Source organism: Limimaricola cinnabarinus (assembly GCF_002723615.1).
In the GTDB taxonomy this organism is placed as follows: domain Bacteria; phylum Pseudomonadota; class Alphaproteobacteria; order Rhodobacterales; family Rhodobacteraceae; genus Limimaricola; species Limimaricola cinnabarinus_B.
In genome coordinates this window covers 1-111,639 of record NZ_KZ304955.1, presented here as the reverse complement: position 1 = coordinate 111,639, position 111,639 = coordinate 1, and the positions used below count along the sequence as shown (strand labels likewise).

Annotated in this window: 102 protein-coding genes, 3 pseudogenes and 2 riboswitches (1 of these 107 only partly in view); of the genes and pseudogenes, 58 read left to right on the top strand and 47 right to left on the bottom strand. The window is 67.3% G+C overall.

What is annotated here, in order from left to right; genetic code table 11:
- From CJ301_RS07540 to CJ301_RS07505, 8 genes are all read left to right on the top strand, one after another.
- A protein-coding gene (locus CJ301_RS07540; protein ID WP_099275919.1) for a LysR family transcriptional regulator crosses the window boundary here: on the top strand, window positions 1-34 show its end. Its footprint begins 851 nt before the window's first position; 34 of the gene's 885 nt are visible here — the last part of the coding sequence; its start codon lies beyond the left edge, outside the window; it ends in the stop codon at window positions 32-34.
- A 121-nt stretch (window positions 35-155) separates the two neighbouring features.
- Entirely contained in the window at window positions 156-1,616 is a 1,461-nt protein-coding gene (locus tag CJ301_RS07535) for an aldehyde dehydrogenase family protein (protein ID WP_099276078.1), read from the top strand.
- Window positions 1,613-2,620, top strand: coding sequence for a membrane dipeptidase (locus CJ301_RS07530; protein WP_099275917.1), 1,008 nt, complete (start codon window positions 1,613-1,615; stop codon window positions 2,618-2,620). Before CJ301_RS07535 ends, CJ301_RS07530 begins: the two co-directional genes overlap by 4 nt.
- A gap of 43 nt (window positions 2,621-2,663) precedes the next feature.
- Window positions 2,664-4,223, top strand: a complete 1,560-nt coding sequence (locus CJ301_RS07525; RefSeq protein WP_099275915.1) for a BCCT family transporter — start codon at window positions 2,664-2,666, stop codon at window positions 4,221-4,223.
- A gap of 71 nt (window positions 4,224-4,294) precedes the next feature.
- The gene (locus tag CJ301_RS07520; RefSeq protein WP_099275913.1) at window positions 4,295-5,998 is read left to right on the top strand and encodes a hypothetical protein; all 1,704 of its coding nucleotides are present in this window, start codon (window positions 4,295-4,297) and stop codon (window positions 5,996-5,998) included.
- Entirely contained in the window at window positions 5,995-6,633 is a 639-nt protein-coding gene (locus CJ301_RS07515; protein ID WP_099275911.1) for a DUF3726 domain-containing protein, read from the top strand. The genes CJ301_RS07520 and CJ301_RS07515 overlap by 4 nt, the downstream gene beginning before the upstream one ends.
- A 179-nt stretch (window positions 6,634-6,812) precedes the next feature.
- Complete coding sequence (locus CJ301_RS07510) at window positions 6,813-7,994, top strand: sulfite oxidase (protein ID WP_099275909.1); 1,182 nt, start codon at window positions 6,813-6,815, stop codon at window positions 7,992-7,994.
- 68 nt (window positions 7,995-8,062) lie between these two features.
- Entirely contained in the window at window positions 8,063-8,446 is a 384-nt protein-coding gene (locus CJ301_RS07505; RefSeq protein WP_216823257.1) for a c-type cytochrome, read from the top strand.
- A 24-nt stretch (window positions 8,447-8,470) separates the two neighbouring features.
- Here the strand turns inward: CJ301_RS07505 and CJ301_RS07500 are convergent, their stop codons facing one another.
- The 7 genes from CJ301_RS07500 to tkt all read right to left on the bottom strand — a co-directional run bounded on the left by CJ301_RS07500 (window position 8,471) and on the right by tkt (window position 17,246).
- The gene (locus CJ301_RS07500) at window positions 8,471-9,187 is read right to left on the bottom strand and encodes a hypothetical protein (protein ID WP_162620454.1); all 717 of its coding nucleotides are present in this window, start codon (window positions 9,185-9,187) and stop codon (window positions 8,471-8,473) included.
- Window positions 9,188-9,210: 23 nt separating this feature from the next.
- Window positions 9,211-9,714 (bottom strand): RNA polymerase sigma factor, encoded by a 504-nt coding sequence (locus tag CJ301_RS07495; protein ID WP_099275905.1) that lies wholly within the window; start codon window positions 9,712-9,714, stop codon window positions 9,211-9,213.
- Between the two features lie 128 nt (window positions 9,715-9,842).
- Window positions 9,843-11,561: a glycerol-3-phosphate dehydrogenase/oxidase gene (locus CJ301_RS07490; RefSeq protein WP_099275903.1), complete on the bottom strand. Its 1,719-nt coding sequence runs from the start codon at window positions 11,559-11,561 to the stop codon at window positions 9,843-9,845.
- Window positions 11,558-13,063, bottom strand: coding sequence for an FGGY-family carbohydrate kinase (locus CJ301_RS07485; RefSeq protein ID WP_099275901.1), 1,506 nt, complete (start codon window positions 13,061-13,063; stop codon window positions 11,558-11,560). The genes CJ301_RS07490 and CJ301_RS07485 overlap by 4 nt, the downstream gene beginning before the upstream one ends.
- 153 nt (window positions 13,064-13,216) lie before the next feature.
- Entirely contained in the window at window positions 13,217-14,260 is a 1,044-nt protein-coding gene (fba, locus tag CJ301_RS07480; protein WP_099275899.1) for a class II fructose-bisphosphate aldolase, read from the bottom strand.
- Window positions 14,261-14,271: 11 nt separating this feature from the next.
- Window positions 14,272-15,225 carry a class 1 fructose-bisphosphatase gene (locus CJ301_RS07475; protein ID WP_254050099.1) on the bottom strand — a complete coding sequence of 318 codons (954 nt, stop codon included), beginning with the start codon at window positions 15,223-15,225 and terminating at the stop codon, window positions 14,272-14,274.
- Window positions 15,222-17,246 carry a transketolase gene (tkt, locus tag CJ301_RS07470; RefSeq protein ID WP_099275897.1) on the bottom strand — a complete coding sequence of 675 codons (2,025 nt, stop codon included), beginning with the start codon at window positions 17,244-17,246 and terminating at the stop codon, window positions 15,222-15,224. The genes CJ301_RS07475 and tkt overlap by 4 nt, the downstream gene beginning before the upstream one ends.
- Before the next feature lie 143 nt (window positions 17,247-17,389).
- On the opposite strand from tkt, the gene CJ301_RS07465 reads away from it, so the two are divergent.
- From CJ301_RS07465 to CJ301_RS07450, 4 genes are all read left to right on the top strand, one after another.
- Complete coding sequence (locus CJ301_RS07465; protein WP_099275895.1) at window positions 17,390-18,157, top strand: DeoR/GlpR family DNA-binding transcription regulator; 768 nt, start codon at window positions 17,390-17,392, stop codon at window positions 18,155-18,157.
- A gap of 1 nt (window position 18,158) precedes the next feature.
- A complete protein-coding gene (locus tag CJ301_RS07460; RefSeq protein WP_099275893.1) occupies window positions 18,159-18,917 on the top strand; it encodes a triose-phosphate isomerase in 759 nt (252 codons plus the stop codon).
- A gap of 23 nt (window positions 18,918-18,940) precedes the next feature.
- Window positions 18,941-19,399 (top strand): D-erythrulose-4-phosphate isomerase, encoded by a 459-nt coding sequence (gene derI / locus CJ301_RS07455; protein WP_099275891.1) that lies wholly within the window; start codon window positions 18,941-18,943, stop codon window positions 19,397-19,399.
- A gap of 37 nt (window positions 19,400-19,436) precedes the next feature.
- Window positions 19,437-19,572, top strand: a riboswitch (FMN riboswitch).
- An 80-nt stretch (window positions 19,573-19,652) separates the two neighbouring features.
- Window positions 19,653-20,087, top strand: a complete 435-nt coding sequence (locus tag CJ301_RS07450; RefSeq protein WP_099275889.1) for a 6,7-dimethyl-8-ribityllumazine synthase — start codon at window positions 19,653-19,655, stop codon at window positions 20,085-20,087.
- Between the two features lie 5 nt (window positions 20,088-20,092).
- On the opposite strand, the gene CJ301_RS07445 is transcribed toward CJ301_RS07450, so the two are convergent.
- From CJ301_RS07445 to CJ301_RS07425, 5 genes are all read right to left on the bottom strand, one after another.
- A complete protein-coding gene (locus tag CJ301_RS07445; protein ID WP_099276072.1) occupies window positions 20,093-20,935 on the bottom strand; it encodes a DeoR/GlpR family DNA-binding transcription regulator in 843 nt (280 codons plus the stop codon).
- An 87-nt stretch (window positions 20,936-21,022) separates the two neighbouring features.
- Window positions 21,023-21,979, bottom strand: coding sequence for a D-ribose ABC transporter substrate-binding protein (locus tag CJ301_RS07440; RefSeq protein ID WP_099275887.1), 957 nt, complete (start codon window positions 21,977-21,979; stop codon window positions 21,023-21,025).
- Window positions 21,980-22,041: 62 nt separating this feature from the next.
- A complete protein-coding gene (locus CJ301_RS07435) occupies window positions 22,042-23,163 on the bottom strand; it encodes an ABC transporter permease (RefSeq protein WP_254050098.1) in 1,122 nt (373 codons plus the stop codon).
- Window positions 23,160-24,689, bottom strand: coding sequence for a sugar ABC transporter ATP-binding protein (locus tag CJ301_RS07430; protein WP_099275885.1), 1,530 nt, complete (start codon window positions 24,687-24,689; stop codon window positions 23,160-23,162). The genes CJ301_RS07435 and CJ301_RS07430 overlap by 4 nt, the downstream gene beginning before the upstream one ends.
- Window positions 24,686-25,339 (bottom strand): DUF2291 family protein, encoded by a 654-nt coding sequence (locus tag CJ301_RS07425; RefSeq protein WP_099275883.1) that lies wholly within the window; start codon window positions 25,337-25,339, stop codon window positions 24,686-24,688. Before CJ301_RS07425 ends, CJ301_RS07430 begins: the two co-directional genes overlap by 4 nt.
- 450 nt (window positions 25,340-25,789) lie before the next feature.
- Between CJ301_RS07425 and CJ301_RS07420 the strand changes: the two genes are divergently transcribed.
- From CJ301_RS07420 to CJ301_RS07405, 4 genes are read left to right on the top strand one after another with little or no spacing between them, the layout of a single operon-like run.
- The gene (locus CJ301_RS07420) at window positions 25,790-26,752 is read left to right on the top strand and encodes a sugar-binding transcriptional regulator (protein ID WP_099276068.1); all 963 of its coding nucleotides are present in this window, start codon (window positions 25,790-25,792) and stop codon (window positions 26,750-26,752) included.
- Window positions 26,753-26,774: 22 nt separating this feature from the next.
- Entirely contained in the window at window positions 26,775-28,364 is a 1,590-nt protein-coding gene (locus tag CJ301_RS07415; RefSeq protein WP_099275881.1) for an FGGY-family carbohydrate kinase, read from the top strand.
- On the top strand, window positions 28,361-29,869 hold the full coding sequence (locus tag CJ301_RS07410) for a glycerol-3-phosphate dehydrogenase (protein WP_099275879.1): 1,509 nt from the start codon (window positions 28,361-28,363) through the stop codon (window positions 29,867-29,869). The genes CJ301_RS07415 and CJ301_RS07410 overlap by 4 nt, the downstream gene beginning before the upstream one ends.
- A complete protein-coding gene (locus CJ301_RS07405) occupies window positions 29,869-30,801 on the top strand; it encodes a sugar phosphate isomerase/epimerase family protein (RefSeq protein WP_099275877.1) in 933 nt (310 codons plus the stop codon). Before CJ301_RS07410 ends, CJ301_RS07405 begins: the two co-directional genes overlap by 1 nt.
- 136 nt (window positions 30,802-30,937) lie before the next feature.
- Here CJ301_RS07405 and CJ301_RS07400 read toward each other — a convergent pair whose 3' ends face one another.
- The 7 genes from CJ301_RS07400 to CJ301_RS07370 form a co-directional block, all read right to left on the bottom strand.
- On the bottom strand, window positions 30,938-31,849 hold the full coding sequence (locus CJ301_RS07400; RefSeq protein WP_099275875.1) for an alpha/beta hydrolase: 912 nt from the start codon (window positions 31,847-31,849) through the stop codon (window positions 30,938-30,940).
- Window position 31,850: 1 nt separating this feature from the next.
- A complete protein-coding gene (locus tag CJ301_RS07395) occupies window positions 31,851-33,473 on the bottom strand; it encodes an ABC transporter ATP-binding protein (RefSeq protein ID WP_099275873.1) in 1,623 nt (540 codons plus the stop codon).
- A 10-nt stretch (window positions 33,474-33,483) separates the two neighbouring features.
- Window positions 33,484-34,305 (bottom strand): ABC transporter permease, encoded by an 822-nt coding sequence (locus CJ301_RS07390; protein ID WP_099275871.1) that lies wholly within the window; start codon window positions 34,303-34,305, stop codon window positions 33,484-33,486.
- Between the two features lie 3 nt (window positions 34,306-34,308).
- Window positions 34,309-35,265, bottom strand: coding sequence for an ABC transporter permease (locus tag CJ301_RS07385; protein ID WP_099275869.1), 957 nt, complete (start codon window positions 35,263-35,265; stop codon window positions 34,309-34,311).
- Window positions 35,265-36,770, bottom strand: coding sequence for a carnitine 3-dehydrogenase (locus CJ301_RS07380; protein ID WP_099275867.1), 1,506 nt, complete (start codon window positions 36,768-36,770; stop codon window positions 35,265-35,267). The genes CJ301_RS07385 and CJ301_RS07380 overlap by 1 nt, the downstream gene beginning before the upstream one ends.
- A 67-nt stretch (window positions 36,771-36,837) precedes the next feature.
- Window positions 36,838-38,382, bottom strand: coding sequence for an ABC transporter substrate-binding protein (locus tag CJ301_RS07375; protein ID WP_099276066.1), 1,545 nt, complete (start codon window positions 38,380-38,382; stop codon window positions 36,838-36,840).
- 62 nt (window positions 38,383-38,444) lie between these two features.
- Window positions 38,445-39,338, bottom strand: coding sequence for a 3-keto-5-aminohexanoate cleavage protein (locus tag CJ301_RS07370; protein ID WP_099276064.1), 894 nt, complete (start codon window positions 39,336-39,338; stop codon window positions 38,445-38,447).
- 107 nt (window positions 39,339-39,445) lie between these two features.
- Here CJ301_RS07370 and CJ301_RS07365 point away from each other — a divergent pair, with 107 nt between their 5' ends.
- Window positions 39,446-40,369, top strand: a complete 924-nt coding sequence (locus CJ301_RS07365) for a GlxA family transcriptional regulator (RefSeq protein WP_099275865.1) — start codon at window positions 39,446-39,448, stop codon at window positions 40,367-40,369.
- Between the two features lie 230 nt (window positions 40,370-40,599).
- Here the strand turns inward: CJ301_RS07365 and CJ301_RS07360 are convergent, their stop codons facing one another.
- The 3 genes from CJ301_RS07360 to CJ301_RS07350 form a co-directional block, all read right to left on the bottom strand.
- Window positions 40,600-41,379, bottom strand: coding sequence for an ATP-binding cassette domain-containing protein (locus CJ301_RS07360; RefSeq protein WP_099275863.1), 780 nt, complete (start codon window positions 41,377-41,379; stop codon window positions 40,600-40,602).
- A 1-nt stretch (window position 41,380) separates the two neighbouring features.
- The gene (locus CJ301_RS07355; RefSeq protein ID WP_099275861.1) at window positions 41,381-42,499 is read right to left on the bottom strand and encodes an ABC transporter permease; all 1,119 of its coding nucleotides are present in this window, start codon (window positions 42,497-42,499) and stop codon (window positions 41,381-41,383) included.
- Between the two features lie 73 nt (window positions 42,500-42,572).
- Complete coding sequence (locus CJ301_RS07350; RefSeq protein ID WP_216823256.1) at window positions 42,573-43,511, bottom strand: sugar ABC transporter substrate-binding protein; 939 nt, start codon at window positions 43,509-43,511, stop codon at window positions 42,573-42,575.
- A gap of 199 nt (window positions 43,512-43,710) precedes the next feature.
- Here CJ301_RS07350 and CJ301_RS07345 point away from each other — a divergent pair, with 199 nt between their 5' ends.
- Window positions 43,711-44,718, top strand: coding sequence for a LacI family DNA-binding transcriptional regulator (locus CJ301_RS07345; RefSeq protein WP_099275857.1), 1,008 nt, complete (start codon window positions 43,711-43,713; stop codon window positions 44,716-44,718).
- A gap of 39 nt (window positions 44,719-44,757) precedes the next feature.
- Here the strand turns inward: CJ301_RS07345 and CJ301_RS07340 are convergent, their stop codons facing one another.
- Genes CJ301_RS07340 through CJ301_RS07330 form a run of 3 tightly spaced genes read right to left on the bottom strand, consistent with a single transcriptional unit; the run spans window position 44,758 to window position 47,919 of the window.
- Entirely contained in the window at window positions 44,758-45,891 is a 1,134-nt protein-coding gene (locus CJ301_RS07340; RefSeq protein WP_099275855.1) for a Gfo/Idh/MocA family protein, read from the bottom strand.
- Window positions 45,892-45,902: 11 nt separating this feature from the next.
- Window positions 45,903-46,796 carry a TIM barrel protein gene (locus CJ301_RS07335; RefSeq protein ID WP_099275853.1) on the bottom strand — a complete coding sequence of 298 codons (894 nt, stop codon included), beginning with the start codon at window positions 46,794-46,796 and terminating at the stop codon, window positions 45,903-45,905.
- 19 nt (window positions 46,797-46,815) lie between these two features.
- Complete coding sequence (locus CJ301_RS07330; protein ID WP_099276062.1) at window positions 46,816-47,919, bottom strand: Gfo/Idh/MocA family protein; 1,104 nt, start codon at window positions 47,917-47,919, stop codon at window positions 46,816-46,818.
- A gap of 135 nt (window positions 47,920-48,054) precedes the next feature.
- Here CJ301_RS07330 and iolD point away from each other — a divergent pair, with 135 nt between their 5' ends.
- The 5 genes from iolD to iolG are packed head-to-tail and all read left to right on the top strand — an operon-like array spanning window position 48,055 to window position 53,581.
- Window positions 48,055-49,923 (top strand): 3D-(3,5/4)-trihydroxycyclohexane-1,2-dione acylhydrolase (decyclizing), encoded by a 1,869-nt coding sequence (iolD, locus tag CJ301_RS07325; RefSeq protein WP_099275851.1) that lies wholly within the window; start codon window positions 48,055-48,057, stop codon window positions 49,921-49,923.
- Window positions 49,923-50,894 (top strand): 5-dehydro-2-deoxygluconokinase, encoded by a 972-nt coding sequence (iolC, locus tag CJ301_RS07320; RefSeq protein ID WP_099275849.1) that lies wholly within the window; start codon window positions 49,923-49,925, stop codon window positions 50,892-50,894. The genes iolD and iolC overlap by 1 nt, the downstream gene beginning before the upstream one ends.
- A gap of 11 nt (window positions 50,895-50,905) precedes the next feature.
- Window positions 50,906-51,763 carry a 5-deoxy-glucuronate isomerase gene (locus CJ301_RS07315; protein ID WP_099275847.1) on the top strand — a complete coding sequence of 286 codons (858 nt, stop codon included), beginning with the start codon at window positions 50,906-50,908 and terminating at the stop codon, window positions 51,761-51,763.
- A complete protein-coding gene (locus CJ301_RS07310) occupies window positions 51,760-52,590 on the top strand; it encodes a class II fructose-bisphosphate aldolase (RefSeq protein ID WP_099275845.1) in 831 nt (276 codons plus the stop codon). The genes CJ301_RS07315 and CJ301_RS07310 overlap by 4 nt, the downstream gene beginning before the upstream one ends.
- A 1-nt stretch (window position 52,591) precedes the next feature.
- On the top strand, window positions 52,592-53,581 hold the full coding sequence (iolG, locus tag CJ301_RS07305) for an inositol 2-dehydrogenase (RefSeq protein WP_099275843.1): 990 nt from the start codon (window positions 52,592-52,594) through the stop codon (window positions 53,579-53,581).
- Window positions 53,582-53,704: 123 nt separating this feature from the next.
- On the opposite strand, the pseudogene CJ301_RS19070 reads toward iolG, so the two are convergent.
- A pseudogene (locus tag CJ301_RS19070) lies at window positions 53,705-53,875 on the bottom strand (IS110 family transposase); the annotation flags it as partial.
- Between the two features lie 186 nt (window positions 53,876-54,061).
- Window positions 54,062-54,162, top strand: a riboswitch (TPP riboswitch).
- A gap of 57 nt (window positions 54,163-54,219) precedes the next feature.
- Between CJ301_RS19070 and thiD the strand changes: the two are divergent.
- The 11 genes from thiD to CJ301_RS07250 are packed head-to-tail and all read left to right on the top strand — an operon-like array spanning window position 54,220 to window position 61,919.
- Window positions 54,220-55,020 (top strand): bifunctional hydroxymethylpyrimidine kinase/phosphomethylpyrimidine kinase, encoded by an 801-nt coding sequence (gene thiD, locus CJ301_RS07300; RefSeq protein WP_099275841.1) that lies wholly within the window; start codon window positions 54,220-54,222, stop codon window positions 55,018-55,020.
- Window positions 55,017-55,994: an FAD-dependent oxidoreductase gene (locus CJ301_RS07295; protein ID WP_099275839.1), complete on the top strand. Its 978-nt coding sequence runs from the start codon at window positions 55,017-55,019 to the stop codon at window positions 55,992-55,994. The genes thiD and CJ301_RS07295 overlap by 4 nt, the downstream gene beginning before the upstream one ends.
- Complete coding sequence (thiS, locus tag CJ301_RS07290) at window positions 55,978-56,175, top strand: sulfur carrier protein ThiS (protein ID WP_099275837.1); 198 nt, start codon at window positions 55,978-55,980, stop codon at window positions 56,173-56,175. The genes CJ301_RS07295 and thiS overlap by 17 nt, the downstream gene beginning before the upstream one ends.
- Window position 56,176: 1 nt before the next feature.
- Window positions 56,177-56,947: a thiazole synthase gene (locus CJ301_RS07285; RefSeq protein ID WP_099275835.1), complete on the top strand. Its 771-nt coding sequence runs from the start codon at window positions 56,177-56,179 to the stop codon at window positions 56,945-56,947.
- Entirely contained in the window at window positions 56,944-57,540 is a 597-nt protein-coding gene (locus CJ301_RS07280) for a thiamine phosphate synthase (RefSeq protein ID WP_099275833.1), read from the top strand. Before CJ301_RS07285 ends, CJ301_RS07280 begins: the two co-directional genes overlap by 4 nt.
- Complete coding sequence (locus CJ301_RS07275; RefSeq protein ID WP_099275831.1) at window positions 57,537-58,520, top strand: HesA/MoeB/ThiF family protein; 984 nt, start codon at window positions 57,537-57,539, stop codon at window positions 58,518-58,520. The genes CJ301_RS07280 and CJ301_RS07275 overlap by 4 nt, the downstream gene beginning before the upstream one ends.
- Window positions 58,517-59,452 (top strand): ABC transporter substrate-binding protein, encoded by a 936-nt coding sequence (locus tag CJ301_RS07270; RefSeq protein ID WP_099275829.1) that lies wholly within the window; start codon window positions 58,517-58,519, stop codon window positions 59,450-59,452. The genes CJ301_RS07275 and CJ301_RS07270 overlap by 4 nt, the downstream gene beginning before the upstream one ends.
- Window positions 59,449-60,120, top strand: coding sequence for a TenA family protein (locus CJ301_RS07265; protein WP_099275827.1), 672 nt, complete (start codon window positions 59,449-59,451; stop codon window positions 60,118-60,120). The genes CJ301_RS07270 and CJ301_RS07265 overlap by 4 nt, the downstream gene beginning before the upstream one ends.
- Window positions 60,117-60,842, top strand: a complete 726-nt coding sequence (locus CJ301_RS07260) for an ABC transporter ATP-binding protein (protein ID WP_099275825.1) — start codon at window positions 60,117-60,119, stop codon at window positions 60,840-60,842. The genes CJ301_RS07265 and CJ301_RS07260 overlap by 4 nt, the downstream gene beginning before the upstream one ends.
- Window positions 60,839-61,570 carry an ABC transporter permease gene (locus CJ301_RS07255; RefSeq protein WP_099275823.1) on the top strand — a complete coding sequence of 244 codons (732 nt, stop codon included), beginning with the start codon at window positions 60,839-60,841 and terminating at the stop codon, window positions 61,568-61,570. Before CJ301_RS07260 ends, CJ301_RS07255 begins: the two co-directional genes overlap by 4 nt.
- Window positions 61,539-61,919: a hypothetical protein gene (locus tag CJ301_RS07250; RefSeq protein ID WP_216823266.1), complete on the top strand. Its 381-nt coding sequence runs from the start codon at window positions 61,539-61,541 to the stop codon at window positions 61,917-61,919. The genes CJ301_RS07255 and CJ301_RS07250 overlap by 32 nt, the downstream gene beginning before the upstream one ends.
- Window positions 61,920-62,058: 139 nt before the next feature.
- Here CJ301_RS07250 and CJ301_RS07245 read toward each other — a convergent pair whose 3' ends face one another.
- From CJ301_RS07245 to CJ301_RS07220, 6 genes are all read right to left on the bottom strand, one after another.
- Window positions 62,059-63,018 (bottom strand): ABC transporter substrate-binding protein, encoded by a 960-nt coding sequence (locus CJ301_RS07245; protein ID WP_099275819.1) that lies wholly within the window; start codon window positions 63,016-63,018, stop codon window positions 62,059-62,061.
- Between the two features lie 22 nt (window positions 63,019-63,040).
- The gene (locus tag CJ301_RS07240; protein ID WP_254050097.1) at window positions 63,041-63,979 is read right to left on the bottom strand and encodes an ABC transporter substrate-binding protein; all 939 of its coding nucleotides are present in this window, start codon (window positions 63,977-63,979) and stop codon (window positions 63,041-63,043) included.
- Between the two features lie 172 nt (window positions 63,980-64,151).
- Window positions 64,152-65,021, bottom strand: coding sequence for a (2Fe-2S)-binding protein (locus tag CJ301_RS07235; RefSeq protein ID WP_162620453.1), 870 nt, complete (start codon window positions 65,019-65,021; stop codon window positions 64,152-64,154).
- 8 nt (window positions 65,022-65,029) lie between these two features.
- A complete protein-coding gene (locus tag CJ301_RS07230; RefSeq protein WP_254050096.1) occupies window positions 65,030-66,079 on the bottom strand; it encodes a FecCD family ABC transporter permease in 1,050 nt (349 codons plus the stop codon).
- A complete protein-coding gene (locus tag CJ301_RS07225; protein WP_099275815.1) occupies window positions 66,076-67,086 on the bottom strand; it encodes a FecCD family ABC transporter permease in 1,011 nt (336 codons plus the stop codon). The genes CJ301_RS07230 and CJ301_RS07225 overlap by 4 nt, the downstream gene beginning before the upstream one ends.
- On the bottom strand, window positions 67,083-67,940 hold the full coding sequence (locus CJ301_RS07220; protein ID WP_099275813.1) for an ABC transporter ATP-binding protein: 858 nt from the start codon (window positions 67,938-67,940) through the stop codon (window positions 67,083-67,085). Before CJ301_RS07220 ends, CJ301_RS07225 begins: the two co-directional genes overlap by 4 nt.
- A gap of 144 nt (window positions 67,941-68,084) precedes the next feature.
- Here CJ301_RS07220 and CJ301_RS07215 point away from each other — a divergent pair, with 144 nt between their 5' ends.
- Both CJ301_RS07215 and CJ301_RS07210 read left to right on the top strand, forming a co-directional pair.
- On the top strand, window positions 68,085-68,627 hold the full coding sequence (locus tag CJ301_RS07215) for a hypothetical protein (RefSeq protein WP_162620452.1): 543 nt from the start codon (window positions 68,085-68,087) through the stop codon (window positions 68,625-68,627).
- Window positions 68,624-69,094, top strand: coding sequence for a Dps family protein (locus CJ301_RS07210; protein WP_099275809.1), 471 nt, complete (start codon window positions 68,624-68,626; stop codon window positions 69,092-69,094). Before CJ301_RS07215 ends, CJ301_RS07210 begins: the two co-directional genes overlap by 4 nt.
- Window positions 69,095-69,205: 111 nt before the next feature.
- On the opposite strand, the pseudogene CJ301_RS07205 reads toward CJ301_RS07210, so the two are convergent.
- Window positions 69,206-69,448 (bottom strand): annotated as a pseudogene (locus tag CJ301_RS07205) (transposase); the annotation flags it as partial.
- A gap of 580 nt (window positions 69,449-70,028) precedes the next feature.
- On the opposite strand from CJ301_RS07205, the gene CJ301_RS07200 reads away from it, so the two are divergent.
- From CJ301_RS07200 to CJ301_RS07165, 8 genes are all read left to right on the top strand, one after another.
- On the top strand, window positions 70,029-70,781 hold the full coding sequence (locus CJ301_RS07200) for a GntR family transcriptional regulator (protein ID WP_162620451.1): 753 nt from the start codon (window positions 70,029-70,031) through the stop codon (window positions 70,779-70,781).
- A gap of 41 nt (window positions 70,782-70,822) precedes the next feature.
- A complete protein-coding gene (locus CJ301_RS07195; protein WP_099275805.1) occupies window positions 70,823-72,061 on the top strand; it encodes a metal-dependent hydrolase family protein in 1,239 nt (412 codons plus the stop codon).
- Complete coding sequence (locus CJ301_RS07190) at window positions 72,058-72,600, top strand: hypothetical protein (RefSeq protein ID WP_216823255.1); 543 nt, start codon at window positions 72,058-72,060, stop codon at window positions 72,598-72,600. The genes CJ301_RS07195 and CJ301_RS07190 overlap by 4 nt, the downstream gene beginning before the upstream one ends.
- A 57-nt stretch (window positions 72,601-72,657) precedes the next feature.
- The gene (locus tag CJ301_RS07185) at window positions 72,658-73,638 is read left to right on the top strand and encodes a sugar ABC transporter substrate-binding protein (protein WP_162620450.1); all 981 of its coding nucleotides are present in this window, start codon (window positions 72,658-72,660) and stop codon (window positions 73,636-73,638) included.
- 61 nt (window positions 73,639-73,699) lie between these two features.
- The gene (locus CJ301_RS07180) at window positions 73,700-75,235 is read left to right on the top strand and encodes a sugar ABC transporter ATP-binding protein (RefSeq protein WP_162620449.1); all 1,536 of its coding nucleotides are present in this window, start codon (window positions 73,700-73,702) and stop codon (window positions 75,233-75,235) included.
- Window positions 75,232-76,209 (top strand): ABC transporter permease, encoded by a 978-nt coding sequence (locus CJ301_RS07175; RefSeq protein ID WP_099275799.1) that lies wholly within the window; start codon window positions 75,232-75,234, stop codon window positions 76,207-76,209. Before CJ301_RS07180 ends, CJ301_RS07175 begins: the two co-directional genes overlap by 4 nt.
- Before the next feature lie 76 nt (window positions 76,210-76,285).
- A complete protein-coding gene (locus CJ301_RS07170) occupies window positions 76,286-78,355 on the top strand; it encodes a hydantoinase/oxoprolinase family protein (RefSeq protein ID WP_099275797.1) in 2,070 nt (689 codons plus the stop codon).
- Window positions 78,356-78,358: 3 nt separating this feature from the next.
- Window positions 78,359-80,026, top strand: a complete 1,668-nt coding sequence (locus tag CJ301_RS07165; protein ID WP_099275795.1) for a hydantoinase B/oxoprolinase family protein — start codon at window positions 78,359-78,361, stop codon at window positions 80,024-80,026.
- A 188-nt stretch (window positions 80,027-80,214) separates the two neighbouring features.
- Here the strand turns inward: CJ301_RS07165 and CJ301_RS18665 are convergent, their stop codons facing one another.
- Both CJ301_RS18665 and CJ301_RS07155 read right to left on the bottom strand, forming a co-directional pair.
- Window positions 80,215-80,385, bottom strand: a complete 171-nt coding sequence (locus tag CJ301_RS18665) for a CcdB family protein (RefSeq protein WP_162620448.1) — start codon at window positions 80,383-80,385, stop codon at window positions 80,215-80,217.
- On the bottom strand, window positions 80,385-80,534 hold the full coding sequence (locus CJ301_RS07155; RefSeq protein ID WP_099275793.1) for a type II toxin-antitoxin system CcdA family antitoxin: 150 nt from the start codon (window positions 80,532-80,534) through the stop codon (window positions 80,385-80,387). Before CJ301_RS07155 ends, CJ301_RS18665 begins: the two co-directional genes overlap by 1 nt.
- A gap of 162 nt (window positions 80,535-80,696) precedes the next feature.
- On the opposite strand from CJ301_RS07155, the gene CJ301_RS07150 reads away from it, so the two are divergent.
- Window positions 80,697-81,953: an efflux RND transporter periplasmic adaptor subunit gene (locus CJ301_RS07150; RefSeq protein ID WP_254050095.1), complete on the top strand. Its 1,257-nt coding sequence runs from the start codon at window positions 80,697-80,699 to the stop codon at window positions 81,951-81,953.
- Between the two features lie 128 nt (window positions 81,954-82,081).
- Complete coding sequence (locus CJ301_RS07145; RefSeq protein WP_099275791.1) at window positions 82,082-83,020, top strand: dihydrodipicolinate synthase family protein; 939 nt, start codon at window positions 82,082-82,084, stop codon at window positions 83,018-83,020.
- Between the two features lie 54 nt (window positions 83,021-83,074).
- On the opposite strand, the gene CJ301_RS07140 is transcribed toward CJ301_RS07145, so the two are convergent.
- On the bottom strand, window positions 83,075-84,112 hold the full coding sequence (locus tag CJ301_RS07140; RefSeq protein WP_099275789.1) for an Ldh family oxidoreductase: 1,038 nt from the start codon (window positions 84,110-84,112) through the stop codon (window positions 83,075-83,077).
- 166 nt (window positions 84,113-84,278) lie between these two features.
- Between CJ301_RS07140 and CJ301_RS07135 the strand changes: the two genes are divergently transcribed.
- The gene (locus tag CJ301_RS07135; protein ID WP_099275787.1) at window positions 84,279-85,307 is read left to right on the top strand and encodes a trans-3-hydroxy-L-proline dehydratase; all 1,029 of its coding nucleotides are present in this window, start codon (window positions 84,279-84,281) and stop codon (window positions 85,305-85,307) included.
- Here CJ301_RS07135 and CJ301_RS07130 read toward each other — a convergent pair.
- The 6 genes from CJ301_RS07130 to CJ301_RS07105 all read right to left on the bottom strand — a co-directional run bounded on the left by CJ301_RS07130 (window position 85,274) and on the right by CJ301_RS07105 (window position 93,897).
- Window positions 85,274-87,043, bottom strand: a complete 1,770-nt coding sequence (locus tag CJ301_RS07130) for an aminopeptidase P family protein (protein ID WP_162620447.1) — start codon at window positions 87,041-87,043, stop codon at window positions 85,274-85,276. The two genes, CJ301_RS07135 and CJ301_RS07130, sit on opposite strands and share 34 nt — an antisense overlap.
- Window positions 87,027-88,307 (bottom strand): alpha/beta fold hydrolase, encoded by a 1,281-nt coding sequence (locus CJ301_RS07125; RefSeq protein ID WP_099275783.1) that lies wholly within the window; start codon window positions 88,305-88,307, stop codon window positions 87,027-87,029. Before CJ301_RS07125 ends, CJ301_RS07130 begins: the two co-directional genes overlap by 17 nt.
- 30 nt (window positions 88,308-88,337) lie before the next feature.
- On the bottom strand, window positions 88,338-89,291 hold the full coding sequence (locus CJ301_RS07120) for an ABC transporter permease (RefSeq protein ID WP_099275781.1): 954 nt from the start codon (window positions 89,289-89,291) through the stop codon (window positions 88,338-88,340).
- A gap of 3 nt (window positions 89,292-89,294) precedes the next feature.
- On the bottom strand, window positions 89,295-90,287 hold the full coding sequence (locus CJ301_RS07115; RefSeq protein WP_099275779.1) for an ABC transporter permease: 993 nt from the start codon (window positions 90,285-90,287) through the stop codon (window positions 89,295-89,297).
- Complete coding sequence (locus CJ301_RS07110) at window positions 90,287-92,128, bottom strand: ABC transporter ATP-binding protein (RefSeq protein ID WP_216823254.1); 1,842 nt, start codon at window positions 92,126-92,128, stop codon at window positions 90,287-90,289. Before CJ301_RS07110 ends, CJ301_RS07115 begins: the two co-directional genes overlap by 1 nt.
- Window positions 92,129-92,223: 95 nt before the next feature.
- A complete protein-coding gene (locus tag CJ301_RS07105) occupies window positions 92,224-93,897 on the bottom strand; it encodes an ABC transporter substrate-binding protein (RefSeq protein WP_216823253.1) in 1,674 nt (557 codons plus the stop codon).
- Window positions 93,898-94,334: 437 nt separating this feature from the next.
- Here CJ301_RS07105 and CJ301_RS07100 point away from each other — a divergent pair.
- Window positions 94,335-95,346 (top strand): annotated as a pseudogene (locus CJ301_RS07100) (transposase); the annotation flags it as partial.
- Window positions 95,347-95,420: 74 nt separating this feature from the next.
- Here the strand turns inward: CJ301_RS07100 and CJ301_RS07095 are convergent.
- A complete protein-coding gene (locus CJ301_RS07095; protein WP_367869639.1) occupies window positions 95,421-96,194 on the bottom strand; it encodes a GntR family transcriptional regulator in 774 nt (257 codons plus the stop codon).
- A gap of 84 nt (window positions 96,195-96,278) precedes the next feature.
- On the opposite strand from CJ301_RS07095, the gene CJ301_RS07090 reads away from it, so the two are divergent.
- From CJ301_RS07090 to CJ301_RS07080, 3 genes are read left to right on the top strand one after another with little or no spacing between them, the layout of a single operon-like run.
- Window positions 96,279-97,526, top strand: a complete 1,248-nt coding sequence (locus tag CJ301_RS07090) for an NAD(P)/FAD-dependent oxidoreductase (protein ID WP_099275771.1) — start codon at window positions 96,279-96,281, stop codon at window positions 97,524-97,526.
- Window positions 97,523-98,524: a 4-hydroxyproline epimerase gene (locus tag CJ301_RS07085; RefSeq protein WP_099275769.1), complete on the top strand. Its 1,002-nt coding sequence runs from the start codon at window positions 97,523-97,525 to the stop codon at window positions 98,522-98,524. The genes CJ301_RS07090 and CJ301_RS07085 overlap by 4 nt, the downstream gene beginning before the upstream one ends.
- Before the next feature lie 51 nt (window positions 98,525-98,575).
- Window positions 98,576-100,087 (top strand): aldehyde dehydrogenase (NADP(+)), encoded by a 1,512-nt coding sequence (locus tag CJ301_RS07080; protein WP_099275767.1) that lies wholly within the window; start codon window positions 98,576-98,578, stop codon window positions 100,085-100,087.
- A 263-nt stretch (window positions 100,088-100,350) separates the two neighbouring features.
- Here CJ301_RS07080 and CJ301_RS07075 read toward each other — a convergent pair whose 3' ends face one another.
- Window positions 100,351-100,617: a hypothetical protein gene (locus CJ301_RS07075; RefSeq protein ID WP_099275765.1), complete on the bottom strand. Its 267-nt coding sequence runs from the start codon at window positions 100,615-100,617 to the stop codon at window positions 100,351-100,353.
- Window positions 100,618-100,832: 215 nt separating this feature from the next.
- Here CJ301_RS07075 and CJ301_RS07070 point away from each other — a divergent pair, with 215 nt between their 5' ends.
- The 6 genes from CJ301_RS07070 (at window position 100,833) to CJ301_RS18660 (ending at window position 106,158) form a co-directional block, all read left to right on the top strand.
- Entirely contained in the window at window positions 100,833-101,639 is an 807-nt protein-coding gene (locus CJ301_RS07070; RefSeq protein ID WP_099275763.1) for an ABC transporter substrate-binding protein, read from the top strand.
- A gap of 62 nt (window positions 101,640-101,701) precedes the next feature.
- Window positions 101,702-102,367: an amino acid ABC transporter permease gene (locus CJ301_RS07065; protein WP_099275761.1), complete on the top strand. Its 666-nt coding sequence runs from the start codon at window positions 101,702-101,704 to the stop codon at window positions 102,365-102,367.
- A gap of 15 nt (window positions 102,368-102,382) precedes the next feature.
- On the top strand, window positions 102,383-103,036 hold the full coding sequence (locus CJ301_RS07060) for an amino acid ABC transporter permease (protein ID WP_099275759.1): 654 nt from the start codon (window positions 102,383-102,385) through the stop codon (window positions 103,034-103,036).
- Window positions 103,029-103,751 (top strand): amino acid ABC transporter ATP-binding protein, encoded by a 723-nt coding sequence (locus CJ301_RS07055; protein WP_099275757.1) that lies wholly within the window; start codon window positions 103,029-103,031, stop codon window positions 103,749-103,751. Before CJ301_RS07060 ends, CJ301_RS07055 begins: the two co-directional genes overlap by 8 nt.
- A 358-nt stretch (window positions 103,752-104,109) precedes the next feature.
- Window positions 104,110-105,783: a cis-3-hydroxy-L-proline dehydratase gene (lhpI, locus tag CJ301_RS07045; protein WP_099275755.1), complete on the top strand. Its 1,674-nt coding sequence runs from the start codon at window positions 104,110-104,112 to the stop codon at window positions 105,781-105,783.
- 138 nt (window positions 105,784-105,921) lie between these two features.
- On the top strand, window positions 105,922-106,158 hold the full coding sequence (locus CJ301_RS18660) for a hypothetical protein (RefSeq protein ID WP_162620446.1): 237 nt from the start codon (window positions 105,922-105,924) through the stop codon (window positions 106,156-106,158).
- A gap of 355 nt (window positions 106,159-106,513) precedes the next feature.
- Here CJ301_RS18660 and CJ301_RS07040 read toward each other — a convergent pair whose 3' ends face one another.
- The 3 genes from CJ301_RS07040 to CJ301_RS07030 all read right to left on the bottom strand — a co-directional run bounded on the left by CJ301_RS07040 (window position 106,514) and on the right by CJ301_RS07030 (window position 110,962).
- A complete protein-coding gene (locus CJ301_RS07040) occupies window positions 106,514-108,853 on the bottom strand; it encodes a phosphoketolase family protein (RefSeq protein ID WP_099275753.1) in 2,340 nt (779 codons plus the stop codon).
- Window positions 108,850-110,013 carry an acetate/propionate family kinase gene (locus CJ301_RS07035; RefSeq protein ID WP_099275751.1) on the bottom strand — a complete coding sequence of 388 codons (1,164 nt, stop codon included), beginning with the start codon at window positions 110,011-110,013 and terminating at the stop codon, window positions 108,850-108,852. The genes CJ301_RS07040 and CJ301_RS07035 overlap by 4 nt, the downstream gene beginning before the upstream one ends.
- 121 nt (window positions 110,014-110,134) lie before the next feature.
- Window positions 110,135-110,962, bottom strand: coding sequence for a hypothetical protein (locus tag CJ301_RS07030; protein WP_099275749.1), 828 nt, complete (start codon window positions 110,960-110,962; stop codon window positions 110,135-110,137).
- 273 nt (window positions 110,963-111,235) lie between these two features.
- Between CJ301_RS07030 and CJ301_RS07025 the strand changes: the two genes are divergently transcribed.
- Complete coding sequence (locus tag CJ301_RS07025; RefSeq protein WP_099275747.1) at window positions 111,236-111,562, top strand: transposase; 327 nt, start codon at window positions 111,236-111,238, stop codon at window positions 111,560-111,562.
- Window positions 111,563-111,639 lie beyond the last annotated feature (77 nt).

Below are 111,639 nucleotides of genomic sequence, written 5' to 3'. Positions count from 1 at the left end.
GAAAGAGACGGCGGATCTGCGCGATACAGTCTGACTTCAGCTTTGCTGAAATGGATTCAATGTAATCGAGTTTGATTGAACGGCTTCGGTCGGGCCTACTGTCTGCAATCACGTCCGGGACGCCCGGTCCAGACAGGAGACAGCGCATGAACGCCATGACCGACCTCAACCGCAATTACATCGCAGGGGCCTGGGTTGCCGGGGCCGGCGAGATCGAGAACCGCAACCCCTCGGACCTGTCCGAGCTGGTGGGCCGCTACGCGCAGGCCAGCGCCGCGCAGCTCGACGACGCTTTGGCGGCGGCGAAGCGGGCGCAGGCGATCTGGGCGGGCCATGGCCCCGAGCGGCGCCATGACGTGCTGATGGCGATCGGCACCGAGATGATGGCCCGCGCCGCCGAGCTGGGCGAACTGCTGTCGCGCGAGGAGGGCAAGCCGCTCGCGGAGGGCAAGGGCGAGATATACCGCGCAGGCCAGTTCTTCACCTATTACGCCGCCGAATGCCTGCGCCAGATCGGCGACACCGCCGACTCCGTGCGCGCGGGCGTCGAGATCGACGTGCGGCGCGAGCCGGTGGGCGTCGTCGCGGTCATCAGCCCGTGGAATTTCCCGACCGCGACCGCGAGCTGGAAGATCGCCCCCGCGCTGGCCTTCGGCAATGCGGTGATCTGGAAGCCCGCCAATGTCACCCCCGCCTCGGCCGTGGCGCTGACCGAGATCATCAGCCGCCAGGACATCCCCGAGGGGCTGTTCAACCTCGTCATGGGGGCGGGGCGCGAAATCGGCCAGAAGCTGGTCGAGAGCCCCACGCTCGACGCCATCTCCTTTACCGGCTCGGTCCCCGTCGGGCGCGGCATCGCCCGCGCGGCGGTCGAGAACTTCACCAAGATCCAGATGGAGATGGGCTCGAAGAACGCGCTCGCGGTGATGGACGACGCCGATCTCGACCTTGCCGTCAGCCTCGCGCTCGGCGGTGCCTTCGGCGGCTCCGGCCAGAAATGCACCGCCTCCTCGCGGCTGGTGGTGCACGAGGCCGTGCATGACGCATTCGTCGAGAAGCTGGTCGCGGGTGCCAAGGCGATGAAGGTCGGCCATGCGCTGGAGGAGGGCACGCAGATCGGCCCCGTCGTCAGCGAGGAGCAGCTCAAGGCCAATCTCGATTACATCGAGCTGGGCAAATCCGAAGGGGCGACGCTGGCCTGCGGCGGCGAACGCCTCAGCCTTGCCACCGAAGGCCATTACATGTCGCCCGCCGTCTTCACCGGCACCACGAACGCCATGCGGATCAACCGCGAAGAAATGTTCGCCCCCATCGCCTGCGTCATCAAGGTCGGCTCCTATGCCGAGGCGCTGGACGTGGTGAACGACACCGAGTTCGGCCTGACCTCGGGCATCGTCACCCGCTCCATCGCGCGTGCCACGCATTTCCGGCGCAACGCGCGCACGGGCTGCGTCATGGTCAACCTGCCGACCGCCGGGACCGACTACCACGTGCCCTTCGGCGGGCGCGGCAATTCCTCCTACGGCCCGCGCGAGCAGGGCTCTTATGCGGCCGAGTTCTACACCACCGTCAAGACCGCCTATATCGCGGCCGGCACGCCGGAGGAGCTGGCGTGACCTACAGGATCGATGGCCTGCAATACGCCAACTGGTCGGAAAAGATCTTCCGCCAGATGCGCGAGGGGGGCGTGGACGCGGTCCATGTCACCATCGCCTATCACGAGAACTTCCGCGAGACGGTGCTCAACATCGAGGCCTGGAACCGCCGGTTCGAGCGGTTCCCGGATCTGATCTTCCAGGGCCGGACCGGCTGCGACGTGCGCCGTGCGAAGGCCGAAGGGCGCACCGCGATCTTCTTCGGCTTCCAGAACCCCTCGCCGATCGAGGACGACATCGGCCTCGTCGAGGTCCTCCACACGCTTGGCGCGCGCTTCATGCAGCTGAGCTACAACAACCAGTCGCTGCTGGCGACGGGCTGCTACGAGGCCGAAGATCCCGGCCTCACCCGCATGGGCCGCGAGGTGATCGAGGAGATGAACCGCGTCGGCCTCGTCGTCGACATGAGCCATTCCGCCGAACGCTCGACGCTGGAGGCGATCGAGCACTCCGCGCGGCCCATCGCCATCACCCATGCCAACCCGGCCTTCTGGGCGCCCGCGCGGCGCAACAAGAGCGACGCGGTGATCCGGGCGCTGGCCGAAACGGGCGGCATGCTCGGCTTCTCGCTCTACCCGCATCACCTCAAGGACAAGGGCGGCTGCACGCTCGAAAGCTTCTGCGAGATGGTCGCGCGCAGCGCCGAGATGGTGGGGGCGCAGAGCCTCGGGATCGGTTCGGATCTGTGCCAGGACCACCCCGACAGCGTGGTCGACTGGATGCGCATGGGCCGCTGGACCAAGCGGGTCGATTACGGCGAAGGCTCGGCCGCCGCACCCGGCTTTCCCGACATGCCGGAATGGTTCGCGGATAACAGGGATTTCTCCAACATCGAGGCCGGGCTGCGCGCCGTGGGCTTCGACCAAAGGGAGGTGGCCGGGATCATGGGAGAGAACTGGCTGCGCTTCTTCGACAAGAACTTCGGCGCCGCGGAGGAGGCGGGGCTGAGGGCGGCGGCCGAGTAGCGCCGCGGGACGGATCTTCGGCAATTCCTTCAGGGAGGATGGAATGACGGACCAGACACAGAGCCCGGCGGCGGCGGATACGCCCGACCCCGGCCATATCAACAAGCCGCTCTTCGCCATCACCGGCGGCTTCATCGCCCTCTTCTGCCTGATCGCGCTCGTCGATCTGGAGCTGCTCTCGTCGATGGTGGATGCGAGCTTCGCCTTTTCGGCCAGGTATTTCGGCCTCTACTGGCAGTTACTCCTGCTGGCGACCTTCCTGATCGGCCTTGTCCTCGTCGTGCTGCCCGGCGGGCGGGCGATCATGGGCGGCCTCGCGCGGCCCGAATTCTCGGTGTTCCAGTGGGGCGCGATGATCATGTGCACGCTGCTGGCGGGCGGCGGCGTGTTCTGGGCCGCGGGCGAGCCGATGGCGCATTTCCTGTCCTCGCCGCCTCTGTTCGGCGCCGAGGCCGGCACGCCTGCGGCCGTGGCCCCGGCGCTGGCGCAGAGCTTCATGCATTGGGGCTTTCTCGCCTGGGCGATCCTGGGCGCGCTCTCGACCGTGATGCTGATGCATTACCACTATGAAAAGGGCCTGCCTCTGGCGCCGCGCACGCTGCTCTACCCGCTTTTCGGAGATCGCGCGATCCGCGGGCCGATCGGACTTGCCGCCGATGCGTCCTGCATCATCGCGGTCGTCGCGGGCACCGTGGGGCCGATCGGCTTTCTCGGGCTACAGGTCAGCTACGGGCTGAACGCGCTGTTCGGCCTGCCCGACAGCTTCGCCACGCAGGCGATGGTGATCGCCGGTCTGGTGACGCTCTACACGATCTCGGCCATGTCGGGGCTCACCCGCGGCATCCAGCTTCTGAGCAAGGTCAACGTGATCCTCGCGGGCGCGCTGTTGCTGTTCATGCTGGTGTTCGGCCCGACCGCCTTCATCTTCGAAAGCTATGTCGCGGGCTTCACCGGCTATATCGGCAATTTCTTCCAGATGGCGCTCCATCGCGGCGAAGCCGGTCTGTTCGGTGAGCCGGGCTGGCTCGGCTGGTGGACGGTGTTCTTCTGGGGCTGGTTCATGGGCTACGGCCCCTTGATGGCAATGTTCATCGCCCGCATTTCGCGCGGCCGCTCGATCCGCTCGATCGTGATCATGCTGTCGCTGGTGGCGCCGATCATCACCACCTTCTGGTTCACCATCATCGGCGGCTCCGGCATCGCCTTCGAGCTGGCCGAGACGGGCTCCGTCTCCACCGCTTTCGAGGGCTTCAACCTGCCCGCGGCGCTTCTGGCGATCACCCAGCAGCTGCCGATGGGCTTCATCGTCTCGCTGCTGTTTCTGGTGCTGACCACGATCTTCGTGGCCACCACCGGCGACTCGATGACTTACGTGATCTCGGTCGCCATGTCGGACGAGGACCGCTCCTCGATGCCGGTGCGGGTGTTCTGGGGGATCGGCATGGGGCTGGTGGCGATCATCCTCGTCTCGCTCGGCGCGGGCGGTGTGGGCAAGCTGCAGAGCTTCATCGTGGTGACGGCGGTGCCGGTCTCGCTGGTGCTGCTGCCCTCGCTGTGGGACGCGCTCAGGATCACCCTCGCCAAGGGTCGCGAACGCGGCTGATCAGGTCGCCGGGCGGCCCGCAGGGGGCCGCCCGGATCAATACGTGGTATCGTGCAACGAGGAGGCGCGTGATGAAACTCGACCAGCTGAGCCCCGACCGCGTGGCGCTGCGCTCCCCCGAAACGGTGATGCGGCTCGCGCGCATGGGCTCGTTCCATCAATCCCGGCTGTCCTTCATGCGGGTGCTGCTGCGGCGGCTGAAATCCGAGAACTGGCGCTTCGAGCGCCGCGCCTTCGAGATCGACGGCAAGGGCGTGGGCCATGCCGTCTACACGATGCACGGGCCCGAGCGCAGCTACAGCCTCGTCGCCTTCGCCCATGACCTGCCGCCCGAGCAACGCTCTGACCGGGTGATCGCCACCGCATGGGACACCACCTTCACCCTGTTCGACGGGCTGCCGTCCGGGGCGGACATCGAGCGCCTGTCGCGCAACGTGCCGCTGCAGGAGGCCGGGCGCGTCACCTCTTCGGAGCTGACCGTGTCGCGCGCCAACCGTTCGGGGCGGCTGTTCGAACATGTCGTCGAGTGCCTGAGCCGGGGCGCGCAGCCCGACCGGGCGCAGATCGACGCCGTGGGCTACCTGATGCGCACCACCGCCGTCTACGGCTCGGGCAAGCTCGGCGCCGCCGACCGCGAGAGCATCTGCGACCGCCCCGAATTCGCGGCCCCCTTCCAAGCCGAAATGCTGACCGTCTTCCTGATCCGCGGCTTCGTTCTGGACCTCGTCGAGCATCTCGCGAAGGTCAGGGGCGGCGCCCGCGCGGTGACCCTCGACCCCGCCCTGCGCCGCCGCTTCGGCATCGGCAATTCGACCGGGCTCGGCATGGCGCCCTTCCTGCTCAACCATCCGATCCTGCTCAACAACTGGATCGAGACGCGCGAGATCGCGCTGGCGCGGGTCAGGGCGCTGCCGGCGGCTTTGCCCGCCGAGGCGGAGGCGTTTCGGATCATGCTGCGCCGCGGGCGGCGCAATGTCGATGAGTGGCAGTCCGAACACCCGGTCCAGCGCGGCAGGATCGCAGGGCTGAAGGCCGATCTCGACCGGTTGGACAGGCATGTCGCAGGCGGGGCGCTGACGGGCGCATCGCCCTGGGATCGCCTTTATACATGGGCCGAGACCGCGCTGAGCCTCGAGGGGCAGGAGCTTCTCGTGGCGCTGATGATGGAGCCCTATGGCGCCCTGGTCGACGATCTGCCGATGCGGATGAGCGCCGACGAAACCGCCGGTTTCAGCATCGAGGGCGGCATGACCGTGGCGCGCCTGCGCGACATCCTCGAGCGCGACTATGCCTGGGCGCTCGGGATCGACTGGGACAGCCCCGATGCCCAGGCCCGCGCCTGGTATGTCTCGGCAGAAAAGCTCGAACCGCGCCTCGGCGAACGGCACCTGGAGCCGGTCGCGGCCTATGAGCAGCCCCTGGCGCCCGGCCGCGACGCGGCGCTGCTGTTCGAGGCCTTGAAGCGCGAAGCCGGGGAAACCCGTGTCGCGGATGTCCTCCTGCGCCACCCCGAGCATCGCCACATCCTGCGGCGGGTGCAGATCGCGTCCCGTCATCCCTATGCCGAGATCCGCGACAACACCGTCGGCGCCGATGTCCTGCCCATCGACCTTTTGCGCGCGAAGCTCTCCTTCTTCGGCGCCTGCCATTTCGATCCGCGTTCCGACCGCTGGGTGCGGATCAACATGTTCCGCAACGCGCCCTTCCCGCATGAGCTCGCCGACATGGAGTTCGCGGGCTGGATCTATCCCGCCCTGCCGGAGGTGCAGCCATGATCTGCTCGCTCAACGAAATCGAGGCGCTGTCGCGCAAGGCGGCGCGCGGCGCCGGCATGAGCTGGGGCCTGGCCGAAGAGGCGGGCAAGGCGGTGCGCTGGCTCAGCGACAATGGGTTCGCCGGCCCCTGGCTTCTGGCCGAACTGCTGCGCCGGAATGACGGGACACCCTATGCCGATCTCGTGCCGCGGCCATCGGATGGGATCTGGCGCGCGCGGAGCGGGCCGCTATGCCCGATCATCGCCGGGGCGCTGATCTGCGACCGGGCCGACGAGCTGAAGGCCGGGGCGGCATTGCGCCTGCAGGAGGTCGCGGTGCCGCTGCTTCTGGCCCCCTTCGCCGCCGCGGCCTCCCGCTCCGCCGGGGTGGCGCTGGCCCTCGAATGGCAGGGTGTCTCGCTCCTCTTCGGTGGCGGCGCGCCGAAGCTGGACGGGGCGGCGGGGGCCACGGCCACGGCCGGGCCGGTCACCCTGTCCACGCGCGAGGGACAGGCCCCCGCAGGGGGGCCGGCCGCCCCTGATCGTCACGTGACCGCCGAGACCTTCCAGATCCTGGAAAGCTTCGCCTTTCGCACCTATGCCCCCGCCACCGAGGCAAGCCGCGCCGGGGCGGGGGCCGGGAGCGAGAGGGATTGATGCAGACCCGCTTCGCTCTCTCCGTGGGCTTCCTCCGGGCCTTCCTTGGCCATGAGGGCCGGAGCGAAACCGGGCCGGACCATCAAAATCAATCCGGGGCCGGAATAAAACCCTTTCGTCATCCGTCTTTCCTTCGAAGCTGCCCGTGAACAGGCGCAGTGATGGAGGGAGGAACGATCATGACACTGTTACCCCGGATCAAGAGACGCCATTTCCTGCTCGCAGGCACCGGTGGCATCATCGGTGCGGCCGCCGGTCTTCCGGCCGTCGCGCAGGACGGCAAGGCGCTGCCGGATTACGTGGCCTGGAAGGATGCCGACGACCTCATCGTCCATTCCAAGCAGACGCTGGAAACCCGGCGCGGCGCGATCGGCTCGGGGCTGGTGACGCCGAGCGAGGATCTCTACATCCGCAACAACCTGCCCGCGCCTTCCGAGGAGATCGTGGCGGATCGCGATGCCTGGGAGGTGAATGTCGAGGGCGTGGCCGAGCCGCGCGCGATCACCTTGGGCGAGCTCAAGACGCTCGGCGTCGAGACCGTCGCCTGCGTGCTGCAATGCTCGGGCAACGGGCGCGCCTTCTTCGATCACGAGACCAGCGGCACGCAGTGGTCGGTCGGCGCCGCGGGCAACGTGGTCTGGACCGGCGTGCCGGTGCGCGACGTGGTGGCGGCGATGGGCGGCGTGGCCGATGGCATGGACTGGCTGACCGGCACCGGCGGCGAGGAGATCCCCGAAGGCGTGCCGAAGGAGACGATCCAGGTCGAGCGCTCGGTGCCCAAGGCCGCGATGGAGCGCGCCATCCTCGCCTGGGAGATGAACGGCCAGCCGGTGCCTCTCGCCCATGGCGGACCGCTGCGGCTGGTGATCCCGGGCTATTACGGCGTCAACAACGTGAAGTACCTCAAGCGGCTGGCCTTCACCGAAAAGGAATCCCCCAACAAGATCCAGCAGACCAGCTACCGGGTCCGCCCGGTGGGCGAGAAGGGCGCGCCCTCGCAGCCCTCGATGTTCGAGATGAACGTGAAGTCCTGGATCACCGGCCCGCTCGAGGATGCCGAGACCGGCAAGGTGCAGATCCACGGGGTGGCGATGGGCGGCACCGAGACGCTCGAAAAGGTCGAGGTCTCCACCGATGGCGGGCAGAGCTGGAACGAGGCGCAGTTCCTCGGGCCGGACATGGGGCCCTATGCCTGGCGTCCCTTCGTGCTGATCGCCGATCTGGGGCAGGGATCGCACCTGCTGGCCAGCCGGGCCACCACCGTCGGCGGGCAGGCGCAGCCCGAAGAGGTCGAGCCGAACGAGCGCGGCTACGGCCATAATGGCTGGCGCGCCCATGCGGTCGACGTGACGGTCCTCTGATCGCGCAAGCATCTTCCCGTCCGGCGGTGGGGCGCCGGGCGGGATCACCAATCCCAGGGGAATATCCAATGACACGCTTCAAGACACCGCTCATGGGCCTGGCCCTCGCGACCGCCATGGGCGGCGGCGCCGCGGCGGCGCCGGATCACGAGCGCGGGCGCGCGCTCTTCAACGACAATGCCCTCATGCCCTGCAGCGCCTGTCACGCGCTGGCCGATGCCGAGGCGGAAGGGGCGGTCGGCCCCGACCTCGACGAATTCGCCCCGACCATCGACCAGGTGCGCGCGGCGGTCACCAGCGGGATCGGCATCATGCCGGCCTTCTCGGAGGATCTCGGCGAAGACGAGATCGAGGCCATCTCCGCCTATGTGGCCGGTGTCACCGGGGCGGCGGAGCCGGAAGGAAGCAAGGCGGAGATGCCGTCTGACCCCGATACCACCGACGCCTCCTGAAGCCGGTTGCCGGCCGGCATGCCTTCAGCCGCATGCGCGCGCCGTTTTCAGGCGTCCCGCCAGGACAGGCGCGTTTCGCGAGCCCGCGCCGGCGCGCAGATAGGCGGCGATGGAGGCGAAACGGCGGGGGTCCATGGCGCGGGCCACCATCAAATGATGCGTGGCCCCGTCGCGCCAGGCGACCTGCATCAGCGCCGGGTCGTCTTCGTGGATCGGCGCATCTGCGACAAGAAGGGTGAGGCGGCAGCCATTGCGGCCCACATAGTGGCCCGCCTTGATGCCACCGATCTCGCGCTCGGCCATGAGGGCCAGCCCCGCCAGCTCCAGATCGGGCAAGCCTGCCTGCGGCGACAGCGCCGCAGCGCGGGGCGCCTCGGTGAGCGAAGCCGTCTCCCGCGCCAGAAAGCTCGCATGGATCTCGCTTGCCGAGGGGGATCGGTCGAAGGGGTCGACCCCCAGCAGGGCGACCGCGGCCAGACCGGCGGCCAGGCTGATGCCCAGACCGCCAGCCAGCCAGCCAGTCAGCCCGCCAACCTGCGCGCCCCTTCGGCGCCATCGCCCGATCGGGACGTCGCGCAAATTCGCGGCATCGCCGGTCGGGCGCAGGGCCCCGAGATCGTGCTTGAGGCCGCGCATCTCGTCCAGAACCCGCGCGAGCGACGGCTCCCTCTCGAGCCGCCGCGCGAGCTCCGCCTGCTCCTTCGAGCCGAGCTCGTCATCCAGATAGGCGCCGAGCAGCATCCAGTCCCGATCGTTCATTTCCGTCATCCCGAGGGCTCCCCCGCGCCATGCGGCCTGTCGCGTCCGAGAAGATCGAGCATGTGCCTGCGCGCCCGGCTCAGGCGGCTCATGGCGGTTCCGACCGGAATATCCATGACTTCGGCCGCCTCGCGGTATTTCAGCCCCATGATGTCCACCAGAAACAGAACCTCCCGGCAGGCCGGCGGCAGCTTGGCATAGGCCATTCTCGTCAGCACCACCCGTTCGGTGCCCCCCATTTGCGGCGTCTCGTTCAATAGACGTCTCTCGCCTTCGGAATATTCCCGGCGCACCCTGCGCTTTCGCAGCTCGTCGTAATGCAGGTGGCGAAGCACCCGGAACAGCCAGGGGCGCAGCTCGTCGATCCTGCGCGGCGGGGCCTTTGCCCGCATCGCCCGCTCGACGGCGTCCTGAACGAGATCCTGGGCCTCGTGCCGGGCGTCGCAGATCGCGCCCGCATAGGCCCGCAACTCAGGAAACAGGACTTCGATCTGACGGTGCAACTGCATGGTGTATGGCCTCTACCACGGGGCCGCGCCGCGGAGAAGAAGCTCTCTGAAGGTCGCAGGCCCGGCGAAGGTCCGATCTGGCCGGGCGCCGGGGATGTGACCGCCCCCCGGCGGCATCGATGCGCCTGTCAGATAAATTGCGGCATGCCCTCGGCATCGAAACCGATGCGATGATGCCGCCTGTAGCGCTCGACCAGGCTTTCCTCTTCGCGGGCGATGCGCGCCGCGTCCCAATCGAGAATGCCGGCGAGCGCCCGGACCAGCTCCGACAGCGCGGCGCGGGGCAGGGGGCGTTCCAGAAACAGCGCCCCCCTCCCGAAGAGAACATCCTGCGCGCTGTGGACCACCTCGTGCCGCGCGATGAAGGCGAGCTCTTCGTGCGAGACCTCGGGGAGATGCGTCAGGAAAGTCTCCGGCCCCTTGAAGGCGTTCGCGATCAGCCGCGCCCGCGAGCCATAACAGGCCAGAAGCCGGGCCGCCCGGCCCCGCGACAGGCCCGTGGCGGCAAGCTCCGACAGGAGCGCCTCCGCATCGCCGGTCCCTTGCGACAGGCCGGTGCCGCCACCGATCGCCAGCTCTTCCGTCGTGCGCCGCCGCTCCCGGCCCAGACAGGACAGCGCCGCATCCGTCACCCCGGCCGAGAAGGAGCGGAAGGTCGTCCATTTGCCGCCCACCAGTGACAGGATCGGAAAGCCGCGGCCCTGGGTGGCAGGGCGGACGGGCATGGAATGATCGCGGCTGATCGCGCCCGGGTCCGAGGCGTCCTGCGCGGGCAGCGGGCGCACCCCGGCATAGCTGAAGAAGATGTGGTCCCGCGTCACGGCCACCTTGGGGAAAATCCGCCGGAAGGCGTCGAGCAGGTAGTCGACCTCCTCGTCGGTGCAGACCACCCCGTCGGGGTCTTCGGTCGGGATGTCGGTCGAGCCCAGAAGCACGTGCCCCATGAAGTTGGAGACAAGGCAGATCCGCCCGCCTTCCGCTTCGAAATACATCATCCGCCCTTCGAGGCTGCGCGCGAAGACCGGCAGGTCGAGCAGCAGGTGGCTGCCCTTCGTGCCGCCGATCATGCGGCCTTCCTCGCCCGCGGCGGCGTTCACCCGGTCGATCCACGGGCCCGCGGCATTGATCATCAGGTCGCAGCCCACCAGGAAGATTTCGCCCGTCATGGCATCGCGCAACCGCGCCCGGCCGCTCTCGATCCCGTCGAAGCAGACATGGTTCAGCGCCATGCTGGCAGGGTTCGCCTCCATCCCGTCGAGCGCCAGTTCGACCACCAGCCTTTCGGGCGAGGTGATCCAGGCGTCGTAATAGGAGGCAGCAATGCGGATCCGCGGATCGAGATCCGGGATCTCGCGCAGCGCATCCTCGCGCCGGATCATCCGGTGCCGGGGCATGACGCGGTTCAGCCGGCCATAGATGTCGTAAAGCGTCAGCCCGAGCTTGATCACCGCCGCGCCGCGCTCGGTCAGCTTTGCCGGACGGCGCAGGAACCGGCGCAGCGCCGGAAGGATGCCGGCCGTCCAGGAATAGATCGGGATGATCATCTCGAGAGGGTGGACATAATGCGCGGCGTTCCGAAGCAGGCGGTTGCGCTCCTCCGCGCTTTCGCGAACCAGGCGGAAATCCCCGGTTTCGAGATATTTCAGGCCGCCATGGATCATGCGCGACGGCGCGCGGCTGGTGCCCGAGCAGAAATCGCCGCGCTCGACCAAGAGGCAATCGACCCCCTGCAGGGCCAGGTCGCGGAAGGTCCCCATCCCGTTGATCCCGCCGCCCACGATCAGCACCGGGACGTGCCGCGTCTCGCGCAGGCGCTGCAAAAGGGCATCGCGCCCGGTGTCGCTCATATCCGTCCTGCCCTTGTCTGAAGATCGATCAGGGCGGCGGCGGCGTCCCTGTAGCGGGCATAGCCCTGCCGCAGCCGGGCAGCCGCCGCATCGCCGGGCTCGTAGCTCATGAGCGGCCCGGTGGTGCGCGCCCGGGCCTCCTCCCAATCGGCGTAGATCCCGCAAGCGAGCCCGGCGCAGATCGCGACGCCGAGCGCGCCGGCCTCGAGCGTCGTCGGGACCTCGACCCGCCGTTCGAGCGTGTCGGCCATCATCTGCGCGAAATAGGGGTTGCGGCTGCTGCCGCCGGTCAGCCGCACCGAGGCGATGCGTCGCTCGGGGTCGAGCGCATCGACGTGCTGGCGATGGTTGAAGGCGATGCCCTCGGCCACGGCGCGCAGCATGTGACCGCGCCCGTGCCAGCCGCGCAGGCCCAGAAAGGCGCCCGCCATGTCCGACCGGTAGGGCGAGCCGAAGAGATAGGGAAGATAGAGAATGTCCGAGGGGTCCTGCTCGACCGCGTCGAGTTCCTGTTGCAGCATCGAGAAGGGATCCTCGGTTGCCAGCGCGTCACGCGCCGCCTGCTGCACGAACCAGTCGAGATTGGCGCTGGAGGCGGGCGAGATGGACATGCAGTTCCATTGACCGGGCATGAGACCGTTGCGGGTCAGCCAGCCGGGGCCGGACCGCGGCGCGGTGCGAAAGGTCTCGTTGATCGAATAGGTGCCGGCCACCAGAGCGAGAACATCCGGCCCGGTGACGCCGGACCCTACCGCGCAGGCGACGACATCGTGCAAGCCTGCGGCGACCGGCAGGCCGATGGGCAGGCCCGTGGCCGCCGCGGCTTCGCGCGTGACGTGACCTGCGACCGCGCCGGGAAGATGCACCGGTGGCAGCGCCCCCGACAGGTCGCCAAGACCGAAAAGCGCCAGCGCCTGCGTGCTGTAGGATTGGCTGCGCATGTCGGTGAAGGCGACGCTGGCTTCGGTGAAGTCGGTTCCGATGTCGCCGGTCAGGCAATAGCGCAGCCAGTCCTTGCAGGACAGGATCGCGCCGATGCGGACATATCGGCCGGGGTCGTTGTCGCGGATATGGGCAAGCAGGGCCGAGGGGGAGGCGGGAAAGGGTTGCTGGCCGCACAAGGCGAGGGCCCGATCCGTCGTGCCATCGGCGTCCCAGCCTTCGACGAGCTTTTGCGCCCGGCTGTCGAGCGAGGTCGCCGCGGGGCCCAGTGGCGCCCCCGCGCGATCGAGCAGGTAGAGCCCGTCGCCATGCCCGGCGATCGCGACGGCCGCGGGGGTGACGCCGTTGCCCTCCGCTTGCGCGGCCGCCTCCAGCGCGGCGCGGATGGCACGAGCGGAGGCCTCCCAATGCTGTGCCATGTCGCGCTCCACGTGATGCGCGACGTCCTCGATCCGGGGCACCGAGCATTTTCCCTGCGCGACCACCGTGCCGTCCGTGCGGAACACCACCGCTTTGGTGACTGTCAGGCCACTGTCGAGGCCGAGCAGGTACTGCGTCATGTCAGCTCTCCCTTGGGATGCGGTGATGATCGGGCCGAGCCTGCCGTGCGATCCCGCCCATGATCAAGGCGGCTCCCTCCGGGCTTGCTGCCTCGGAGGGGGCCGTTTCGTGCCGTGCGGCCCGACGCGCCCCGGCCCCGGCCCCGGCCTTGCTCAGGCCGCGCGGTGGAATGCCGCCATCTTGTCGAGCGGCAGGGCGCGGATGCGTTCGGCATGACCGGCGGTGCCGAAGGCTTCGAACTTCTCGACGCACAGCTTCGTCACCGCGGCCATGGCGGGCTTCATGTATTTGCGCGGGTCGAACTCGGCCGGGTCGTTCGCCATGGTTTCGCGAATGGCGGAGGTGATCGCCAGCCGAATGTCGGTGTCGATGTTGATCTTGCGCACGCCGTGGCGGATGCCGCGCCGGATTTCCTCCATCGGCACACCCCAGGTCGGACGGATCGCGCCGCCATGGGCGTTGATCGTCGCGCAGAGATCCTGCGGCACCGAGGAGGAGCCGTGCATCACCAGGTGGGTATCGGGCAAGCGCTTGTGGATCGCCTCGATCACGCCCATCGCCAGCACCTCGCCATCGGGTTCGCGGGTGAACTTGTAGGCGCCGTGGCTGGTGCCCATGGCGACGGCGAGCGCGTCGACGCCGGTCTCGGCGACGAAGCGCTCGGCCTCCTCGGGATCGGTGAGAAGCTGCTCGTGGGACAGCTTTTCCGTGGCGCCGTGGCCGTCCTCCTGGTCGCCCATCCCGGTTTCGAGGCTGCCAAGCACGCCCAGCTCGCCTTCGACGGAGACCCCGGCGGCATGCGCCATCTCGACGACGCGGCGGGTGATGTCGCGGTTGTAGGCGTAATCCGCCGGGGTGGTGCCGTCGGCCTTGAGCGAGCCATCCATCATCACCGAGGTAAAGCCGTTCTGGATCGCGGTGACGCAGGTGGCGAGATCATTGCCGTGATCGAGATGCATGCAGACGGGGATATGCGGGTACTGGTCGACCAGCGCGTCGATCAGCCGGGCCAGAACGCCATCGCCGGCATAGGCGCGCGCGCCGCGGCTGGCCTGGAGAATGACGGGCGCCTGTGCCTTGTCCGCGGCGGCCATGACGGCGAGGCCCTGCTCCATGTTGGAGATGTTGAACGCAGGCACGCCGTAGCCATTTTCGGCGGCGTGGTCGAGAAGCTGGCGAAGCGTGATGCGGGCCATGGGGTGTCTCCTCAGTGGCGGGGAATGGCAGCGACCATCTCGCGGTCGCCGAAGATGAGCGGGCAGTGCTGGTGCAGGCTTTCGGGCGTGCGATCGAGGATGCGGTTCGCCCCGTCGGTGGCCGCGCCGCCCGCCTGTTCGATCAGGAAGGCGATCGGAAAGGCCTCGTAGAGCAGCCGCAGGCGGCCGTTTTCGTAGCCCTTCCGCCTGTCTGCCGGGTAGAGGAAGATCCCGCCCTGCAGCAGGATCCGGTGCAGATCGCCCACCGCGGCCGCGATCCAGCGCATGTTGGCGCCGGCCGCGATGCGGCTCTCGACGTGATCGCGCAGAAGGGCGGGCCAATGGCCGGTGTTCGACGCATTGTGGGCGATCATCGGTTTGCTTTCGGGAATGCGGACCCGCTCATGGGCAAGGCGGAAGCGGCCGGAGGCCGGCTCCAGGGTGAAGAGGTCCACCCCCGCGCCGAAGCTCAGCCCCATGTCGGTGCTGTGACCGAAGGAGACGTAGCCCGCCGCCACGATGTCCGCGCCCGGACGCATTGGCGTCTCGCCCGCCTCGAACACGCAAAACAGAAGCCCCAGCGGCGCGCCGATCCCGATGCTGCCCGAGCCGTCGATCGGGTCGATGGCGACGTCGAAGCGACCCTCGGGATGCAGGGAGATTTCGCCCACGGCCTCCTCCGAGACCACGGCGCGCACATCGGCGCGCGCCAATGCCTCGAGCAGGTGCTCATGTGCTGCGCGGTCGAGCGCCTTCTGCCGATCGCCGCTGTCATTGGTGCCGACGATCCGGGCCGGGTCCCCCGGAAGCGCGGCCAGGGCCAGCCGCGCCGCGATCGGCGCGGCGGCATGGGCGATGGCACAGGCGAGGGCGGAGAGCGCCGGGTCCGCGCCGCGCGCGTCCAGATGCGCCTCGAGCGTCGGCGCCGCGATGGCCGCGTCGCCGGGCAGCGGCAGCGGTGTCACGAGGCCGCCCCGATCAGCGCCGCGGCCCGCGCCACGATGGCGTCGCCGGTGATGCCGAACTTCTCGTAGAGCACCTCGGCGGGGGCGGAGGCGCCGAAGCCGTCCATGCCGATCACATCCTCCTCGGACGCGACATAGCGGGTCCAGCCGAGCTTGCTCGCGGCCTCGACGGCGATGCGCGGCGCGGTGCCCAGCACCTCGGCCCGATACTCCGGCACCTGCGCGTCGAACAGCTCCCAGCTCGGCATCGAGACCACCGCGACGCCATGGCCCTTCGCATGCAGCGCCTCGGCGGCCTCGACGGCGAGGGCGACCTCGGTGCCGGTGGCGATCAGCGTGACATCGCGGCTTTCGCCGAACTGCCGGATGACATAGGCGCCGCGCGCGCTCAGATTCTCCTCGCCCGCTCCGCGCAGCTGCGGCACGGCCTGGCGCGACAGCGCCAGCAGCGAGGGCGCGCGGCGCGACCGGATCGCCAGCTCCCAGCATTCCAGCGCCTCCACCGCATCGGCGGGGCGGAACACGGTCAGCCCCGGGATGGCGCGCAGCGAGATCAGATGCTCGACCGGCTGGTGAGTCGGGCCGTCCTCGCCCAGCCCGATGCTGTCATGGGTCATGACATGGATCGTGCCGACGCCCATCAGCGCCGAGAGGCGGATCGCATTGCGCGCATAGTCCGAAAAGACGAGGAAGGTGCCGCCATAGGGGATGACGCCGCCATGCACGCTCATGCCGTTCATCGCCGCGGCCATGCCGAACTCGCGCACGCCCCAGGAGACATAGCGCCCTTCGGGGCTGTCGGCCTGGAAATCGCTGTCGACGGCCTTGACCCGGGTCAGGTTGGAGCCGGTCAGATCGGCCGAGCCGCCGATCATCTCGGGGCAGGCTTCGGCCAGCGTCTCGAGGGCGATCTGGCTGGCCTTGCGGGTGGCGACCTTCTGCGGTTCGGCAAAGAGGCTCTCGCGGGCCCGCGCGACGGCGGCGTCGAAACCATCGGGCATCTCGCCCGCGATCCGGCGTTCGAATTCGGCGCGCCGCTCTGCTGGCAGGGCCGCGAGCCGCGCCTCCCAGGCTTCGCGCTCGGTGGCGCCCCGCGCCCCGGCGGCGCGCCATTCGGCCAGCAGCTCCGCGGGAACCGAGAAATCCTCGTTGGCCCAGTCGAGCGCCTGGCGCACCAGTGCGCGCTCCTCGGCGCCCAGCGGCGCGCCATGCGAGGCGGCGGTCCCGGCCCTGTTGGGCGAGCCCAGGCCGATCACCGTGCGCATGCGGATCAGCGTCGGGCGAGCCGTCTCGGCCTTGGCGCGCGTGATCGCGTCGTCGAGCGCGGCCACGTCATGGCCGTCGCAGGCGATCACCTGCCAGCCGGCCGCCTCGAAACGGCCGGTGGTGTCCTCGGTGAAGGCCTTGTCGGTGGCGCCGTCGATCGAGATGCCATTGTCGTCATAGAGCACGCAGAGCCTGTCCAGCTTCAGGTGACCGGCCAGGGAGATCGCCTCCTGGCTGATGCCCTCCATCAGGCACCCATCGCCGCAGAACACCCAAGTGCGGTGGTCGACCACCTCGCGGCCGAAACGCGCCGCGAGATGCGCCTCCGCCATGCACATGCCGACCGCCCCGGCGAGACCCTGTCCCAGCGGGCCGGTCGTGATGTCGACGCCCGCGGCGTGGCCGTATTCGGGGTGGCCGGCGGTCCGGGCGCCCCATTGGCGGAAATTCTTCAGCTCCTCGATCGGCATGTCCTCGAAGCCGGTGAGATGCAGCAGCGCGTAGAGCAGCATCGAGCCATGGCCGTTCGACAGCACGAAGCGGTCGCGGTCGGGCCAGTCGGGCCGCGCGGCGTCGAATTTCATGTGCCGCGTCCAGAGCATGGTGGCCGCTTCGGCCATGCCCATCGGCGCGCCGGGATGGCCGGACTTCGCGGCCTCGACACCGTCGATGGCGAGCGCGCGGATGCAGTTGGCCAGCGCGAAGGCGCGAGCATCGGTGGCGGCGCGGGCCAGCGCCGGGGCGTGTTCGGTCATCGGGAGCTCCCTGTTCGAGTCGTGACATGTCCTAGCGCAGGATCACAAATATCACAACTCTAAATCACAATATCACATATATGATGTTGTAATGGCCGTGAGCTTGTGATATTTCCTCGGGCAGGAAGACAAGGATACTTCATTTGAGACCCGAGGACCGCCGCCACGAAATCGTCGAGATGCTGGTCGAGCAGGGCAGCGCCACGCTTGAGGCGCTGGCGGAGCATTTCGGCGTGTCGAAGATGACGATCCACCGCGATCTCGACGCGCTGGAGGCCGAGGGGCGGCTGCGCAAGCTGCGCGGCGGCGCGACGCTCGAATCCTCGGGCCAGTTCGAGAGCGATTTCCGCTACCGCGCGCGCATGGCGGGCGAGGAAAAGGCGCGGATCGCCCGGCATGCCGCGGGCTTCGTCGAGCCGGGGATGAGCGTGATGGTCGATGACGGATCGACCAGCCAGGCCCTGGCGCCGCATCTGGCGGCGATCCGGCCGCTTACCGTGATCACCAACAATCTGGGGCTGATCTCCGAGCTGTCCGGCAAGCCGGGCATCGAGCTGATCGCGCTTGGCGGCAATTACGCGTCGAAGTTCAACGGCTTTTTCGGCGTGCTGACGGAAACCGCGCTGCGCGACCTGCGCGCCGACATGGCGCTTCTCTCCTCCTCGGCGGTCTCGGGGCGAAGCGCCTTTCATCAGGACCAGGAGGTGCTGGGGGTCAAGCGGGCGATGATCGCCTCGGCGGCGCGGCGCTACCTGATGGTGGATCATCAGAAATTCGGGCGCACGGCGCTGCATCTCCTCGCCGATCTGGAGGATTTCGACGGTGTGGTGACCAGCGACGCGCTGGAACGCGCCCGCGCCGAGGCGCTGCGCCAGGACGGCATCAGGCTACATTTCGCGGAAGGGGACTGACATGGACGACCGGCTCTGGATCGGCACCAGCTGGAAGATGAACAAGACGCTGGCCGAGGCCCGCGCCTTTGCCGAAGGGCTGGCGGAAGCCGAGGGCGATCCGCGCATCCAGCGCTTCGTGATCCCGCCCTTCACCGCCGCGCGCGAGGTCGCCGCGATGCTGGCGACGAGCGATGTGAAGGTCGGCGCCCAGAACATGCATTGGGCGGATCAAGGCGCCTGGACGGGCGAGATCTCGCCGCCGATGCTGACCGATTGCGGGCTCGACATCGTCGAGCTGGGCCATTCCGAACGCCGCGCCCATTTCGCCGAGACCGACGAGACGGTCGGGCTCAAGACCGAGGCCGCCATCCGGCACGGGCTGGTGCCGCTGATCTGCATCGGCGAGACCGCCGAGGACAAGGCGGCGGGCCGCGCCGACGCGGTGCTGGCCGCGCAGGTCGAGGGCGCTCTGGCGCGGCTCGATGAGGGGCAGAAGGGGGCCGGCATCCTGCTCGCCTACGAGCCCGTCTGGGCGATCGGGGAGGGCGGCGTGCCGGCCTCGGCCGAATATGCCGAGGCGCGTCATGCCCGCATCAAGGAGGTCTCGGCCCGCATCGCGGGGCAGCCGCTGCCCTGCCTTTATGGCGGCAGCGTCAACCCCGGCAACTGCGCCGAACTCATCACCCGGCCCGCGATCGACGGGCTGTTCATCGGGCGCTCGGCCTGGGATGTCGCGGGGTATCTCGACATCCTGCGCCGCTGTGCCGCCGTCATCTGACTCAATACGGAAGGAGATCCATCATGAAACTCGCGATCGCAGGCGACAGCGCGGGCGTGCCGCTGGTCAAGGCGCTGGCCGAACATCTGAGCGCCAAGGGGCATGACGTGTCCGACCTGTCCACACCGCCCCAGGGCGGCGAATTCTACGCCGACCTGTCCGACCGCGTCTGCCAGGGCGTGCTCAAGGGCGACTACGAGCGCGCGATCCTGTGCTGCGGCACCGGCATCGGCGTGTGCCTGTCGGCCAACAAGGTGCCGGGCATCCGCGCCGCGCAGACCCACGACACCTATTCGGCCGGCAAGGCCGCGACCTCGAACAACGCGCAGATCATCACCATGGGCGCGCGCGTCGTGGGGGCGGAGCTGGCCAAGGACATCGCCGATGCGTTTCTCGGCGCCGCCTTCGACCCCGAAGGCAAGTCGGCCGACAACGTGAAGGCCATCGACGCGCTCGACGCGCGCTATCACGAGACCCGCTGAGGGGCCTTGCCCCGGAGGCCGATCCGGGGCAGATCACGCATGTTCTCGGGGCGGGGTGAAACTCCCCACCGGCGGTGAAAGCCCGCGAGCGCCCCGGCCGCATGGCCGGGGGTCAGCAGAGTCCGGTGAAATTCCGGTGCCGACGGTCATAGTCCGGATGAGAGGGAACGGATGAAGCGGGGGCGGGCCGATCGGCACCGCCACGCTTGCCGTTGCGCGTCCCCTGATCGAGCGAAACGACAGGGAAACAGCCATGACCGATCTTTCAATCGCCTTCATCAAGGCGCGCTGGCACGCCGATATCGTCGACCGCGCGCAGGAGGGCTTCGACGCCGCCATTGCCGAAAGCGGCCGCGCCGCTGCGGTGACGCCCTTCGAGGTGCCCGGCGCCTTCGAGATGCCGCTGCTGGCCAAGCGGCTGGCGCAGACCGGCCGCTTCGACGCGGTGGTCGCGGCGGCGCTGGTGGTGGATGGCGGCATCTACCGGCATGATTTCGTGGCGCAGGCCGTGGTATCGGGCCTGATGCAGGCGCAGATGGAGACCGGCGTGCCGGTGTTCTCGGTGTCGCTGACGCCGCATCACTTCCAGGACACGACCGAGCATCGCGGCTTTTATACCGCGCATTTCGTCAAGAAGGGCCGGGAGGCGGCCGCGGCGGTCCTGGCCATCGCCGATCTGGAGCTCTGAGCGCTCTAGAGCGGGGCGACGATCACCTCGACGCCCTGCGCCGCGATGGCCTCGCGGATCTCGGCCGGTGTGCCCTGGTCGGTGATCACCACGTCGAACTCGTCGATCCGGGCCATGGCGTGCAGGGCCCGGCGGCCGAACTTGCTGTGATCGGTCAGCAGCACCCGCCGAGCGGCGGCATCGAACATCGCGCGCTTGACGTCCACCACCTCCGCGAACTGGTGCAGCACGACATCGCCGTCGATGGCCGACATGGACAGGAACACGGTATCGGCTCTCAGCCGCGCGACCTCGCCGGTGGTCATTCGGCCCAGAAAGGCGTTGCACCAGTTGTGCAGCTCTCCGCCCAGCCCGATCAGGGTCAGGTCCCGTTGACCGCGCAGGGCCCCCATCAGGGTCAGGCCGTTGGTGATGATCGTGAGCGGGGCCAGATCGCCCAGATACGGCACCATCTGCAGCGCCGTGGTGGAATCGTCCATGAAGATCGCCTGCCCCGGCTCGATCAGCTTGGCGGCCTCGCGCGCGATCGCGGCTTTCTCGGCCGTTTTCTGGCTCGCACGATAGACATCCGAGGCTTCGGCCAGGCCGCTCGGCGCCGCCGTGACCAGCCCGCGGCTCTTGCGCAGAAGGCCGCGCGCGATGAGATCATCGAGATCGCGATGCGCCGTCATCAGGCTGACGCCGAAATGCTCGGTCAGATCCTCGATCCGCATCGTGCCTTCGGCCATGACCAGCTCGGTCATGCGTTGCCGCCGCTCCAGCTGCCGTGCCTGGCGGCTGTCGGCGGGCACTTGCTCTCCCAGAAGGGTCAGCATGGCGGGAGCGGGCGAGGGAATGGGCCGTGTCATGATCTCTTCATCATAGCGATGGCGGCCGGCCGGACCAGCCGCCATCGCAAGGAGGGCGCGCCGCCGGGCGGCGGCGCGCAGGCAGGATCACTGCTCCAGCACGAAAGGCGCGGTGTAGTTGTCGACATTGTCGGAGGTGATCAGCTCGCAGCCGAAGAGCTGCTTTTCCTGGTCGACCATGGTTTCGTCGTTCTTGATGAAGTGATCGGCCTGCCGCACGGCATCCTCGGCAAAGACCGCGACCGGCTGCAGCACGGTATAGGCCAGCTCGCCCGCCCTGACCGCGTCGACCGCGTCGGGGTTGCCGTCGAAGCCGCCGATCACCACGCCCTCGAGCTTGCCCGCCTCCTTGAGCGCCGCGATGGCGCCGAGCGCCATCTCGTCGTTGCCGGAGATGATCGCATCGACCTCGGGGTTGGCCTGCAGGATCGACTGCATCTTGTTGTAGCCCTGGGTGCGGTCCCAGTTGGCGACTTCCTCGGCGACCTTCTCCAGGTCGGGATACTGGCTCAGCACCGTCTCGTAGCCATTGGAGCGGGTGGCGGCGTTGTTGTCGGCGGGGTTGCCGAAGAACTCGACATACTTGCCGCTGTCGCCCACCAGCTCGATCCACTTGATCGCGCCGTCGGCGGCGCATTGGGCGTTGTTCGAGACCAGCTGCGCCTTGGCGAGGCCGGCCTCGTTGATCTCGGCATTGACGAGAAAGACCGGGATGCCCGCATCCACCGCCTTGCGCACCGCGCCGACCGAGCCGTCGGCATTGGCCGGGTCGAGGATGATCGCCTTGGCCTGGTTGGTGATCGCGGTGTCGACCAGGTTGCTCTCGGTGTTGGTGTCGCCCTTGTGGGAGGCGACGGCGGCTTCGTAGCCGAGCTCCTCGGCGGTGGCGCGGGCGACCTCGCCCTCGGTGAACCAATAGGGGTTCGAGGGATCGTTGACGATGATCGAGATCAGGCCCTGATCCTGCGCCATGGCGGCACCGGCGAGAAGCGGGGTGGCGATCGCGGCGGCGCCGGCAAGCAGGATGGTGCGTTTGGTTGGCATGGTGGTCTCTCTCCCTGGGGTGGCTGGTGTTGGTCTGCCGGTCTCCCGGCGGTCTTGCGCGCTCAGGCCTTGGAGCCTTGGGTCGCGGAAGTCTTGGGCTTCGCCGCCGAGGCGGGGCGGCGATGGCTGTACTGGATCGAGTTCAGCAGCACGGCGAGCACGATCACGGCGCCGGTGAAGACGGTCTGCCAGTAGGAGCTGACGCCGATGATCACGAGGCCATCCGACAGGAAGCCGATCACGAAGGCGCCCAGCAGCGTGCCGCGGATATTGCCGCGCCCGCCGGTCAGGGCGGCGCCGCCGATCACCACCGCGGCGATCGCGGTCAGCTCGTAGGTGGTGCCGGCGGTGGGGCCGGCGGAGGTGAGCTGCGAGCTCAGCACGAGCCCGGCGATCGCGGCGCAGATGCCCGACAGCACGTAGACCAGCACCGTCACCCGCTTGACCGGCACGCCCGACAGCTCGGCGGCGCGGGCGTTGCCGCCGGTGGAGTAGACCCAGCGCCCGAAGGCGGTGCGGTTCAGCAGCAGGCTCGCCCCGAGCGCCACCGCGGCCAGAACCAGCACGCCGATCGGCACGTCGAAGACGCGGTTGAAGCCGAGCCAGTCGAAGCCGGTATTGCCCAGCTCGGGCTTGCCGCCGAGATTGTTGTAGGTCAGGCCGTCGGTCATCAAGAGCGCCACGCCGCGCGCGACATAGAGAAGGCCCAGCGTCGCGACGAAGGCAGGCACCTTGAAGACGGCGATCAGCACGCCGTTGACGAGCCCGACCAGCGCGCCGACCGCGCAGGTCAGGATCACCACGACCCAGACCGGCGGGTAGAGCGCCACGCCGAAGGCTTCGAGCGTCACGCCCTGCATCAGGAAGCCCGCGACCACCCCGGCAAGGCCCAGCGTCGAGCCGACCGAAAGGTCGATGCCGCCGGTGAGGATCACCAGCATCATGCCGACCGCCAGCAGGCCGAAGATCGCCACGTGGCTGGCCATGATCAGGAAGTTGCCGGTCGAGAAGTAGAAGGGCGACAGCATCGAGAAGGTGATGATGATCGCGATCAGCGCGAAGAAGGCGCGGCCTTCGAGCAGAAGCCGCCCGAGGTCGAAGCCGTTGCCGAATAGCCCGCGCGTGCGCTTGTGGATGGTGCCGGTGTCGGTCATGGCGATGACTCCGATGTTGCTGTTGCTCATGCGACCACGGCCTCGCCGGAGGCGGCCATGATCTGCTCTTTCGTGGCGTCGGGGCCGAATTCGGCCGAGATCTTGCCGCGCCGCATGACGATGATGCGATGCGCGATCGACAGGCATTCGCCCACTTCGGAGGTCGAGTAGATCACCGCCAGCCCGCGCTGCGCGCCCTCGGCCAGCAGGCGGAACACCTCGGCCTTGGCGCCGATGTCGATGCCCCGCGAGGGCTCGTCGAGCATCACCACGCGCGGCTTGGTGGCCAGCATCTTGCCGATCACCACCTTCTGCTGGTTGCCGCCCGAGAGCGATCCGATCGCGGCCTGGCCGCCATCGGTCTTGATCGTGACGTCGCGGATCGACGTCTCGACCAGCTCCCTCTCGCGCCTGCGCGAGGTGAACAGGCCGCGCGTGAAGGCCCCGATCGAGGCCAGAGACAGGTTCTCGCCGACGCTCATGGTCTGCACCAGCCCGTCGCGCTGCCGGTCCTCGGGCACCAGCACGAGGCCGCGCGCGATGCGCTCGGCGATGCTGGCGCGGCCCAGCTCGCGCCCCTCCAGCAGCACCCGGCCGCCGGATTTGGGCAGCCGACCCGCGATGCATTCGAGCATTTCGGTGCGGCCCGCGCCCATCAGCCCGTAAAGGCAGACGATCTCGCCCGCCCGCAGCTCGAGCGAGAGGTCATCGACCGCCGATCGTCCCGTCGCCGAGGCGTCGGGGACGCTGAGACCGTCGATCTTCAGCGCCACATCGCCTATGGCATGGCCTTCGGGCGGCGAGCCGAGATCGAAATTCTCACCGACCATGTTGCGGACGATCCATTCGAGATCGATCTCTGAGCGCGGCGCCCGCGCGGTCATCGTGCCGTCGCGCAGCACCACGGCGTGGTCGGTGATCTGCAAGGCTTCTTCGAGGTGATGCGAGATATAGACGATCGAGACGCCGCGCGCCTTGAGATCGCGGATCACCTTGAACAGCACCTCGACCTCCGAGGCCGAAAGGGCGGAGGTCGGCTCGTCCATGATCAGGATGCGGGCATTGACCGACAGCGCGCGGGCGATCTCGACCACCTGCTGCTGGCCGAGGCGCAGATCCTCGACCGGGGTCAGCGGGTCGATCTCCTCCTCCAGCTCCTCCATCAGCGCGCGGGTCTGGCGCTCCTCCTCGGCGTAGTCGACGCCGGTGGCGGTGGTGATCTCGCGGCCCATGAAGATGTTGTCGCGCACGCTGAGATTGGGCGCGAGGCTGAGCTCCTGGTGGATGATCGAGATGCCGAGGTCGCGCGCCTCCGTGGTGGAGTGGAAGGCGACCGGCCGCCCGTCGAGAAGGATCTCGCCCGCGCTCGGCCGGATCACGCCGGACAGGATCTTCATCAGCGTCGATTTCCCGGCGCCGTTCTCGCCGAACAGCGTGGTGACCTGGCCGCGATGCACGTCGAAGTTCACGCCCTTGAGCGCCTGGACGTTGCCATAGGACTTGGCGACGTCGCGGGCCTGCAGCACGGCCTCCCCGGTGGTGCCGGCGCCGCTCATTCGACTGCCATCTCGACCGGGGTGATCAGCCAGTTCTTGGGGTTGATCAGCCGGAAGGCGCCGGTGATCTCGACCTCCCGGCCCGACAGCGCGGCGGTGTCGATGTCCCCGAGCACCTCCGCCTTCATCGCGTCGTTGAGCGCGGCGCCGGCGTTCTGGTACTCGATCTGGTTCTTGAACTGGCCGAACTCGATATCGCCGGTCGCGTCCCGCAGCTCGGTGCCGTTGATGGCGGGGCCGGTCTGCACCCGCACGGTGATCTCGTCGGGCATGTCGGGCACTTCGACGGTATAGATGCCCGATTTCGCCTCGCCCATCGTGCCGGCAAGCCGCACCGGTATCACCGCGCCGGTGCCGGAGCCCACGCCATAGGTCTCGGCGGCGGCGGTGCGGTCGGCCAGCACGGCCTCTGCCAGCTCCGCGGCCGGGACGGCGCGGTCGCGGATGCTGTCGCGGACGCTCGGGAACGTCTCGGTGCCGTAGCGTTCGGGCGAGAAGGCCTGCTCGCGCAGATCCTCCTCGGAGCCCAGCACCACCACCTTGGTGTCGAGCGCCATCGCGGCGAGAAGCAGGGTCGCAGCGCCGATGGCTGCGGCGATCTTCCAGCCGCCGCGGTGCCGCGGTTCGGATATATCGGCCTTCATGGTCATGGCTCTGGCCTCCGGATCGGGACGGATCCCGGTGTGACTTACGGGGGCTCGCAGCTCGGCGCGGCCCCGATGCAACAGATTGGCTGCGGCGCGTGACGCCTTCCTCCACTTGCAGCAGCCCGGCCTTCCTGCCGGCTCCGCCTGGCCCAGCGGGAAGCTGGACGTGTGATGATAATGTTAAGAACACATCCACCTGTCAACGTCATTATGAAAGAATTTGCGCCCCAGGCAATAAAGCGCATCCATGCCTGCATCTGCCCAGGCACAACTGCCCATGTGACACGGAGATTGAAGCCGGTTCATGGCTGCAAGCGGGGATCGTGACCTGCCCCTGCGCGCAGCCGGGATGAGCCCAGTCCGTGTTATGTGCGGGTTATATTAACTTGACCGCCGCAGGAGGTTGGTGCAATAAATGTCCATATCGGAAATTTATTGCAGGGTTTTGGCGCCATGGCGACGACAGCGAAGCGACGCGAGATCGACGAGAGCCTGGCAATCCGGGCGGCCTGGCTGCACTACGCCGGCGGGCTGACCCAGGCCGAGGTGGCCGAGCGCATCGGCGTCTCGCCCGTCAAGGCGCATCGGCTGGTCAACTGGGCGGCGCAGAACGGCGCGGTCAAGGTCTCCGTGGTCGGCGAGATCGCCGATTGCGCGCGGCTGGAGGCGCAGCTGACCGGACGATTTGGCCTGCGCGGCTGCGAGGTGGTGCCCGATCTGGGCGAGCCGGGGCTGCCGCTGCGGGCGCTCGGCCCCGCGGGGGCCGCTTTCCTGCAGCGGCAGATCGCGCAGCATCCGGGCGGGGTCATCGGCATCGGACACGGGCGGACGCTGGCCGCGGCGGTCGAATCCATGCCGCCCTTCGATGCCCTGGGATCGCGCTTCGTGTCGCTTCTGGGCGGGCTCGCGCGCAACTATGCCGCCAACCCGCACGACGTGATGCACCGGCTGGCGGGCCGCAGCGGCGCCGAGGCCTATGTGCTGCCGCTGCCCTTCTTCGCCAATTCGAGCGCCGACCGCGACGTGCTGCTGGCCCAGCCCGGGGTGCGCGAGGTCTTCGACATGGCCGCGCAGGCCGATTTGATGCTGGTCGGCATCGGCACGACCGAGCCCGACGCGCAGCTGGTGGCAAGCCGGATGATCCGCGCGGAGGAGATCCGCGAGGTGACGCGCGGCGGCGCGGTGGGCGAGATCCTGGGGCATTTTCTCGATGCCGAGGGGCGCCCCGTGGCCACCGGGCTCTCGGCGCGGACCGTCGCGCCGGCGCTCGAGGTGCTGCGGAGCCGCCGGGTCGTGGCGCTTGCCGGCGGGCCGGACAAGGTGGCCGCGATCGCGGCGGTGCTGCGCGGCGGCTGGCTCGATGGGCTGATCACCGACGAGGCGACGGCGCAGGCGCTGGCGGCGCTGCCGGACTGACCGCCGGGCAGGGGAGAAAAGCATGACCGCAGGGACGGGCGACCTCATCATCGGCATCGATGCCGGCACCTCGGTGATCAAGGCGGTGGGGTTCGACCTTTCCGGCCGCCAGATCGCCGCCGCCGCCGTGCCGAACCGCTACGACACCGCCTCGGGCGGCGTCGCCACCCAGCCATTGGCGCGGACCTGGGAGGATTGCGCGCGGGCGCTTCGCGCCCTGGGCGACCGCATCGACCGGCTGCCCGAGCGCTGCGCCGCGCTCGCGGTGACCGCGCAGGGCGACGGCACCTGGCTGGTCGGGGCGGGCGACGCGCCGGTCGGCGACGCCTGGCTCTGGCTCGACGCGCGCGCAGCGCCGGCGGTGTCGCGGCTGAAATCGGGGCCGCTGGAGCGGGCCCGCTTCGAAGCCACCGGCACCGGCCTCAACACCTGCCAGATGGGGGCGCAGATGGCGCATATCGACGCGACCGAGCCCGAGCGGCTCGATCGCGCCGAGACGGCGCTGCATTGCAAGGACTGGCTCTATCTGAAGCTCACCGGCATCCGCGCCACCGACCCCTCCGAAGCGAGCTTCACCTTCGGCAATTTCCGCAGCCGCGCCTATGACGACACCGTCATCGCCGCGCTGGGGCTGGAGCATCGCCGCCATTTGCTGCCCGAGATCGTCGACGGCACGCGGCAGACGCATCCGCTGAGCCCGGCCGCGGCGCGCGAAACCGGGCTCAGGGCCGGGACGCCGGTGAGCCTCGGCCATGTCGACATGGTGATGACCGCGCTCGGCGCGGGGGTCCATACCGGCACGCCCGGCGCCGCCTGTTCGACGGTGGGCTCCACCGGCGTGCACATGCGCGCGGTGCGCGACACGGATGTCGTGCTGAACGAGGCCGGTACCGGCTATGTCATCGCGCTGCCCGCCCCCGGGATGGTGACGCAGGTGCAGACCAACATGGCCGCGACGCTCAACATCGACTGGGCGCTGGCGCTGGCGGGCGAGCTGATGGCCGAGATGGGGGTCGAGGCGTCGCATGCCGATCTCGTCGCCCGGATCGAGGGCTGGCTCGCGCGCAGTCGCCCCGGCGAGATCCTCTATCACCCCTATATCTCCGAGGCCGGAGAGCGCGGCCCCTTCGTCGATGCCGATGCGCGGGCGGGCTTCGTCGGCCTGAGCCAGGGACACCGCTTTCCCGATCTGATCCGCGCCGTGGTCGAGGGGCTGGGGCTGGCGGCGCGGGATTGCTACGCCGCGATGGGCGACATGCCCGCCGAGCTGCGGCTGACCGGCGGGGCCGCGCGGTCGCGGGCCCTGCGCGGCGTGCTGGCGGCGGCGACCGGCTCTGCGGTGCGGGTCTCGGCCCGCGAGGAGGCCGGCGCGGCAGGCGCGGCGATGATGGCGGCGGTGGCGATCGGCGCCTACCCGGACATGGAGGCGTGCATCGCCGAATGGGTGACGCCGCTCCTCGGCGCGGCCGAGCCGCCCGACCCGGTGCTGCGCGACACCTACGCCTCGCTCTTTCCGGCCTATGCCCGGGCCCGCGCCGCGCTGGCGCCGGTCTGGGACGGGCTCGCTCAACACCGGGCCGCGATGGCGGCCAATGAAAGGACAGCGACATGAACGACGAGCCCATCGACCTCTTCGTGATCGGCGGCGGCATCAATGGCGCCGGCATCGCCCGCGATGCCGCCGGGCGCGGCCTGAGCGTGGTGCTGTGCGAGAAGGACGATCTCGCCGAGGGAACCTCGTCGCGCTCGGGCAAGCTGGTGCATGGCGGCTTGCGCTACCTCGAATATTACGAGTTCCGGCTGGTGCGCGAGGCCTTGATCGAGCGCGAGGTGCTGATGCGCAACGCGCCGCACATCATCTGGCCCCTGCGCTTCGTGCTGCCGCACAGCCCCGAGGACCGGCCCGCCTGGCTGGTGCGGCTGGGGCTGTTCCTCTACGACCATCTGGGGGGCCGCAAGCGCCTGCCCGGCACCCGCACGCTCGATCTGAAGCGCGACCCCGAAGGCGCGCCGATCCTCGACAAGTACACCCGCGGCTTCGAATATTCCGACTGCTGGGTCGATGACGCGCGGCTCGTCGTCCTCAATGCCGTCGACGCCGCCGAGCGCGGCGCCGAGGTGCTGACCCGCAGCCCCTGCGTCTCGGCCCGGCGCGCGGAGGGCCACTGGATCGTCACCACCCGCGACAGCGAGACCGGCGAAACGCGCGAGCACCGCGCCCGCGTCCTGGTCAACGCGGCAGGCCCTTGGGTCACCGATGTCGTCCGCCGGGTGGCCGGGGCGAACTCTTCGCGCAATGTCCGGCTGGTCAAGGGCAGCCACATCGTGGTGCCCAAGTTCTGGGAAGGCTCCAACGCCTATCTCGTGCAGAACCACGACAAGCGCGTGATCTTCATCAACCCCTATGAGGGCGACAAGGCGCTGATCGGTACCACCGATGTCGCCTATGAGGGCCGCGCCGAGGAGGTGACGGCGGACGAGGCCGAGATCGAGTACCTGCTCGCCGCCGTGAACCGCTACTTCAAGGAAAAGCTCGCGCGCGAGGACGTGCTCGAGAGCTTCTCGGGCGTCCGGCCCCTGTTCGACGATGGGCAGGGCAACCCTTCGGCGGTAACACGCGACTATGTCTTCGACCTCGACGAGACCGGCGGCGCGCCGCTCCTGAACGTGTTCGGCGGCAAGATCACCACCTTCCGCGAGCTGGCCGAGCGGGGCATGCACAAGCTGGGGGGCCTCTTTCCCGGCATGAAGGACGACTGGACCGAGAACGCGCCGCTGCCCGGCGGCGCGATCGAGAACGCCGATTTCGAGGCTTTCCGCGAGAGCCTGCGGGGCCGCTATCCCTGGATGCCGCGCGATCTGCGCCGGCACTACGCCCGGCTCTACGGCACGCGGATCGACATGGTCGTGGATGGCGCCAGCTCGATCGAGGGGCTGGGGCGGCATTTCGGCGGCCTGCTCTACGAAGCCGAGGCGCGCTATCTGGCGGCGCATGAATGGGCCCGGACCGCGGAGGACGTGATCTGGCGGCGTACAAAGCACCGGCTCCGGCTGAGCGCTGCCGAGCAGGCGGAATTCTCCAAATGGTTCGACGGCACGCTCAGGGAGGCCGCGTGATGGCGCTGACGCTTTCGCTCAACACCAACCCTTTGGTGAACCGGTTCGCCGAAGCGGATGATCTCATCGACACCGTGGCCCGCGACCTGCGCATCCGCGACCTGCAATTGACGCATGAATTCATCAACCCGTCCTGGCCCGCCCCGGTGATCCGCCGGCTGACGCGCGAGATGGGCCGGGCGCTGGAGCGCAGCGGTGTGCGGGTGACCTCGGGCATGACCGGCCCCTATGGCCGTCTCAACCATTTCGGGCACCCGGATCGTGACGTGCGGCGCTATTATGTCGATTGGTTCAAGAGTTTCGCCGATATCATCGGCGATCTGGGCGGCCGGTCGGTCGGCACCCAGTTCGCGATCCTGACCTATCGCGATTTCGACGACGCGGCGCGGCGCGAGGAGATGATCCGCATCGCCATCGACTGCTGGGCGGAGGTGGCCGAGCATGCCAAGGCGGCGGGGCTCGATCACGTGTTCTGGGAGCCGATGAGCGTGGGGCGCGAATTCGGGCCGACCATCGCCGAGACCCTGGCGCTGCAGGAGCGGCTGACCGCAGCCGGGATGGCGGTGCCGATGTGGATGATGGCCGATATCGACCATGGCGACGTCACCAGCCCAGATCCCGACGACACCGATCCCTATGCCTGGGCGCGGGCGGTGCCCGAGGTTTCGCCGATCATCCACATCAAGCAGTCCAAGATGGACAAGGGCGGGCATCGCCCCTTCACCGCCGAGCACAACGCGACCGGCCGGGTGCAGCCCGAACCGCTGCTGGCGGCGCTGGCCGAGGGCGGCGCGCGCGACAACGAGATCTGCCTCGAGCTGTCCTTCAAGGAGCGCGAGCCGGACGACCGCAACGTGATCCCGGCGATCGCCGAAAGCATCGCCTTCTGGGCGCCGCATATCGAGAGCGGGGCGGGCGACCTGAAGCTCTGAGGGCCTTCGGGATCGGCGTCACGCCTGCCGCCGGCCATCGCGCGAGAACGGTCTCGGTCGCCCCGATCGGGGCGGCCGCTCCATGGAAAGAGCCGGGCTCGGGCCAGGCTGCGACGGAAGGCAGCGCCCGGGCGGGTCAGCCGATCAAGCGCAGCCGCCCCCGCAGCCAGCTGCAGATCGCCTCGAAGCTCTGCCCGGCGCGGGTGCTGCGATGCCGCGCCCGCAGGTAGCCATGCACCAGCTGCGGCTCGTTGCGCCAGCTGGCCTCGATCCCCGCGGCGGCCAGCCTGTCGACATAGGCCGGGCCGTCATCGCGCAGCGGATCGACATCGGCGGTGACGACGAGGGCCGGGGGCAGGTCTTCGAAACCGGCGGCGCGCAGCGGCGACAGCTCGGGGTCCGTCTCGCGCAGGCTCGTGTCGCCCCCCGTCAGCACGCCCGCGTAATGCGCGATATCCGCGGTGCGCAGGAGCGGCGCCTCGGCGTTCTCGGCATAGGAGGGCGCGGACATGTCGCCGCCCAGCCCCGGATAGATCAGGCATTGCGCCAGCGGCATCGGCCCGCCCTTGCGCCGCATGCGCAGGCACAGCGCCGCCGACAGCGCGCCGCCCGCGCTGTCGCCCAGCACGAGGCCGGGGCGGCGCGCGCTCTCGGCCCGCCAGACCGTTTCCACGTCGTCGAGCTGCGCGGGGTAGAGATGCTCGGGCGCGAGGCGGTAATCGACCGCGACCAGCTCCGCCCCCGTGGCCTGCGCGATCTCGGCGCAGACGTCGTCATGGCTGTCGAGCGAGCCCACCACATAGCCGCCGCCATGCAGGTAGAGCAGGAACGGCCCCGCCGCGCCGCGCGGCCGGTAGCGGCGTATCGGCACGCCTGCCAGCGTCTCGTCGGTGACAATGATGCCTTCGGGGCGGGGGCTGCGGAACACCGCGCACATCGCGTCGTAATGGCGGCGGTTCTCCTGCGCGGAGGCGGAATTGGCCTCGGCCGGGTAGGCCGCCTCGGTCTCGGCGATGAAGCGCAGCATCTCGGGATCGGTCACGCGCATCTCAGCGGCCCTCGCGGCGGGCCAGGGCGTGGTCGAGCCAGTCCGCATCCATCTGCGGCACCGAGGCGAGCAGGGTCTCGGTATAGGGGTGGTGCGGCGGCGCGAACATCTCGTCCCTCGGCCCCTGCTCGACCACCTCGCCGCCTTGCATCACCACCACGTGGTCGGCGATGGCGCGGACGGTGGCGAGGTCATGGGTGATGAACATGTAGCTCAGCCCCCGCTCCTCCTGCAGGCGCCGCAGAAGCCGCAGGATGCCGTCGGCCACGAGCTGGTCGAGCGCGCTCGTCACCTCGTCGCAGACGATGAGCCTGGGCTCGGCCGCGAGCGCGCGGGCGATGCCGATGCGCTGTTTCTGCCCGCCCGAAAGCGCGCCGGGCAGGCGGTCGATATAGCTGTCCGGGTCGAGTTCGATCGCCGTCAGCAGCTCGCGGATCCGCGCCTCCTGCGCCGCGCCCCTGAGCCCGAGATAGAAGCGCAGCGGCCGGCCGATGATCTCGCGGATCGTCTGCTTGGGGTTCAGCGCGGTATCGGCCATCTGGTAGATCATCTGGATCTGCCGCAGCTGGTCCTTGGAGCGCCCGGCAAGCCGGTCGGGCAGGGGCGCGCCGTCGAGCTCGACCCGGCCCGTGCTGAGCGGCAGCAGCCCGGTCAGCACCCTTGCCGTCGTCGATTTGCCAGAGCCGCTTTCGCCCACCACCGCGACGGTGCGGCCCTTGGGGATGTCGAAGCTGACATCGCGCAGCACCCGCGTGCCGCGCACATATTCGGCCGAGACCTTCGACAGCCGCAGCACCGGGGTTTCGTCCGCGACGGGGGCCGGGCGGGGCGCGGCCTCATGGCTGCGCACGGCCCAGAGCGATTTCGAGTACTCCTCGCGCGGGGCGGCGAGCATGGCGCGGGTCGGCTGCTCCTCGACCTCCTCGCCATGGCGCAGGATCTTGATCCGGTCGGCCATCTGGGCCACCACCGCGAGATCATGGGTGATGTAGATCGCCGAGGTGCCGAACTCGCGCACCGCGTCGCGGATCGCCGCCAGCACCTCGATCTGGGTGGTCACGTCGAGCGCCGTGGTCGGCTCGTCGAAGATGATGAGGTCGGGGCGGCAGGACATCGCCATCGCGGTCATCGCCCGCTGCAATTGCCCGCCCGAGACCTGGTGCGGGTAGCGAAAGCCGATTTCGCCGGGGTTCGGGAGCCGCATCCGGGCATAGAGCGCGCGGCCCTCGGCCTCGGTCTCGTCGCGGCCCTTGATGCGGTGGATCTCGGTCGGGCTTTCGGCGAACTGGCGGATCAGCCGGTGCGCGGGGTTGAAGTTGGCCGCCGCCGATTGCGCGACATAGGCGATGCGGCGGCCGCGCAGGCCGCGCCGGCGCCGCTCCGACAGCGCCATCAGCTCCTGCCCATCGAAGGTGATCGAGCCGCCCGAGATGCGGGTGCCGTCGCGGGCATAGCCCATGGCGGCAAGGCCCAGCGTCGACTTGCCCGCGCCGCTCTCGCCGATCAGGCCGAGGATCTCGCCGCGCTTCAGCTCCAGGTCGACGCCCTTGACGATCGGGGTCCAGCCCCGGTCCTGTCGGCCCTCGATCCTGAGGTCGCGGATGGTGAGGAGGGGATCGGTCATCTTGAACCTCTCAGTCCTTGAGGCCGGAGGCGCGGTGCAGCACCCAATCGACGACGAAATTGATCGCCACCGTCAGGAGCGCGATGGCGGCGGCAGGCAGGAGCGGGGTGATGTCCCCGAAGGTGATGAGGGCCGCGTTGTCGCGCACCATGGAGCCCAGATCCGCGGTCGGCGGCTGGATGCCGAGCCCGAGGAAGGACAGGGCCGAGATCGCGAGGAACACGAAGCAAAAGCGCAGGCCGAACTCGGCGATCAGCGGCGCCGCGGCATTGGGCAGGATCTCGCGGCGCATCAGCCAGCCCAGCCCCTCGCCCCTGAGCCGCGCGGCTTCGACGTAATCCATGACCACCACGTCCATCGCCACGGCGCGGGCGAGGCGGAACACCCGCGTCGCCTCGATCACCGCGATGACGATCACGAGGTTGACGATGCCGGTGCCGTAGATCGACAGCAGCAGGAGCGCGAAGAGAAGCGCCGGGATCGCGATCAGCATGTCGACGAGCCGCGACAGGAGCTGGTCGATCCAGCCCCCCGTCACCGCCGCGAGAAGCCCCAGCCCCGCGCCCGCACCAAAGGCCAGCACGGTCGTCGCCAGCGCGATGCCGAGCGAATTGCGCGTGCCCCAGATCAGCCGCGAGACCACGTCGCGCCCGAGATTGTCGGTGCCCAAGGGGTAGGCGCCGCTCCATGGCTCGAACTCCATGCCGACGATCTCGGTCTCGCCGAAGGGCGCGATGAGCGGGGCGAAGAGCGCCACGAGGATGTAGAGCGCGATCACGGCGATGCCGAACAGCGCCGTCGGCGGGGCGGTCTTGATGTCAGTCAGCGTCATCGGTCATTTCCCGTGCATCAGCCGCGGATTGGTGGCGATGGCCAGCAGATCGGCGGCGAGATTGAGCAGGATGTAGATGCCCGCGAAGATCAGGCAGGCGGCCTGCACCACCGGGATGTCGCGCTTGGCCACGGAATCGACCATCAGCTGCCCCAGCCCCGGAAACACGAAGACCACCTCGACGATCACCACGCCGGTGATCAGATAGGCGAGGTTGAGCGCCACCACGTTGATGATCGGCGACAGCGCGTTGGGCAGGGCGTGGCGCAGGATCACCCGCGCGGGCGAGGCGCCCTTGAGCCGGGCCATCTCGATATAGGGCTGGGCCAGCAGGTTGATGATCGCGGCGCGGGTCATCCGCATCATGTGCGCGGTGACCACGAGCACCAGCGTCAGCGCCGGCAGGAAGGTGCGGTAGAGCATGGTGCCGAGATCCGCGCCGCTGCCGAAATCGGCGATGGAAGGGAACAGCCCCCATTTGACCGACAAAAACAGCAGCAGGATATAGGCCACGAAATATTCGGGGAACGAGATCGAGCTCAGCGTCGCCACGTTGACGAAACGGTCGAACCAGCTGCCCCGGTAGAGCGCCGCGAGAAGCCCCAGAAAGAGCGCCAGCGGCACCGAGATCGCCGCGGCATAGGCGGCGAGAAAGAGCGTGTTGCCGAAGCGCGCGGCCAGAAGCTCGCCGATCTCGCGGCCATTGGCCAGCGAGGTGCCGAAATCGCCCGTGAGCGCGCCGCCGAGCCAGTCGAGATAGCGCAGATGCGCCGGCTGATCGAGGCCCAGCTCGCGGCGGAAGGCGGCGACCGTCTCCGGCGTGGCGGACTGGCCGAGGATCTCCTCGGTCAGGTCGCCGGGCAGAAGCTCGATCGCCAGGAAGATGAACAGCGAGATCGCGAAGAGCGTCAGCAGCCCGAACGCCAGCCGCTGCACCGTCATGCGCAAGAGGGGATGCATCAGGCGGGCTCCCCGAGCGGCCAGCCGATGTCGCGGATCGGGCGGCCCGCATGATCGGGCGCGGGCAGCGCGCTCTGGCCCGGGGCCAGCGCGGCCAGCCGCTCGGTCAGCGGTGCGCCCATCGGGCAGGCGCGGCCCGCCTGCGTGTCGACATGCATCAGCATGTGCTCGGCCGTGGCCTGCACCGTGCCGGCGCCGTCGACCATCTCGTGATGCAGGCGGATGCGCTTGGCGTCGAAGCCCAGAAGCGTCGTGCGGACGGTGAGATTCGCGCCGGCGCCGGTCTCGGCGAGGTGGCGGATATGCGTCTCGACCGTGTAGACCGACAGCCCCTGCGCGCGGTAATCGGCATCCATGCCGATATGGCCGAGAAAGGCGTCGGTGGCGTCGCCGAAGACCTGAAGATAGCGGAACTCGGTCATGTGGCCGTTATAGTCGAGCCAGTCGCCGCCGACCTTGGCGCGGTGCAGCTCCAGCGGCGCGGCGGGGTCGGGCGCGGCATGGGCGGCGCGGGCATGGGCCTGCGCGAAGGCGCGCTCCTCCATGGCGCGCAGCGTCTCGCCCGCGCCCCAGCCATTGGCGCGCAGCGCGTGCAGGATGCCGATCAGGTTGTCGTCGCGGATCCGCTCCAGCTCGCGGATCGTGTGCTGCCCCGATTGCGCGTCGGACTGCGCGGCGATCTTGGCCGAGAGCTCCTCGGTCATCTCGGGCACGTCCATGAGCTTGGTCCAGGGCCATTTCAGCGCCGGGCCGAACTGGTCGATGAAATGCTTCATCCCCGCCTCGCCACCGGCGATGCGGTAGGTCTCGAACAGCCCCATCTGCGCCCAGCGAAGCCCGAAGCCGAAGCGGATCGCGTCGTCGATCTCCTGCGTGGTGGCGATGTCGTCCTTCACCAGCCAGAGGCTTTCGCGCCAGACCGCCTCGAGCAGCCGGTCGGCGATATGCGCGTCGATCTCGCGGCGGATCTTGAGCGGGTGCATCCCGGTCCGGGCGAGAATGTCGGCGGCGCGGTCGAGGATGGCCTCGTCCTGCGGCCCCGATCCCACCAGCTCGACCAGCGGCACGAGATAGACCGGGTTGAACGGGTGGGCCACGAAGATCCGCTCGGGATGGGTGGCGCCCTCGCGCAGCTCGGAGGGCTTGAAGCCCGAGGTCGAGGAGCCGATCAGCGCCCCCGGCGCGGCCGCAGCCTCGATCGCGGCGAAGACCTCGTGCTTGAGATCGAGCCGCTCGGGCACGCTCTCCTGGATATACTCCGCGCCCTCGACCGCGCCCGCGATGTCGTCGTGAAAGCTCAGGCGCCCTTCGGGCACGGGCGGCGCGGAGATCAGCCGGGCGCGGGCGCGGCGGGCGTTGTCGAGCACTTCGCCGATGATCCGGCGCGCGTCGGGGTGGGGATCGTGGACGGCGACGTCGGTGCCGTCGAGCAGGAAGCGGGCGATCCAGCCGCCGCCGATGACGCCGCCGCCGATGCAGGCGGCGCGGGAGAGGGTGCGGGTCATGCGATGGGCCTTTCGGAAATGTCCTTGGAAAGGCCCCGCCGCCATCGGGCGGCGGGGCGCGGCGGGATCAGACGGCCCACCAGCGTTCGACGACCTTCCAGCCGTCGAGGAAGCGGTTCGAGGCGACCTCGCCATGCGCGATGCGGTCGTTCTTGCCGTCGATGTAATTGGCGAACATCGGGATGATCGAGCCGCCATCGTCGCGGCACAGCGCCTGCATCTCGTGATACATCTCGGCGCGCAGCCCCTCGTCGAGCTCGGCCCGGGCGGCGACCAGGAGCTCGTTGAAGCGCGGGTTGCTCCAGCGGCTCTCGTTCCATTCGGCCCCGTCGGCATAGACCAGGCTGAACATCCAGTCCTCGGTCGGGCGGCCGTTCCAGTAGCTCATGGCGAAGGGGTCCTTCAGCCAGACATTCGACCAGTAGCCATCGGCGGGCTTGCGGTCGACATTGACGCGGATGCCCGCACGCCCGGCGGACTCCTGAAACAGCACGGCCGCGTCCACCGCCCCCGCGAAGGCCGCGTCAGAGGTCGAGAGCGAGACATCGAGGCTGTCGAGCCCGGCCTGCTTGAGGTGGTATTTCGCGCGGTCGGGGTCATGGGCGCGCTGTTCGAGATCGGCGGCGTGAAAGCGGTTGCCCGGCGCGATCGGGTGGTCGTTGCCGAGCGAGCCATGGCCCTTGAGCACCTTGTCGAGCATCTCCTGCCGGTCGATCGCGTGCTTGAGCGCAAGCCGCACGTTCACGTCGTCGAAGGGCGCGGTGTCGCAATGCATCGGGAAGGGGTAATGCGCGGTGCCGGTGACCTCGACCAGCGACAGGCCGGGACGGCGGCCCAGCAGGTGCACGGTCTTGGGCGGCACGCCGTTGATGATGTCGACCTCGCCGGTGACCAGCGCGTTCTGCCGCGCGGTGGGGTCGTTGATGGTCAGCAGCGTCACCTCGTCGAACCAGGCGCGGTCCTCCTTCCAGTAGTCGTCGCGCCGCTTGAGCCGGATGCGCACGCCCGGCTCGTGCTCTTCGAGCGTGTAGCCGCCGGTGCCGATCCCGGCCTGCCAGTCGATCCGGCCCGACCCGTCATCGGGCATGATGACGAAGTGGTAGTCGGCGGCGACGAAGGGGAAATCGGCATTGCCGGCGGTCAGCTCGAACACCACCACGCGGTCACCATCGGCGCGGATCTCGGCGACTTGTTCAAGGAGCCCCTTGGCGCCCGACTTGGTGTCCTCGCCGCGGTGATGGTTGAACGAGGCGATCACGTCGGCGGCGGTGAGCCGGGCGCCATTCGAGAAGGCCACGTCGCGCAGCTTGAAGGTCCAGACCCGCGCCTCGGCGTCGGGCTCGAAGCTCTCGGCCAGCTCGGGCGCGGCCCGCCCCTCGGCGTCGATCTCCACGAGGTTGTTGCACACGCCGCCGAGCATGGCGGTGACCACCGGTCCCGCGGCATAGGTCGCGGGATCGATCGTGTCGGAGGTGGCGCCGCCCGAATGGCCGATGCGGATCGCGCCGCCGCGCCTGGGCCCGGCCTGCGCGCGCAGCGCGGTGGGCCCGAGGGCGAGGGCGGCGGTGCCGGTGGCCAGAAAGCCGCGCCGGCTGATATCGGTGAGTGTCATGCAAATCTCCCTGAAATCGGCCGGGCGCGGGGCCGCGCGCGGCATGTGATGGGGTGGGGGGGTTACCAGCGCTTCTTCAGCTTCAGCTTCTCGCGCACCTGCGCGGGCGTCATGAGGTTGACGTTCATCGCCGAGAGCATCGTCGCCGCGCGCTCCACCAGGTCGCCGTTCGAGGCGGGCACGCCGCGCTCCAGCCAGATGTTGTCCTCGAGCCCGACGCGGACATTGCCGCCCGCCAGCACCGCCTGCGCCGCGAAGGGCAGCTGCATCCGGCCGATCGAGAACATCGAATAGACCCAGCCCTCGGGCATGTTGTTGGTCAGCGCGGTGAGCGAGTTGAGATCATTGGGCGCGCCGAAGGGAATGCCCATGCACAGCTGCACCAGCACCGGATCGTCGATCAGCCCCTCGTTCACCAGCGTCTTGGCAAGCCACAGATGGCCGAGGTCGAACACCTCGATCTCGGGCTTCACCCCCGCCGCCTGGATCCGCCGCGCCATGGCGCGCAGCGTGCCGGGCGTGTTGGTCATCACGTAATCGGCCTCGGCGAAGTTCATCGTGCCGCAGTCGAGCGTGCAGATCTCGGGCAGCAGCTCCTCGACATGCACCAGCCGCTCGGTGGCGCCGATCAGGTCGGTGCCCGCCTCGTCGAGCGGCAGCGGCGCCTCGGCCGAGCCGAGCACGATGTCGCCGCCCATCCCGGCGGTGAGGTTGAGGATCACGTCGGTGCCGCTGTCGCGGACCCGCGCCACCACCTCGCGGTAGAGCGCCGGATCGCGCGAGGGCGCGCCGGTCTCGGGGTCGCGCACATGGACATGGGCGATGGCCGCGCCGGCCCCCGCCGCCTCGACGCAGGCCGCGGCGATCTCCTTTGGCGTCACCGGCACCTTGTCGCTCTTGAGGTGGCTCTGGCCCGAGCCCGTCACGGCACAGGTGATGAATGCGTCCCAGTTCACGGTCGCGCCTCCGATCGGATTGAAAATGTCGATTGGGGCGAACCTAGCCGCCTTCGGGCGCCACTCCGTTGCCATTCCGGCCATATACATTGCATATACGGACAACCATGGCCTTTCGGATCGTCTTTCTGCCCTTTGACGGCTTCTCCAACATGGTGCTTGCCAGCGCCATCGAGCCGCTGCGCGCAGCCTGCGACCTGTCCGGGCGACAGCTGTTCGACTGGTGCGTGGCGACGCCGGGCGGCGCGGCCGCCTGCAGCTCATCGGGGTTGCGGCTGGCGGCCGAGCTGCCGCTGGGCGAGGCGGGGCGCTGCGACGCGCTGGTGCTGATCGCGGGCTACGGCGCCCGCGAGACCGCGGCCCGGGCCGAGGTGCTGCCGGCGATCCGCGCGGCGGCGCGGCAGTCGCGGGCGGTGACGGGGCTCGACATGGGGGCCTGGCTGATGGCGGCGGCGGGTCTGCTCGAAGGCTACCGCGCCACCGTGCACTGGCACGAGGTCGAGGCCTTCGCCGAGGCGTTTCCCGGTGTCGAGGCGGTTGCCGAAAGCTATGTCACCGATGGCGACCGGCAGAGCGCGGGCAGCGCCACATCGGCGATGGAGCTGTCGCTCGAGACGATCCGCCGGATGGGCGGCGATGCGCTGGCCTACGACGTGCGCACGCTGTTCGTGCATGACGACGTCGAGCGCCGCCGCGCCGAGAGCGGCGCGCTGTCGCCGCAGCTGGGCCGCGCGGTGCGGTTCATGCTCGACGCGATCGAGGAGCCGCGCGGCCTGTCGGAGATCGCGGCCCATGCGGCGGTCTCGCAACGCACGCTCGACCGGCTCTGCCGGCGCGAGCTCGGCACCTCGGCCGGCGCATATTACCGCGCGCTGCGTCTCACGCGGGCGCAGAACCTGCTGGTCGAGACCGGCCTGCCGCTGCGCGACATCGCGCTGCGCTGCGGCTTCGCCTCGGCCTCGACCCTGTCGCGCGCCTACAGCCAGCAATTCGGCCGCTCGCTCTCGGCCACCCGCCGCATGGGCGCGTGACCGGGGGAAGGACCGGCGCGGCTCGATCATGGCGGTGTCGAAGCGCCGCCAATTCCCTACCGGGAAAGGGATATGCCACATGCGAGAGAATACCGCTGACCATCCGCCTGATCCATCGGGACTTGGCAGCGATGCGTTCACGGACATGATCCGCGATGGGGCGCGGACGAAAAATCGCACACCTCGCCGTGGCAAGGTGCGCGTTTCGTGGGGCGGGATGCCGCGCCTGCTCAGACGGTGGTGCCGAGGCTGCCCTCCAGCGTCGCCAACTCCTGGCCGCCGGCCATCATGTCCTGCAATTCCTCGGGCGTGATCTCGCCGCGCAGCGCGGTGCCATAGGTGCGGCCGCGGTTGAGCACGGTGAAACGGTCGCCCACCGCCATGGCGTGGCGCACATTGTGGGTGATGAACACAACCGCCACGCCCTGCTTGCGCACCTTGTCGATGGTGGCGAGGACATTGGCGGTCTGGCGCACGCCCAAGGCCGAGGTCGGCTCGTCGAGAATCAGCACGCGGGCGCCGAAATGCACCGCGCGCGCGATGGCGACGGTCTGGCGTTCACCGCCCGACAGCGTGCCGACCGCCTGGTCGGGGCCGCGCAGCACGATGCCCATCTTCTCCATTTCGGTCATGGTCACCCGGTTGGCGAGGTCGTGGTCGAAGAAGGAGAAGGGCCCGACCTTGCGCACGGGCTCGTTGCCCATGAAGAAGTTGCGGCTCACCGACATCAGCGGGATCATCGCGAGATGCTGGTGCACGGTGGCGATCCCGGCGGCGATGGCATCGCGCGGATCGGCGAAGTGCATGTCGCGCCCTTCGAACAGGATCTCGCCCTTGGTCGGCTTGTGCACGCCCGACAGCGTCTTGATGAAGGTCGACTTGCCCGCGCCGTTATCGCCCAGAAGGCAGTGGCATTCCCCGGCATGGATATCGACCGAGACGCCGGCGAGCGCGATGACCGAGCCGAAATGCTTTTCGATGTTCTTCATCTGGATCAGGGGATCGGACATCTCAGCGCTCTCCGGTAATGATGCGGCGGATATAGGTGTTGAGGATCACGGCGAAGAGCAGGATCACCCCGAGGAACACCCGGAAGAGCGAGCTTTCGACACCCGCGAAGAACAGCCCCTGCTGGACCACGCCGAAGATCAGCGCGCCAAGCGCCGCCCCGATCACCGAGCCGTAGCCGCCCGTCAGCAGCGCGCCGCCGATCACCACCGCGATGATCGCCTCGAATTCCTTGAGAAGGCCGCGATCGGCACCGGCGGAGCCGAACTCCATCACCTGGCAGGCGGCGAAGACGGTGGCGCAGAAGGCGGTGAACATGAACATGGTGATCTTGACCCGGTTGACCGGCACGCCCGAATTGCGCGCGGCCTCGGCGTCGCCGCCGGCGGCGAAGATCCAGTTGCCGAAGCGGGTGCGCGTCAGCAGCACGTGGCCCACCGCGACGAGGCCGAGCGCCCAGACGATCAGCATCGGGATGCCGTCGACCACCGGCTCGCCGGCCCGCGTGCCGCGTTCGAAAGTGGCGATCATCCCGGCCTCGCCCATCCAGGTGAAGAGACCCTTGCCGATGGTGCCGCCGAAGAGATTGGCGAGCCAGTCGCCCTCGGCCGCCTCGCGGATGCCGCCGATGATGGTCTTGCGCTCGATGGTCTGCGGAAGGAAGATCGTGAAGCCGCGCAGGATGAACAGGAAGGCCAGCGTCACGATGAAGCTCGGCAGGCCGGTGCGCACCACGATGAAGCCGTTGAGCGCGCCGATCGAGACGCATAGCGCGAAGGTCACGAGAATGGCGATCCACATCGGCCAGCCCAGCGTCACGCCGAAGATGGCGATCATCATGCCGGCAAAGCCGATCATCGAACCGACCGAAAGGTCGAACTCGCCCGCGATCATCAACAGGCAGGCGCCGACGGCGATGATCATGAACTGCGCCGAGACGACCGACCAGTTCATGATGCCCTGGCTGTTGAACATGCCGCTGTCGAAGGCGAAGAGGCCGAAGAAGACGAAGACCGCCACGGTGCCGACGATGCCGCCCAGCTCGGGCCGGATCAGCGCGCGGCGCATGGGGGAGATCTGTTTGATTCGCTCGTCCATCACGAGCTGCGGTGTGTCTGCCATGACCCACTGACTCCGGAAGATCGTTTGCAAAGGCGGGGGCGGCGCGAGGGGGAGGGGGCCGCCCCCTTGAGGCTCAGCGGTATTCGCCGGCGAACTTCTCGACCATCTCCAGCGCGTCGGCGGTCACGAAGCCGGGGCCGGAGTTGATGTTGTTGCCCGGCAGCACGCCGTAGCGGTGGTAGTTGGTCATCACCACGACCGGCAGATAGGCCTGCAGGAAGGGCTGCTGGTCGATGCCCCAGTTGATGATGCCGTCCTTGATGCCCTGCACGATTTCGGCGCCGAGATCGAAGGTGCCGAAATAGATGTCGCCGGCAAGCCCGGTTTCGTCGAGCGCCTGCAGCGTCGGGTCGGCCGAGGTCGGCCCGAGCGTCAGCACCGCGTCGGTGTCGGGGTTGGACGAAAGATAGGCCTGCACCCGGTTCTTGATCTCGGAAGGGTCCTGGCCGCTGTCGATCATCTGCTCGCCCAGTTCGACGCCGAGCCCATCGGCAAAGCCCTGGCAGCGCTCGCTCGAGGCGGGCGAGCTGATGTAGTGGTTCACGCACAGGAAGCTCTCGACGCCGTCGCCCTTGGCGCGCTGGCCCGCGGCGAGGCCCGCGTCATATTCGGGCTGGCCGACATACATCAAGGCGCCGAGCTCGCGCGCCTGGTCGGGCGAGCCCGAGTTCATGATGATGACGTCGACGCCGCTGTCGACGGCCGAGCGGATCGGGCCGGAGAGCACGTCGTAATCGGCCAGGGTGGTGATGATGCCGTCGGGGCCGCTGGCGGCGGCCTGCTCGATGATCCGCGCCATGTCGGCCAGATCGCCGGTCGGCGGGTTGCGGTATTCCACCTCGACATCCATCTGCTCGCCCGCCAGCGCGATGGCGTTCTTGACCGTGTTCCACCAGCTGTCGCTGTCGGGGGCATGGCTGACGAGAATGTATTTCTCACCCTCGGCCTGGGCGGCGGTGGCGGCGATCAGCGGCGTGGCGGCGACGGTCGCGGCCAACATCAGCTTGTGCATCGGTATCATCGGTCTCTCTCTCCCTGTTGCACTCGGTATCGTCGTGGAAGAGCGGTCCTCCACCGGCCCTTCGAGTCAAAGTTAGAGCACATTCGGAGGATTTATGCAACCGGTTGCAAAAAGCTGCATCGGAACCCATGCTGGTTCCAGTCGTATCACGGGGTAGGACATGAAATCGCAAGACGGGAGGCGGGGTGGAATGGCGGTGACGCTCAAGGATGTGGCCGAGCTGGCGGGCGTGTCGCGTTCGGCGGTGTCGCGCAGCTTCACCGAGGGTGCCTCGGTCTCGGCGCGCACGCGCGCCAAGGTCGAGAAGGCAGCGCGCGAACTGGGCTACAGCCCCAATGCGCTGGCCTCCTCCCTCACCACCGGGCGGACCAAGCTGATCGGGCTGGTGTCGAACAACTTCCACAACCCCATCTTCCTGGAGATCTTCGATCTCTTCACCCGCGGCCTGCAGGAACGCGGGCTGCGCCCGCTTCTCGTCAATCTTTCCGACGAGACCGCGCCGGGGAACTCGGTGCGCATGCTGCGGCAATATTCGGTCGATGGCGCGATCGTCGCCTCTTCGACCCTGCCCACGGATTTCGCGCCTGCTTTTCACGAGGCCGGCATCCCGGTGGTCAACGCCTTCGGGCGCTACGCCTCCGATCCGCGCGTGCACACCGTCGGCATCGACAACATCGCCTGCGGACGCCTCGCGGTGAAAAGCTTCGCCGCGCGCGGCTACCGGCGCATCGCCTTCATGGGCGGGCCGGAGGCGGCGACCTCGACGCAGGACCGCCATGCGGGCTTCATGGCCGAGCTCGCGGCGCATCCCGGCCTCGAGGCCAGCATCTCCTTCGCCGGGGCCTATTCCTTCGAGGCCGGTCGGCGCGAAATGCAAAGGCTGCTGCAGGCCCCCCCGGCGGAGGCCTATTTCTGCGGCGATGACGTGCTGTCGATCGGCGCGCTCTCGGCGCTGCGCGATCACGGGGTCTCGGTGCCCGAAGAGGTCGGCGTTCTGGGCCTCAACGACATGGAGATGGCGGGCTGGGCGGGGATCGACCTGACGACGATCCACCAGCCGATCCGGCAGATCGTCACCTCCTCGATCGAGCTGATGATGGCGATGCTGGGCGAGCCGGATCGCTATCCCGAGGCGCGGGTGTTTCCTTGCCGGATCATCGAACGCGCCACGTTGCGCCCCTTGCCCGAGGCGGGGTGAGGGGCGCGGGGCCTTGTCGCATGCCCCGCGCCAGATGGTCTAGCGGAACATCGGCGGGCGCGCGTCGACCCAGGCGCCATTCGCGCGCGCCGAGGCCACGGCCTGATGCACCGCCGCCATAGAGCGCACGCCGGCCTCGGCATCGGGCAGCCCGTCGCGGGTCTCGCCCGAGATCGCATCCGCGAGATCGCAGTAGATGTTGGCCACGGCCAGCGGGAAGCCCTCGGGATGGGCGATCGACACCCGGCTCAGCCGCTGCGCCTCGGCATGCAGCCCCGCCTCGCCCTTTTCGATGATCTGGCTACGCCCGCCCACGGGCGTGTAGAGCAGCTGGTTGGGCTGTTCGGACATCCAGCGCAGCCCGCCGGTCTCTCCGAAGATCTGGATGTCGAAGCCGTGCTGCCGCCCGATCGCCACCGAGGAGGTCCACAGGCGGCCCACCGTCCCGCCCGAAAGGCGGAAGTTGACCATCGCGTCATCCTCCAGCTCGCGGCTCGGGATGGTCGAGGCGAAATCGGCCGAGAGCTTCTCGACCTCGTCGTCGCAGATGAAGCTCGCCATGTGCAGCGCGTGGATGCCGCAATCGGCGAACTGCCCCGAGACCCCCGCCATGGCGGGATCATAGCGCCAGCGCACGCGCGGATTGTCGGCATCACCCGCATCGCCGTGATGGCCATGGCTGAAATTGGTGACGACGAGCCGCACCTTACCCAGCTCGCCCGCGCGCACCATGGCGCGCGCCTGCCGCACCATCGGATAGGCCGAGTAGCAGTAGTTGACGGCGCAGATCCGGCCGGCCTTGCGGGCCACGCGCACGATCTCCTCGCCTTCCTCCACGGTGAGCGTCATCGGCTTTTCGCACAAGACGTTGAAGCCCGCTTCGAGAAAGGCCTTGGTGATCTCGAAATGCGTGGCGTTGGGCGTGGCCACGGTGACGAGGTCGATCCGGTCGTCGCGCCCCTTTTCGCCCGCCAGCATCTCGGTCCAGTCGCCATAGGCGCGGTCCTCGGCGATGCCGAGCCGCTGCGCATAGGCGCGGCCTTCTTCGGGCCGGTGATCCAGCGCGCCGGCGGCAAGGGCAAAGCGCCCGTCGGCGAGGGCGCCCAGCCGGTGCGCGGGCCCGATCTGGCTGCCTTCGCCGCCACCGATCATGCCCCAGTTCAGTTTCGTCATGTCCGTGCCCCTTACTTGAAGCCGATGGATTCGAGGTATTCGCGGTTCTTGCGCGCATCCCCCAGCGTGTCGGGGTCGAGCGTCGGGTCGCAATCCTGCTCGACGGTGCACCAGCCCTGGAAATCATTGTCGAGCAGCACTTGCCGCACCGCCTCGAAATCGACGTCGCCCTCGCCCAGATTGCAGAAGATCCCCTGGCCGCAGGCATCGTAGAAGCCGGTCCGGTTCTCGATCACGCGCGCTTTGACTTCGGGGTCTACATCCTTGAAATGCATGTAGGAAATGCGGCTCATATGCTTTTTCATGAAGGCCACCGGATCGAAGCCCGCATAGGAATGATGGCCGGTGTCGAAGCAGATCTTGAGGATGTTTTCGTCCACCTCCTCCAAGAGCCGCTCCAGCTCGGGTTCGAAATCCATGAAGCCCGCGGCATGGGCGTGGATGCCCACGGTCAGCCCGTATTCCTCGGCGCCGATGCGCGCGGATTCGGCGATCCGGTCGCGGTAGGCGGTCCATTCGGCGCGGTCCATCTGCTCGGCCTCACCGGCGCGACCGGCGGTCGGCGCGCGGCGCGGCGAGATCGAGTCGATCAGCACCAGATGCTGCGCGCCATGCGCCTTCAGCGCCTTCGCCGTGCGGTGGGTGGCGTCGAGCACGTCGTCCCAGGCGTCGGGGTCGTGATAGGGGCGAAACACCACCCCGCCGATGAGCTCCAAGCCGTGCCGCTCCAGCCCCTCGCGCAGGATCTCCGGCTCCTCGGGCATGAAGCCCACCGGGCCAAGCTCGATCCCCTTGTAGCCCGCGGCGGCGCATTCCTCGAGCACGTGCTGCCAGGACGGATTGCGCGGATCGGCGGCGAACTCCACGCCCCAGGAGCACGGCGCGTTGCCAATTCTGATGCTCATGTCTCGATGTCTCCCGTTCTCAGAAATCTGTGAGGTCTTTCCAGGCCTCGTCTCGCGCCGAGGCCAGCGTCGCGGCGATCACCCGGTTGACCTCGTGCCCGTCGCGGAAGCTGGGCCAGAGCGGCTTGCCTTGCGCGATCGCGGTCAGGAAGTCCTTGGCCTCGATGATGATCTGGTCCTGATAGCCGGTGCCATGCCCCGGCCCCTGGCAGAAGGGGGCGTAATCGGGATGGGCCGGGCCGGTCAGGATCTTGGTGAAGCCGCGCGTCGCCTCGGGCCCCTCCATCCGGTAGAGCCAGAGCGCGTTCTGATCCTCCTGATCGAAGCGGATCGCACCCTTGGTGCCGGTGATCTCGTAGGCGTAGCCCATCTTGCGCCCGGTCGCGACGCGGCTGAAATACATCTGCCCCATGGCGCCATTGCCAAAGCGGCACATGAGCTGCGCGTGGTCGTCATTGCTGACCTCGCCCCCGGGGCGGCTGCGATGCACCGTCTCATGGGTGCCCATGACGCGCGAGATCGGCCCCATCAGCGCCAGCGCACCGTTGATCATGTGCGGCGCGAGATCGCCCATCGTGCCATTGGCCATGCCGGTGGTGCGCCACGTGGCCGGGGCCTCGGGATCGGCGTAGAAATCCTCGGTATGCTCACCGCGAAACCAGGTGATCTCGCCGATCGCGCCTTGGGCGATCAATTGCCGGGCGAACTGGCTCGCGGGCGTGCGGATGTAGTTGAACCCCACCATGTTGACCGCGCCCGCGGCCTCGGCGGCGGCCACCATCGCGGCGCTGTCCTCGAGCGAGGCACCAAGCGGCTTTTCGCAGAACACCGGCTTGCCGAGCGCAAAGGCGGCCTCGGCGATCTCGCGGTGGGTTTCCTGCGGCGTGGCGATCACCACGGCCTCGACCTTCGGATCATCGACCAGCGCGCGCCAATCATCGGTGCCGCGCTCGAAGCCGTAGGCGGCGCGGTAGCGCTCGGCGCTCTCAGGGCTGGTCGCGCAGACCATCTCGAGCCGGGGCTTGAGCGCGGTGTCGAAGATCGCGCCGACCGACGACATGGCCACCGCATGCGCCTTGCCCATGTAGCCGCCGCCCAGAATGCCGATCCCGATCCGTGCCATCATCGCCCTCCCCATGCTTTTTGCTTTTGCAACCGGTTGCAAAAGATGTATCGTAGGTCTAGATATCTCGCAAGCATGATTTCGGCAGGGATCGGAAATACAGGGGCCGGAATTTTCCAGGGAGGATTCGCACGAATGACGTCGATACAAGGCACCATCCGCCTGACCACGGCACAGGCCATCATCCGCTGGCTGGCCAGCCAGTATATCGAGATCGACGGGGAGGAGCTGCGCGTCTGCGGTGGCGGATTCGGCATCTTCGGCCATGGCAACGTCACCTGCCTCGGCGAGGCGCTGCACGGCATGCAGGAGGAGCTGCCGCTGTATCGGGGCCAGAACGAACAGGGCATGGGCTTTGCCGCCGCCGGTTACGCCAAGCAGTGGCTGCGCCAGCGCTTCATGTTCTGCACCGCCAGCGCCGGTCCCGGCACGATGAACCTGCTCACCGCCGCGGGCCTTGCGCATGCCAACCGGTTGCCGATGCTGATGCTGTGCGGCGACGGCTTCCTCACCCGGCTACCCGACCCGGTGCTGCAGCAGATGGAGAATTACGGCGACCCGACCTTCGGCGTGAACGATGCCTTCAAGCCGGTGGTGCGCTACTGGGACCGGATCACCCACCCCGCGCAGGTGATCCAGTCGCTGCCCGCCGCGCTGGCCACGATGCTCGATCCGGCCGATTGCGGCCCGGCCTTCATCGGCCTGCCGCAGGACGTGCAGGGTTGGGCCTGGGATTTCCCCCAAGAGCTGTTCGAGAAGAAGATCCACCGCATCCGCCGCATCGCCCCCGACGAGGCCGAGATCGCGGATGCGCGCGCGGCATTGCTTGCGGCAAAGCGCCCGATGATCATCGCCGGCGGCGGCGTGCAGTATTCCCGCGCGGCCGAAGACCTTGCCGCCTTTGCCGAGGCGCATCGCATCCCGGTGGTCGAGACCATCGCGGGGCGGGCGAACCTTCTGGCGGACCACCCGTTCAACATCGGCCCCATCGGCGTCACCGGCTCCGACAGCGCCAATGCCATCGCGCAAAAGGCGGATGTGATCCTCGCGGTCGGCACGCGGCTTCAGGATTTCACCACCGGCTCCTGGACCGCCTTCGACGCAGGCGCGCAGATCGTGGCGATCAACGCCGCACGGCACGATGCGGGCAAACACCGCGCGCTGCCCGTCGTGGGCGATGCGAAGCGGTCGCTGGAGGCGCTGGGGCGGGGGCTCGATTACGCCGCCCCCGCCGAATGGGTGGAAGAGGCACAGGCCGAGCGGCGCGACTGGGACGCCTACGTGGCCCGGAACGTGAAGCCCGGCAATGGCCCCAACTCCTACGCGCAGGCGATCGGCGTGGTGAACGAGCTGTGCCACGAGCGCGACCGGATCGTGGCGGCGGCAGGCGGGCTTCCGGCCGAGGTCACCGCGAACTGGCGCACGCTGGATATCGGCACGGTCGATGTCGAGTTCGGCTTTTCCTGCATGGGCTACGAGATCTCGGGCGCCTGGGGCGCGCGGATCGCCCAGGAGCAGCGCGAGCCCGAGCGCGACACCATCGTCTTCATCGGCGACGGCTCCTACATGATGATGAACAGCGATCTCTACTCCTCTGTTCTGAGCCGAAAAAAGCTGATCGTGCTGGTGCTCGACAATGGCGGTTTCGCGGTCATCAACAAGCTGCAGAACAACACCGGCAATGAGAGCTTCAACAACCTGCTCGCCGATTGTCCGACCATCCCCGAGCCCTTCGCCGTCGATTTCGAGGCCCATGCGAGGGCGCAGGGCGCCGAGGCGGTGACGGTCGAAAACCCGGCCGAGCTGGGCGAGGCGTTCCGCCGTGCGCAGGCATCCGATCGCAGCCAGGTCATCGTCATGAAGGTCGATGCCTATGACGGCTGGACCGCGCAGGGCCACGCCTGGTGGGAGGTCGGCACGCCGGAGGTCACGACGAACGACAAGGTCCGCGCGGGCCACGAAAACCAGGAACGGGGCCGCTCCCGCCAGAGGCGGGGGGTGTGATGCTGGAGAGATTGAAGGGACGCCGCTTTCTGGTGATCGGCCGGGTCGGCATGGATCTCACACCGACGCCGCCCGGCACCCGCACCCGCGCGGCGCGCGAGATGATGGTCTCGATGGGCGGCAGCTCGGCCAATATCGCCGCCGGTCTGGTGAAGCTCGGCTGCAGCGCCTCGCTGGTGACCTGCGTGTCGGACGACGCGGTGGGCTGGTATTGCGAGGACCAGCTCGACGCCTACGGCATCGACCGCCGCCATGTGCGCCGGGTGCGGGGCGAGGAGCGCACCTCGCTCGCCCTCGTCGAGGCGCGCGTCGACGAGCACCAGAGCGTCATCTACCGCAACAATGCCGCCGATTTCCGCATGGAGCTCGCGGATGTCGAGGCGGTGGATTACACCGCTTTCGACGCGGTGATCACCGCCGGCACGGTCTTTGCCGCCGAACCCTCGCGCGCGGCTGCCTTCCGCGCCTTCGAACTGGCGCGCGCGGCCGGGCTGCCGGTGATCTTCGACGTGGATTACCGCCCCTACAGCTGGCCCTCGCCGCAGGTCGCCGCCGAGGTGCTGTCTCGCGCGGGCAGCCTGTCGGACGTGATCGTCGGCAATGACGAGGAATTCGGCTTCATGGCGGGCGGGATCGACAAGGGCTTCGCCCATGCCCGCGCGCTCTCGAAGGCGGCCGATCTCGTGGTCTACAAGATGGGCCACGAGGGCGCGGTGACCTTCGCGGGCGGCGAGGAGCTGCGCACCGGCATCTACGAGGTGGACGCGCTCAAACCCACCGGCGCGGGCGACAGCTTCATGGCCGGGCTGATCGCGAGCCTCACCGAAGGCCGCCCCTTGCGCGAGGCGGTGCTGCGCGGCTCGGCCTGCGCCTCGATCGTCGTGGCCAAGCCCGGCTGCGCCCCCGCCATGCCCGACAAGGCCGAACTCAAGGCCTTTCTCGACACCCATTCCGGCCCCACGCAAGGCTGAAAGGACATCCCATGCACATCGCACCCCATGACAACCGCAACCAGCCCATCGTCGATGCCGAGCACGATCTGGTGCCGCTCAACTATTTCAACATCGTCAAGCTGAAGCAGGGCGAAAGCTTCGACTATGCCGTGCCGGGCTACGAGACCTGCATCGTGCCCGCGACCGGCACCGTCGATGTCGATGTCGAGGGCATGGGCTTCGAAAAGCTCGGTCGCCGCGGCGTCGATGTCTGGGATGGCGAGCCCGAGGGCGTCTATGTTCCCGTCGGCGCGCAGGCCCGCATCACCTGCCGCAGCGAGGCCACGGAGGTCTTCATCGCGGGCGCGAAATACGACCGGGTGCTCGAGCCCTTCGACGTGCGCGAGGCCGAGCTCGACGTGGTGCAATACGGCTCCGACGACACCAAGACGCATCGCAAGATCAAGCACATCCTCGGCGCCAAGCAGCATGACAAGGTGGGCCGCCTGCTGGTGAGCGAGCTTTACACCGTGGGGCAGGGCGGCTGGTCGGGCTTTCCCAGCCACAAGCACGACACCGACCGGCGCGGCGAGGATGGCGAGATGATCGAGACCCGCCACGACGAGACCTACAATTTCCGCTTCCGCCCCGATTACGGCTCGGGGCTGCAGATGCTCCAGCGCGAGGACAACGAGCCGGGCGACGCCTATCACATCGTGAACGGCTCCACGATCCTGATCGACAAGGGCTATCATCCCTGCGCGGTGCTGCCGGGCTACGAGATGTACTACTTCACCATCCTCGGCGGTCTGAGCCAGCGCAGCCTCAAGCAGTATTTCCAGCCGACCCATGCCGAGCAGCTGCACACGATCCCCGGGATCATGGACATGGTGGCCAAGTTCAAATGACCCTCGCCACGCTTTCCGACGTCCTGCAGCCCGCGCTGCGAAACGGCCACGCCGTGGCCGGTCTCGTCACGCTGGGCTGGGAGGACATGCGCGCCTATGTCGCCGCCGCCGAGGCCGAGGGTGTGCCGGTGATCCTTCAGGCCGGGCCGTCCTGCCGCAAGCACACGCCGCTGCCCGTGCTGGGCGCGATGTTCCGCCATCTAGCCGAGACGACCTCGGTGCCGGTGGTGGCGCATCTCGACCATGGCTACACCGAAGAAGAATGCCGCGCGGCGATCGCGGCGGGCTTCACCTCGGTGATGTTCGACGGCTCGCGCCTGCCGCTCGAGGAGAACATCGCGCAGACCGCCGCCATCGCGCGCATGGCGCATGAGGCCGGCGTCTCCTGCGAGGGCGAGATCGGCTTTGTCGGCTATGCGGGCGGCGAGGGCTCGGCCGGGACGGACCCGGAGGAGGCCGCATGTTTCGCGCGCGAAACATCCGTCGATGCCATGGCGATCTCGGTCGGCAACACGCATCTGCAGCGCGGCGGCGAGGGCGGGCTCGACGAGGCCCGCATCCGCGAGATCGAGGCGCTGTGCGAGGTGCCCCTGGTGATCCATGGCGGCTCGGGCGTGCCCGCGGCGCAGCGCCGGGCGCTGGCGCGCCACTCGCGCATCGCCAAGTTCAACATCGGCACCGAGCTGCGCATGGTGTTCGGGCGCGAGCTGCGCGAGGCGCTGGCGCGCGATGCCGAGAGCTTCGACCGGGTGGTGATCCTGTCGCAACTGCACGAGCCGCTCGTCGCCGCCACGCGGCGCGTGCTGCGTGATTTCAAGGGAGCATGAGATGCTGAATGTCGGGATTTTGGGCTGCGGCCGCATCGGCCGGGTCCATGCCGCCTCGCTGGCCGCGATGGAGGGCGCGCGCGTTGCCGCCGTGGCCGATGCCATGCCGGAGGCGGCGCAGGCGCTGGCCGAAAGCTGCGGCGCACGGGCGATGGATGCCGAGGCGCTGATCGCGGATGCAGGCGTCGATGCGGTGGTGATCGGCACGCCGACCCATACGCATTACGACCTGATCCACGCCGCCGCCCGCGCGGGCAAGGCGATCCTGTGCGAAAAGCCGGTGGATCTTTCGGCCGAGCGCATCCGCGCCTGTATGGCGGCGGTCGAGGCGGCGGGCGTGCCCTTCATGACCGCCTTCAACCGCCGCTTCGATCCGAACTTCGCCGCCATCGGCGCGCGCATCGCGGCGGATGAGATCGGCGCGGTGGAGATGGTGACGATCCTGTCGCGCGACCCCAGCCCGCCGCCGCCCGCCTATATCGAAGGCTCGGGCGGCATCTTTCGGGACATGATGATCCACGATCTCGACATGGCGCGCTTCCTGCTGGGCGAGGAGCCGGTAACGGTCTATGCCGTCGGCGCGGCGCTGGTCGATCCCGAGATCGGCGCGATGGGCGATGCCGACACGGCGGCGGTGACGCTGACCACAGCCTCGGGCCGGATCTGCCAGATCTCCAACTCGCGCCGCGCGAGCTATGGCTACGACCAGCGGATCGAGGTGCATGGCGCCAAGGCGATGCTGCGCGCCGACAACATGCTGCGCGACACGGTCGAGATGGCCGGGCCGCAGGGTTTCACGCGCGCGCCCGCGCAGGACTTCTTCCTCGAACGCTACGCCGCGGCCTATGCCGCCGAGATGCGGCATTTCGTGGATTGCGTGGCGCAGGGGCGCGCGATTTCCCCGAGCCTCGCGGACGGGCTGCGCGCGCAGCTTCTGGCCGACGCGGCCGACCTGTCCTGGCGCGAGGGGCGCATGGTGCGGCTCGACTGAGGGGCCGCACCTGCCTGTGCTCTGCCGCCAGAGAACGCGACCGTCCGAAACCGGAGGTTTCGGCCAAGCGTTTCCGGCGGCTGAGCTGAGAACGATAAAACCATCGGAGTTCACCTGACCGCAGGCACCGGTCCAAGCTTCCATGACGACGAGGCAGGTCGGCACCTGGCTGAAGACGGACAGAACCCGGACCCGGTGCAGCTTCTCACGGAGGACCGCGCGGCCGGAACCATCAGCTCCATGTACCTGAAACAGGTTCTTCGCCCGATGAAGGCGGAATGATCGAGACAAAATATGGTGTCTTCCGACATGGCCGTCTTCCAATGTGGATTGTTGCAGACCCATCTTGGCACACCGATGCCGTCGGGGGGCGGTCACATCATCAACGCCCCCGGGGAAAGGGGAAGTCCGGTCAGCAGGAAATTTGCGCAACAAGGCCCCGGCATGTTGTAGTTCGGCTGACTGCCTGCTAAGCCCTCACCAAATCCGTTGGGGTGCCCCGTCTGGGGCTGAGAGGCGTGAGCCAACCCATTGAACCTGAACCGGGCAATACCGGCGTAGGAAACGGAGCAGGAATCGGCGTGCGCGACCGTGGCCGCCTTTCCTCCCTCCTCCCCTCGCCGGAGGAGTAAGCGTTGATGCCACATCGATCTGCACTGACCATCGCCGGCTCCGACAGCGGCGGAGGCGCGGGCATACAGGCCGATTTGAAGACTTTCTCGGCCCTCGGGATTTACGGCACCAGCGCGATCACCGCGATCACCGCGCAGAACACCCGCGGTGTCTTTGCCGTCGAGGCGGTCTCGCCCGCCGTCGTCTCGGGCCAGATCGCTGCCGTGCTGGACGACATTCCGCCGCAGGCCATCAAGATCGGGATGCTGGCTTCGCCAGAGATCGCCGTCGCAGTCGCTGCGGCCATCAAGGGCTATCGCGGGCCCGTCGTGCTCGATCCGGTGATGGTCGCGAAGTCGGGGGACCCTCTGTTGACCGAAACCGCCGAAGATGCGTTGATCCACAGGCTGCTGCCCCGCGCCGACGTGCTGACGCCGAACCTGCCCGAGGCCGCGCGCCTGCTGGGCCGTACACAGGCCCGGACCGCCGAGGAGACGATCGCGCAAGGCCGGGCACTGCTTGAGTTGGGCGCACGGGCCGTCGTGATGAAGGGCGGCCATGCCGAAACTGAAAGCTGCATCGACTGGCTGGTGACAACTTCCAACGTCGTCGCGCTGGAGCAGTCGCGATTGGCGACACGCAATACCCACGGCACGGGATGCAGCCTTTCGTCGGCCATCGCGGCCGAGTTGGCGAAGGGAACCGACGTCGAGGCGGCGGTCGGTCGGGCGCAGGCCTGGCTGCACGGCGCGATCCGCGCGGCCGACAGGCTTGGGATCGGCAAGGGTCACGGCCCCGTGCATCACTTCCACGAGGCTTGGACATGAGGCAGGCGCGCGTTCTCGGGGCTGGCGTCGCCGGGCTTTGCGTGGCGGCGGAACTGGTCGCTCGGGGCTGCGAGGTAACGGTCTTCGACCCCGCGCCCCGGCCAGGCCCGCATGGCTGCTCGTGGTGGGCCGGGGGGATGCTGGCCCCGTTCTGCGAAGGCGAGGCGGCAGAGGAGCCGGTGGTTCGGCTGGGTCAGGAGGCGGCCGGTTGGTGGGAACGGCAGGGGGCGGCGGTCGACCGCCGCGGGACTATTGTCGTGGCACTCGGCCGCGACCGGCGGGAACTTGATCGGTTCGCGCGGCGCACGGAGAGGCACAAGCGTCTCGATGCCGAGGGCCTTGCCGCGCTGGAGCCGGACCTCATCGGCCGCTTCGACCGCGCGCTGCACGTGCCGGGGGAGGCGCATCTCGCTCCGCGAGCGGCGCTTGCGCATCTGCGCGACCGCCTGGAACGGAACGGCGTTGCCTTCGTCGCAGAGCCTGGCCACCCCGATGGCCTGACATTCGACTGCCGCGGGCTGGCGGCACGGGACATGCTGCCCGACCTACGCGGGGTAAAGGGCGAGATGGCAATCCTGCGCAGCGCCGACATCCGGCTGTCACGTCCCGTCCGGCTGCTCCATCCGCGCTTCCCGCTCTACGTCGTCCCGCGCGCGGAGGGGCTGTTCATGCTTGGCGCGACCCAGATCGAGAGCGACGACCGCCACCGTAGTGTCCGCTCGGTCCTCGAACTGCTTTCGGCCGCCTATGCCCTGCACCCGGCCTTCGGCGAGGCAGAGCTTGTGGAAATCGGCGTCGATGCCCGCCCCGCCTTTCCCGACAACCTGCCCCGCCTTTGCAGGCAGGGCCAGACGATCCACGTCAATGGCCTCTTTCGCCACGGCTTCCTGCTCGGGCCCGCCCTGGCACGAATGGCGGTGGAGGCCGCCTGCGAAGGCACCAAACCGGAGTTCTGGCATGAAGATCACGATTAACGGAACCGCAACCGAGGTGCGGGCCGACACGCTCGCTGCGGTGCTGGACGAGCTTGGCTACGGCGGGGCGAAAGTCGCCACCGCCATCAATGAAAACTTCGTGCCGGCAACGGCGCGCGGGATGACGGTCCTGTCCCCCGGAGACCGGCTCGAGATCGTCACGCCACGGCAGGGGGGTTGAGATGCGGCTCTACGAAACCGAGATCGGCTCGCGCCTGATGCTGGGCACGGCGCAGTATCCGTCGCCTGCCGTGCTGGCAGACGCCTTTCGTCGCTCCGGCGCCGGCATCGCCACCGTCTCTGTCCGGCGCGAGGCCGGCGGAGAGCGGGCCGGTGCCGCGTTCTGGGAACTGGTGCGCGATCTGGGCGTGACGCTCCTGCCCAATACCGCGGGATGCCATTCGGTCCGCGAGGCCGTAACGACGGCGCAGATGGCGCGCGAGCTGTTCGACACCTCCTGGATCAAGCTCGAGGTGATCGGCCATGCCGACACGCTCCAACCCGACCCCTTCGGTCTGGTCGAAGCCGCGCGCATTCTGACGGAAGACGGGTTTTGCGTGTTTCCCTACACCACCGAGGATGTGGTGCTGGCCGATCGCCTCCTCTCGGTCGGCTGCGAGGTGCTGATGCCCTGGGGCGCGCCGATCGGCACCGGACTGGGGCTGACGAACGTCTACGGGCTGCGCACGCTCAGGGCGCAATTCCCGGACGTGCCGATGGTCGTCGACGCGGGGCTCGGCCTGCCCAGCCAGGCGGCGACGGCGATGGAGATGGGCTATGACGCGGTTCTGCTGAACACCGCCGTCGCGAAGGCAGGGGATCCGGCGGCGATGGCCGAGGGCTTTGCCCGCGCCGTCGAAGCGGGACGCCTCGCCTTTCAGGCCGACCCGATGGAGCCGCGCGACATGGCAGCGCCCTCGACCCCCGTCGTCGGAAAGGCGTTTCTGGAATGAAACTCGACCGCTTCTATCCGATCTTCGACGGCGTCGAATGGCTTGAGCGCATGCTGCCCCTCGGCGTGACGCTGGTGCAGCTTCGCATCAAGGACATTCCCGAGCCCGAATTGCGGTCGGTGGTGGCGCGGGCGCAGGCCCTGTGCCGGTCGCAAGGGGCAGTGCTCGTGGTGAACGATCACTGGCGGATCGCCATCGACGAGGGATGCGACTGGGTGCATCTGGGACAGGAGGATCTGGACACCGCCGATCTGCCCGCGATCCGGCGGGCCTGCCTGAAGCTGGGCATCAGCACTCACGATCACGCGGAACTCGACCGCGCGCTTTCGCTCTCACCCGATTACGTGGCACTCGGCCCGGTCCATCCCACGATCCTCAAGAAGATGAAGTGGGAGCAGCAGGGCCTGGAGCGCGTGACCGAGTGGAAACGCTTGGTGGGCGACCTGCCCCTTGTCGCCATCGGCGGGATGACGCCCGAGCGCGCGACACATGCATTCGAGGCAGGGGCCGATATCGTCTCTGCCGTCACCGACATCACCTTGAACGACGATTCCGAAGGCCGCCTGCGTGAATGGATCGAGGCAACGCGATGACCCGCTACGCCCGTCAGATCGCCGTGCCCGAATTCGGGCAGGAGGGGCAGGCTCGGCTGCAAGAGGCGCATGTGCTTGTCGTGGGGGCGGGCGGGCTTGCGGCGCCGGTGCTGCAATATCTGGGCGGCGCAGGCGTCGGTCGCATCCGGCTTGTAGATCCCGACCGGGTGGAGGTGACCAATCTTCATCGCCAGACGCTGTTCCGCGAGACCGATATCGGACGGCCCAAGGCCGAGGCGGCGGCCGGGGCCGTCGCAGCGCTCAACCCCGCGATCCATGTCGAGCCCGTCGTCGCGGCACTTGATCCCGGCAACGCCGACGCGTTGCGCCAAGATACCGACCTGGTCCTCGACTGCGCCGACAGCTTTGCGGCAAGCTACATCCTGTCCGATACCTGCCAGGCCGCCAGCCGGCCGCTGGTCAGCGCCTCTGTCATCGGGCTGGAAGGCTATGTGGGCGCCTTCTGCGGCGGCGCCCCGAGTCTGCGGGCGGTCTTTCCCGACCTGCCGCAGCGTCTCGGGTCCTGCGCCGAGGATGGCGTGCTCGGGCCGGTGGTCGGCGTCATCGGCGCGCTTCAGGCACAGGTGACGCTGGCGCTGCTCACCGGGCTTCAACCCTCCCCGCTGGGCCAGCTCGTCACCTTCGATGCGAGGAGTTTCCGTTTCGGCGGCTTTTGCTTCCACGGCGCGGCCGAGCCGGCCCGTCGGCCCCGGTTTCTCGCCCCGTCAGAGATCGCCGAGACGGATTTCCTCATCGACCTGCGGGCCGAAACGGAGGCGCCGCTGGTGCGCCCCTCGGCCCGCCGCCTGCCCGTCACGGCTTTCGGGCCGGACGGACCCGTTCCTGCTGCCGGCCAGCGCGCGGTGCTCTGCTGCCGCTCGGGCCTGCGCTCTTGGGCTGCGGCCGAGCGGCTCGCCGGCGTCTGGAACGGAGAGATTTACCTCGTCGCCCTGGGCGACCCAACCGGAGAGACCCCATGATAGGCAGACTGACCACCCTCGCCCTGCTCGCCGCCACACCCGCCGTGGCGCAAGACGAGATGACAGTCGTGCTCGACTGGTTCGTGAACCCCGACCACGGACCCATCATCATCGCGCAGGAGCAGGGCTACTTTGCCGATGCCGGGCTGAAGGTCGAAGTGATCGCTCCCGCCGATCCCGCCGATCCGCCCAAGATGGCCGCCGCCGGGCGCGCCGAGCTCGCCATCTCCTACCAGCCGCAACTGCACCTTCAGGTGGCCGAGGGAATGCCGCTTGTCCGCGTGGGAACGCTGGTCGCAACGCCGCTCAACTGCCTGCTGGTGCTGGAGGACGGGCCGATTGACGAGATTGCGGATCTGGAGGGCCGCAAGGTCGGGTTCTCCGTCTCGGGCTTCGAGGAGGCGTTGTTGTCGGCGATGCTGGGCCAGGCGGGACTTGGGACCGCGGATGTCGAGCCGGTCAACGTCAACTGGTCCCTCTCGCCCGCGCTCATGTCAGGGCAGGTCGATGCCGTCATCGGCGCCTTCCGCAATTTCGAACTCAACCAGATGGAGATCGAGGGCGTCCCCGGCCGCTGCTTCTACCCCGAGGAACAGGGCGTGCCGACATATGACGAACTGATTTACATTGCCAACCCCGAGACGATGGATACGGACAAGATCAGCCGCTTTCTTGCCGCGACGGAGAAGGCCACGCAGTTCATCGTCAATTACCCTCAGGAGAGCTGGGATATCTTCTCGGGCGCGTTTGCCGAATTGCAGGACGAGCTGAACGAGCGGGCCTGGGCCGACACGATCCCGCGCTTCGCCCTGCGTCCCGAAGCACTGGACGAGGGCCGATATGCCCGCTTCGAGAGCTTCCTGAACGAGGCCGGGCTGGTTCAGGGGGCGCGCCCTGTCGCCACCCTCGCAGTCGATCTGGGGGCGCAATGAGCTACGGCGAGATTTTCCCGCTGTGGCGGTCCGCGGCTGGTGGGGCATGGCGAGACTATACCCGCCATGCCTTCGTCGAGGGGATGAGGGACGGCACGCTCCCGCGTGAGGCTTTCCTGCGCTACCTCGTGCAGGACTACCTCTTTCTCATCCACTTCTCTCGCGCATGGGCGCTGGCCGTGACCAAGGCCGAGACGCTGGACGAAATGCGCGCCTGTGCCGCAACCGTCCACGCCCTGATGCATGACGAGATGCGCCTGCATATTGAGACCTGCGCCGCGGAGGGCATCCCGGAAACGCAGCTCTTCGCAGCAAGCGAGGCGCCGCAGAACATCGCGTATACCCGCTATGTGCTCGATGCGGGCCATTCGGGCGATTTCCTCGACCTGATGGCGGCCCTCGCGCCGTGCGTGCTGGGCTATGGCGAGATCGGGGCGCGGCTGGCGAAAGAGGCGGGCGAGACGCCTTTTGCTGACTGGATCGCGACCTATGCCGGAGAGGACTACCAGCGCACCTGCCGCAACGTCGGCACGCTGATTGACACGGCGGTCGCCCGCCGCCTCGGACCCGCACCCCAAGAGAGCCCCCGCTGGCCTCGCCTCCGGGACCGCTTCGAGACGGCGACGCGGCTCGAAATCGGCTTCTGGAGCATGGGTCTGGCCGGATGAGCGATGCGCCCGCGCTGCGCCTGTCCGGCCGTGCGAAGATCGGCGCTGCGCCGATCTTCGGCCCGCTGTCCCTCAGGGCGCCCGCCGGGGAGTGGACCTGCCTGCTCGGCCCTTCGGGCGTCGGCAAGTCGACGGTGCTGCGACTGTTCGCCGGACTTGGCGACGGGATCGCCTTTGACGGCGAGGCGGTGGCCGAGGATGGGGTGCGACTGGACGGCCGGGTCGCCCTTATGGGGCAAAGCGATCTGCTGATGCCCTGGCTGGACGCGACCGCCAATGTCACCCTCGGCGCCCGCCTGAGGGGCACATCGCCAGGGCGGGACCGGGCGCGCGAAATTCTGGGGCGTGTCGGGCTGTCCGAGCATGCCGACAAGCGCCCGCACGCCCTGTCCGGCGGGCAGCGGCAGCGGGTGGCGCTCGCCCGGACACTGATGGAGGATCGCCCTGTCGTGCTGCTGGACGAACCCTTCTCGGCGCTCGACGCTCGGTCGCGAGCCCAGATGCAGGATCTGGCGACCGAGCTGCTGGCCGGCCGCACGGTCCTGCATGTCACCCACGACGCCGCCGAGGCCGCCCGGTTGGGACAGACCATCCTGCTGATGACGCGAGCCGGCATCGCCTCTTTCCCTCCGCCGGAGGCCTCGACGCCCCGCCTCTACGACGCGCCGGGCACGCTCGCCTTCCAAGGTCGCCTGCTGCGGCTGCTGATGGACACCCGATGAGACGGGCCGCCCGCATCGGCGGCGTCGCGCTTACGGCTCTTCTGCTCTGGCAGGCGCTCGTCACGCTGGCCGAATTGCCCCGTTTCATCCTGCCCGGCCCGGGCCTGGTCTTCGCGACCCTGTGGTCCAGCCGGGCGCTGATCGCAGAGCATGCGCTGATCACGGCGCTCGAGGTCCTGCTCGGGCTCGGGCTCGGCGCGGTCCTCGGCTTCGCGTCGGCGATCCTGCTCACCGCCTCACCGCTCGCCCGCTCGATCCTGCGCCCGATGCTGGTCTTCAGCCAAGCCGTGCCGGTCTTCGCATTGGCGCCGATCCTGACGCTCTGGCTGGGCTACGGGCTCTGGTCCAAGGTCGCAATGGCGCTACTCATCATCTACTTTCCCGTCACTTCCGCATTCTTCGACGCGCTGATGCGCACCCCACCTGCCTGGCTCGAGCTTGCCCGCGTCATGAACGCCACCCCTGCGCGCGTCCTGTGGCGCGTCAGGGTGCCGGCCGCCCTGCCCGGCTTCGCCTCAGGTCTGCGCCTCGCCGCCGTCTATGCCCCCATCGGCGCGATCATCGGCGAGTGGGTGGGCGCGTCCCGGGGGCTGGGTTACCTGATGCTGCTGGCGAATGGCCGCGCGAAGATCGATCTGATGTTCGCCGCACTGATCGTTCTCGCGGTCCTGACGCTTCTGCTTCATGCCGCCGTTGATGCGGCTTGCCGAAGGCTATGGGAACGCTGACAGGCAGGGATCCTGCTTCGTCATGGTGGCTTCGGCCAGTCTGCTCGCGCAGCGGCCGATGACTGACGAGAGAATGGCTCTGCTCGAACGGGTAAAAAAGCAGACTGTTGGAGATCTGGTCCGCGAGATGCTGGCCTTCGCGGTCGAGGAGAGGCGATCCTGCCTGCCCCTGCCGCTCGCTGATACCGCGCCTGACAGCCGGGGGCGGTTGCATCATGTGTGGCTAGCCCCGGTTTTGCGGGCTCGAACTGCTGCTGCAATCATGCGGTCGGATGAGGTGGGCTGTGGCAGGCGGTTCGACCTGTCGCTTCTGTGGCGGATAACAGAAGGGTTATCGGACAGGAACTGAAGCGGACAGAACCATGCTGGGTGGGTCATGCCCAGCATGGCCAGGGTTGAGGTAGTCAACCCTCGATGCCGCTCCTGCTCTGAGCTGCGCCTCCTCTTCATGCTGCGACGTCCGCTTCCCGGGTAGCGCCTTTTGCCCGTTACCGAGGTTGATCCGGCATCACTGTCAAATCGCGCCCGTCCACATGGCTCAGAACGGTATAGGCAAGCGTGCTGGCCGCGTCATAGGTCGAAGTCGAGGCCAGCGAGCGCGGCAGGTAGACCACTTGGTTCTCGCGACAGGCATGCAGCGCATCGCACCACGACGGCAGAACGCTCTCCAGCGCGGCTTTGGCATCGGCCACCGTTTCGCCGCGGTCGGCGCGGTAGGTGACGAAGATCATGTCCACGTCGAACCGCGGCAGCATCTCGGCGGAAAAGCTCTGTCGCTGGTTGCCCTCGATGGCGTCGACGATCTCCGGGAACTGGAAGCCTGCGTCCCGCAGGACCTTTCCGAGCGTGCCATAGGTGTTCCAGACCAGCAGCTCGCCCTCATGACCCTGGATGACCGCGACCCGCAGGGCCTCCGTGTCGACCTGGCTGCGGATCAGGTCGAGCTGAGCCTCATAGCGCGCTTCGAGCGCGGCCAACCGATCATCGCGGCCGGTGATCTCGGCCAGCCTGGCGTAGACATCGAAATCATCCGCCGTCGCGATGTCGAAGACATAGGTCGGGGCGATCTGGCGCAGTCGGTCCACATCGGCCGTCTGCCAACTCGTCGTCACGATCAGGTCGGGATCGGCCGCGGCCACGCGCTCCTCATCGGCGGGCAGGTTGCCGACGAAAGCGATCCCTGAGTTGTCGAAATCCGTTCCGGTCGCCGTGGCGGAGGAGCGGATATAGGGTGTGCCGTCCGCGCGGGTCCGGCCATGCGAGCCGACCGGCTCCATTCCCAGTTCCAGCAGGGCGACCGTCAGCGAGGTGTCATGCAGCGACACGATCCGCTGCGGATTGGCGGGCAAGGTGACTTCGGCTCCGGTGTCGTCGATGACGGTGCGGGCTCCTTGCGCGACCGCAGGGGCTGTTGCCGCGATCAGGGCCATGGTGGCGAGATGCTTCATGAAAACTCTCCTTGTCGCATGCTCAGTTCGCATCGGCGGGTGCCGCGGGGCCACCATCAAGAGCGGTCTCGATCAGCGGGACAAACCGCTCCATGGCGTAGGGGATCGACAGGAGCGATGCGTGCGAGAACGCGCCAATCAACTCCTCGTCGAGAAAGACCTCGCCGCCCTCTTGGGTGACATCGAGGAACTGGCGGGCGGGCAGGCCGAGGATCGGCTGTCTGTTTCCCTCCTCGGGTAGCCAGACGAGAAGATCGGTGTCGATCGGCGAAAGATCCTCGGGGGAAAAGTTGACCGCGAATTCGTTGCCGACGATCAGATCATCGATCGCCTGCGGCGTCTCGAAACCGAGCTCGGCGAGCAGCTGCGGGCGCACGTCGTTCGAGGTGTAGGCGCCCAGATCGCCGTTCCACATATGGGCGACGGCGGCGGTCTTGCCGGTCCAGTCGGGATGGGCCTCGGCGGCGGCCTCCAGTTCGGCCTCGATTGCCTCGATCCGGGCCTCGGCCTCCGCCTCGCGGCCGACGGCCTGGCCGGTCAGGCGCGCACGCTCGTCCCATGGGAGGGCGTAATCGCCGACACCGTCCGGGACCGCGACAACCGGCGCGATCAGGCTCAGCCGCTCGTATTCCTCGACCGTGATGCCGGACCACAGGGCAACGATCACCTCGGGCTCGGCGGCGGCGACCGCTTCGAAATCGATCTGGCCGCGCAGGATCGTCGGGGTGCCTTCGAGCAGCGGCTCGGCCCAGGGCCAGACCGAGCGGGGATAGTCGCCATACCAGTGCCGGATGGTCACGGGCTGGACGCCGAGCGCCAGCAGATCGTCGGCCCCGGCATAGTCGAGCGAGGCCACGCGCTCGGGCGCCTCCTCGATCAGCGTCGTTCCGAACTTGTGCTCGATGGTCAGGGGGTATTCTTGCGCGAATACCGGCCCTGCAAGGCCGATGAGGGTGGACATGGCTGTCGTCAGGCGAAGCATGGTCTTCTCCGGGTTTTCTGGATCGGGTTTCGGGCCCGGCCGGTGGCACGCGCGGCGGCGACAGGCCGGGATCTGGGCATGAGAGGGCATTGTGGCTGGTCTTGCGCCCGCCTGGGCGAGGGGGCGCGGCCGTCTCGATGGGGAGAAGCCGTCACGTCTCCTCCAGCCCGTGCTTGCGGCGCAGATGGGCGCGCAGCAGCGCTTCGCGGCTTTTGGAATCGCGCAGGACGCAGGTCGAACAATATGCGCCGCCCTCGGTCGTGTAGTAGCGGCAGCAGCCGCCCCGTGCCCTGAACCATTCGGCGATATCGGGCCGTTCGGGCAGATCGATCCGGAAGAAGCCGGTCTGGCGGGAATGGAGCGGGCTCTCGCGATCGCGCAGGACCGCATCGGCGATCTCCATGGCCTCCTCCGCTCGCCCGGCATGCTTGCCCTGCAACAGGAGCGCGCCCGACAGGGCATCGCCGACGAGCCGCCACAGCGCCCCCCGCGACAGGCCCGAGCGAGGGACGAGATGCCGGACGAGTGGCGCGAAGAGTTCGGGCAGCGCCGCACCCAGCACCGCGGAGGGCGCGCTGCAAGGCACGAGACGGGCCTCGGCAAGCACGATGTCATAGGCGCGGCCTTCGCCGCTTTGCCCATCGAGATGCCACAGGGCGCGGCGGCCGGTCAGCGCCACCGCATCGGGGGCGAGACGCGCGGGTTGCAGGCCCTCCAGCGCAAGGGCGGCGAGCACCTCGCAGACGGCGAAGGCGATCCGGCCCAGCAGATAGGCCGCGGCAAGCTTGTCGTCGGCGCCCTTCTGCGCCTGTGCCTCGGCGGTGAGCCATGCCTCCACGAGGCCCGTGTCCGGCGCGTCGAGGCGAAGGGCCTCTCGGGGCGTGGTGCCGGCATGCAGATGGGCCGAATAGGCATCGCGCAGCCGGGGCAGGCGCGCCGCCCATGTCGCGACATCGGGGCAGGCGGGATGGACCTGCGTCGCGGCGTTTCGGGATCGGGACCCGGCAGGGCCCTGTCGCATCATGGTTGTCATAAGCTTGCCCTCGTTTGGCTGCGCAGAAGGAGCCACACGAAGAGCGGCACGCCGATGAGGGCCGTCACGAGACCTGCCGGGATCTGGACGGGGGCGAAGACAATGCGGCCGGCAAGATCCGCCGCGCCCACGAGAAGCGCCCCGGCCGCCGCCGAAAGGGCGAGGTGCAGCCCGACGCCGGACCGCGCCAGCCGGTGGGCCAGATGCGGTGCGACGAGGCCGACGAAGCCGATCGGCCCGACCATCGCCACGGCCGCCGCGGCGAGGGCCACGGACAGCGTGACGAGCGCCATTCGGGTCCGGTCGACCCGCAGCCCGAGGCCCACCGCCATCTCCGGCCCCATGCGCATCGCCGCCATCGGGCGGGACGCCGCGACCAGCGCGGGCGCGAGGCAAAGAAACACGCCGCCCAGAACCGCCACTTCGCTCCAGCCCGCGGCGTGAACGGACCCCGCAAGCCAGCCAAGGGCCGAAAGCGCGCGGTCGATCTGCCCGTAGGTCAGAAAGGCCGAGGTCAGCGCGGAGATGAAGGCCGCGACGCCGATACCGGTCAGGATGAAGCGCATCGTCGCGCCACCCGATCTTCGCATGGCGATCCCCTGGATCAGCGCGGCCACCGCGAGTGCGCCGCCAAAGGCAAGCACGGGTCGCATCGCCTGCGGCAGTTCGGGCCAGGCCACGACCGCCGCGACGACGGCAAGCCCCGCGCCCTGGCTCACCCCGACCAGCGAGGGATCGGCCAGCGGATTGCGCGTGACGTTCTGAAGCGTCGCGCCCGAAAGGGCCAGCAGAGCTCCGGCGGCGAGCGCGGCGAGACCGCGCGGAAAGCGAAATTGCCAGACTACCGTCTGCGCCATTTCCGACGGCGCCCGACCGGCGAGGGTCGCGAGGACATCGCCCGCATCGAGCGGATAGCTGCCCGCCATCAGGCTGCCGAGCAGAAGGGCACAGATCATGCCCAGCAAAGCCGCCAGCACGCCCATGGCCCGGATCGGCAGGGCATAGGTGACCGGCCCGTCGAGCCGGACGAGAAGCCCCGCGCTCACAGCCGTGCCCTCACCAGCCAGACGAAGATCGGCGCGCCGAGCAGGGCGGTGACGAGGCCGGTCGAGATCTCGACCGGGGCCAGAACCATCCGCGCGGCCACATCCACGACGAGGAGATAGCCGGCTCCGGCAATGGCCGACCAGGGCACGATCCGGCGGTAGTCCTGTCCCGCGAGCAGACGCACGGCATGGGGCACCACCAGACCCACGAAACCCATCGGTCCGGCCATGGCCACGGCGGCGGCGGTCAGCGCCACCACGGCGAACAAAGCGAGCGCTTTCAGCCGCCCGACATTCATTCCCAGCCCCAGGGCCGTCTCTTCGCCCATCGCGAGCGCGGTGATCTGCCGCGCGATGGCGAAGGCGACGGCGAGACCGACGCCGAACCAGGGCAAGACCCAGCGAATGACGCCGCCTTGCGCGCCCGCGAGCGATCCGGTCATCCAGACCCGCAGCTGTTCGAAGCTCTGCTCGTCGAGCAGGTTGGCGATGGTCACGAGTGCGGCGAGAAAGGCCGTGATCGCCGCGCCCGAAAGCACCAGGGTAAGCGGCATCGCCCCGCCCGGCGCGGCCGAGGCGATGCCCCACACGGCCGCGGCGGCAGTGACCGCCCCGAGGGCCGCGACGAGCGGGATCAGGGCGGGCGCGGCAAGATCGAACACCCCCACGACGAGCACCACCGCAAAGGAGGCGCCGATCAGCAGCCCGAGGATGCCCGGATCGGCCAGCGGGTTGCGCGTCACGCCCTGCATGAGCGCGCCCGACACCGCGAGCGCGGCGCCGACCATCGCCGCCAGAAGCGCGCGCGGCAGGCGCAGATCGACGATCACCACGTGCTCGAAGACCGAGGCATCGTAAGACAGCAGCGCCTCGGCCACGACCGCGAGAGGAATGGGCCTGGCCCCGACCGAGATGTGCCATGCAAGGACAAACGCGAGCGCGGCGAGGGCCAGCAGCGGCACAAGGACGGTGCGGCGGGGCGTCGGGTGGCCCGGACGCGCCGTCATTGCGCAGCCATCCAGGGCAGGGGGGCCTCGACGGGGCCGACGATCGGCACGCAGACCGGCCGGCCGCTCGCGGGATCACGCAGCACGTTCGCCTCAAAGCCGAAGACCTCCCGCAGGGTCTCGGCGGTAAAGACGCGCTCCACGGAGCCCTCGGCGCGGATGCGGCCCTCTTTCATCATGACGAGATGATCGGCGAAAGCGGCCGCGACGTTGAGCTCGTGCAGGACGACGACCAGGCTGCGCCCTTCCTCCTTCGCGATGCGCCGCAGCAGGCGCATCAGCTCGACCTGCACCTTGAGGTCGAGGAAGGTCGTCGGTTCGTCCAGCAGCAGGATGCCCGTTTCCTGCGCAAGAACCATGGCGATCCAGCAGCGCTGGCGTTGGCCGCCCGAAAGGTCCGACAGGGGCCGATCGGCGAACTGGATCACATCCGCGGCCCGCATCGCGGCATCGACGGCCTCGGCGTCCCGGCGTGACCATTGCCGCAGAAGCGACTGGTGCGGAAAGCGCCCCTGCGCCACCAACTCGCGCACGCGCAGCCCCTCCGGGGCGATCGGTCCCTGCGGCAGCAGGGCAAGTTGCTTGGCGACCTCGCGCGTCGGCATGGCCCCGATGGGACGGCCATCGAGCCGGATTTCCCCGCTGCTGACAGGCAGGACACGGGCCATTGCCTTCATGAGCGTGGATTTGCCGGAGCCGTTCGGCCCGATCAGCACGGTCAGGGCACCGTCCGGCACCTCAAGCGAGACGCCGCGGACGATCGGCGCGTCCCCATAGCCGACCGAGACACCCGCCACACGAAGCCGAGGTGCAGCGCTCTCTTCGGAGGCGTCTGAATTGTCGTGTCTGGTCATACTCTGCCTCTGTTGCGACTCATGCCTAAGCAAATCTGTCGGATTAAACAAGTTGACTGACAATATTGGTCGGGTATGAGGGAGCCGGATGAAGGAGCGACAGACGCCGATGTCTATCCATCCCCTTTTTCGACGTGATGCCCGATGGGCATCTTCGGGAAACAAGATGCTCGACCGACACTGAACCTGGATGAAACTATGTTCCTCGCCGCCTCCGACCCTCGCGTCGTCCCTGACAGCGACCAGCGAGCTTCATGGGAGTCCAAGGACCGGCAGCTGCTTGCCCGGATACGCCTGTCCGCACTGCGTTGCCGGTCGCGGAGCCGGATCGAACTGGCGCAGGCCTGCGCCATGGTTGGCACTCGGCGGGACATTCCGCCGGAAACCGTGCTCGATGCTTTGATCCGGACGTTGGGTGAAACGCTCGGCCGCTCCCCCCGCTTTTACCGACCGACCGCTCGAGCGCTGTCCTTCGACGAAAGCTGGCTGCTGCGCCTGATCGCCGCTCTGCGCGACGACGACCTGACCAGCGCCACATTCCTGTTGCACAGCCGCGTGCCAGCGCAGGTCCGACGGTCTCTGGTTCACCTGGTCGCTCGTGTCGCGTCCGATAGTGACGCGTTGACACGCTTGGCGGACGCGACAGATGATCCGGCATCCCCGAAGCTGGAAAGGATTGCGTCATGACACAGCCTGCCATCGAGTTGAGCCCCGACGCTCGGAAGGAGATCGCCGAGGCGCTGAACCAGAGCGTGGCCGAGACCGCGGTCACCACCATGCTCGCCCAGAACTTCCACTGGAACGTCACCGGCATGGCTTTCGGTGAACTCCATCGTCTGTTCCAGGAGATCTACGAGGATCACTTTCAGGCGCAGGACGATCTTGCCGAGCGTATCCGCGCCCTGAACGAGCATGCCGAGGGCAAACTTGCCGGCATGCTCGCGCGATCAAAGGTAGAAGAGCATGACGGCCACCAAAGCGATCGCGAAATGGTCGACATTCTGATGAAAGCGCAGGAGACCATTGCTGCTACGCTGGGGGGTCTTGGCGAACTCGCAGCCAATCACGGTGATACTTTGACCGAGGATCTCGCCATCGAACGCGGGCGGACCCATGAGAAATTTGCCTGGATGCTGCGCGCGCACCTCGGCTGATAACCGGCGACCAAGGCGGTCGAGCGGCGCCCCGAGGGCGTCGTTCTCCGTGTCGGAAGGGCCCGCAGGGCACGCGCTCGGCCCATACTCGCCGTCGGGCCCGCCATCTGGGATCAGGCTTTCAACCAGCCCGACCGTCTGCCGAAGGGACAGACCGAAAAGCACTTTCAGGGTGAGGCATGTCTGGATCGCAGCGTCCGAAAAGGTCTCGGATCGGCCACGTTTGCCGGTCTTGCCGGCCTGCCTGACCATCTCGGGATCGAACCAGACCGACAGCGGGCCGCGCTTGCGCCCCGCCGCATCGTAGCCGGACCAGTTCGTCGTGCGGTAGCCGATCGGGGAAGGCTTCGGCATGCTCCCCGAGCCAACCGTCAGCACGCGCTCATCGATATGCGCAACAGGTTTCATGCCTCTTTCTTCGTGCGAATGACGGCGCGTACCGGCGACAGGGGTTCGGGAAGCCAGTTTGCGCCGTTCAGTCGGCATTGCGCTGCGATTGCGGCGCCGGCCGAGTCGCAACCTCGCCCGCGACGTTAAATGCAGAAGGGCGCGGTGACCCTTCAGCGGCCTCCGCGCCATGTCCGCGCCCGGCAACGGCCCGCAACCCTTTGGCGCTGCGCATGCAGGCCGGTAGGGTAAGCAGGGCGGCCGGCCATGGCGCATTTGAGGGCGCTTCACGCCACGGATGAACTGGGCTGCACCCCAAAGAAGCACCCCTGCGCCCTTGCCCCACACTCCGCATGAGCGGCCCTCCACTTCGCGCTTTCCGCCCTCGAGCCGCCCCCGTCTGCCGTGGCCGACCGAATGCGTCCGGTAGCCCCGCCCGCACGCAACTATCGATTCTGCCTGAATTCAAATATTATACAATCTTGTTATGCAAACTTTATCCCGGCTACGATGCTTGCGAATCGGCGGCGCAAGGGAGGTGTGGCAGGTGACGAAAAAGGGCGAGAGCACGACAGGCCCGACCAGCGGAACGCGCAAGCGCGGCGCCGTGACGGTCTATCAGGCGCTGCGCGAAGAGATCCTTACATTGAAGCGCGAACCGGGCAGCGCGCTTGATGAAACCGCGATTGCAAAATCGTTCGAACTGTCCCGGACCCCGGTGCGCGAAGCGATCCTGATGCTGTCCGGAGAGCGCCTCGTGAAGGTGTTGCCGAACCGCTCCTGCATTGTCGAGCCGCTCACCATGCACCAGCTGCGCGAGATGCTCGACACCTGGTTGATCCTTGGTCGCGCCTTGTCACAGCACCTCAGCCGGGCCGAAATCCCAGTCGACACGCCGATGATGCAGGACCGGGTCCGGGCGTTGACCGATACCATTGGCCACGCAAGCGAGCTCGACACCGCGCTGGCCCTGCTGCAGCTCCAGCGCGGCTATGCCGATCTGGCGAAGAACTTCTTTCTTGCCCGCTACTACCTGCAATGTCTCGATGCCGGGCGGCGGACGATGCTGCTGCTCTATTTTCCCTATGCCTCTGCCGCGGACCTGCACCGGCAGGCCGATCTGCACCGCGACCTTTTCGCCGCGATCGACGTCAAGGACACCGCAGCCTGCAACCGGATCGTCGGCGAGCAGATCGCGGACATCCTGCAGATCATTCAACACTCCCTCGTGCCCGTGGCGGCCGACGCGGTCGATCTTTCGACCTCGGCGCTCGACCTCGGCCACCCGCTTCCGACCTGACCCCGCCCTCGTGCCCTTTCCTTTCAAGCAAAGTAGCTCCGATGACCGCCACCGCCTTTATCAATGCCCGTCTTCCCGACCTTGAAACCGGGAGGCTGACGGAACCGACGACCGTCGTTGTCGAGGGAGATCGGATCGCTTCCGTCGGCGTGCCCGCCCCCGCCGCCGCGACCCCCTACGATATTGCGGGCAAGACGTTGATGCCCGGTCTGATCGACGCGCATTTTCATGTGGTGGCCCACAGTCTGAACCTTTGGGACAACGCCATCGCGCCGGACTCGCTTGCGGCGTTCCGGGCCGGCGCGATCATGCGCGAGAAGCTGGATCAGGGCTTTACCACGGTCCGCGATCTTGGTGGCGCTGATCTGGGACTGGTGCGCGCCGTGCAAGAAGGGCACATCGACGGCCCGGATCTGGTCATCTGCGGCAAAGGCCTGTCGATGACCGGCGGCCACACGGACCTGCGCGCGCGCAGCGACGTGCGCCCAGACGCGCTTGGCTGGCGGCTGGGCAACATGGGGGTTCTGGTTGATGGCGTGGATGAGGTCCGCCGCACCTGCCGCAAGATGCTCAAGGAGGGGGCCAAGTTCATCAAGGTGATGGCCAATGGCGGGGTCTCCTCTCCGAACGATCCGATCGATGCGCTGCAGTATTCGGATGCCGAAATTCGCGCGATGGTCGAAGAAGCCCGTAACGCCAACACCTACGTCGCCGCCCATGTCTATCACGACGACGCGATCCGACGCTGCGTCGATCTGGGCGTTCATTCGCTGGAGCATTGCAATCTGATCCGGCCCGAAACCGCCCGGCGGGCCGCCGAGGCCGGCTGCATCGCCGTGCCGACGCTTGTCGCCTATGAGGGGCTCAAGGTGGAGGGGGCCGCGCTTGGCCTTGATGCCGCGTCTCAGGCGAAGATCGACGTCGTCCGCGACGCAGGCATCGAAAGCCTGGGGATCATGCGCGACGCCGGCCTGCCGATGGCCTTTGGCACCGATCTTCTGGGCGAGCTGCGCAAATATGGCGGCATGGAATTCGACCTTCTGGCCCGTGTCCTGACTCCGGCAGAGATCATCGACAGCGCGACCCGCATCGCCGCCCGCCTGTGCCAGCAGGAAGGGGAAATCGGCGTCATTGCCGCCGGGGCCCGCGCCGACATGATCGTGATCGACGGCGATCCGTTCGACGATGTCACCATCCTTGGCAGACCCGAACATCACCTAACCTGCGTGATCAAATCCGGGCGTATGGCCCGCCAATTTCCAAAGAAGGCCGCCGCATGACCGCCCTGCCCTATGACATGAGCCATATTCAGACCCTTCTGGCCGGGCCGGAGAGCGCACGGGCGCTGTTGCGATATGTGGTCCGCGGCCTCAACCGCGACGTGGGCTCGAAGCTCACCAGCGCGTCGATCTTCGACCTTGAGAACATGCGCAGCCGCCGGATCCATTCCGACAACTCCGAGGCCTATCCCGTCGGCAACTACAAGCAGATCGACCGGAACCTGTTCTTCACGACCGTTCTGGAGAATGCCCAGCCCTTCGTCACCAGCCGGATCGAGCAGATCGCCGAGGTGTTCTTCGACTGGCGCAAGATCCAAGCGCTTGGCTTCGAAAGCAACATGAACCTGCCCGCCGTTGTCGATGGCAAGGTGATCGGCACGATCAACATGCTCGCACCGGCCGGACATTTCACCGGCGAGAAGATTGCCGCGGCGCTGGCGTGGCAGCCGATTGTCACCCTGTGTTTCCTTCTCACCGCGCGCGACGAGACGCTCACCGCGTCAGTTCCCGAGGCCGACGCCGTGATGGAGCGCGCCTGACCCTCGAAACCGAAATCACCAACCACCAACAAGGAGATCAAACCATTGAAGAATATCATGAAACTCGCGGCCCTCACCACGGCCCTATCGCCGGTGGCGGCGCTTGCGCAAGACGATCAGATTTCGATCGCCTATCTTGCCTCGTCCAGCCAGAACGGTTTCAACCAGTCGATCTATGACGGCATCCAGCGTGCCGCGGCCGAGTATGACAATGTCTCCGTCGAGATCTTCGACGGTGAATTTTCCGCTCCGGTCCAGTTTACGCAGGTCGAGGACCTTGTCGCCGGTGGAAGGTTTGACGGAATGGTCGTGACGCCGAACGACACGGTCGGCATCGCAACCGCACTGGAAGAGGCGACCGCCGCAGGGGTCAAGGTTGCCGCCACGCTGTTCCCCATCGGCCCGGACCTGTCGAACATGCAGCCACAGGTCGAGGGCTTGGTGACCACCGTGGCCTCGGACCCCGCAATCGGCGCGACCAAACAGGCGGAAGAGGTCGTCGAGTTCTGCGAGGACCGCGACCCCTGCAAGGTTGTCATCCTGATCGGGCAGCTCGTCTTCCCCTTCGACAATGTGCGGTATGAGGCCTACCAGAGCGTTCTGGGCGCCCATGACAACATCGAAATCGTCGCAACCGGCGAAGGCAACTACAGCCCTGACACCTCGCTCAACGCGATGCAGGACATCCTGCAGGCGAACCCGGATCTGGACGTCCTGCTGTCCAATGCGGATCAGCACCTCATGGGGGCAGAGATCGCGATCCTCGATGCCGGGCTGGATCTGGAAGAGATCTACGTGACCGGCGGCGGCCTGAACCAGATTGCGACCGATGCCATCCGCGCGGGCCAGTGGGATTCGACCATCGCCATGCTGCCCCGCTCCATCGGCGAAGCGGCACTCCACGCTCTCGTGGCCTCGGTTACCGGCGAAGAGGTCGAGCCCTGGATCGACGAGTCCACGCTGGGGGACGTGCCTGCGATCGTGACCCATGAGTGGCTGCTCGAGAACCCCGAGTTCGAAGCCGAGTGGCAGGGCTGAGACGACCGCATCGACCGGCCTGCCACGGTGCGGGCCGGTCGACCCAAAGGGAGGGGCCGGCATGACGGACACAGAAATCGCAGTACGGATGCGCGGCGTGGCCAAGAGCTTCGGCAAGACCCGCATCCTCAACGACATCTCGATCGATTTTCTGCAAGGATCGGTTCACGCGCTGGTGGGCGAGAACGGGGCCGGAAAATCGAGCGTGGGGAAGATCATCGGCGGGTATTATGCCGCCGATGAAGGCACGGTCGAGATCAACGGCGAAACCGTAAGCCGCTTTTCACCCCGCGATGCGCTGCAACGCGGCGTCGCGATGATCCATCAGGAATTGCAGCTGGTGCCCGAACTGACCGTCTTGCAGAACGTCTTTCTCGGCCTTGAAAGCCAGTATGCGGGCGTTCTGGTTCAAGGCGACCTCGCGCGGTTCCGTGCGCTTGAGGAAACCTGCCAGTTCGGGCTCGACCCCCATGCCAAGGTCGCGCGGCTGCGCATCGCCGAGCGCCAGAAGGTCGAAATCATGCGCGCCGTCGCGCGCGAGGCGCGGATCATCATCATGGACGAGCCGACGTCGTCGCTGACCGAGGACGAAGCGGAGCGCCTGCACGCGCTGATCGCGCGGCTCAAAGCCCGCGGCAAGACCATCATCTATGTCAGCCACTTTCTGGATCATATCATTGCCAACTGTGACCGGGTCACCGTCATGCGCGACGGCCGGGTGATCCACACGGATTCCATGGCCGGAGAGACCAAGCAGTCCCTGGTCGACTCGATGCTCGGACAGGCCTCCGAGATCTCGTGGCCGGCCCTGCCCGCCGCGCCCGCTGCCGCAGTGCCGCCACTGGTGGAGCTGAAGGAGGTTTGCAGCGACACGGGCCTTGACGGCGTATCGCTCACGATCCGCCCCGGTGAGATTGTCGGGCTGATCGGACTTGTCGGGTCCGGCCGCAGCGAGATCGGGCGCGTCCTTTTCGGCGCCGACCGGATCACCTCGGGCTCCTATCTGCTTGATGGACAGGATCAGGATCGCCTGACGATCAACAAGGCCGTGCAGCAGGGCCTGGCCCTTGTTCCCGAGGACCGGCGCAAACAGGGGCTCGTCCTGACCCAGACGACCCGTCCCAATGTCAGCCTTGCCTCGCTGGACAAGATCTCGCGCTACGGTGTGCTGAATCCGCGCCGCGAACGGGCGCGGGTGGAACGGATGATCGATCATTTCGGCATTGTCCCCCGGCGCGTCGACGGGGATGTGGCGTTCTACTCGGGCGGCAACCAGCAAAAGGTTCTGCTGTCGAAATGGGCGGTCGAGACACCCCGGCTCCTCATCCTCGACGAGCCGAGCCGCGGCGTCGACATCGGCGCACGACAGCGCATTCACGAATTCATCGTCGAGATGGCGGAGGCGGGCACGGCGATCTTGCTGATCTCTTCCGAGATCGAGGAAGTCATCAACCTGTCACACCGCGGCTACCTCATGAGCGGAGGCCGCATTTTTGCCGAAGCCTCCTGCGCCGATCTGAACGTCGATGAGGCGCTGAACCGAATATTTCACGAACAAGGCGCGGACCCGTCAAGCCCAGAGAGAATCATCGCATGACCGACACCTATTTGACAGACAAGCCAGACCCGAAGATCACCCGCGCAAGCGTCGGACAATTCGCCCAGCAATACGGAGTGCTGATCATCATCGTTGCGCTGCTCATCGGGTTGAGCTTCGCCTCGGACAGCTTCTTCACAGCGCGCAACCTGCTCAACATCCTCAATCAATCCGCACCGCTGGCGATCATCGCCTGCGCCCTGACGCTTGTGATCATCGGTGGCGGCTTCGATCTGTCCACCGGCGCGATCTTCGGCGTGGCCTCGGTGTCGGCCGGCTATATCGCGATCAACGTCGATCCCTATCTGGCGATCCTCGCCGGGCCCGTGATCGGGCTGGGACTTGGGGCCATCAACGGCCTTATCATCACCGGCTTTGGCGTGCATTCCTTTCTGGTCACCTTGGCCACCAGCCTTGTTTATCGCGGCGTGGCCATCCTGATCACCGGGGGCGCCTTGATCCCCGTGCGGATCGCCGAATTCTCATGGCTGGGACGGGAGCGGATCGGCATGGTCAACGTGGCCGTCATCGTCCTTGTCCTCTTCATGCTTCTGATGATGTTCCTGCTCAACCGCACGACGTTCGGGCGCAAGGTCTTTGCCGTGGGCGGCAACGAAGAGGCGGCGCTGCTCTCGGGCATCCGCACCAATCTGATCAAGATCATGACGTTCTGCCTGTCGGGCGGGGCGGCGGGCCTTGCCGGTGTCATTGCCGTGTCGCGCATTTCCATGGCGGAACCGCAGGCCGGCATGGGGCTCGAGCTCGAGGCCATCGCGGCGGTGATCCTAGGGGGCACATCGATCATGGGCGGCTCGGGCGCGGTCTGGCGGTCGGTGTCGGGCGTGCTGCTGATCGCGCTGATTGGCAACGGGTTCAACATCCTCAACGTCAATCCGTTCTTCAAGGATCTGACGACCGGCGTGATCATCGTCGTGGCCGTGGCCCTTGCGGCCTCGGCCTCGCGCAGCCGCTGATCCCGGACGGTGCCACACAATCCCGGATGCGGTGCGCCGCATCCGGTCCCATCACTCTGAACAAGAAGGTCACAAAATGGACAATACCGTCACCCGTGTGTCGACCGACGTCGGCGGAACCTTTACCGATCTGGTCTATTTCGAAACCGACACCTTGACCGGCGTGCAGACCGTGCGCACCGCGAAATCCGACACCACGCCGCCGAACTTCGAGCAGGGCGTCCTCAACGTGCTCGAGCGGGGCGCGGTCGATGTCGATGCGGTCGACATGTTCACCCACGGCACCACCGTCGTGATTAACGCGCTAACCGAGCGCAAGGGTGCCAAGGTCGGCCTGATCACCACCAGGGGCTTCCGCGACGTACTGGAAATCGGACGTGGCAACCGGCCCGACTTCTTCAACCTGATGTACAAGAAGCCCACGCCCTTCGTGCCACGTTACCTGCGGCGCGAGATCGTCGGCCGCATGGATTATCAAGGCAACGAGGTCACGCCCCTGTCATTCGACGGGCTGGATGAAACCCTTGATCTGTTCCGCGCCGAAGGGATCGAGGCGGTCGCCATCTGCCTGCTGCACGCCTATACCAACACCGCCCATGAAGAAGCCCTTGCCCAGGAGGTGGCAAAGCGCTGGCCCGAGGTCGCGGTGGTCGCCTCGCACCAGATCACCCGCGAGTGGCGCGAGTATGAGCGCACCAACACCACGATCCTGTCGGCCTTCGTCCAGCCCAAGGCGCAGCGCTATCTTGAGAAGCTCGAAACCGGGCTGACCGAAGGAGGCTACAAGGGCCGGCTTTATATCATGCAGTCCAACTGCGGCGTTGACTCGCTCGAGGCGACGAAAGCGGTGCCAATCACCATGGTCGAAAGCGGTCCGGCCTCGGGCTTCTGGGGCGCGGCAGAGCTGGGCCGCATCATCGGAGAGCCGAACATTCTGGCGCTGGATATCGGCGGCACCACGGCGAAATGCTCGCTTATCGAAAAGCATCAGGTCAAGATCAAGACCGACTACTGGATCGAGCGCAACGGCAAGTCCGCCGGCTATCCGATCATGGTGCCGGTGGTCGACCTGGTCGAGATCGGCAACGGGGGCGGTTCGATCGCTTGGGTGGATGATTTCGGCAAGATGCACGTGGGTCCGCAATCCGCCGGCGCCTCGCCCGGGCCGGCCTCATACGGGCGCGGCGGCGAGAACGTGACAACGACGGACGCGAACCTTGCCCTTGGCCGGATCAACAAGGACTACTTCTGCGGGGGCACCGTCGAAGCGGACATGGCCGCTATGGAAAGAGGTTTCGAGAAACTTTCCGGCGAGCTTGGCGTCAGCCCCGCCGAAGCCGCGCGCGGCATCGTGCGCATCGCCAACTCCAACATGGTCAACGCGCTCAAGCTCGTCTCCGTGAACCGCGGCTATGACCCGCGCGACTTCACCCTTGTCGTCTTTGGCGGCGGCGGACCGATGCACGGTGTGGCCTTGGGCCAGGAACTGGGCGTCAAGAAGGTGGTCGTGCCCCGCGGCGCGCCCGTCTTCTCGGCGTGGGGCATGATGATGTCGGACCTGCGGCGCGATTATTTCGTGACCAAGCTTCAGGACGCCGACGACCATGAAGCTCTGGATAGCCTGCTGCATCACACGATGGAGCTGGCCCGCGAAGAGCTGGGGCGCGAAGGAGTGGCGCGGGATGCCGTGCAGCTGTCACCGCTGATCCGCTGCCGCTACCAGAACCAGGAATTCGGCGTCGAGGTTCCGATCCCGGCCGGCCCGGTGACCGTCGAGACGTTGCAGAAAATGGTTGCCGAGTTCCACGTCCGTTACAAACGCGAATACACCTACACGCTGGACGCGGCCGTCGAGATCACCGGCATCCATCTGATCGCCGCAAGCGAGGTCGGCAAACTGGAAATCGTGCCCCTTCCCAAAAGCGGCGCTGCCCTGGCCGATGCGATGAAGGGCGAGCGTGAGGTCGACTATGCCACCGAGGGCACTCATGTCGCCACCATCTACAACGGCGAGAAGCTTGAACCCGGCATGACCTTTGCAGGCCCGGCCATCATCGAAGATCCCGGCACGACGGTGGTGGTCCACCCCGGCAACACCGTGTCGATCGACGATTTCGGCAACATCCATATCGAAACGCGGAGCTGACCCATGACAAAGCAAGATACGTTCACCCATGATCCCGTCACCTTCGACATCATCCAGAACGGAATTCAGGCCGTGGCAGACGAGATGTTCGTCGCCCAGGTGAAAACCTCGATGAGCGCGATCATCTACGAGGTGCTCGACCTTTCGACGTCGATCCTAGATGCCAAGGGCGAAATCGCGGCCTCGGGGGCGGGCATTCCCGCGTTCATCGGCGTTCTCGACAAGGCAATCCACGGCATCCTGCAGAAGTTTCCGCTGGACGACATCCGCCCCGGTGACCTTTTTGCAACCAACGATCCCTATTACGGCGGCGTCAGCCATCTCAACGATATGGTTCTGGCCTCTCCGGTCTTCTCCGAAGGTCGTCTGGTCGCTTGGGTCGCCAATATCGCCCACTGGAACGACGTGGGCGGCATGGTGCCGGGGTCCATGTCGTCGGATGCCACCGAAATCTTCCAGGAAGGCGTGCGCATTCCGGCAGTGAAGCTGTTCGACAGGGGCGAGGAAAACAAGGCGGTGTTTGACATTCTTTATGTCAACACGCGGCTGCCCGATTACCTGCGGGGGGATCTTTGGGCCGGCATCGCGGGCTTGCGGATCGGCGAACGTCGCGTCCTCGAGATCATTGAAAAATACGGCACCGATATCTTCGAAGCCGCGATTGCCGATTTCATGGACTTCGGCGAAACCCGCGCCCGCGCCGCGCTCAAGACACTGCCTGAAGGCACCTACAGCTTCGAGGAAGAGCAGGACTCGGGCCAGATCCACAAGGTCGAGATCACCATCAGCAAGGATGAATTTCTTGTCGATCTCACGGACAATCCGGCACAGGCCGGCTCTTCCAACTCCTCGCGCGAGGGAACCGAGATTGCCGTGCAACTGGCGTTCAAGTCCTTCACCGATCCGGACGCGCCGGGCAATGGTGGCTTTTTCCGCCCGCTCACGGTCAAGACCACGCCAGGCACCATCTTCCACGTTCAGGAACCCGGGGCCTTGGGCTATTATTCCGAGGTCGAGATCCGGCTCTTCGACATGCTGCTGCGTGCCCTGGCCCACCATTTTCCCGGCGTCGTGCCCGCGGGCAACTTCGCGTCGATCTGCGGCACCGTAGTGGGCGGCCCCCACCCGGACACCGGGCGGCATTACACCATCGTCGAACCCCAGGTCGGCGGCTGGGGGGCCTGGCAGGGGAACGACGGTCCCTCCGGCCAGTTCTCGGGGTTCCATGGCGAAACCTTCAACTGCCCCGCAGAAGTGGCCGAAGCTCGCTATGGGCTGACCGTGGATCAGGTCGCGCTCAACCCCGAACTGGGAGGTGAGGGCCAATGGCGGGGCGGAAAAGGGATCGACGTGCATTACCGCGTCCGGGCCGACAACAATTTCCTGTCGGTGGGCTACACCCGCTCGCGCATTCCGCCGTGGGGTGTCAATGGCGGGCGTGATGGCTCGTGCAACTACGTCGAGGTTCTGCGCACCGATGGCAGCTCCGAACGCCATGCTTTTGCGACCAATGTCGAAGTGAACACCGACGATGTGATCCGCGTCGTGACCGGCAACGGCGGTGGCTTCGGGGACCCGGCGAAACGCAGCGCCGAAGACCTCGCGCGGGACATCCGTGACGAATACCTGACGCCAGAGCGCGCGCGTGAGGTTTACGGCCACCAGGGTTAAGCCCCGGGGCACGCCATTCCCTTGGCGTGCCTTGGTCCATTCCTTCCTTCGCCACATAGTCAACGCCGATGACTGCGTTGAGCGGACCACATTTGCACAACACCAGGGGCAGGATGTTCCGCTTGCCGGTTCAGCAGGACCGCAAAGCGATTTCAGCCCCATTTCTCGCTGTTCGGCCGCTAGAAGCCTCAGGTCAGCATGTCCAAAGCATAGGTGATGGCCTCAGGCGCCGCGTCGAAACGGGCGACCGGCTGGCTGAGGATCGTGACGGGCACGGCGGCGATGAATTGTGCGACCGAGACGACCGGCTCGCCCTCCACCTGGAGCACCGGATTGGCGAATACATCGAACCGCGTCATCAGAACGGGCGGAACCGCGCCAAGGGCGCGTCGTGGGCTTCGACGTAGGAGTTGGAGCTTTCCAAGGCTGCCGCATTTTCGGCCTTCCGGCGTTCGGCCTTGGCGCAGGCGACCGCGTGGCGCACATCTTCCTCGGCGGCGCGGGACATTCCCCTTGAACGCGCGCCCCGGACAGCAAGGCCGCCGCCGCCCCCAGGCCCCGACACCGTCAACCCCGTCGAGACGCCAGCCAGCAATCCGGCGGGCAAGATCGCCCTTGTGGTCGTCCTTCTGCTGCTTGTGCTGATCGCGATCCATGCGCTCAGCGACCGATGGCGCCCGCCACATCGCGGGAAATCGTCTCGGCCCATGTGGTGCAGATCGCCGCCCGCCTGCCCGGCGAAATCACCCGGGTGGTGGTGGCCGACGACGCGGTGGTCGAAGCGGGCGACGTGCTGTTCGAACTCGGCCCCCGCCCCCTCGAGCTTGTTCCGGCACAGGCCGAAGCCAACCTTCCCACGACAGCGCAGAATATCAGCGCGTCAAGCGCGTCTCTGGTCGCGGCGCAGGCGCAGTTGGAGCGCGCGCAGTATGATCTGGCCTCGACCATCATGCGCGCGCCGCATCTGGGCGTGGTCACCAATGTCACCCTGTCGGAGGGGCAGTATATCGGCGGCGGGAAACCCGCCCTGACCTTCATCGACTCCGGCGCCGCCTGGATCACGGTGGATCTGCGCGAGAACCCGTTGCAGCAGGTCGATCCGGGCGAGCCTGCGCATCTTCTGTTCGACGCGCTGCCGGGGCGGATCCTCGAGGGGCGGGTCGAGAGCATCGCCTGGGGCATCAATCCGGGCCGCAATGCCCAGGGCGGTCTGGTGGTGAACCAGACCGCGAACCGCCGGTTCGAACCGGCGTGGCAGATCCCCGTGCGGATCGAGCCGGCCGGCGGGATGGAGAACTTGTCCGACGCCGTGCGCGTCGGCGGCAAGGTGCATGCGGTCGACTATGGCAGCGGCACCGGCAACCCGATCGCCCAGGCCGCCGCAATGTATGTCACCCCGCGCTCCGTTCTCTCCGAGGATCCGCTGTACGCGGTGCGTCTGGCGCTGACCTTTGCGACGATCCCGATCCTCAACCCGGCGCTACCGCCGATCCTTGCCGCCTTGCCCGTGGGGCTGATCGTGGCGCAGCGCGGGACGTTCAGCCCGGCGCGGATGCTCGCAGCGCCGGTGGTGATGATCCTGCTTGTCCATGTCATGACGTGGTGCGTCGAACAGTTGCGCCCGATGCCCGTGGTCCATGTGGGGGCGATGTGGCCGACCTGTTTCTTCGGCTTCCGGATGGTGCTGCAAACCGGCGCGATGGCGGGCATGCTGATCCTGACCGTCGCCGTGCTGATGTCGGTCATGGGAATGAACGGCAATGCCCCGGTCGAGGCGATGCGCGGCGATTTCGTGAAGACCTCTCTCGTGTCGGCGGTGCTCGGGCCGCTGGTCCATCTGCTGCTGGCCGCCCGCACGCGGGAGATTCACGAGGATGATCCGAGACCCAACCCCGGGCGCATCAACACCGCAGCCGCGCACAGATAAAATACTCTGTCCGATTTTTTTGTCGACATTGAGTATGCAACAGGCTTATGTAAGCCGGAACCCGATGCCGTGGCCCCGTAAACGGGGACGGATTATTGAGGCGATGCCGTAGAATAAAGGAATGACGGATGGACAATGCTGTTTTCACTGGCACCATGCCAGCACTGATGACCCCTTGCAGAGAGGATCGCACCCCCGATTTCGATGCGCTCGTCCGCAAGGGGCGTGAGCTTGTAAATGCAGGCATGTCCGCTGTCGTCTATTGCGGCTCCATGGGCGACTGGCCCCTGCTGACCGACGAGCAACGCATGCAGGGCGTGGAAGCCCTGGTGAAGGCGGGCCTCAAGGTTGTCGTCGGCACCGGTGCCGTGAACACCAGGATTGCCGCCGAACACGCCGCCCACGCCGCCCGCGTCGGCGCGGCCGGTCTGATGCTGATTCCCCGCGTGATGTCGCGCGGCGCGTCGATCCCTGCACAAAAGGCGCACTTCAAGGCGATCCTGTCTGCCGCCCCCGACCTGCCAGCGGTGATCTACAACTCGCCCCACTACGGCTTCTCCACCGGCGCGGACCTGTTCTTTGCCCTCAAGAGCGAGCACCCGAACCTCGTTGGTTTCAAGGAATTCGGCGGCAAGGCGGCCCTCACCTATGCGGCCGAGCATATCTCGAGCGGCAACCCCGACGTGACGCTGATGGTCGGCGTCGACACCACCGTGTTCCACGGCTTCGTCAATTGCGGCGCGACTGGTGCGATCACCGGGATCGGCAATGTGCTGCCCAAGGAAGTGCTGCATCTGGTCGAGCTGTCGCAGAAAGCCGCCAAGGGTGACGTGGACGCCCGCCGCCGCGCGCAAGAGCTTGAGCAGGCGCTTTATGTCTTGTCCAAGTTCGACGAGGAAGGCGACCTCGTGCTCTACTACAAGCACCTGATGGTGCGCGGCGGGAACGAGGAATACCGCCTGCACTTCAATGAGACCGATGAGCTGAGCGATGCGCAGCGCGCCTTTGCCGACGTCCAGTATGACCTGTTCAAGACGTGGTATGCCGAGTGGTCCAAAGCGGCCTGATGCGAAAACCGGACACCCCTGCGGGTGTCTGGTCCGATCTTGTTCAGGAAACGATCAACGAGGCGTGGCCGCTCGAGCCGCGCCTTCTTTTTCCAGCCGGTCGAGTTCGTCCAGCTCGGCCTTGGTCAGGGGAATCCCGTCGCGCAGGGCTTCGGCCCGGGCGGCGAAACGGCGCTGGCCGGGCAGGCGCGCGCCCTGCCCTTCGATCGCGCCGATAAAGGCTTCTGCCGTCGCGCGCGGATCGGCGCGGCCCCCTGCGAAACGCTCGGGATCGAAGGCGAGGACAAGCTCACCATGGCGGGGGGCGATCGTCGTCGTGCCGAGCCACTCCAGCGCCTTGTCCGAGGTGAAATCCCCGATCAATGCGCCTGCCAGCAATTCGATCATCGTCGAGATCGCCGACCCCTTGTGCCCGCCGAAGGGCAGCATCGCCCCGTCCAGTGCGGCTTCGGGGCTGGTGGTGGGCTGGCCGTCGGCGTCCAACGCCCAGCCCTCGGGCAGGGGATTGCCGGCGCGGCGATAAAGCTCGATCTCGCCCCGGGCGACGACGCTGGTGGCGAAGTCGAAAACGTAAGGGCTCTTGCCCTCGCGCGGCCAGCCGAAGGCGAAGGGGTTCGTGCCGAGCAAGGGCTCGGTGCCGCCGACCGGCGCGACGGTGGCGTAGCTGGGGCACATGGCCATCCCTGCCAGCCCTTCGGCGGTGATGTCCTCGATCTCGGGCCAGAGCGCCGCGAAATGCACGCAGTCGTTGATCACCAGCGCGGCCAAACCGCTTTTGCGCGCCTGCTCGGCCAGCACCGGGAGCCCGCGCGCGAACGCAAGGTTCGAAAACCCGCCCTTGGCGTCCACCCGAATGATGACCCCGTCCGGTTCTGCCACCTCCGGATCGGCGTCGGGCACGACCTTGCCCGCTTCCAGCGTACGCAGACAGCCCGCGATGCGGTAGATGCCGTGGGACTTGCACCCGTCCCGCTCTCCCGCGACGATCGCCCGGCCAAGGGCGGCCGCGTGATCCGCCGAAAACCCGCCCGTGACGAAAATCGCTTCGACCCGCTCGGTCAACGCCTCGACCGAAACCAACTCATGAGACATCCGACCCTCCTTTACCCTTGGGATACTTCGTGAACTGGATAGGCGGGCGGGGGTCATTCAGCAAGCTAGTATTTTTTATGTCGACAACATCCGGGCCCCATCCTAGGGTCCTGTTCGACAGGACTGGCACGACCTTGCCGGTCCGCGGGCTTTAGTCGGAGGACCCATGCGCAGCAGCAAGATCGTTCATATCATATCCGCCCATGCGGAAGGCGAAGTCGGCGATGTCATCGTCGGCGGCGTGGCCCCGCCACCCGGTGACACGATCTGGGAGCAATCCCGCCGGATCGAACGGGACGGCACGCTGCGCGACTTCGTCCTCAATGAACCGCGCGGCGGTGTCTTCCGGCACGTGAACCTTCTGGTGCCGCCCAAGGACCCCCGCGCCGATGCGGCTTTTATCATCATGGAACCCGAGGACACGCCGCCGATGTCCGGCTCCAACAGCATCTGCGTCTCCACTGTGCTGCTCGACAGCGGGCTGGTGCCGATGCAGGAGCCGGTGACGGAAATGGTGCTCGAAGCGCCGGGCGGTCTGGTTCAGGTCCGCGCGGAATGTTCCGGCGGCAAGGCGCAGCGCATCTTTGTCGAGAACCTGCCCAGCTATGCAGACCGGCTGGATGCCACGCTCGAGGTCGAGGGCATCGGCACGCTGACCGTCGACACCGCCTATGGCGGAGACAGCTTCGTGGTCGTGGACGCCGAAGCGCTTGGCCTGTCGCTGGTCGAGGATGAGGCGCACAAGATTGCCCGCATGGGCGTGAAGATCACCGAGGCCGCAACCAAGGCCCTGCCCTTCCGCCACCCGACGAACCCGGACTGGAACCACTATTCCTTCTGCCTGTTCGCCGGTCCGATGGGCCACGACGAGAACGGAATGCGCAGCCGTCAGGCGGTGGCGATCCGCCCCGGCAAGGTTGACCGCTCCCCCACGGGCACGGCGCTCTCGGCGCGTATGGCGCTTTTGTCGGCGCGGGGGAAAATGGGGCCGGACGACAGGCTAACGGCGGAATCGCTGATCGGCTCGACCTTTTCGGGCCGTATCCTGGGCGATGCGAAAATCGGCGACCGGACCGGCATTCGCCCCGAAATCTCGGGCCGGGGCTGGATCACCGGGACCCATCAGCACATGCTGGATCCCGATGATCCCTGGCCGCGCGGCTACCGGCTCTCGGACAGCTGGGGCGCGCGCTGATCCAGGGGTGCCGTCGCCGCGATCAACCAGTCCCGCACCGCTCCGGACAGGAGCGGTGCAACAGCCTCACGCACCCGCGCGTGATAGCTGTCGATCCAGCCCCGCTCTCCGGCGTCCAGGGCGTCGAGGTCATAAAGACCGAGGTCAATCGGCACCAGCGTCATCGGATCGAATCCGATAAAGCCCGCATCCCGTGCGACCACTTCGACCTGATTTTCCACGCGAATGCCCCAGACGTCCGCCTCGTAGAACCCCGGTTCGAGGGTCAGAACATGGCCCGATCGAAGCGGGAACGGGTTGGGTTTTTGTCCGATCCGGTGGGGGTGTTCATGCACCAGTAGATTGTGACCGACGTTGTGACCGGTGCCGTGATCGTAATCCAGCCCCATGTCCCACAGCGGCGCCCGTGCCAGCGCGTCGATCTGGTGCGGCATCGTCCCGTCGGGGAATTGCGCCCGCGACAGGGCGATGAACCCGCGCAGGACCGCCGTGGCGATGCGGCGCACCTCGTCGCCCACCGGGGCGAAGGCATAGGTCCGCGTCACATCGGTGGTGCCGCCGGCGTATTGACCGCCGGAATCGCACAGGAAGACGGCGTCGCGCGACAGGCGGGCCGAGCCCTGTGCAGGCGGGTGGTAATGGCACATCGCCGCATTGCCGCCGGTCGCGGCGATGGTGACAAAGCTCGGCTCCTGATACGCGTCCGATCGGGCGCGGAAGCTTTCGAGCTGGGCGGCGGCAGCGGATTCATCCGGCCGGTCCTCCCCGCGCATCACCTCTGACAGCCAGTGGCCGAAATGCGCCATGGCCACGGCGTCGTCCAGATGCGCCCGGCGGAACCCGTCGAGTTCCGCCCGGGTCTTCAGCGCCTTTTCGATGGTCACGAGGCCCTTCGCATGACGGCTCTCACCCAAGGCCTGTTCGACCGCGTCCGGCGTGAAGGCGGGGTCGAAGGCGCAGGCCACGGTCTGATCCTTCAGCCAGGGAATAAAGACCTCGATGGGGTGGAGGATCACACCTTCGGGCCGGATGTCCTTGCACTTGAACGGGTCGATGAACCAATGGGCCGCGCCCTCGGCGGTGATGGCGGCAAAGGACAGGGGCAGCGGGTTCATCGCCACGTCGCCCCCGCGCATGTTGAACAGCCAAGCGATGTTGTCGGGCCGCGTTTCGACCCAGACCCCGGCGCCAAGCCCGTCCAACGCCTGCGCCACCCATTGCAGCTTGTCGCCGGCACTGCGGCCCGCTTCCGCCTCGGGCATCGCGCGCAGCGGAGCTTGCGGCATCGCGGGCCGGTCGCTCCAGATTGCATCGAAGGGGTCGTCGCAGGGTGTCAGCGTCGCCGTCCCAGCCTTGTCGCGCAGCCTCTCCATCTGCGCCACGCTCCACCGCATCGGATCATAGCCGATGTTGCGGGCTGCGGCACGGTCACGCAGCCAGTCCCCCAGCGGCGCGTCATGGATGTGGCCGAAGGTCCAGTCGGCCCCGTCCACCTGCTGCGTCGCCTGAATGCCGTAGCGCCCGTCGACCAGAAACACCGCGCCCTCGGCCATCACCAGCGCATGGGCGAGCGTGCCGGTAAAGCCGGTGAGCCAGGCAATGTCGCGATCATGCTCTGGCGCGTCCTCGTTTTGGAAGGCATCGGCGCTGGTCAGGATCACGCCGTCCAGCCCCTGCCCCGCGATCCAGTCGCGCAGGCCGGCAAGGCGGGTGCCGTGATCAACCAAGGTATGCATGTCCATCGAGTGAGTCCTCCATCGCAAAGAGATGCTCCAGAACGCGACCGGTGTGACGCAATCCGTTGTGTTCGTATTCGTTGGTCAGCCAGACCCGCACGTTGCCCACGTCACGGGCGGTCTGCATGGACAGGCTCATGTCCACATACATGTCGTCGGCATAGACCGCCGCCCAGACCGGAACCGCGTTTTCGGCCAGACGGGCATGATCGTAAAGCGGCGCATCCAGCGGCCGCTGCGCCAGCGCTTCAGCGGCCGGTTTGAAAGGCCGCAGCGCGCGGATGTCGTCGAACATCCACGGATAGATCATCTCTCCGGTGAACAGCAGCGGGCGGGCGTCGTCGGCGAAGGCCGGGAATTCGGACAGCAGCTGTTCGGCGGCCCAGCCAGTACGCGCGCCGCCCTGCCCGTAGATCCCTTCGTGAATCGCGGCAAACAGGGGGTTGTCGTCAAAGGCGGTCATGCCGCGCACCGCGCCCAGGAAACTGTCCGACACTTCGCCATCGGCGGCAAAGGCTTCATCCAGCAGCCAGTGCAACGTCTCAAACCCCTCGACGGTGCCCAGCTCCATCCCGAGATATTGCAGCCGCCGCACGCTCAGCACGTCCCCATCGGGCAGGCGCACATCGCCCCGCGCCAGCCGGTCGGCGAGGCGGTCCACCTTGGCGCGATCGCCGGGGTAGCGGTTGAAATAGAGCGCGTTCTTGTGGGCCACGCGGGGATAGGTGTGGCGATAGATCGTCGCTGCATCGGCCTTGACCCCCGCCAGACCGCCGGTGACGTAACAGCCCGCCAGCCCCTCGGGCGCGTGGGACAGATAGGACAGGGTCAAGAACCCGCCGTAACTTTGTCCCAGCGTGAACCACGGCTTGCCGTCAAACAGCGTCTTGCGGATGTGCTCGCAGTCCTTCACCACGCTGTCTGCCCGCAGGCACGACAGGTAATCCGCGCCCTCTTCGGCCCCCATGGCGGCGAACTGACGGCCCTGCACCGGGGTTGACCGGCCTGTGCCGCGCTGGTCCAGCAACAGCACGCGATGGCGCCTCGTGGCCACATCAAGCCAGGCCGGGCCGCGGTTGGGTCGCGGGGATTTGCCCCCCGGCCCGCCTTGCAGGAACACCAGCACCGGCAGATCCTCCTGCATCCGGCCCGGGGCCGTCACCTCACGCGCGAAGACCTCGATCGTCGGGCCGTCGGGCTTGTCCCAGTCCAGGCGAACATCGACCATCCGGTCGCGCGTGTCATAGCCGGGAATTCGTTGCATCGGTTTGCCTGCCTGTAATGAAAGTGAAATTTACCTGACCCGCGGATCAAGCGCTGCATAAAGCAGATCAACGATCAGGTTGGTTGTGACGATGAACAGCCCGCCCAGCATGACCACGCCGATGATGATCGGCCGGTCCTGGTTCTGCACCGCCTGCACGGCCAGCGCGCCGACCCCCTGCAGGCCGAACACCTGTTCGATGACGATCACCCCGCCCAGAAGCACCGCGATATCGGCTCCCAGTTGCGTGACCAGCGGCGTCAGCGTCGCGCGCATCCCGTGGCGATAGACGACCCGCCGTTCGGTCAGGCCCTTGGCGCGGGCGGTGCGGATGTAATCCTCGCCGAGCACCTGCAGAAGCTGGCCCCGCGTCAGGCGCGCATAGATCGCCGCCACGACCAGCGCCAGCGTGGTCCAGGGCAGGGCCAGATGCCAGGCCCATTTGGCGGGGTTCTCCAGAAACGGCGCGTAGCCGCCGGGCGGGAACAGGGTGAAACCTGCGGTGCGCGGCAGGAAATACAGCGTATAAAGCGCCAGCATCCCCAGAACGAAGGTCGGAAACGACAGGCCCAGCAGGATGAAGACCTGCCCCAGCCTGTCCTTCCACGTGCCTGGATTGCGCGCCGAGATGATGCCGATGGGCACCCCCAGCGCCAGCCAGAACAGCACGCCGCCAAACACCAGCGACACGGTGACCGGAATCCGTCGCATGATCAGATCGGTGACCGGCTGTCGATTGCGATAGGAAAAGCCCAGATCACCTTGGGCGGCGCGGGTCACGAAACGCAGATATTGTTCGGGCATGGGCCGATCAAGGCCGAGATTCTCGCGTACCTGCTGCAGCTGTGCCTCGGGGGCCTTGTCGCCCGCCACAACGCGGGCCGGATCGCCGGGGGCCACGAAGAACAGGAAGAAGACGAACAGGCTGAGCGACAACAGAACGAACACACCGAAGGTCAACCGTTTGATAAGAAACGCAATCATGTCTTATCCCTTCGTCAATTTCTTCTTGCGCAGCACCGCGCGGCCGCGTGCGGACGGGTCCAGCGCATCGCGCAACCCGTCGCCCAGAATGTTGAACGCCAGCGTTGAGGCCAGCAGCGCCAGACCGGGGAAGACCACCAGCCACCACGCCACCAGATAGATCGAGTTCGCGCCCGCCTCGGCCAGCATCCCGCCCCAAGACGGTGTCGGTGGCACGATGCCCATCCCCAGATAGGACAGCGTCGCCTCGAACACGATCGCATTCGGGATCAGCATGGTCGTGTAGATGATGATCGTGAGCGCGAGGTTCGGCAGAATGTCCCGCAGCAGGATGTAGCCGTGCCCCGCCCCGAGCGAGCGGCTCGCCTGCACGAACTCCCGCCGCACGAGGGATGTCGTCTCTGCGCGGATCACACGGCCGATGGTCGTCCAGCTGAAGAACACGATGACCGAGACCGACAGTGGCAAGGACGGCCCGAACACCGACACCAGCGCCAGCGCGCACAGCAGAAACGGCACGGACATCACCAGATCCATCAGCCGGCCCAGCACCACGTCGACCCAACCGCCGAAGTAGCCAGCGAGCATGCCCACGGTGACGCCAATGGTCGCCGCCAGAAGCGAGGCAAGCACACCCACCAGCAGCGACACCCGCGCGCCATAAGCGATGCGCACTAGAACGTCGCGGCCCAGCTGGTCCCCGCCCAGCAGGAACTCGGCGTTTGGCCCCACGGGCAAGCCCACCGGCGACAAGGCGGTTTCGCGGTATTGCTCGATCGGCCCGTGGCCGGTCCAGGCTTCGACCAGCGGCGCGCCCACGGCAAAGGCCACCAGCGCGATGATGAACATAAAGGCGATGACGCTCGCCGGATCGTGGGCCAGCCGCCGGAACGTCAGCGACGCCGACGAGCGCTGCACGACCACCGGCGCGTCCTCGGCCTCGGCGGTTTGGGCTTCGGTGGCGGCTTTCCGGCTGCGGGTCTGGAACTGTCCCATCACACGGCCCCCTGTTGTGGCAAGGTTGCAATCAGCTTTCGATGGTCGGGCGCGGCAGGACGAGGCGGTACATGGGATGCCGCCAGCAGGGTGCGGGTGTAATCCTTACGCGGGGCGGCGAAGATCATGCCCGCCTCTTCCAGCTCGATGATCCGCCCACCGTTCATCACCGCGATCCGGTCGCACATGTGGCGCACCACGGTCAGGTCGTGGGAAATGAACAGGCTGGTGAGGTTCAGCTCCTCTTGCAGCTCGCGGATCAGGTTGAGGATCTGCGCCTGGATCGAGACATCGAGCGCCGAGACAGGTTCGTCGAAGATCATCAGATCGGGTTTGAGAGCCAGCGCGCGTGCGATGCCGATGCGCTGCCGCTGGCCGCCGGAAAACTCGTTGGGGAAACGGTTGTAGTGTTCCGGGTTCAACCCCACGAGGCCCATGAGCCTCCGTACTTCGTCCTTGAGCGCGCCCCCCTGCGCCAGCCCGTGAATCTTCAGCGGCGCGCCGATGATCGCGCCCACGCGGCGGCGCGGGTTGAGCGAGCCATAGGGGTCCTGAAACACGATCTGCACCCGTTTGCGCAACTCGCGCCACTCCCGTCCCGAAACGTCGGACAGGCGCGAGCCGTCGAAATCCACCTCGCCGCCGGTGGCGGGCTCAAGGCCCGCGACAATCCGCGCAAGGGTGGATTTCCCGCAGCCGGATTCTCCCACGAGACCCAGCGTTTCGCCCCGGATCACGTCCAGATCGATGCCCTTGATGACCTGCAATTCACGGGTACGCGCAAAGCCCGACGCGATGCGGTAGGTCTTGGTCAGCCCCCGGATCGACACCAGCGGAGCGGCCTCGGTTGCATCGGTGGCGCGGTGCGCATGGCTCAGCGCCTCCATATCGTGGGGCACGGGTTCGAAATGGCAAAGTGCCGCGCTACCGTCGGCATATTCGCGCACCGGCGGTGGCGTGCGGCAAATCTCTTGCACCTGCGGGCAGCGCGGCGCGAAGATGCAGCCCCGGGGCGTGGTCAGCAGGCTGGGCGGGCGTCCGGGGATCGACATCAAGGGCTCATCCGGGCCGGAAATGCCCGGCGAGGACAGCAGCAAGCCTTGGGTGTAGGGATGTGTCGGCGTGCCGAACACGGCGCTGGCGGGGCCGAGCTCCAACCGGTGGCCGGCATAAAGGATCATCACCCGGTCCGCGACCGAAGACAGCAGCCCCAGATCGTGGGTGATCATCACGATGGTCACGCCAAGCTCGTCGCACATCCGCTTGAGCAATTCCATGATCTGCGCCTGCACGGTCACGTCCAGCGCAGTCGTCGGCTCATCGGCGAAGATCAGCGGCGGTTCGAGGATCAGCGCCATGGCGATCATCACGCGCTGACGCATGCCGCCGGAAAACTGGTGCGGGAAATCGTCGAGCCGTGCGGCGGCATTCACGATCCCGACTTTTTCAAGCATCTCTGCCGCACGGCGCCGTGCCTCGGCGTTCGACACGTCCTCATGGGTGTGGATCACCTCGGTGATCTGGCGGCCGATACTATAGTAGGGGTGCAGGCTCGACAACGGGTCCTGAAAGACCATGCCGATCTGGCGCCCGCGCAGGGCCCGCAACTCTTCTTGCGACATCGCCAGAAGGTCCTGCCCCTGAAACAGGCATTCGCCCTCGATCTCCGCCTGCGGCAACAGCCCCATGATCGCCTGGATCAGGACGCTCTTGCCCGATCCGCTTTCCCCGGCGATGCCGAACAGGCTGCCGGCCTCGACCGTGAAGGACAGGTTGCGGGCCGCATGAACGACGCCGTCTTCGGTGGGAATGCGGATGGAGATGTTGCGCGCCTCGATCAACGGCATGGCGGGTCCTTGGGGCTGCTTCGAGGGAAGGGGGAAGAAGAAGAGGCGCGCCACAAAGCCTGCGGCGCGCCCCTGTCGATCAGCGCAGATCAGCGATCGAGCCAGACGTTGGTCCAGTCACCATTCGCGCCCAGGGCGTAGGGCTCGAAATTCTCGACCGCGTCGCTGTGATAGACGACCACGTTCTGCGAGATGAACGGCGCCACCGGTGCGTCGGCCATCACGATCTCATCGACCTCACCCCACAGGCGCGCGGCCTCTTCGACGGAGGTGGCGTTGATCGCTTCCTTGGCGCGGGCGTTCGCCTCATCGTTGTTGTAGTCGGTGTAGTTGTAGGTCTGGTGCCGGCCGTCATAGCTAAACTGCGGCTGGAAGACCGAGCGCGCGGCCCCGCCGGCCCAGTCGGGCGACCAGCTCACCGGGGCGATGTCCCATGCGCCGTCGGTCGTGTTCTGCGGGTTGGTCATATACTTGGAGTAGTAGTCCGCAGCAGAGACGGGGATCAGCTCGATCTCGATACCGGCCTCGGCGAAGCTCGCCTGCAACGTCTGCGCGATGGCGCTTTCGTTGTTGAGGTTGCGGAACGGCATCTTCAGGCTGATCCCGTCGGGATATCCCGCCTCGGCCAACAGTTCGCGGGCCTTTTCGGGATCGCCCTTGGCATCCTCGGAAGGGTAGAGGTCGAAATCGTGATAGCCCAGCAGACCGGGTCCGAAGATCCCGTTCTGGGGTGCGGCCACGAAGGGCCCGCCCAGCTGCTGCACAACGGCGGCCTTGTTGATCGCATAGTTGAGCGCCTGACGCACCCGCAGATCGGCCAGTGCCCCGTCCGCGTTGGAGGACTTGGTGTTGATGAAGATGAAGGCCGTGCGCCCGGTCGAGATCGCGACCAGCTTGTCGTCGCCGGTGGCCTGCAACATCGGGATCAGCGCCGGCGGCACAAGGATGTCGTAGAGCATATCGGCGTCACCGGCCTGGATCTGCTGGATCGCCGCATCGGCCTGAAGCCCGAAGGTCAGCTCGATCTCGTCGACGTAGCCTGCGCGCAGCGGGTCGCTATCAGGATTCCAGGAGGGGTTGCGGACCAGACGGGTCTGCACGTCGGGGATATTCTCGGCCAATGTGTAAGGCCCGGACGAGATGAAGTTCTCGCGGTATTCGGGGCTGTCGGGCAGGTAGTCCAGAACCTCGACCGGCGCAGGCGCCGCTGCAGAGAGCGAGAGCATGTAGATGAAGTCGCCGGCCTCTTCGGTCAGGTTGAACACCACCGTGTCCTCGTCCGGGGTCTCGATGCCGGAGATGTCGTTGTTCTGGATGTAGTCCTTCATGGCCCCGACAGTCGGCTCGACCTCGGCGAAGCCATCACAGAACGTGTCCATGCCTTCGATCAGCGAGACGTAGTAGGTCAGGAACGGCGTGCCGAGCAAGGGGTTGCAGGTCCGCTTGAGGCCGCGTTCGAAATCTTCGGCGACGATGGGGCGGGCGCCGTCGGGCGCGTCCCAAGTGATGCCGTCACGCAGGGTGAAGGTGTAGGTCAGCCCGTCGTTGGACGGCTCCGGCACTTCGGTCGCAAGGTCGGCCTTGGGCGCGATGCGCGCGTCTTCGTCCATCGAGCTTTCGTAGCTGATCAGGGTGCGAGCCGTGGCGCGCACGAAGTTGTTGTCGATCACGGTGGCGACGGTCATCGGGTCCAGCCGGCCCAGATCGCCGGAGCCGAGAATGCGCAGAACGCCGCCATCCTGTCCCTGGGCCAAGGCGGGCATCGCCCCGGCCATTACCAGCGCTACGGCTGTGCTTGCAAAGGCCGCCCGGCGTGCCCCGTCGAAAGACGTGATCATACAATTCTCTCCCTTTATGCTATTATTGTCGACAATGATTATACGAGACGCATATTCTGTCAACCCGACGCGGCGGCGGCGCGATCACGATTGGCCCGCACCCCTTGCCGCACAGGCCGCCCCACTTCGGGCTCCCTTGCCAAGTCTCTGTTCTGAAGTGGGTTTCGTCGCTTTGCCGGTACGTCGACCTGGCAACTGTTTCCGTCAGGCGCCTAGAAAGCTCCATGGTTTGCGCGCTTTGCATGGAGCGTTGGCGATATTGACGAATTTTCGTCCGACCGCAGTGATGATGACTTTGAGATGGCCCCCGAAATCCTGACCCACTGCCAGGCTTGTCGCCAAGGATGACGAGGACGAACAGCGTGGCTGGCAAACGGAAGAACTACAGCGCCGAGTTCAAGGCGAAGGTGGCCTTCGAGGCCATAAGGGGTGAGGCGACGGTCGCAGAACTGGTGGCGAAGCACGGCGTGCATCAGACGGCAATCAATGCCTGGAAGCGCCAAGCGCTCGCGGGCATGGCCGGGAAATTCTCTGGCAAGGCCGGAGCGCACGCCGCCGAGAAGGAGCGTCAGATCGAGAAACTTCACACGAAGATCGGGCAGCGCGTGGTCGAGCGCGATTTTTTGGCCAAAGCCTCCGGCCGGTGAGCGTGGCCCGGAGGCGAGAGATGATCGAACCTCGGCACCCCGCCTTGGCCGTCAGTCGACAATACGCGTTGATCGGCATCAGCCGCTCGGCCTGGTATGGGCTGAGACAGGAGGAGAGCTCGCTGAACCTCGCGCTGATGAAGCTGATCGACGCGCGGTCTGCCAGAGGCCACGCACCACCATGCCCCACCCGGAGCACCGCAGATGGCCTTACCTGCTGCGCGGCAGGGTGATCGACCGACCGAACCAGGTCTGGTGCGCGGATATCACCTGCATTCCGATGCAAAGGGGCTTTCTTCATCTCGTCGCGATCATGGATCGGGCGACGCGCCGCGTTCTCTCCTGGCGGCTGTCAAACACGATGGATGTCGAGTTCTGCATCGAGGCGTTGGAGGACGCGATGCAGCGCCACGGGCTGCCGAAGATCTTCAACTCAGATCAAGGCAGCCAATTCACCAGCCCGCGCTTCACCCAGCTTTTGCTGGACGCAACGGTGAAGATCTCGATGGACGGCCGTGGACGCTGGATGGATAACGTCATGATCGAGCGCCTATGGCGGCCCCTGAAATACGAGTGCGCCTATCTGAACGCGTTCGAGACCGGCTCGGCGGCCCGGGCGGGTATCGGAAGGTGGATCGATTTCTACAACACTGAGCGGCCTCACACGGCGCTCGGTGGACGAACACCGGCCGAGGCCCATGCGGGCCCCGGCTTGAAAGCGGCGGCATGATCAACAGGCAAGCTCAGCAGCGCCGCGAACTTGTCCAGGAAATGGGGACCACCTCAGTTTCACCAGGCGTTCTAAAGCGCCAGCCCGGTACTGGTGCGACGGTCGGCGGCGACGTAGGACTGGATTTGTTTCACGATCTGGTCCGCATGGGCCAGGGCAAGGGCGTCTGCCGCCTCTACATCCTGCCGCGCGATCGCGTCGATCAGGCCATCATGTTCGGTTACGTACTCGCGCGGCAATTCATCATTGAATGACGAGTAATACAACCGCAGGATGCGCAACCCGTCATCGAGCAACTGGGCGAACAGGTTGATGTAATACTTGTTCCGGCCCGCTTCGGCGATGCCATAATGAAAGTCGCGGTTGGTCGAGATCATCTCGAGCGCGTCGCTTGAGTCGACGCTGCGCGCGAAGGCGGCCTGCAGCTTACGGATCTTTTCAAGATCGGCCTCCGTCCGGTTTTCCGCCGCCCCCCGTGTGGTGACACGGTACATTAGCGTCAGCGCATCGAAGAAGGCCGGCATGTTGACGAAATCGATCTGCGAGACGACCGTGGCGCGGTTGGTCAGGATCGTTATCAGGTTTTCCGCCGCCAGCCGCACCAGAGCCTCGCGCACGGGGGTGCGCGACATTTCGAACCGTTCGGAAAGCTGCACTTCGTCGATGGGGCTGCCCGGTGCCAGCGTCAGATCAATGATCTCCCGCCGCAGGGTCTCATAGACCACCGCGACGCCGGAACCCCGCTTGCGCCCGTGCTTGCTTTTTGCTCCATTCACGCTACTCGCTGCGCTCATCAATCCGTCCCGTGCAAAACCAGTATCGCTGCCGGTTTTATGCGAGCCCATGGGAAATTGCCAAATGTATTATTTGTGTCGACATAGAGAGTCGGGACCGATAAGACATGAGGCAATGAGGACGAGAGGTGGCCCATGCGCATAGGGATTGTCGGTGCAGGAGTGATCGGGGTCAGCGTCGCGCAGGCCCTGATGCGCGACGGGCATCACGTCACCCTATTCGACCCCGACGGGGTGGCCCAGGGTGCGTCGCGGGGGAACGCGGGAGCCTTTGCCTTTGCCGACATCATCCCGCTGGCCATCCCGGGCATCTGGAAGCAAGCGCCGAAATGGCTGCTTGATCCTCTGGGCCCGCTTTCGATCCGTCCGGCCTATGCGCTGAAACTCCTGCCGTGGCTGCTGCGGTTTGCCGGGGCCTCGTCTCCGCACCGCTACGCCGCCGCACGGGACGCCCAGACCGCGATGATGCAACTCTCCGCGCAGGCCCTCGACCGGGTGCTCGAAGCCCATGACATGCATGATCTGATCCGTCACGAGGGCCAGCTTCAGCTTTACGACAGCCCGCGCCAACTTGCCGCCGCCAAACCCGGCTGGGACGAACGCGCCGCGGCGGGCATCCGCTTTGAAACCCTCACCTCGCACGAGGCAATCCGCGAGGTGCAGCCCGGCCTCAATCCGCAGTTCACCTCGGCCGTGTTCACCCCCGACTGGTTCAACACCACCGATCCGGAGCTTTGGGTCAAGACCCTGGCCGAACGTGTGGTCGCGGGTGGAGGCGAGATCCTGCAAGTGGCAGTGCGCGGGCTCGACACCAGCGGGCCGGGCGTGACCGTGACGCACGACAACGGTACGGCGCAGTTCGACAAGGTCGTGCTGGCCGCCGGGGCGCAGTCCAACACCCTGCTGCGGCCCCTTGGCCTCAAGCTGCCGCTAGAGACCGAGCGCGGCTACAACACCACATTGCCGGCCAGCGCCTTTGATCTGCGGACGCATCTGACATTCTCGTCCCACGGTTTCGTCGTGACCCGCATCGGCGACGGCCTGCGCGTCGGCGGCGCGGTCGAGCTGGGCGGGCTTGACCTGCCTCCGAACATGAAACGGGCGCAGATCCTGCTCGACAAGGCGCGCGATTTCCTGCCCGAGCTCGACACCGCGGGCGGCGTGACGTGGATGGGGTTCCGGCCCTCCATGCCCGACAGCCTGCCGGTGATCGGCGCGGCCCCGCGCCACCCCGATCTGGTGCTGACCTTCGGGCATGGGCATCTGGGGCTGACCCAATCGGCGGGCACCGCCGAACTGGTGGCCGATCTGGTCGCCGGACGCCCCCCTGCCCTTGATCTGACGCCATTCGCGCCACAGCGTTTTCTGAAAGACAGACCATGACCAACCACAGTTTTTCTTGTTTCGACGGCCACACTTGTGGCAACCCCGTGCGCCTGGTAGCGGGAGGCGGCCCCTGTCTTGAGGGCGCCAACATGATCGAGAAGCGCGCCCATTTTCTTGCCGACTATGACTGGATCCGCACGGGCCTGATGTTCGAGCCGCGCGGCCACGACATGATGTCCGGCGCGATCCTCTATCCGCCCACGCGCGACGATTGCGACGTGGCGGTGCTTTTCATCGAAACTTCGGGCTGCCTGCCCATGTGCGGCCACGGCACCATTGGCACCGTCACCATGGCGCTGGAAAACGGTCTTGTCACCCCGCGGGAGCCGGGCAAGCTGCGGCTTGACACGCCCGCCGGTCTGGTCACCGTCGAATACCGGCAGGAAGGGCGCTTCGTGGAAGAGGTCCGCCTGACCAATGTGCCGGCCTTCCTCTATGCCGAAGGGCTCGTGGCCGAGGTCGAGGGTCTGGGCAAGGTGACCGTCGACGTGGCCTATGGCGGCAATTTCTATGCCATCGTGGAACCGCAGGAGAATTTCCGCGACATGGCCGATTACACCGCCGGGGAGCTCGTGGGCTACAGCCCCGAGTTGCGCCGCGCCCTGAACGACGCCTACAGGTTCGAACACCCCGAAAACCCCGCCATCAACGGGTTGTCGCACATCCTGTGGACCGGCGCGCCGATGCGGGACGACGCCCATGCTCGAAACGCGGTGTTTTATGGCGACAAGGCGATCGACCGCTCGCCCTGCGGCACCGGCACCTCGGCGCGCATGGCGCATCTGGCGGCGCGGGGTTCATTGATGGTGGGGGATGACTTCGTCCACGAAAGCATCATCGGCAGCCTGTTCAAGGGGCGCGTCGAAGCCGCCGCCAAGGTGGGCGACCGGGATGCGATCATCCCCTCCATCGGAGGTTGGGCGCGCCAGACCGGCATCAACACCATTTTCATCGACGACCGTGACCCCTATGCGCACGGCTTCGTGGTGACCTGAGACGATCGGCCCGCCGGGCCACCCGAAAATCCGACCTAACAGGAGAGATACATGACCTATACGCCCCACGGCAAACACCTGATCGCAGGCGAACAGGTCGACGCAGACGCGCGGTTCACCTCCTCGCCCATCGCGGGTGAGGGCCAGTCCTTCGCCGCTGGCAACTCCGCGCTGATCGACCGCGCCGTACGCGCGGCTGACGCGGCGTTTGTCGACTACGGCAACACCGGCTCCGAAACCCGCGCCCGGTTCCTTGAGACCATCGCCGGCGAGATCGACGCCCGCGGCGCCGAGATCACCGAGATGGGCCACGCCGAAACCGGCCTGCCCACCGCCCGGCTTGAGGGTGAGCGCGGCCGCACCATCGGCCAGTTGCGCATGTTCGCCGAGCACATCCGCAAGGGCGACTACCTTGACCGGCGGCACGACACCGCGCTGCCCGACCGCGAACCGCTCCCGCGCCCGGATCTGAAGCTGATCCAGCGTCCCATCGGCCCGGTCGCGGTCTTCGGTGCCTCGAACTTCCCGCTGGCCTTCTCCACCGCCGGGGGCGACACCGCCTCGGCGCTGGCGGCGGGCTGTCCCGTGGTCGTGAAGGGCCACGAAGCGCACCCCGCGACCGCCGAGCTGGTAGCCGACGCGATCACCGCCGCCGTGGCGAAATGCGACCTGCATCCGGGCACTTTCTCGATGGTTCACGGCGGCTCGCTCGAAGTTGGCAAGGCGCTCGTGGAACATCCCCTGATCCGGGCCGCGGGCTTCACCGGTTCCCTGCGCGGGGGCCGCGCGCTCTATGATCTTTGCGCCGCCCGCCCCGAGCCGATCCCCTTCTTCGGCGAGCTCGGCTCCGTGAACCCGATGTTCCTGCTGCCCAACGCCATGTCCGACCGCGCCGCCGCCTTGGGCGAAGGCTGGGCCGGGTCGCTGACCATGGGCGTGGGCCAGTTCTGCACCAGCCCCGGTGTGGTCGTGATGCTGGACGGGCCCGAGGCCGACGCCTTCATCGCGGCCGCCGCCAAGGCCCTGGACAAGGTCGAAGGCCAAACCATGCTCACCGACGGAATCGCCGAGGCCTACCGCAGCGGCCGGGATGCCGTGGTCGCCACCGGTGCCGTGAGCAGCGTCCTGTCGAAACAGTGCGACGGCCGCACCGCCGCCCCCTCCCTTTTCGTGACCACCGGTGCGGACTGGCGCGCGAACCCCGACCTGTCCCATGAGGTGTTCGGGCCGTTGGGCATCGTCGTACGTGTCACCGATCTGGACGAGATGGAACAGCTTGCCCAAGAGCTCGCCGGGCAGTTGACCTGCACCCTGCACATGGACGACGCCGACACCGACGTGGCCAGGCGGCTTGTCAGCATTCTGGAACGCAAGGCCGGGCGTCTGCTGGTCAACGGCTTCCCCACGGGTGTGGAAGTCGGTGATGCCATGGTGCATGGCGGCCCCTACCCTGCGACCACCTTCTCGGGCACCTCGGTGGGCACGATGGCGATCCGCCGCTTCCTGCGCCCCGTGAGCTTCCAGAACGTCCCCAACGCGCTGCTGCCCAACGTCTGGGCCTAAGATCACACTCCCCGCGCAGGTGACGTGCTTGCGCGGGGTCGGGTGAGAGAAAGCTGACGTGAGAAACGGAGCGGGTGTGGCGCCATTGGCGCGGCCTCGCCGGAAGCTCTCCATCGGTGGTGCGAAGGCAGCCGGGGCCATGGCGGTCACGGGACCAACACCGGGCATCTTCTGCATGCGCGCGGAAAAACGCGATGGCCGGCTGGCCGCCGATATCTGAGCGTCGATCTCCTCGATGCGACGAGACAAATCGGCGATCTGGTTCAGACAAAGTCGCGCCATCTGGCGCATGGGAGCCGGAAGGTCAGCCGCACCTCATGGCCGAAACCCATCAAAGTGCGAGCCCAGTGGTGAGCCGTGGCGCACGCCTCCATCGCGACGCGGCAAGGAGGATGTGCCTCCATGAATGCCACGAACTGATTGCGCGACAGCTTCTCTCGAAAGACGACTTCGCTGTCGGCGGTCGCTCCGTGAAGCTGGAACACCTGCTTGGCCAAGTCGATGCCGATGATTGGTACGTCCTTCATCATAGCTCAACCTTCCTGATCCGATCCGGGCCATCGTGGCACAAGTGCCGTCAGGAGGGGCGACCCAACTCATCATCATCAAGACCCCCGAAAATGTCGACAAAAAAAAACTGCTACATGTATAAATATTGTATTTTACTTGTATTGGTATCTGTAATTATCTGTATCCAGACTCGTCGCCAACAGACGGGCACCTACCCACCAGCAGAGAGCATCAAATGACATTCTACCGTTTTCCCGCAGGCCTTCTGGCCGCGGCTCTGGTTGCCGGCCCGGTTCAAGCGGACAAGCTCGATGACATCATCTCATCGGGCACGCTGCGTTGCGCCGTCGTGCTGGACTTCCCGCCGATGGGCTCGCGCGACGCCAATAACGAGCCGGTCGGTTTCGACGTCGACTACTGCAATGATCTCGCGGCGGCGCTTGGTGTGGAGGCGGAAATCGTGGAAACGCCGTTCCCCGACCGCATCCCGGCCTTGGTATCCGGCCGCGCCGATATCGGCGTAGCCTCGACCTCCGATACGCTCGAACGCGCCAAGACGGTGGGCTTCAGCATCCCCTATTTCGCGTTCACCAACGTCGTTCTCACCCGCGAGGATGCGGGCATCTCGGATTTCGACGCGCTCGAAGGGCGCACGGTGGGATCGGTGGCCGGCACCTACGAGGCGATCGCCCTCGAGGCCGATGTCGATGAATGGGGGGATGGCAGCTTCCGTCCGTATCAGAGCCAGGCCGATGTGTTCCTAGCCCTGTCGCAAGGCCAGATCGATGCCACCATTGTCACCTCGACCGTGGCGTCCTCGATCATTGAAAGTGGCAAGTTCGAGGGGCTGACGATCGCCGGGGAGGCGCCCTATGATGTCGACTATGTTGGCCTGATCACGCTGCGTAATGAATACGGCCTTCTCAACTATCTCGATCTCTTCGTGAACCAGCAGGTTCGCACGGGCCGCTATGCGGAACTCTATGAAAAATGGGTCAACGACACGGCGCCCGACCTGGTAATCGAAAAGGTCTATCGCTGAGCCGGATCGGGGGCGCCCTTCGAGTGCCCCCGATCCGTTGACCGTTTCGAGCGGAGAGCCCGATGTTCAACTATACCTTTCAGTGGCGGCAGGCCTTCCGCGCCTTGCCGGAGATGCTCGATGGGGCGCTGGTCACACTGCAGATTGCGGTCCTGTCGATGCTCATCGGCATGACGTTCGCCGTGATCCTTGCGGTGGCGCGCAATTCCGCCTCGCGCTGGCTGCGCGCGCCGGCCACGGCCTGGGTCGAGGTAGCCCGCAACACGCCGGCGCTGTTCCAAATCTACATGGCGCATTTCGGACTCGGCTCCTTCGGGATCTATCTGAGCCCGTTTGCCGCGCTGCTCGCCGGTATCGCGTTCAACAATGCCGGCTATCTGTCCGAGACCTTCCGCGGTGCGCTGCGCGCGATCCCGGACACGCAGATCCGGGCCGGACGCTCGCTCGGCATGGGACAGGCCCAGGCGTTTCGGCTGATCGTCATGCCGCAGATGCTGCGCATCTCCTTCCTGCCGACAATGAACCAGACGGTCTGGGCAATCCTGATGACATCGCTCGGTGTCACGGTAGGGATGAACACCGACCTCGCCGGCGTCACGCAGGACCTCAACGCGCGCAGCTTCCGCACCTTCGAGTTCTTCGCTCTCGCGGCGGTGATCTATTACGTCATCGCCAAGGCGGTGATGCTGGCGTCGCGGCTCGCCGCATGGCGCATGTTCCGTTACTGACGGGGAGGGGAGAACATGTTCGACACCAGCCTCACTCTCAACGACGTCTGGTTCATGCTGAAAGGGGCGGGGGTCACGCTCGCGGTCACGGCATTCGCGGTGACGGGGGGCACGGTTCTGGGCCTTCTGTTCGGCGTGATCCGCAGCCAGGTCAGGCCATGGATCACCTTGCCGCTCATCTTCGTGCTCGACATCTTCCGCTCGGTGCCGCTGCTGATCCAACTCATTCTCGCCAACGCGCTACAGGCCATCGCCGGGTTCCAGATTTCGCCCTTCGTCACGTCCTGCATCGTGCTGGCGCTCTATACATCGGCCTATTGCACCGAGATCGTGCGCGGCGCGATCGAGGCGGTGCCCAAGGTGACCCGCCGCGCGGCTCGCTCGCTGGGCATGACATGGGGGCAGGACATGACGCAGATCGTCTTTCCCATGGCGCTGCGCGTCGGCCTGCCGAGCTGGATCGGCCTGACGCTGGGGGTGATGAAGGACAGCGCCCTGATACTCTGGCTGGGTCTGATCGAGTTGCTGCGCGCCTCGCAGATCCTGGTGACGCGGTTGCAGGAGCCGATGTTCATCCTGCTCGTTGCCGGCGCGATCTATTTCGCGCTGAGCTTTCCCATCGCCCGCTTCGGCGCCCATCTCGAAAGACGGTGGCAAGAGAATGATTGAAATCGAAAACGTGCATAAATCCTTCGGCGCCCTGGAGGTGCTCAAGGGCATCGACCTGACCGTCGAGAAAGGCGAGGTCGTCTCCGTGATCGGCGGATCCGGCTCCGGCAAGTCGACCTTGCTGACCTGCATCAACGGGCTGGAGCCGATCAACACGGGCCGGATCGTCGTCGACGGTACCGAGGTGCATGCCGCCTCGACCGATCTGAACCGGCTGCGCCGCAAGATCGGCATCGTGTTTCAGCAGTTCAACGCCTTTCCGCATCTCACGGTGCTGGAGAACGTGACCCTGGCGCTGCGCAAGGTGTTGGGCAAGTCGCGTGGCGAGGCCGAGGAAATCGCGGCGCGCCAGCTCGGCCATGTCGGGCTTGGTGACAAGCTCAAGGTCTATCCCGGCCGCCTGTCGGGCGGACAGCAGCAGCGCATGGCGATCGCGCGCGCGCTGGCGATGTCGCCCGACTACATCCTGTTCGACGAGGTGACCTCCGCGCTCGATCCGCAGCTGGTCGGCGAGGTGCTCGATACGCTCAAGCTGCTGGCCGAGGAGGGCATGACGATGATCTGCGTGACTCACGAGATGAACTTCGCGCGCGACGTCTCGCATCGCGTCGCGTTCTTTCACAAAGGCGTCATGGCCGAGATCGGCGCGCCCGACCAGATCTTCGGCGCGCCCGAGCGGCCCGAAACCCGCGAGTTCCTGTCGAACGTGCGCTGATGGAACGGGATAATCGTCCTCATCGGTGCCGGGGTCGTGGGCCGGTCGATTGCTCTCGCTGCCCAAGCGCGCGGGCTGAAGGTCCGCGTGATCGACCGGGGGGCGTTCGGCAGGCGCGAGCGCGGGCAATGCCGGGGCCTTCGCCTTCAGCGACGTGCTGCCGCTCGCCTCGTCGCGGGTCATCCAGCAGGCGCCCTTTCGAAAGCATCATCGGCTCGCTGTTCCGGGTGCGAATCGAGGCTCGGACCGAGCTGGCCGGCCGGCCGCCATCGCGGGCTGAGCGCGGCTGACCGGTTACAATACCATCTTCATCGGCGAACGCATGGCTTCGTCGTCACGTGATCCGGGAGGAGGCATCATGACGCTCTGCATCGTCGCGGGCCGGGCCGAGGCTCCGGTGCTCGTGCTGTCGGAAGGGTTGAGCTTCTGGGGCGGGGTGGACCCGGCCAGCGGCCGGATCATCGACACACATCACCCCCAGCACGGCGAAAGCCTCGCGGGCCGGGTGGTGATGATGCCGACGAGCCGGGGCTCGTGCACCGGCAGCGGCGTGCTGTTGGAGCTGGCGCTGAACGGCCATGCGCCCGCCGCGCTCGTGTTTCGGGATTCCGAGGACATTCTGACGCTGGGCGCGTTGATCGCCTCGCGCATGTTCGGCCAGTCCCTGCCGGTGCTGCGGCTCGATGCGGTGGGCTATGACGCGGTGTCGCGACAAGGCCGGGTCGGGATCGAGGAAACCCAACTCCGAGCGGGGGATCTGCGCCTGCGGCTCGATCCGGTCGCGCCCGACGGGCTGGAGATGGAGGAGACCGACCGCGCGATGCTGCAGGGTAGCGAAGGCCCGGCCATGCAATTCGCGATGGAAACGGTCTGCACCATGGCCCTCGTGCAGGGCGCGCGCAGCCTCGTCGGGGTGAGCCGTGCCCATATCGACGGCTGCATCTATGCCAGCCCCGCCAATCTGCGCTTCGCCGAGGCGATGCTGGAACAGGGGGCGAAGGTGCGCCTGCCCACGACCATGAACGCCATCTCGGTGGATCGGGGCAATTGGCAAAGCCAGGGCGTGGCGCCCGATTTCGGCGGCCCGGCGGCCCGGCTGGCCGACGCCTATGTGGCGATGGGCGCGCAGCCGAGTTTCACCTGCGCGCCCTATCAGCTCGACGACCGGCCGGCGCGGGGAGAGTTCATCGCCTGGGCCGAGTCGAACGCGGTGATCTATGCCAACAGCGTGATCGGCGCGCGCAGCGTCAAGCATCCCGATTTTCTCGACCTGTGCATCGCCATGACCGGCCGCGCGCCGCTGTCCAGCGTCTATCTCGACGCGGAACGCGTCGCGCGCCGCGTCATCGCGGTCGATCTGCCCCCGGACCATGACGAGGCGCTCTGGCCGATGCTCGGCTATCTCGCCGGCAAACTGTCGCCGGACCGGATCCCGCTGCTCACCGGGCTGGAACATGCGCGGCCGAACGAGGACGACCTGAAGGCGCTCTGCGCGGCCTTCGGCACCAGCTCGGCCGCACCGATGCTGCACGTCGCCGGGCACACGCCCGAGGCGTCCCATGTCGCGCCGGAGGCGGATCGGCTCCAGGTCGGCGCCAAGGAGCTCGCGCAGGTCTGGCACCAGTTCAACGCGGCCGAAGAGACGGTCGATCTGGTCGCCTTCGGCAGCCCTCATTTCTCGGCCGCCGAATGCCGGCGGGTGGCCAAGCTGCTCGATGGGCGGCGCTGCCTTGAGACGACCGCGACCGTCGTCACCGTGGGTCCCGGCACGTTTGAGGCGATCAAGGAGTGCGGCACGCTGTCGACGCTCGAGACGGCGGGTGTTCGGGTCGTCCCCGACATCTGCTGGTGTTCGATCGTCGAGCCGGTGTTTCCGCCGACGGCGCGGGTGCTGATGACCAATTCAGGCAAATACGCCCACTACGCGCCGGGGTTGTCGGGCCGCGGCGTGCGCTTCGGCAGCCTTTCCGACTGCGTGGAGACGGCGCTGAACGGACGCGCCCCAGCCGGTCCGCCGGCATGGCTCGATTGAAACGAAGGAAGGGCCGATGCGCAGCCGCAAGACCGTCCACGTGATTTCGGCACATGCCGAGGGAGAACTCGGGTGGGTTGGGGCACGGTTTCTTGAGACAGTCCGTAGCACCATTTCTCTGGATCAGGGGAGTACGAGATGGACGACAAAAGGATTACGACACCAGGCGCGACGGAAGCCCCGGCCTCGTCGGCGCGCACCCATAAAGCCGGCGACGACGGGACCTTGGCCGGCGGTACGAGACGCTTCTCCGCGAAGCGCGAGCTGACGGCCGTTCAACGGCTGATGCCTCTCGCCTTTCAGGGCAACGAAGCCTGGGGCGATGAGGTTTCGGCGCATTGGCGGCGCGTCGAAGGCGGTGGCGGCCGAGCTTGACGACATCACCCCCAGCGCCGAGATCCTGACCGCCGCTGCCGCGCCGGATCTGGCGCGACGTCTGCTCACGGCGTAGGTCGAGACGCGGCTCATGCGCGTGTTGGCCGAAGCCGAGGCGCCGGCCGCAACCTATGAGGTTCGGCTGCGCGCGGGGTCCGGGCTCAACATGGGTGCGGTTCTGAAGATGCTCGGCCAGATCTGGTGAGCGGTGTGACACTGGGCTCGCTCTTATCTGCCTGCCTCATGCGACACCCATCACCTGCCCGCTGCTTCGCAACCCATCGACCGCACATCGCACTCGCGCGTCGGCGGCAGCACAGGCAGTGACAACCTTCGTGCAGTGCCGCCCGCCCGTTCATTCGCCCGGCCATCTCCATGCGTCGATCTCCGGCAGATCCGTGCCCGTCTCGCGGATATGGCGCTCATGCGCCGCCAGCCGGTCACGGCAATGCGCGGCCAATGCCTCGGCCGCCCCGTCCTTCCGACCGGACCGGCGCAGCGCCGCCAGCGTCAGGTGAAACCGGTCGAGCCCGTTGCGCACCACCATGTCGAAGGGCGTGGTGGTGGTGCCGCTCTCCCGGTAGCCGTGAACATGGATGTTTGCATGGTTGCGCCGCTTGCAGGACAGCTCGTGAACGAGGCCGGGATAGCCGTGAAAGGCGAAGATCACCGGGCGATCTGTCGTGAACAGCGCGTCGTATCGCTTTTCCGGCAGCCCGTCCGGATTGCGCGGTGGCGGCTGCAGGGCCATGAGGTCGACCACGTTCACCACGCGCAGGGGAAGATCCGGCAACCGCTCGCGCAGGAGGGCGACGGCGGCGAGGGTCTCCTGTGTCGGCACATCTCCCGCGCAGGCCATGACCACGCCCGGATCACCCGCGTCCGAGGCCCAGTCCCAGATGCCGATCCCGGCCGCGCAATGCGCGCGCGCCGCCTCGGGCGACAACCATTGGCTCTCCTCGTGCTTGCCCGAGACGATGACGTTCACCCGGTCGCGGCTTTCGAGACAGCTTCGCGCCACCTGCAACAGGGAATTGGCATCCGGGGGCAGCCAGATCCGCGCGACCTTCGCGCCTTTCGAGGCGACATGGTCGAGGAAGCCGGGATCCTGATGGCTGAAGCCGTTATGGTCCTGCCGCCAGACATGCGACGTCAGCAGGTAGTTCAAGGAGGCCAGCGGCGCGCGCCAGTGCAGCTCCCGGCTCACCCGAAGCCATTTGGCAAACTGGTTGAGCATCGAGCCGGCGATAGGGATGAAGGCCTCGTAGCTGTTGAACAGCCCGTGTCGCCCGGTGAGCAGATACCCTTCAAGCCAGCCCTGGCACAGATGCTCGGACAGCACCTCCATCACCCGCCCGTCGGCGGCGAGGTCGGCATCGCTGTCGATCACGGCGCCGGTGGCCTTGCGCCCGCTTGCCTCGAACACGGTGTCGAGCTTGTTGCTCTCCGTCTCGTCGGGGCCGAACAGGCGGAAATTGTCGGGGTTGGCGCGCATCAGCTCGCGCAGCCAGACCCCGAGCGCGCGGTTGGCGCTGGCCTGCGCCGCGCCGGGGGCCGGCACCTCGACCTCCGCCACCGACAGGGCGGGCAGGTCGAGCGGGCGCAAGAGCTTTCCACCATTGGCCGCCGGATGCGCGCCCATGCGCCGCGCGCCTTGAGGCGCGAGCGCCCGGATCTTTGGGCTCGGCGCGCCATCCGCAAAAAGCTCCTCGGGGCGGTAGCTGCGCAGCCAGGCCTCGAGCTGGCGCAGATGCGCCTCGTTTTCGCGCACGCCGGGCAGCGGCACCTGATGCGCCCGGTGCGTGCCCTCGACCGGCGCGCCGTCCACCTCCTTCGGTCCGGTCCAGCCCTTGGGGCTGCGCAGGATGATCAGCGGCCAGCGCGGGGTCTCCGCCGGGTCGGCCTCCCCCGACCGCGCCGCGCGCTGGATCGCGGCGATCCGGTCGAAGGCCGCATCCAGCGCGGCGGCCATCTCGCCATGCATCCGCGCCGGATCGTCGCCGGAGACGAAGACCGGCGCGTAGCCATGGCCGCGAAACAGCGCGTCGAGCGCTTCGTCCGGCATGCGGCCCATCACCGTCGGCCCGGCGATCCGGTAGCCGTTGAGATGCAGGATCGGCAGCACCGCCCCGTCGCGCGCCGCGTCGACGAAGCGGATCGAGGGCCAGCTTGCCGCGAGCGGCCCGGTCTCGGCCTCGCCGTCGCCGATCACGCAGGCCACGTGCAGATCCGGGTTGTCGAAAGCCGCGCCATGGGCGTGCATCAGGCTGTAGCCCAGCTCCCCGCCCTCATGGATCGAGCCCGGCGTCTCGGGCGCGGCATGGCTCGGCACGCCGCCCGGAAAGGAGAACTGCCGCACGAAGCGGCGCAGGCCGTCCTCGCCGAAACCGATCTCGGGATAGGTCTCGCCATAGCTGCCTTCGAGCCAAGTGTTGGCCAGCACCGCAGGGCCGCCATGGCCGGGCCCGGCGATGAAGATCATCTCGAGATCGCGTGCCCGGATCACCCGGTTGAGATGGGCATAGACGAAGTTCAGCCCCGGCGAGGTCCCCCAATGCCCAAGGAGCCTCGGCTTGATGTGCGCGGGGCGCAGCGGCTCGTGCAGCAGCGGGTTGTCGAGCAGGTAGATCTGCGCCGCCGATAGGTAGTTGGCGGCCCGCCACCAGGCATCGACATGATCCAACTCGTCGCTCATCTCTCGTTCCCTTTCAGACAGTCTTCCACGGCGCGGGCGATCTCGGCTTCTTCCTCGGCGGGCAGCACCCGGACCTCGATCCGGCTGTCCGGTGCCGAGATCAGCATCGCGCTTCGGGCATTGGCGGCCCCGTCGAGCGCGAGACCGAGCCAGCCCAGCCTTTCGCAGACCCGGGCCCTGATTTCCGGCTGCCCCTGCCCCGCGCCGCCGGTGAAGACCAGCGCGTCGACACCGCCGAGGCTGGCCGCCATCGCGCCGACATGGCGGGTGAGCAGATGGCAGTAGAGGTCGATCGCCCGCGCGGCCGCCCTGTCCTTCGAGGCGAAGAGATCGCGCAGATCCGCGCTGATGCCCAACACGCCCTTCAGACCCGAGCGGCGATAGAGCAGCTCCTCCATCTCCTCCGCGCCAAGTCCGTCGCGCTTCATCAGGTAGAGCAGCGCCCCGGGATCGAGCGCACCCGAGCGCGTGCCCATCATCATTCCGTCGAGCGGCGTCAGCCCCATCGTCGTATCGACGCTCCTGCCATCCAGCAGGGCGCACAGGCTCGCGCCGCCCGCCAGATGCGCCGCGATCACGCGTCTCGCCTCCGACAGCCCCGCCATCTGCCGCGCGACCGAGGCATAGGACAGCCCGTGAAACCCGTGCCGCCGCAGCCCGTGGGCGACGTCGCCGGGCAGCGGCAGGCGGCGCGCGACCTCCGGCATGGCGGCATGAAACGCGTCGTCGAACACGGCGATCTGCACGAGATCGGGATGCGCGCGGCGCAGCCAGCCCGCCGCGTCGAGATTGGCCCCCTGATGCAGCGGCGCGAAGGGCGTGGAGCCGCGCAGCTCACCTTCCGTCTCGGCATCGAGCATGACCGGCGCCGCAAAGCGCCCGCCGCCATGCACGACCCGGTGCCCGACCGTGAGAGGCCCCGGCAACTCCGTCTTCAGCCGCCTTGCGAGCGCAAGCACCACGTCGCGGCGGTTCGGCCCTTGTGGCAGATCGAGCGGCGGCAGGTCGGCGCCCTGCTCGTCCTGCAGCACCACGCCTTCATCGGTGCTGTCGTCGAGACCGCCTCTCAGCAGCAGGCCGGGCGCGCCGGAGCCGCGCGAAAACGCGGCGAACTTCATGCTGGATGAGCCGATGTTGAAGGCAAGGATGCTGCCGGTCATACGATGTTCCGGTTGGGCCCGGCCCGCATTCGGGCGGGGGGGCGAAGAGAATGCCACGGGGCAGGCCACCGCCCTGCCCCGTGGCGTCTTCACGGCCAGCGACCTTTCGGGCCGCGAGACGTCATTCCCCGGCGGCAGCCATGCGGCACTTGGCATATTCCTGCTGCGAGACCATGCCGTCGCCGTCGAGATCCATCTCGGCGAACTCCGACCCGGCCTGCTGCGTCGCATCGCCTTCGGGCGCATAATCGGCGGTGCAGAACGAGCCGTCGTCATAGGCCGCCTCATCCGGCGATTGCCCGGCAAAGGTGATTTCGGGCCCCTGCGCCTGCAGGTCGGCGCGTATCCGCGTCATCTCGCGGCGCTGCAGTTCCTGCTCGATCTGCGGGCGCACCATCTCGAGCGCCGGCACCTCGCCCTGCGCGTTTCGGGTGATCTGTTCATAGGCCGTGTTCACGGCCTCATCGCTGGTGGCATCCGCCATCTCGCGTTGCAGCCAGAACTGCACAAGCGCGTTCTCCTCGGCTTCGGCGGTGGCCTGATCGGCCATGGCGGCAAAGTCTGGATCGTCGACGAGGTTCTCGCTGCGCGCCCGGTCGAGGATCAGCTCGCGCAGCACGAGTTGCTGGAGAGCCATCGGCAGCAGCATCTCGGCGGGCTGCGCGCGCATGGGCTGCGGCAATGCGCCGATCGCGCGCATCACGTCGGAGCCGAGGATCTCGGCATCCCCCACGGTGACGACCACCGCGTCGGGGCCGCCCATCGCGCCCTCGGTCAGGGCGGTGTCGGTTTCGGCGGTGTCGGGGGCGTCGGCCTGGGCAATCTTTTCCTGCGTGGTCTGCGCCTGCGATGCGTCATCCTGCTGGGCAGTGGCGGGCAGCCCCCCCAAGGGAAGCGCCAGCAGCGTGGCAAGGGCGGTGGACCGGGCAATTGCAGCACGAAATGTCATCTCTCGTCCTCCTTCTCCGTGATGCTGCCCCAACGACAACCTCCGGGCGCTGTTCCACCAATGTGATGACCCCTGCGCACAAGCGGCGGGGCACCGGGCGAAACGGAGCCTTGCGCCGACCGTTGGACTAGGGTCCTCCCCGATCCTGGGACAGGATCCGGCCGTCCAGTTTCCCAAAAGCAGGCCACACCCCGGCCTTGCGGCCATGCCGTGCCGAAGCCCTGAACCGCCCCGGGTTGCCCGGAGAGCAGAACTCTCGAAGGATTGCTCTTTATGGACAGGAAGACGCATATGACAGGCTCGTACTCGGCCGAGTTTCGCGAGCGGGCAGTGCAGATGGTCGAGGATCATCTGGAAAGTTACCGCGGCCGATCGGCGGCGGTGCGCGACATGGCTCAGAAGCTGGGCTGTTCGTCTGACAGCCTGCGGGTCTGGTACAAGCAGGCGCAACGTAACACGGGCAAGGAGGCCGGACCGACCAGCGCGGAGAAGGCCCGGATCAAGGAGCTCGCAGAAAGCGTCATCGGCCTGTTCAAGGCCGAGGTGGCGTTGTTGCAGAACTCCCCGCCTTATGGTTCACACAGCGGATCAGCCGCTTAGGTGGGCGGCATGACGAAGCCCATGCCTGCCTGCTATCGCACTACGAACTGGTCCGCTTACAACGCCGCGCTGCGCGA

What these genes read in the sequence shown, in the direction of transcription:
- CJ301_RS07410 (WP_099275879.1), top strand. Translation starts at nt 28,361, where the DNA reads ATGAACGACGAGCCCATCGACCTCTTCGTGATCGGCGGCGGCATCAAT.
- CJ301_RS18665 (WP_162620448.1), bottom strand. Translation starts at nt 80,385, where the DNA reads ATGACGCGGTTCGATGTATTCGCCAATCCGGTGCTCCAGGTGGAGGGC.
- CJ301_RS07460 (WP_099275893.1), top strand. Translation starts at nt 18,159, where the DNA reads ATGGACGACCGGCTCTGGATCGGCACCAGCTGGAAGATGAACAAGACG.
- CJ301_RS07405 (WP_099275877.1), top strand. Translation starts at nt 29,869, where the DNA reads ATGGCGCTGACGCTTTCGCTCAACACCAACCCTTTGGTGAACCGGTTC.
- CJ301_RS07360 (WP_099275863.1), bottom strand. Translation starts at nt 41,379, where the DNA reads ATGTCCGATCCCCTGATCCAGATGAAGAACATCGAAAAGCATTTCGGC.
- CJ301_RS07215 (WP_162620452.1), top strand. Translation starts at nt 68,085, where the DNA reads ATGGGCATCTTCGGGAAACAAGATGCTCGACCGACACTGAACCTGGAT.
- CJ301_RS07070 (WP_099275763.1), top strand. Translation starts at nt 100,833, where the DNA reads ATGACATTCTACCGTTTTCCCGCAGGCCTTCTGGCCGCGGCTCTGGTT.
- CJ301_RS07425 (WP_099275883.1), bottom strand. Translation starts at nt 25,339, where the DNA reads ATGACCATGAAGGCCGATATATCCGAACCGCGGCACCGCGGCGGCTGG.
- CJ301_RS07345 (WP_099275857.1), top strand. Translation starts at nt 43,711, where the DNA reads ATGGCGGTGACGCTCAAGGATGTGGCCGAGCTGGCGGGCGTGTCGCGT.
- CJ301_RS07390 (WP_099275871.1), bottom strand. Translation starts at nt 34,305, where the DNA reads ATGACGCTGACTGACATCAAGACCGCCCCGCCGACGGCGCTGTTCGGC.
- CJ301_RS07340 (WP_099275855.1), bottom strand. Translation starts at nt 45,891, where the DNA reads ATGACGAAACTGAACTGGGGCATGATCGGTGGCGGCGAAGGCAGCCAG.
- CJ301_RS07270 (WP_099275829.1), top strand. Translation starts at nt 58,517, where the DNA reads ATGATAGGCAGACTGACCACCCTCGCCCTGCTCGCCGCCACACCCGCC.
- CJ301_RS07395 (WP_099275873.1), bottom strand. Translation starts at nt 33,473, where the DNA reads ATGACCGATCCCCTCCTCACCATCCGCGACCTCAGGATCGAGGGCCGA.
- CJ301_RS07285 (WP_099275835.1), top strand. Translation starts at nt 56,177, where the DNA reads ATGCGGCTCTACGAAACCGAGATCGGCTCGCGCCTGATGCTGGGCACG.
- CJ301_RS07315 (WP_099275847.1), top strand. Translation starts at nt 50,906, where the DNA reads ATGCACATCGCACCCCATGACAACCGCAACCAGCCCATCGTCGATGCC.
- CJ301_RS07505 (WP_216823257.1), top strand. Translation starts at nt 8,063, where the DNA reads ATGACACGCTTCAAGACACCGCTCATGGGCCTGGCCCTCGCGACCGCC.
- CJ301_RS07295 (WP_099275839.1), top strand. Translation starts at nt 55,017, where the DNA reads ATGAGGCAGGCGCGCGTTCTCGGGGCTGGCGTCGCCGGGCTTTGCGTG.
- CJ301_RS07280 (WP_099275833.1), top strand. Translation starts at nt 56,944, where the DNA reads ATGAAACTCGACCGCTTCTATCCGATCTTCGACGGCGTCGAATGGCTT.
- CJ301_RS07385 (WP_099275869.1), bottom strand. Translation starts at nt 35,265, where the DNA reads ATGCATCCCCTCTTGCGCATGACGGTGCAGCGGCTGGCGTTCGGGCTG.
- CJ301_RS07485 (WP_099275901.1), bottom strand. Translation starts at nt 13,063, where the DNA reads ATGACGCAGTACCTGCTCGGCCTCGACAGTGGCCTGACAGTCACCAAA.
- CJ301_RS07190 (WP_216823255.1), top strand. Translation starts at nt 72,058, where the DNA reads ATGACCGCCCTGCCCTATGACATGAGCCATATTCAGACCCTTCTGGCC.
- thiD (WP_099275841.1), top strand. Translation starts at nt 54,220, where the DNA reads ATGCCACATCGATCTGCACTGACCATCGCCGGCTCCGACAGCGGCGGA.
- CJ301_RS07185 (WP_162620450.1), top strand. Translation starts at nt 72,658, where the DNA reads ATGAAACTCGCGGCCCTCACCACGGCCCTATCGCCGGTGGCGGCGCTT.
- CJ301_RS07250 (WP_216823266.1), top strand. Translation starts at nt 61,539, where the DNA reads ATGCGGCTTGCCGAAGGCTATGGGAACGCTGACAGGCAGGGATCCTGC.
- CJ301_RS07220 (WP_099275813.1), bottom strand. Translation starts at nt 67,940, where the DNA reads ATGACCAGACACGACAATTCAGACGCCTCCGAAGAGAGCGCTGCACCT.
- iolG (WP_099275843.1), top strand. Translation starts at nt 52,592, where the DNA reads ATGCTGAATGTCGGGATTTTGGGCTGCGGCCGCATCGGCCGGGTCCAT.
- CJ301_RS07275 (WP_099275831.1), top strand. Translation starts at nt 57,537, where the DNA reads ATGACCCGCTACGCCCGTCAGATCGCCGTGCCCGAATTCGGGCAGGAG.
- CJ301_RS07355 (WP_099275861.1), bottom strand. Translation starts at nt 42,499, where the DNA reads ATGGCAGACACACCGCAGCTCGTGATGGACGAGCGAATCAAACAGATC.
- CJ301_RS07430 (WP_099275885.1), bottom strand. Translation starts at nt 24,689, where the DNA reads ATGAGCGGCGCCGGCACCACCGGGGAGGCCGTGCTGCAGGCCCGCGAC.
- CJ301_RS07085 (WP_099275769.1), top strand. Translation starts at nt 97,523, where the DNA reads ATGACCAACCACAGTTTTTCTTGTTTCGACGGCCACACTTGTGGCAAC.
- lhpI (WP_099275755.1), top strand. Translation starts at nt 104,110, where the DNA reads ATGACGCTCTGCATCGTCGCGGGCCGGGCCGAGGCTCCGGTGCTCGTG.
- CJ301_RS07400 (WP_099275875.1), bottom strand. Translation starts at nt 31,849, where the DNA reads ATGCGCGTGACCGATCCCGAGATGCTGCGCTTCATCGCCGAGACCGAG.
- CJ301_RS07090 (WP_099275771.1), top strand. Translation starts at nt 96,279, where the DNA reads ATGCGCATAGGGATTGTCGGTGCAGGAGTGATCGGGGTCAGCGTCGCG.
- thiS (WP_099275837.1), top strand. Translation starts at nt 55,978, where the DNA reads ATGAAGATCACGATTAACGGAACCGCAACCGAGGTGCGGGCCGACACG.
- CJ301_RS18660 (WP_162620446.1), top strand. Translation starts at nt 105,922, where the DNA reads ATGGACGACAAAAGGATTACGACACCAGGCGCGACGGAAGCCCCGGCC.
- CJ301_RS07155 (WP_099275793.1), bottom strand. Translation starts at nt 80,534, where the DNA reads ATGTCCCGCGCCGCCGAGGAAGATGTGCGCCACGCGGTCGCCTGCGCC.
- CJ301_RS07065 (WP_099275761.1), top strand. Translation starts at nt 101,702, where the DNA reads ATGTTCAACTATACCTTTCAGTGGCGGCAGGCCTTCCGCGCCTTGCCG.
- CJ301_RS07365 (WP_099275865.1), top strand. Translation starts at nt 39,446, where the DNA reads ATGGCCTTTCGGATCGTCTTTCTGCCCTTTGACGGCTTCTCCAACATG.
- CJ301_RS07445 (WP_099276072.1), bottom strand. Translation starts at nt 20,935, where the DNA reads ATGACACGGCCCATTCCCTCGCCCGCTCCCGCCATGCTGACCCTTCTG.
- CJ301_RS07525 (WP_099275915.1), top strand. Translation starts at nt 2,664, where the DNA reads ATGACGGACCAGACACAGAGCCCGGCGGCGGCGGATACGCCCGACCCC.
- tkt (WP_099275897.1), bottom strand. Translation starts at nt 17,246, where the DNA reads ATGACCGAACACGCCCCGGCGCTGGCCCGCGCCGCCACCGATGCTCGC.
- iolC (WP_099275849.1), top strand. Translation starts at nt 49,923, where the DNA reads ATGCTGGAGAGATTGAAGGGACGCCGCTTTCTGGTGATCGGCCGGGTC.
- CJ301_RS07490 (WP_099275903.1), bottom strand. Translation starts at nt 11,561, where the DNA reads ATGAGCGACACCGGGCGCGATGCCCTTTTGCAGCGCCTGCGCGAGACG.
- CJ301_RS07075 (WP_099275765.1), bottom strand. Translation starts at nt 100,617, where the DNA reads ATGATGAAGGACGTACCAATCATCGGCATCGACTTGGCCAAGCAGGTG.
- CJ301_RS07495 (WP_099275905.1), bottom strand. Translation starts at nt 9,714, where the DNA reads ATGCAGTTGCACCGTCAGATCGAAGTCCTGTTTCCTGAGTTGCGGGCC.
- CJ301_RS07450 (WP_099275889.1), top strand. Translation starts at nt 19,653, where the DNA reads ATGACCGATCTTTCAATCGCCTTCATCAAGGCGCGCTGGCACGCCGAT.
- CJ301_RS07120 (WP_099275781.1), bottom strand. Translation starts at nt 89,291, where the DNA reads ATGATTGCGTTTCTTATCAAACGGTTGACCTTCGGTGTGTTCGTTCTG.
- CJ301_RS07145 (WP_099275791.1), top strand. Translation starts at nt 82,082, where the DNA reads ATGGACAATGCTGTTTTCACTGGCACCATGCCAGCACTGATGACCCCT.
- CJ301_RS07335 (WP_099275853.1), bottom strand. Translation starts at nt 46,796, where the DNA reads ATGAGCATCAGAATTGGCAACGCGCCGTGCTCCTGGGGCGTGGAGTTC.
- CJ301_RS07135 (WP_099275787.1), top strand. Translation starts at nt 84,279, where the DNA reads ATGCGCAGCAGCAAGATCGTTCATATCATATCCGCCCATGCGGAAGGC.
- CJ301_RS07255 (WP_099275823.1), top strand. Translation starts at nt 60,839, where the DNA reads ATGAGACGGGCCGCCCGCATCGGCGGCGTCGCGCTTACGGCTCTTCTG.
- CJ301_RS07235 (WP_162620453.1), bottom strand. Translation starts at nt 65,021, where the DNA reads ATGCGACAGGGCCCTGCCGGGTCCCGATCCCGAAACGCCGCGACGCAG.
- CJ301_RS07040 (WP_099275753.1), bottom strand. Translation starts at nt 108,853, where the DNA reads ATGAGCGACGAGTTGGATCATGTCGATGCCTGGTGGCGGGCCGCCAAC.
- CJ301_RS07170 (WP_099275797.1), top strand. Translation starts at nt 76,286, where the DNA reads ATGGACAATACCGTCACCCGTGTGTCGACCGACGTCGGCGGAACCTTT.
- CJ301_RS07535 (WP_099276078.1), top strand. Translation starts at nt 156, where the DNA reads ATGACCGACCTCAACCGCAATTACATCGCAGGGGCCTGGGTTGCCGGG.
- CJ301_RS07095 (WP_367869639.1), bottom strand. Translation starts at nt 96,194, where the DNA reads ATGGGCTCGCATAAAACCGGCAGCGATACTGGTTTTGCACGGGACGGA.
- CJ301_RS07520 (WP_099275913.1), top strand. Translation starts at nt 4,295, where the DNA reads ATGAAACTCGACCAGCTGAGCCCCGACCGCGTGGCGCTGCGCTCCCCC.
- CJ301_RS07330 (WP_099276062.1), bottom strand. Translation starts at nt 47,919, where the DNA reads ATGGCACGGATCGGGATCGGCATTCTGGGCGGCGGCTACATGGGCAAG.
- CJ301_RS07225 (WP_099275815.1), bottom strand. Translation starts at nt 67,086, where the DNA reads ATGACGGCGCGTCCGGGCCACCCGACGCCCCGCCGCACCGTCCTTGTG.
- CJ301_RS07240 (WP_254050097.1), bottom strand. Translation starts at nt 63,979, where the DNA reads ATGTCCACCCTCATCGGCCTTGCAGGGCCGGTATTCGCGCAAGAATAC.
- CJ301_RS07510 (WP_099275909.1), top strand. Translation starts at nt 6,813, where the DNA reads ATGACACTGTTACCCCGGATCAAGAGACGCCATTTCCTGCTCGCAGGC.
- CJ301_RS07310 (WP_099275845.1), top strand. Translation starts at nt 51,760, where the DNA reads ATGACCCTCGCCACGCTTTCCGACGTCCTGCAGCCCGCGCTGCGAAAC.
- CJ301_RS07245 (WP_099275819.1), bottom strand. Translation starts at nt 63,018, where the DNA reads ATGAAGCATCTCGCCACCATGGCCCTGATCGCGGCAACAGCCCCTGCG.
- CJ301_RS07115 (WP_099275779.1), bottom strand. Translation starts at nt 90,287, where the DNA reads ATGGGACAGTTCCAGACCCGCAGCCGGAAAGCCGCCACCGAAGCCCAA.
- CJ301_RS07080 (WP_099275767.1), top strand. Translation starts at nt 98,576, where the DNA reads ATGACCTATACGCCCCACGGCAAACACCTGATCGCAGGCGAACAGGTC.
- CJ301_RS07375 (WP_099276066.1), bottom strand. Translation starts at nt 38,382, where the DNA reads ATGACACTCACCGATATCAGCCGGCGCGGCTTTCTGGCCACCGGCACC.
- CJ301_RS07515 (WP_099275911.1), top strand. Translation starts at nt 5,995, where the DNA reads ATGATCTGCTCGCTCAACGAAATCGAGGCGCTGTCGCGCAAGGCGGCG.
- CJ301_RS07035 (WP_099275751.1), bottom strand. Translation starts at nt 110,013, where the DNA reads ATGACCGGCAGCATCCTTGCCTTCAACATCGGCTCATCCAGCATGAAG.
- CJ301_RS07130 (WP_162620447.1), bottom strand. Translation starts at nt 87,043, where the DNA reads ATGCATACCTTGGTTGATCACGGCACCCGCCTTGCCGGCCTGCGCGAC.
- CJ301_RS07440 (WP_099275887.1), bottom strand. Translation starts at nt 21,979, where the DNA reads ATGCCAACCAAACGCACCATCCTGCTTGCCGGCGCCGCCGCGATCGCC.
- CJ301_RS07415 (WP_099275881.1), top strand. Translation starts at nt 26,775, where the DNA reads ATGACCGCAGGGACGGGCGACCTCATCATCGGCATCGATGCCGGCACC.
- CJ301_RS07030 (WP_099275749.1), bottom strand. Translation starts at nt 110,962, where the DNA reads ATGACATTTCGTGCTGCAATTGCCCGGTCCACCGCCCTTGCCACGCTG.
- iolD (WP_099275851.1), top strand. Translation starts at nt 48,055, where the DNA reads ATGACGTCGATACAAGGCACCATCCGCCTGACCACGGCACAGGCCATC.
- CJ301_RS07210 (WP_099275809.1), top strand. Translation starts at nt 68,624, where the DNA reads ATGACACAGCCTGCCATCGAGTTGAGCCCCGACGCTCGGAAGGAGATC.
- CJ301_RS07180 (WP_162620449.1), top strand. Translation starts at nt 73,700, where the DNA reads ATGACGGACACAGAAATCGCAGTACGGATGCGCGGCGTGGCCAAGAGC.
- CJ301_RS07060 (WP_099275759.1), top strand. Translation starts at nt 102,383, where the DNA reads ATGTTCGACACCAGCCTCACTCTCAACGACGTCTGGTTCATGCTGAAA.
- CJ301_RS07195 (WP_099275805.1), top strand. Translation starts at nt 70,823, where the DNA reads ATGACCGCCACCGCCTTTATCAATGCCCGTCTTCCCGACCTTGAAACC.
- CJ301_RS07150 (WP_254050095.1), top strand. Translation starts at nt 80,697, where the DNA reads ATGGCGCCCGCCACATCGCGGGAAATCGTCTCGGCCCATGTGGTGCAG.
- CJ301_RS07055 (WP_099275757.1), top strand. Translation starts at nt 103,029, where the DNA reads ATGATTGAAATCGAAAACGTGCATAAATCCTTCGGCGCCCTGGAGGTG.
- CJ301_RS07435 (WP_254050098.1), bottom strand. Translation starts at nt 23,163, where the DNA reads ATGAGCAACAGCAACATCGGAGTCATCGCCATGACCGACACCGGCACC.
- CJ301_RS07265 (WP_099275827.1), top strand. Translation starts at nt 59,449, where the DNA reads ATGAGCTACGGCGAGATTTTCCCGCTGTGGCGGTCCGCGGCTGGTGGG.
- fba (WP_099275899.1), bottom strand. Translation starts at nt 14,260, where the DNA reads ATGGCCCGCATCACGCTTCGCCAGCTTCTCGACCACGCCGCCGAAAAT.
- CJ301_RS07105 (WP_216823253.1), bottom strand. Translation starts at nt 93,897, where the DNA reads ATGCCCGCCTTGGCCCAGGGACAGGATGGCGGCGTTCTGCGCATTCTC.
- CJ301_RS07140 (WP_099275789.1), bottom strand. Translation starts at nt 84,112, where the DNA reads ATGTCTCATGAGTTGGTTTCGGTCGAGGCGTTGACCGAGCGGGTCGAA.
- CJ301_RS07125 (WP_099275783.1), bottom strand. Translation starts at nt 88,307, where the DNA reads ATGCAACGAATTCCCGGCTATGACACGCGCGACCGGATGGTCGATGTT.
- CJ301_RS07380 (WP_099275867.1), bottom strand. Translation starts at nt 36,770, where the DNA reads ATGACCCGCACCCTCTCCCGCGCCGCCTGCATCGGCGGCGGCGTCATC.
- CJ301_RS07350 (WP_216823256.1), bottom strand. Translation starts at nt 43,511, where the DNA reads ATGCACAAGCTGATGTTGGCCGCGACCGTCGCCGCCACGCCGCTGATC.
- CJ301_RS07500 (WP_162620454.1), bottom strand. Translation starts at nt 9,187, where the DNA reads ATGCTGCTCGGCGCCTATCTGGATGACGAGCTCGGCTCGAAGGAGCAG.
- CJ301_RS07175 (WP_099275799.1), top strand. Translation starts at nt 75,232, where the DNA reads ATGACCGACACCTATTTGACAGACAAGCCAGACCCGAAGATCACCCGC.
- derI (WP_099275891.1), top strand. Translation starts at nt 18,941, where the DNA reads ATGAAACTCGCGATCGCAGGCGACAGCGCGGGCGTGCCGCTGGTCAAG.
- CJ301_RS07025 (WP_099275747.1), top strand. Translation starts at nt 111,236, where the DNA reads ATGGACAGGAAGACGCATATGACAGGCTCGTACTCGGCCGAGTTTCGC.
- CJ301_RS07420 (WP_099276068.1), top strand. Translation starts at nt 25,790, where the DNA reads ATGGCGACGACAGCGAAGCGACGCGAGATCGACGAGAGCCTGGCAATC.
- CJ301_RS07260 (WP_099275825.1), top strand. Translation starts at nt 60,117, where the DNA reads ATGAGCGATGCGCCCGCGCTGCGCCTGTCCGGCCGTGCGAAGATCGGC.
- CJ301_RS07165 (WP_099275795.1), top strand. Translation starts at nt 78,359, where the DNA reads ATGACAAAGCAAGATACGTTCACCCATGATCCCGTCACCTTCGACATC.